Genomic DNA, 114,007 nt, shown 5'->3' on the forward strand with positions numbered 1-114,007 from the left:
ATTTAAAAATAGCAAAAGATAGTGCTGTAATTTCTGATAATGTTAATAAGATAGCTAATGATATCTTAGAAGATGCTAGGAAGAAAAAGTTTTAAATAATTAAACTAAACCCTTAATGGGTTTAGTTTGAGTGATATAAGATTTTAAGTGTTAAGATGATAGCTTATAATCAAATTATCTAAAAAATGATACCCATTACAATCATAACTTCAACAAATACTTCAAAAAAATATACAAAAAATAAATATAATTAATATCATTATAAATAAAATTATTCATAAAATATCCACTATTTAGAAAATGAATATCAATACTTTATATTATTTTATATATTTTTATTAAAATTAGAAAAAATTGGAAAATTTTATGAAACTTTTATAAAAAATTGTTATATAATACCTATTAAGTTCATAAATGAAACTTAAATAAAACCCACAAGGAGTACATCATGGGAACAAGAAAAGAACACGACTTTATTGGTGAGTTAGAAATTTCTGATGAAGTTTATTATGGAGTGCAAACTTTTAGAGCACTAGAAAACTTCAATATGAGTGGTAGAAGACTACAAGATTATCCTTATTTTGTAAAAGCTTTTGCTCAAGTTAAAAAAGCAGCTGCTCTAGCTAACAAAGAAGTTGGAGTTCTTGATGCAGATAAAGCTGATGCTATTGCTAAAGCTTGCGATAGATTGATTGCTGGTGAATTTTTAGATCAATTTGTTGTGGATATGATCCAAGGTGGTGCTGGTACTAGCACAAATATGAACACTAACGAAGTTATCACAAATATTGCTCTTGAAAGTATGGGTCATAAAAAAGGGGAATATCAATACCTTCACCCAAATGATCATACAAATTTAGGTCAATCTACAAACGATACCTATCCAAGCTCAATCAAAGTAGCAACCTATGCAAAACTTAGTGATCTTTTAAAAGCTATGGAAGGCTTAAAAGCTGAATTAGAAGCTAAAGCTAAAGAATACAAAGATATCATCAAAATGGGTAGAACAGAACTTGAAGATGCGGTTCCTACAACCTTAGGAAACACTTTCAATGCTTTTGCTAGCTATATTAAAAGTGATATTGAAAAGATCACAGCAGCTCGTGAGTCAATGAGCTATTTAAATTTAGGTGCTACAGCTATTGGAACAGGAATTAATTGCCACCCTGATTATAAATTTGTGGTTGAGAAAAAATTAAAAGAAATCACTGGTGTTGATTTTAAACCTGCTGAAGACTTCATTGCAGCTACTCAAGATACAGCTGATTTTGTACATGTAAGTGGCGCATTAAAAACTGCAGCTGTAAGATTATCTAAAATCGCAAATGATTTAAGGTTGATGAATTCAGGTCCAAGATGCGGTCTAGCTGAAATTAGTTTGCCTGCTATGCAACCGGGTAGTTCTATTATGCCAGGTAAAGTAAACCCTGTAATTTGTGAAGCAGTTGGGGAAGCTTGCTATGAAGTTATAGGTAATGATGTTACTATTATGCTTTGCTCTGAAAGAGGTGAATTTGAGCTTAATGCTTTTGAGCCAGGCATTGCTTATGGGTTATTTAACTCGATCGTATTGCTTGAAAATGCAATGAAAACTTTAGCTGAAAAAGCTATTAAAGGATTAAAAGCAAATCCTGAAAACTGCAAAAAACTTGTATTAAATTCAATCGGAATCGTGACTGCATTTAATCCTATTTTAGGTTATGAAAAATCTGCAAGTATTGCAAAAGAAGCTCTAGAAACTGGAAAAGCGGTAGGTGATATTTGTCTTGAAAAAGGCTATTTACCAAAAGAAAAAATTGATGAGATTTTAACACCAGAAAATATGTTAAATCCTCATATGACAGAAAAAAGAAAAGCTTAATAACTTAGGAGTTTAATCATGGATATTATGATTATTTTACAACTTGTTGTCTTCCTTGGGGCAATATTCATAGGTATCCGCCTTGGCGGCATAGCAATAGGCTATGCCGGAGGTTTGGGTGTTGTTATTTTAGGTCTTGTTTTAGGCATGAAGCCAGGTAATATTCCTTGGGATGTTATTTTAATCATCGCTGCTGCTATTGCTGCGATTTCTGCAATGCAACAAGCAGGTGGCTTAGACTACATGGTAAAAGTTACTGAAAGAATTTTGCGTAAACACCCAAAATTCATTAATTATCTTGCACCAGCTTGCGGTTGGTTACTTACTATTTTAGCAGGTACTGGTAATGCAGTATTTTCATTAATGCCTGTTGTTATTGATGTTGCAAAATCTCAAAATATTAAGCCATCAGCTCCACTTTCATTAATGGTTGTTGCTTCACAAATTGGTATTACAGCTTCTCCAGTTAGTGCTGCTGTTGTTTATATGACTGGTGTATTAGAGCCACTTGGCTGGAACTATCCTGCATTAATTGGAATTTGGATTGTAACTACTTTTGCTGCTTGTATGATTACAGCTTTTATTGTAAGTTTAATTACTCCAATGGATCTTAGCAAAGACCCTGTATATCAAGAACGCTTAAAAGCTGGTCTTGTAAAAAGTGCTTCAGATGTTTTACATAGTGAAGATAAACCGGGTGCAAAACTTTCAGTTGCTATATTTTTATTTACGGTATTAGCAGTTGTTCTTTATGCTACTGCAATTTCTAATAATATTAAATGGATTGATCCTGTAGTTATCCCAAGAGATGCTGCAATTATGAGCTTTTTATTAACTGCTGCAACTTTAATTACATTCTTATGTAAAGTTGAACCTGCAAAAATTTTAGATACAAGTGTATTTAAATCAGGTATGACAGCTTGTGTATGTGTATTTGGTGTTGCTTGGCTTGGAAATACTTTCGTTGCAGGCCATGAAGCAGGTATTAAAGAAGTAGCGGGTGAATGGGTTAAACAAACTCCTGCTATGCTTGCAGTTGCTTTCTTCTTTGCTAGTATGCTTTTATACTCTCAAGCAGCTACTGCAAAAGCTATTGTTCCAGTTATCGTTGCTGCATTAGGAATTTCAGCTACAAATCCTGCAGATTCTTATATGCTAGTTGCTTGTTTTGCTGCTGTTTCAGCACTTTTTGTACTTCCAACCTATCCTACTTTATTGGGTGCAGTTCAAATGGATGATACAGGTACAACAAGAATTGGAAAATTCATATTTAATCACGCATTCTTTATCCCGGGTGTATTAGCTATTGCTATTGCTGTTTCATTAGGATTTTTAGCAGTAGGAATGCTTTAATGCTCTTGCTTTCCGCTTTTAGCGGAAAGTTTTCTTCTTTTACTTATTAACTAATTTTAAGTAGAATATTTTTTTAATTTTTAAAGAAATAAAATGGCAAAATTATCTTTAGATAGAAATAATATAAGAATCTTATTTATAGGTTATATACTTATAGCTCTTTTTGGCACTTTCATCCTTATGCTACCCATTATGCACACTAAACCAATATCTTTTTTAGATGCATTTTTTACTAGTGCTTCAGCTGTAAGTATGACAGGACTCATTGTGCTAAATACTTCATTAGATTTTAGTTTTTATGGACAGCTTGTTATTTTACTACTTATCCAAATAGGTGGTTTAGGCTATATGAGTATAGCCATGGCTTTATATATTTTAGTACGAAAAAAGATGAGTTTTGGAGAAAAAAATCTTTTAAGAGAATCCTTAATTTATCCTGGTGCTGATGGGCTTGTAGGATTTTTGAAAAAGGTTTTATTTTTTGTATTTGCTATTGAAATTGTTGGTGCTGTTTTATTATTTTTAAGATTTAAATTAGATATGAATTTAACTGATGCTCTATGGGCTAGTATTTTTCACTCCATTTCTGCTTTTAATAATGCAGGTTTTAGCATATTTGAAAGTGGTTTAATGCCTTATAGGGATGATTTTTGGATTAACTTTATCATTACCTCTTTGATTATTATTGGCGGTTTGGGCTATTTTGTATTGCTAGAATTATACTTTTTTTCAAAAAAACGCTTTGCTAGTCTAAGTCTGCATACAAAGCTTGTTTTAATCTCCACTATTATACTAATCATTTTTGCAAGTTTGATTGTGTTTTTATTTGAATATCATAACCCAAAAAGCATAGGAGAATTTTCTCTTTTTGATAAAATTATGAGTGCATATTTTACAGCGGTAAATTACCGAACTGCAGGATTTAATACTCTTGATCTTAGCACCTTTAAGGATGCAAGCTTATTTTTTGGATCTTTGTTTATGATTGTAGGTGGTGCACCAGGTGGAACTGCAGGGGGCATTAAAGTAACTACTATTGCGGTATTATTAATTTATGCATATTGGAGTATTAAAGATAGTAATGCAAGAATTTTTAACTTTGAAATTCCAAGCGAAACTATTAATAAAGCTTTCATTATAGCAGTAAGTTCAATTGTTTATATTATTACCTGTGTGTTACTTTTATCTTTGATTGAAGATGATAAAAGTTTTTTACCTTTGCTTTTTGAAACAAGTTCAGCATTTGCCACAGTAGGTGTTTCAGTTGGCGATGGTGGGACCTTATCACTTAGTGCGCTTTTTAGCTCCGAAAGCAAACTTATTGTTATTTTACTAATGCTTAGCGGTAGAGTGGGTGTGCTTGCGTTTTTATTTAGTATATTTTTTAAAGAAAAAGAAAAATATTTAAATTATCCAAAAGGAAAAATCATACTATGAAAAAAGAAACTTATGGTATTATAGGACTTGGAAGATTTGGCTCTGTTTTAGCAAAAGAACTTATTGACCAAGGCAAAAGAGTTATTGTTTCAGATATTGATGAAGAAGCTGTTAAAGAGTTGCAAGATCATGCAGATTTTGCTTATATCTTAGATTCTACTCACACTATAGCTTTGAAAGAAGCGGGCTATTCAAATGCTGATGTTGTCATACTTAGTATAGGTGAAAATCTAGAATCAAGCATACTTACCTTCATGGCCTTAAAAGAAATAGGGGTAAAAAATATCATAGCTAAAGCAAATTCTTCTACACATGGACAAATTCTTTCAAAACTTGGAGTTAATAAAGTCATCTATCCTGAAAAAGAATCTGCAAAGCGTTTGGCTAAAATTCTTATCACTAATCCAAATTTTGAAATCATAGATCTTTCAGCCAACACCATAAAGGTAGCAAAACTTTTAATCGATGAGAATTTAGCGGGGAAAACTTTGCAATCTATTGGACAAAATTTAAAAGTCATTGCACACAAACAACATGATACTTGGAGCATTATGCCAAATCTAGAAAATACCGCTTATTTAAACGATATATTAATGCTACTTGGCACTCAAGAAGAACTTAATCAATATGATTATTGAAGATTTTAAATGCTACTTTTACTTTGCACTATCAATATGATAAATCTAGAAAAGAAACTCTAGTGTACGGCTACACAGACCCGATCCATATTCTAGGTCACTAAATTTTTAATGTCCTTGTAAAATAAGGACATTACAATAAATTAAATATAATCAAAAAACTATACTTATAAGCATTCTTGAAAGCTAATTTAGAAAATATAAAAAATAAATATAATATTAAAAAGATATTTTAAGTGGTGTCAAGGGGGAGACTTGAACTCCCGACCTCCGGCTTATGAGACCAGCGCTCTAGCCAGCTGAGCTACCCTGACATAAAAAGAAGTTAAAATTATACTTTATTTTGCTTAACATTTTATAAAATACTTATTTTATAAATTTTATATATTTTTTAACTTTTTTGTGCTAAAAATATGAAATTATATTTAAAAAGGATTTTAATGCAAATTAGCTCAAGTTATGGCGGTGCCTTTTATACGCAAAATCCTTATCAAAACAAAGACAAAGAACAAACAAAAGAAAATATTTCTGAAAAAGAAAACCCACAGCAAACAAAAGAAAATAAAAACGATCAAGAAAAAGATGAAAAAACTCAAAAAGTTAATGGTAAAGACTTAAGTAGTGAAGAAGTAAAACAGGTACGAGAGCTTGAAAAAATCGACAGAGAAGTAAGGGCTCATGAAGCAGCCCACCAAGCAGCAGGTGGAGCCTTAGCAGGAGCTGCAAGTTTTGGCTATACAAGAGGTCCTGATAATAAAATGTATGCAGTTGAAGGAGAAGTGCCTATAAGAATGCAAAAAGGCAATACTCCTGAAGAAACTATAGCCAATGCTATGCAAGTAATTGCTGCAGCTATGGCACCAGCTGATCCTAGCCCTCAAGATTATAAAGTAGCAGCTAATGCTATGCAAATGCAAAATGATGCGCGCACCGAGCAAGCTAAAATAAAAGCAGAAGAATCAAAAGCTCAAAACGATAAAAATAAAGACGAAAACGATAAAAAAGCAAATCCAAATTCTAAAGCCATAAAATCATACACACAAAATTCATCACAAGATTACATAGGAAGTCAGTATAATAAAAGTGCATAGTGGCAGAGAGGAAGGGATTCGAACCCTCGGTGAGTTACCCCACACACGCGTTCCAGGCGTGCTCCTTCGACCACTCGGACACCTCTCTAAAAATGAAAATTATAACTTATTTTTTTAAATTTATACTAAAAAGGGATTTTATGAAGCTTTTTTACTCTTGTTTTTATCTTTTTATTTTACTTTTTTTAAGTGCTTGTTCAAATCATGCTAATGTTAATTTATCTTATGAAAAAGCCTTTGTAAACAAACAATGTGATGAAAATACTTTAACTTTAAAAAATGCAGACAAAGACACTATATACACAGGGTTAAATTTAGCCTCTTTAGCAAGAGTTTGTAAAGATTATGAAAAAAGTAATGCTTTTTTTGATAAAGCAGAAGAGGCTTACAAATATGATATAGATTTACAAAACGGGCTTCAGAAAGCCACAAGAAATTTTAGCGAAATTTTACTTAATGACACCATCAATGATTATCAAGGTTATTTTTACGAAAGGATTATGCTAAATACCTACAAAGGTTTAAATTATATGAGCTTGGGAGATTTTAAAAATGCAAGAGTAGAGTTTAATAGAGCTTTATACAGACAAGATAGAATGAAAGAATATTTTTATGATTATATACAAAAAGCTCAAGAAGAATACCAAAAAGAGCTTCAAAAAGATAAAAAAACATATGCGAGTTTTCAGCAAAATTTAAGCCCTATCTATAAACAATATGATAATCTTCTTAGCGCATTTAACGCAAATAAAAATTATACTAATATCTATGCTAGTTATCTTAGTGCTTTATTTTTCTTTTTTGATAAAGATTATATTAAAGCTTATGATCTTTTAAAAGAAGTAGCATTAAGCGATGTAAAAAACAAACAACTTCAAAAACAATTTCAAGTATTTGAAAAATTCACTCATTTAAAAACATCCTTCCCTCAACAAAAATATATTTTTATCATTTATGAAGATGGTTTTAGTGCTACAAAAGAAGAATTTGATCTTACCCTGCCATTTGTTTTTAATGATAATCTTGCAAATATTAGTGTAGCTTTTGCTTATTTAAAATCAAGAAATGCTTCTTATAAATTCTTGCAAAGTCAAGATGAAAAAACACAAAATTTAATTTATTTTGATGATATTATAGCAAGTGAATTTAAAACTCTTTTACCCTCTATGGTGATGAAAACCCTAGCCTCAAGCGCTCTTAAAACTTCAATTAATTTAGCCATAGCTAATAATGATTCTAGTGGCTTTTTATCATTTATTAGCACTGTTAGCACTGCTTTAATCAATAAAGCAGATCTTAGAATGTGGCAAGCTTTACCAAAAAGTGCTAGTATTTTAATGCTAAAAAATGAAGGTTTAGTTAAAATTTATAATGATAAAGAAAAAATAATCTTTGAAGATGAGTTGGAAAAAGATAAAAATTATATTGTGCTTATAAGATCTTTTGTGCCAAATTCAAATATTATTTACAAAATTAAAGAAAAATAAGGAGATAAAATGAAAAAAAGTTTATTTTTTATGGTTTTTGCGCTTTTGATTTTCAGCGCTTGTTCTTCACAACCAAAATACACCGATGGTAAAGCTTCGCAAAAAGTTCAAGGAAACGCACTTACTTTAGGACTTGATAGAGAAGATTTTGAAAAAACTGCTGAAGATATGATACAAAGCTTGCTTAGTGATCCTGCTTTTGCAAATTTAAATAGCTCTAATAGAAAAGTTATTGCCATAGGAAAAATCATCAATGACACCCCGCAAAGAATAGACACAGATAAACTCACTTCGAAAATTACCATAGCATTAAGAAAATCTGGTAAATTTATACTAACAACCGCTGTAGCAGCAGGTGGAGCAAAAGATAGTTTATCTCATGATGTAAGAGATTTAAGAGACAATGAAGAATTTAATCAAAATTCCATAGCTAAAAAAGGCACACTTTTGGCCCCAAATTTCTCACTTTCTGGTAAAATCAGACAAGATACCGTTAAACTTTATAATGGCAAAATCCAAACTGAATATTTTTTCCATTTAATTCTTACAGATTTAACTAGCGGTTTAGCTTTTTGGGAAGATGAAAAAACTATTGATAAAACAGGTAAAAGCAAGAGTGTAACATGGTAAAAAAACTACTAATTCTTTTTTTCGCTCTTGTTTATTTTTGTCAAGCACAAAGCGCTTTAAACAAAGAAAGTTATGGTGAGGGTTTTGGAAATACAAGAAGTGAAGCAATAAAGAATGCCATCAATGAAGCTCTTGGGAAAATGGAGGGCTTAAAACAAGTTAAGCTTAAAAAATTCGAATTTAGCTTTAATGGAAATTTCAATATAGGTTATGATGAAGAAATAGACTTAGTTAGCAATGGAGTTTTTAATAGCTATGATATTAAATCTTTAACCCAAACAAATCAAAATGAATTCCATGCAAAAGTTGTGATTTACAAAAAACTTTATAGTGAAAAAAATCTTGAAGATAAAAGTTCGCTAATTATCATCAATAAAGTTAAAGATGAACTTTCGGCTAAATTTGAACAAGAGCTTTTAAGCGTTTTGCTCCAAAGTAAAAAATTTAGAATTTTAGATAGAGCAAATCTTGATCTTTATAATCAAGAAAAATCTTTACTTATAAAAAATGCAAGCGATGATGAACTTGTTAAGCTTTATAATGTTTTAGGGGCTGATTTTTTACTTATTTTAAACCCTAAAATAACACAAACACAAAATGAAATTAACACTCAAACTTATAATATTAACATTGATTATCGTTTGATAGAATTTGCTACAACTCAAATCAAAGCTTCCAATACCTTAGAATTTAAAATGAGTTCTACAAGCAAATCAAGCAAACAAAAAGCCCTTAGAGGTATAGCTACAAAAATTACCGAAGATATTTTTAAACATTCTAAAGACAATGACAAAGAAGAAGAAATAGAACATGGTTTGGATGCAAACTATCAAATCAACAATGAAGGTGGAGTTAATTTAGGTTTTTAAAATGCAAAAAGCATGGGATATTAATGCAAAATTTTGGGATGTACAAATGGGAGATGATTCTAATGAATTTCATAAAAAAGTTGTGCGTCCTAAAGTTGAAGAATTGCTAAACATACAAGATGATGATTATATTCTAGATATTGCTTGTGGAAATGGAAATTTTTCCGCTTATATGTGCAAAAAATACAACATAAATGTTTATGCTTTTGATTATAGTGATCAAATGATAAAATTAGCAAAACAAAGATGGAAAAATTTTCTACATAAAATTCATTTTCAAACTATAGATGCTACTGATAAATTAACTTTGCAAAATTTAGCTAAAAAACACACCTTTAGCAAAGCTGTTTCAAATATGGCTATCATGGATATGGAAAATATCCAGCCCTTATTTAAAAGTCTTTATTCTCTACTAAAAGAAAATGGAATTTTTGTTTTTGCTACTCAACATCCTTGTTTTGTAACATTAACTAAAAAATATCTTAGTCCGCATAATTATCTTGGGCATGCATTTGAAAAACAACCTGTAAAACATCACTACTATCACCGTTCTTTAGAAGAAATTTTCAACACTTGTTTTAAAAATGGTTTTATCATAGATGGATTTTTTGAAGAACCTTTTTTAGATGAAGAATTTCCTGAAATCATAATTGTCCGAGCAAGGAAAATCAGTTTTTAAATTGCAAAAACTCACACCTTTTGCAAAGATCAGCTTTTAGAATTCCTTGCTTGAAGCCTTCTTTTAATTCTATATATAAAGACGAATTTAAAAGCTCGCTAAAATCTTTTTCAAAACAATTTCCAAGTTTTATATCCCCTTTAGTATCCAAACAACAAGGCACTAAAGTTCCATCGCTTAAAATAGCAATTTGTCCATTTAAAGCATGACAACACCCATTCTCCCTAATAACCTCATCTTTCAAAGAAGGCCATTTAAAAAGCCTAGCTTGGTGTAATATAACATGCCTTTCTAGGCGATTTTTAGCTTTTTGCTTTTGAATTTTTACTTTAAAATTTTGCTCTAAAAAATCATAAATTTTCTCATTTTCTAAAGGTGGGTTGAAATTTTTATCTAAATTCCAAAGTCTTAAATTGATAAAAGAATTGTTTTTATTTTCCAAGTGCAAAAAAATAAGTTTTAAAACAGGCTCAAAGTATTCTTTTAAACTCATTCTACTTTGAGATAAAAAAGCACCCAAAGAAATATTGATTTGTCGTATGTTTTTAGAATCTAAAACAAGTTTTATTTTCTCATCATCAAAATAAAACCCACTTGTAGTAAGTTCTATTTGCATATTAAATTTAAAAGCTATTTTTAGATACTCTTTTAAATTTAAAACCCTTAAAGGATCTCCAAGCACATGAAAAGTAAAAAGCTTGGCATGACTATGCACACTTTTGCAAATTTTTTCAAAATTTTCAAGGCTCATTTGTTTTCTTTGCGCTTTTTGGCTAGGACAAAAATCACATTTTAATCCACAAATATCACTTAATTCTATATAAATTTTCTCAAAATGCATAATCACTCTTTTTAAAAAGCTCAAACGCTTTTAGAGCAAGTTTTGAAAGTGCAAGATATTCTAATTCTTTATAAGAAAATGCTTTTGCTTTTAAATCTTCAAAATCATCATCTTTTAAAAAATACACCTTGGCATTAATTTTATATTTGGTGTAAGAGTGTTTAAATTCACCTATAAATTTTGCATTTTTTTCTTTATTGTATTCTAAAAAATTATACATATTAAAATATAGCTTTTCTTTGCTTTTGATAAGCAAAAACTGCTCATTTTTTTGCACTATGAGTATATTTAAAATAATATTTTCATATTGAGTTTTTTTAGATACATGAAATTTTTCATATTCATTTTTTCCACTACAAAAACTCTCTATGGGGCAAAGCTTGCATTTTGCATTTTTAGGTAAACAAATCAAAGCCCCTATATCCAACAAAGCTTGATTATGATCAAATGCATTATCATAGTTTAAAAACTCTTTTGCTTTTTGCGTTAAAAGTTTAGAGTTTGGATTTTGCAAACTATAAAATCTACTCAAAACTCTTTTAATATTTGCATCCACAAAAGCTTTAGCTTGTAAAAAACCAAAACAAGCTATAGCACCAGCTGTATATTCTCCAATACCAGGAAGTTTTTGAAGCTCTTTAATGTCAAATGGTAATTTTGCATTAAATTCTTGCACACAAATTTTTGCACATTTATGTATATTCCTAGCTCTAGTATAATACCCAAGTCCTTGCCAAGCTTTTAAAACCTCATCTTCACTTGCCATAGAAAGTGCTTTTAAAGAAGGAAATTTAGCTAAAAACTGAAAATAATAATTTTGCAAAACACTCTTTACTTGAGTTTGTTGTAACATAATCTCGCTAATATAAACAGCATAAGCATTATCAATATTTTTTAGCTTTTTTAAATCATCCTCGCTACCATATTTTCTATATTCTTTATGCAAAATACGCCAAGGAAGGTTTTTTCTACCATTCTCGTTATACCATTTTAAAATACTTTCATGAATTTTTCGCATTAAAACTTTCTTTGTTTTTAAAAATTATACAATCTATTCTTAAAAGCTTTATGTTAAAATTAAAAAAATATTTTTAAAAAGGAGTAAAAATGAAAAGTTTTTTAAAAGGTTTAGGATTAGGATTACTTTGTTTGGTATTGTTTGTACTAGGAGTAGTTTTTAATACTGAATTTTTAGGTTTAAAAAATCATAATAAACAAAATGTAGAATTTTCAAGAAATATAGAAGTATCAAATGAAATCATACCAAATGTTTTTAATGCTGTTTTAAATTTTAGTGCGAGCGAAGAACTTAGTAAAAAAACTATCATCTCTAGTGATGAAAAAAATCATATTACTAAAACTTTCAAAGAAATTTCAGATCGTATTACCAAAGAAGACTATTGTAAAGGTGGAAGTTATACTTTAGAGCCAAGTTATAATTATTATCAAGGAGTAAAAACACTTAATGGGTATAGATTGTATTCTAATTTCACTTGTCAAATCTCACAAAATAAAAATAAAGACTATGAAAATCTTATAAAAGATATAGAAAATATCAGCAATACTAATACTTTAATTTCTTTTAATACTAAAGCCTTGCAAGCAGGATTTGACGAAGCAACCTTAGAAGCAAACAAAGAAGATTTATACGATCTTGCGCTTAAAAAAGCTTTTGAAAAAGCTCAATATTATTCTAAAACTTTAACAAAAACTTGCATAGTAAAAAATGTTCATTTTGATAGTTGTAATATCAAATACAATTCTCCAAGTTTAGCAGCTAGTGCAGATAGTGTAGTGCTTCCTGTTATTAAAAATGAAAAGCAAAGCTTAAAAGCTAATGTGCTTTTTGTTTGTCAATAAATTTTATTTTGGCTTTATCTTGGGTTTTTATAATTTCTCATCATTAATTTAAAGGAGAAAAAATGAAAAAAATTATAGGTTTATTTATTATGGGTTCTTTAGCAGCCTCTTTGGCATTTAGTGCTGATTTTTCCAAAAAAAGCAATGATGAAATTTTAAATCTTGCAAAAAGCGTAAAAGCACAAGATCAAGCTGACTTAATTATAGAAATGAAAAAGAGAATGAATGAGATGAAATACAAAGACGCAAAAGTTTTTCATCAACAATTTAAAAGTAACTTACGCGAAAACATCTCTAAACTTTCTCCTCAAGAAAGAAGTCAAAGAAAGGCTATCGTTCAAGAAGATATGCAAAAACTAACCGATGAAATGAGTGGCAAAGAAATACGAGATTTAAATTTACATCATTATAACAAAAATGAACACAAAGCCCATAAAATGAATCATCAAGGGCATAGTGCAAATCATGGAAATTGCTCAATGAGATAAAATGGCAGCAAAAATTCTACTCTTAGAAGATGATTTAAGTTTAAATGAAATCATCAATGAAGCCTTAAGCGATGAAGGTTTTAAAGTCTCTTGTGTATATGATGCACAAGAGGCACTAGAAAAAGCTTATGAAGAAAATTTTGATCTTTGGATTTTTGATGTTAAAGTTCCAAAAGGCAATGGTTTTGAAGTATTAAAGGAATTAAGAGAAAGTGCTAAAAACACTCCTGCTATATTTTTAACTTCTTTATCCATGCTTGATGATGTAAAACAAGGATTTTTATCAGGTTGTGATGATTATATTAAAAAGCCTTTTGATGTTGATGAGTTAATTATCCGTGTAAAAAATATCATTAAAAGAAATTTTAGTCATCAAAAGGAAGACTTAATCTTACTTAGCTCTTCAAAAAATATTTCTTTTGATCCCATCAATAAAACCCTTTATCAAAATGAAGAAATTATCAACCTAACTAATAAAGAAAAAGAACTCCTAGCTTTACTTTTAAAAAAACGCCCTCATTTTGTAAATATAGAAACTATTTTTGACGAAATTTGGAGTTTAGATGAAGAGCCTGTGATTATGAGCCTTAGAGTGTATATCAAAAATTTAAGAAAAATTCTTGGTAAAGACCTTATCATCAATCAAAGAAATATAGGCTATGCCATTAGGCTAGAAAATGAAAAGTGAAAACTTTAATAATACCATTTTTAAAATCCTAGCCCTTTATATCATCACAAGTGGCGTATTTTTAACGATTTTTTTTATTACTTTTTATCAAAAAGAAGCAAATTATATACGACTAAATCAAATCACACACTCATACACTCACTATAATTATATTTTACAAAATATCATCGAAGCAAGACACGATAAAAATTTATTAAACGAAGATGATTTTTCTTATATTTCTAAAAAAATAAATACTCAATTTGCTATTGTTGCAAACAATCAAATCATTTTTAGTAATTTAACTTTTGATGCTTTAAAAATATTAACACAGCTTAAAGAAAACAACTTTATTTACAACGAAAACAAAAGATTATTCATAGATTTTTCAAGGATTAGAAATCTTAATACTTATATAGATACGAGTAATTTAAGAAAGCCAAAACACCATTCTCATTTTTTGAGACATAAAAATATCCATATCATTATAGAAACAGAAGATCTTGGCTTTAAAAAAGAACAATACCGCAAAGATAATTACAATAATTTAGATATTAACGATTATGCTAATGAACTTTGGAAACTAAAATTAAAAACTATTTTTTATACACTTATATGTATTTTACTACTTGCTATAATTGCTTATATACTCATCTTGCTTGTTTTTAAAAATATCAAAGAACAATTTAAAACACTCAATGATTTTATTAAAGATACCACGCATGAAATTAACACACCTTTGAGCGTGATTTTAGCTAGTATTAAAAAATTTGATGATACAAATTTAAATCCAAATAACACTAAAAAACTAAATCATATCAAACTAGCAAGTAAAAATTTAAATCATATCTATCAAAACCTCATAGCCTTAAATTTTTTCTTACAAAAAGAAAATACAAAAGAAGATATAAATTTAAAAGAGCTTTTAGAACAAAGATTAGAATATTTTGACACTTTAATCTCTCAAAAAAATCTCATCATTGAAAAAGAGCTTTTAGAGCAAAATTTCTATGCAAATAAAGAAGAAATGCAAATTTTACTTGACAATCTTTTAAGCAATGCCATAAAATACACCAATACTAATAAAAAAATCTTTATTTGTTTAAAAGAAAAAACACTTAGTATTAAAGATGAAGGTCAAGGTATGAGCGCTAAAGAAATTACTCAAATTTTTACACGCTACAAACGCTTTAATCAAGACCAAGGTGGTTTTGGCATAGGCTTAAATTTAGTCAAACAAATAGCCGATAAAAACAATATCAACATAAAAGTTTTGAGTAAAAAAGATAAAGGAAGTGAATTTATACTTTCTTGGTAGGGATAAAAATGGAAATTTGCTTAGAAAAAATTAAAATAGATAACGCTTGGAAAGAATTTTTAAAAGAAGAGTTTTTAAAGCCTTATTTTTTAGAAATAAAAACTCATTATATCAATGCTTTAAATGAAAGAAAAACTATATATCCACCCGCGAATTTAATCTTTAATGCTTTTAATCTAACCCCTTTACAAGATTTAAAAATCATACTTTTAGGACAAGATCCTTACCACAACCCTCATCAAGCCATGGGTTTGAGCTTTAGCGTGCCAATGGGTGTTAAAATTCCCCCATCTTTGCTTAATATCTATAAAGAATTGCAAGATGATTTAAACATTCCTATAGCAAAACATGGTGATTTAAGTAAATGGGCTAAACAAGGAATTTTACTTTTAAATTCTATTTTAAGTGTAGAAGCAAATAAACCTGCCTCACATGCATATTTTGGTTGGCAAAAATTTACCGATGCGGTTATATCAAAACTTAGCAATGAAAAAGAAGGATTGATATTTTTACTTTGGGGAAATTATGCTAAAAATAAAAAAAATTTAATCAACCCTCAAAAACACTTTATCCTAGAAGCAGCACATCCTTCGCCTTTAGCGAGAAATGCTTTTTTAGGTTGCAAGCATTTTTCAAAAAGTAATGAAATTTTATCAAAACTTGGTAAAAGTCTTATTGATTGGAATTTAAACCCTTAATTTACTTAAAACTTATATACTTTCAAAAATTTTCAAAAAAAGGAATACAATGACTTGTCCAGTTTGTGTAAATACTGACTTATTGATGAGCGAAAGAAATGGAGTTGAAATTGATTATTGTCCAAAATGCCGTGGTGTTTGGCTTGATCGTGGTGAGCTTGATAAAATCATAGAAAGAAATTCTTCTCAAAGTACGCAACAACCTCAACAACAAAATTATAACCAACAAGCAAACTACCATCATAATAACGGCTATAAATACAAGAAAAAAGAAAGTTGGCTTGGGGAATTATTTGACTTTTAAGCCCAAAGGCTTAAAAGTTTTTATATTTTTACTTTAATTAAAGTATTTTCTGCCATTTTTGGCACCCATAAATACTCACCATCAAAAAACATATCTGCAGGACCTTTTATAGAAGCCAAATCAAGTTTTATTTCTTTATTATCTTTTAGAGTATAAATATATCCTTGAAGATTTTTACCCCAACTTGACACTAAAAGATTTTTATTTTTATCATATACAATGCCATCAAATTGTTCTATTTTTTTGCTTAATTCTTGAATTTTCTTTGAATTTAAATCAATACTAATGATTTTCCCACCCGCTTTATCACTTGGATCATAACCTGCTACAAATAAAGTATTTTTATCTATTAACAATCCATTTGGGCCACCATATTTTGAATCTAAATGGATAAAGTTTTCATATTTTTTATCCTTTAAAAATACTTTGTGGATATATCCTGTACCTGTGTCACTAACTAATAATGTGTCATTATTTAACACAGCAATATCATTTAAAAATACCGCATTTTTTATAGGAAGTTTGAAAATTTCTTTTTTATTTTTTATATCAAAGCCATATAAAATATCAATATCAACCACATATAAAACATCACCTATTTTAGACATACCTTTTGGAGCATTAAGACCTTTTATAAATTCTAATTCCAAAATTTTTCCATCTTTATCTAATTTTGAAATAAAACCATCATTGTCTTTATTTAATGGAGTTAGCTCTTTTCCTACATTAGATACATAAACTGCATTTTTATCTACATATACACTTTCAGGATGTGCAAAACCTTTAAATTCTTGAACCTCTAAAGCATTTGCACTGCAAAATGCAAATAAGGCCAAAGTTAAAATACTTTTTTTCATAATTGTTACCTTTCTTAAATTTTATTAACAAATTCTAATAAAAAACCAAAATAAAATCTATCATTTTTAAGATAAAAAATATAAGTTTTTTGACTTTTGTTCTTGTTTTGGGGTAATGCCATATCTTTTTTTATATCTTGCTATAAACCAAGCAGGAGAATTAAATCCAAGTTCATAACAAATTTGAGTGATATTTTTTGTAGAAAATTCAAGTAAAAATTTAGCTCTTTCAAAACGCTTGTTATCAAGCCATTCTTTAGGAGTAATACCAAAACTTTGTTTAAAATTACGACTAAAACTTGCTATATCCATTTTACTAAATTTGGCCATAGAAGCTACACTTTCAAAGTCATTTTGACAATATGCAAACATCTTATAAAGCTCTAATTTAAAACCACTTAAAATGGCTTTTAAAAAAGCTAAAAACTCTGCATTATCTTCACTATATAATAAAGACAAAAATAATTCTTCAAATTTTAATCTAAGCAGATATTCATTTTTCTCATTAAATTCATTTATACAAGGTAAGAAAGACTCGAAAATACCTTTAGTTATCAGATTAGTTTTTAAACTAAATAAACTTTTAGCATATTTTGGAGAATCTAATTTACAAATTAATTCTTGATATTTAAAAATAAGTTCTATTAAAATACTTTCCTTAAAACACAAAATAATAGATTCATATATATTTTCATCATTTAAATAATCTCTAATGGAAAAAGAATTTTTTGTAAAAAACACAAGCTCATCTTTTTTTACATTAAACTGATTATCCATAGTATAAATACTTTTAGAACCTTTTAAAATAAATACTAAAGCATAATCTTTAAATACAACTTCTTGATTTTTATCATTTGAAAAATCTTTTTGATACCAACATAAAGAAAAAAAAGTATTTTTCAAAACATTTTGACTGATTTTTTCAAGATCTTTTGGAAAAATTAACATATATACCTTTTTATAAGTTTTTTGATTATTTATATAATACAATAAAAAATATTTTTTATTAAGAATTTATGTTACAATATAATTAATTTCAATTAAAAAAGGAGAAAAAATGAAAAAAATCATTCTAGGTTCTTTACTAGCATCAAGCTTTTTATTTGGAGCAAATTTAGAAAATTTTAATCCAAAAGCACAAAAAGATCATTTAGTTATCAAAATGGAAATTCTTGATAAAAAAGCTAATAAAGATGCAGGCGAAGTTGTAGCAGTACAAACTCCTTATGGGGTAGCATTTTATCCAAATCTTAAAGGTTTAGAAAGTGGAATTCATGGCTTTCATGTTCATGCAAATGCTGATTGTGGAGCAACTGATAAAGGTTTAGGTATGAAAGCGGGTGGACACTGGGATCCTGAAAAAACAGATGCTCACTCAAGCCCATGGGATGATAAAGGTCACAAAGGGGATTTACCACCACTTTATGTAGAAAAAGATGGTAAAGCAACTAACCCTGTATTAGCACCAAAAATCAAAACTCTTGATGAGCTTAAAAATCATGCTCTAATGATACATTTTGGAGGAGACAATCACAGCGATCATCCTGCAGCACTTGGCGGTGGCGGTGCTAGAATGGCATGTGGTGTTATAAAATAAAAATCTAAAGGCTTTTTAGCCTTTAGTGTTATTTAAAAAGCTTAGTAAAATCAAAATCACCCATAAAATCATGGCTTGATCCGCCAAAACTTTGACTAGGACTATAAGTAGCAATAGCCACTGCAAGCTCACTGAGCATAGAAGCTATTTCTTCTCTTTTATCGACTATATAAGCTTTCATACCTTCATAATCACTAGTTTCTAAAATTTTTAAAGGATTATAAATTTCAAAAGCAAATGCCTTTGAACCAACATTTACATTATAATTATTATCAAATAAAGCATTACCTAAAAATGAGCAATTATCTACTATTTTCAAACTTTCACTAGCAATTAAAACTTTATCTTGCACATCTTCATAGTTTTTATCTTCTAGAAGTTTTGAAATTTTTTTCAATGAGGAATCTAAAATTTGCAAAGCACCTATAAAGTCATTAGCATCAGTAATATCTTCACTAAATTTTTGCGTTTGATGTTTTAAATTTGCACCATCTATACTTGAACCTACTTGTCCTAAATATTTTTGTAAGATTTCTAATTCATCTCTCATAATACACCTTCCTTGTTATTGCTATAACAAGAAAAGCATTTTTTATTCCAAATTTTGATCTACCCAAACTCTAAAATCTTTAGCAAAAAGCAAAAAAACCTCATCATAGTTTTGGATTAAAATTTGAGGATTATTATCATTTAATTCTTTTTCATAGTAAAAGTACTTACTCGCTATAAGTTTTTTAGTGTTTATTTGCACTAAATTTAAATTAATACCAAACTTTATTTTAGAATGCAACTCATCACTAAAATCTTGCTCTAAAATATCCACTTTACTTTCTAAAACATAATCAGCACTAGCTAGACTATCTTGATTTAAAACTGCTTTAAATACCCCCAAATCTTGCAAATGAAATTCCAAAAAAGATTTTATCATTAAAGTAGGATTTTCTTTCCAAAAATGATAGGCATAGGTATTGATAGTATAATCTTTTTTATAAAAAATTTCATTAGTATAAGCTAAACCTTTAGGTAAGGAAACTATAATAGTTGCATTTTTTTTATTTTGACTTTGCTCTAGCTTTTCTAAATTAATACTAAAATATTTATTTGCAGGCAAAGTTTGACTTGGATTAATCAAAGAGCAAGCACTAAAAAAAATAGCTATTAAACTAATATATAAATATCTCATTTTATTCTCCTGGAGCATATTGAGTAGCCTTATCTTTATAAATTATATCTGAAGGATTTTGCTTTAAAATATTTAGTAATTGCGTAAAATCTAAAAACAAAACTCTTAAAATATCCAAATTTTCATTTAAGAGCATTCTACTTTTATTAAGCTCATTAAGTTGGCCATTAGCATTGTTTAAAAAATTTGAAAATTCATCTGCACTTTTGCCAAGTTTAGAGCTTGTTTTATTTAAATTTGCTAAGAATGCTGGTACATTAGCATTTAAATGTGCAGAAAATTCTGATGAATTTTGCAAAATTTGCTCTATGTTTTTTAAATTTTTATCACTTAAGAGTTTTTCTAATTTTATTTTTGAACTTGTGATTAGTTCTAATAAATTTGAAGTTTGCTTATCTATGCTTGCAAAAAAACTTTCTTTTGATTTTATAATAGGATAAACATCATCACCTGCTCTCAAAACACTAGCTTCCTCACTACCTCCTGCAAGCTGAATAAATTTAAATCCTGTTATGCCTTGAATTTGCAAACTTGCATAAGTATCTGTTTTAACAACCAAACTAGAATCAAGCTTAACTAAAATTTTTACTCTTAGTTGCTTACTTGAGCTATCTATACTGATATTTTCAACACTTCCAACATCTACTCCTAAAAATTTAACTGGAGCTTTTACACTAAGTCCTGCAACTGATTCTTCCATATAAATTTCATAATATTTAAATGATTTTTCATCTTTTAAATTTCCATACCACACTATAAAAAACAAACTGATAAAAAATAACACACAAACAAAAATTCCAATCAAAATATAATTTGCTTTGTTTTCCATTATCGCATAAACCTCTCATAAAGTCTTGGATTTTGCTCTTGCAAAGCCTCGACATTTCCCAAAAAACCAACTTTTTTTTCTTCTATAATCAAAAAGCGGTTTAAAACATTTTTCATACTCTCTTTATCATGAGTAATTAAGACTACACATAATTTAAAGCTTTGTTTTAAACTCAAAAGTAACTCATCAAATTCTCTTGAGCTATAAGGATCAAGCCCAGAAGTTGGCTCATCTAAAAAAAGTAATTTAGAATCAAGTGCCAAAGCTCTAGCTATGGCCACTCTTTTTTTCATACCCCCACTTAACTCACTAGGATAAAGCTTTGCCACGCTCTCATCAAGCCCTACCATTTTAAGCTTCATCATAGCTATTTCTTTAATGTCGTTTTTACTAAGTTTTGTGTATTCAACCAAAGGTATGCTAATGTTTTCAAGTATATTAAAAAAGCTAAATAATGCTCCATATTGAAAAACAACACCCCATTGTTTTTGCAAAAACAAAGCATCTTCATCGCTTATATTTTTTAATCTCTTACCTAAAATTTCATACTCTCCCTTATCAAAATGCTCAAGCATTAACATTTGTCTTAAAAGCACAGATTTACCACTACCACTACCACCTAAAATGCCAAAAATTTCATTATCTTGCACTTCAAAACTAATATCTTCATGCACACATTTACTTCCAAAATAAGTGCTGATATTTTTAGCCTTTATAATCAAAATCCAGCCTTTGTCAAAAATACAGAGAAAATCGCATCAAAAGCTATTACCCAAAAAATAGCATTTACCACACTTTTTGTCGTATAAACACCTATGCTTTCGGTAGTTTTTTGTACAAAAAATCCTCTAAAACAAGCAATAGAAGCAATCAAAAATCCAAAAATAGGTGCTTTTATAAGTCCTATGATAATATGTTTTAACTCCACTGCTTCTTTAAAACGACTCATAAACTCACTCGCACTAATTTCTAAACTAAACCAAGCAACTACAATTCCACCTATAATACTTAAAATATCAGCTACTATTACCACTAAAGGCATAGCAAGTGCTAAAGCCAAAACTCTAGGTAAAATGATAAATTCACTTTCTTTAAAACCCATAGTTTTCATCGCATCAATTTCATCAGTAAGTTTCATTACTCCAATTTGAGCTGTATAAGAACTTGCACTCCTGCCTGCAATAACAATAGCACTAATTAATGGTGCAAGCTCTCTAGTGGCAGAAATTCCCATTAAATCAACAATATAAATATTAGCTCCAAATTGTGCAAGTTGATACGCAGCTTGATAAGCAAGCACCACACCCACAAGCAATGAAGTTAGCATAATAATAGGTAAAGCATTAATAGCACTATTTTCTACATGATATAAAAATGCCTTAAAGCGAAGTTTTTTAGGGTTTAAAAGTGTTTTAAAACAAGTATAAATAATAAGTCCTATGAAATTTAAAAACTGCACTAAAATTGTAAAAGAATTTGCAACTTTCTTTCCTAAATTTTCAAAAAAATCTTTGATTGTTTTTTTATCTTCATAAGAATCACAAAAGCTTTTGTAGTGTTTTTGACAAAGTTCAAAAAGCTTAGCATGCTCACTTTTAAGATTTATCCTACTAAGCTCAAAACCTTTTTGCTTAAATTCATTTTCTAAAGCTAGAAAATACCTAATTCCGGCAGTATCTATAAAATCTAAATTTGCAAAATCAAAAATAATATTTTTTTGAGTAGGAAAATCTAATTTTTCCAATTTTCCTACGCTTGTTTTATCCCATATACCAAAGACGCTAAAAATGCATTCTTGATTTTTAACATCTTTGATTATTTTATTTTTCATTACATAGACTTAAAATATATGAGCTTAATTTCTCCTCACTAAATCCAAAATGCTCAAATACATCTTTATCTTTACCACTCTCACCAAAACTTTCTATACCATAAAGCTCATCACAAATTCTATAAAGCTCGTTTGAATTTGCAGCTTCAACACCTATAACCTTACCTTGTAAAATTCTTTCTTTATAAGATTTTTCTTGAGCGATGAATAACTCATAACAAGGCATAGAAACCACATTAGCAATCACACCTTTTTCTTTTAAAATCTTAGCTGTTTTTACACACAATGACACTTCACTACCACTTGCTAAAAGTGTAAATTGCGCATTTGCGTTTTCTTCTAATAAATAAGCCCCATTTTCCACATCTCCAAAAACAGGCTCGCTTAAAGCACTTAATTTTTGACGCGATAAAACAAAAACACTTGGCATATTAGTTTTAAGTGCAATCTGCCATGCTTTTACATTTTCAACCCCATCAGCTACTCTAAATGTCAATGAATTTGGCATAGCTCTAAAAGTGCTAAGCTGCTCTATAGGTTGGTGTGTTGGTCCATCTTCACCCACACCTATACTATCGTGAGTAAAGATGAAAAAGTGTTTAGCCCTCATCAAAGCTGCTATTCTTGCAGCAGGTTTTAAATACTCACTAAATATAAAAAAGGTAGCACAATAAGGCAAAAACAAACCATATCTAGCAAAAGCATTTGATATAGCAGCCATTGCATGCTCTCTTATACCATAGTGGATATTTTTTCCATTTGGAAAATCGCCCATATCTTTGAGTTCAGTTTTATTTGATGGACCTAAATCTGCACTACCACCTAAAAATCCCGGTAAGGCTTTAGCAATAGCATTCAAAATCACACCATTACTATCTCTAGTAGCTAAATCTTGTCCTTTAAAATCAGGAAATTGTATTTTTGAAAAATCAGGCTCTAAAAGCTCTTTTAGCAATGCTTGCTTCTCTGCATTTAAATTTTGCACTTTTTGATTCCATTTAGCTTGTGCTAAATCCCCAAGTTCTATTGCCCCGCTAAAGCGAATTTTAACTTCTTCTGGGATTTCAAAAGTTTTTTGTGGATCAAAACCTAAAGCCTCTTTTGCCTTTTTTATAAGCTCTTCACCCAAAGGTGCTCCGTGAGAATGATGACTTCCCTCAAGATCTAAAGCTCCTTTAGCTATGGTAGTATGAGCGATAATTAAACAAGGCTTTTTGCTTTCTTTAGCAGTTTTTAATGCTAAATCAATTTGCTCAAAATCATGCCCATCTATCTCAAGTACTTCAAAATTTTGCGCTCTAAAACGCTCTTTTACATTTTCATTAAAAGCAATGGCCACATCACCTTCAATTGAAATATTATTGCTATCATAAATGATGATTAAATTATCAAGATTATGCACACCTGCTAAAGAACAAGCCTCATAAGAAATTCCTTCTTGTAAATCTCCATCACCGCATAAACAATATACTTTATGATTGATAATCTCTTCGCCCAAAAGCAAACTTGCTTTTTTGGCTGCCATAGCAAAACCAACCGCATTTGCAATGCCTTGTCCTAAAGGTCCTGTGGCGATTTCAACACCTGGAGTGAAAATTTCAGGATGACCTGGGGTTTTAGAGTGTAATTGACGGAAATTTTTTAAATCTTCTAAACTTACATCATAACCGCTCAAATGTAAAAAGCTATAAAGCAAAGCACTAGCATGACCACCTGAAAAGACTAATCTATCGCGGTTTAACCATGTAGGATCTTTTGGATTATGCACTAAATGAGTACTTAAAACACTTATAATATCTGCTAAACCCATTGGAGCACCTGGGTGGCCTGAATTTGCTTTTTGCACCATATCCGCACATAAAAATCTTATAGTGTTGGCTTGTTTTTGTAACATTGTTTAACCTTTTAAATATTTATCAATCAAAATTTGAAGCTCATTAGCAAGCTTAGAGTCTAAATTTTTCATTTTTTCTTCACATAAAGCAATTTTATCATCTTTTGCCTTTTTAGCACCTTCTAAACCTAAAAGTTTAACAAAAGAATTTTTATGCAAATCATTATGAGTTGGCTTTCCTGCTTCTTGAGTATCTAAAGTCGCATCGATAATGTCATCTTTAATTTGAAAAACCAATCCTATCAAAAGCCCTATTTCATAAATTTGCTCGCATTCTTTTTCATCTAACTCACAAATTTCACAACCCATTTTTAAAGCCGCTGCAATCAATCTTGCAGTTTTATGAATGTGCAAAAACTCAACTTGCTCTAAATTTAAAGGCATATCTTCAAAATAACAATCAATAGCTTGCCCAATAATCATACCGCCAAGCCCTGCATTAAAGGCTAGAGTTTCTATGAGTTTTAATCTAACATTTTCTTTTAAATCAAGCTTAGAAAGAAGTAAAAAAGCTTGAGTATTTAAAGCATCGCCCACTAAAATAGCCGTAGTTTCATCATATTTTTTGTGTAAAGTTTGCTTTCCTCTACGCAAAGAAGCATCATCCATAGCGGGTAAATCATCATGTATTAAAGAGTAAGTGTGGATAAATTCCAAAGCCAAAGCTGCATTTAAAGCCTTTTCAAACAAAGCAGGATTTTTAGCATTAACTATACCCAAAAGCAGTTGGGCTCTAAAATGCTTCCCACCAGCTTCTAACATCCATTTTAAAGCTTCATTAAAAAATGGATGAAAGCTTTGAGTTTTAGGAAAATTTTGCTCTAAATGCTGTTTGAATTTTTCTAAAATCACTTATTTAGCCTTATAAAAAAGTCAAAGTATCCTTTATTAAAATGCTCAAAGTCATTATTTTTCGCTGAAGGGATATTGCTTGCTTGTCTTGAGACTAGAATATCAAAAGTATTAGCTTGAGCTAAAACAGCTTGAAGTTCATTAAAATTGTTGATTTTTTGATTATTAATTCTTAAAATTTTATCCCCTTTTAAAAATCCAGCCATTTGCGCTTTAGAATTTGGAGTAACTTCTGTAATATTCATTTTCATATCTACGCGCAATCCTAGATTGCTATAAAAAGAACTTGGCTTAGCTTGAACCACTTTTTTAGGCTTAGCAAATGCACCCAAGTCTTTATCAAAAACCATAGTGGAGATATTAACATCTTTATTATCTCTTAATACATTAAAGTATAAAGTTGCACCGCGATCAGCAAATAAAATTTTTTCATTTAGTTTTCTTAAATCATCATAAGCTTGTCCATCAACACTCACAAGCTCATCATTAAGTAAAAATTGTCCATTTTTACGCACATTTTTAACATAAATTTTGCCATCACGCATATCAAAATCCACACCTATATCACCCCAATAAGCATCAGGATATTTTGCAAAGTGTTTTAAATAACGATTACCTATAAGTTTGCCATCTTCTAAACTTATACCAAGCATTTTACAACACGGCGAGTTAAGCTCTCCGATTTTAGAAGCAAAGTCAAGTTGATCACGCTCTGTCAAACTTTGCCCAAAATACTTCAAATGTCCTATATAGCTTTTATTGCTATCTAAAATTCCCACCCAACTATTGCGTGTTAAATCTTCTTCATTTCCCATAGGTGCAGGAATTAAACTAAAATCTGTTTTTACTAAATACAAATTTAAAAAGGGATCATATTTAGTATAGCTGTTTAATTTCGCGTTTTTAGTTTTAACTACTGCTAAAGTATTTTCATTTAAAGCAAAAGCAGGTAAGCCCTCATAAATCAACATACTAGCTTTATTTTTTTCATAACAACCCAAAAAATCATTAAAAGTCGGTCTTGGCACAGCAAAAAGTGTGCAAACTACACCCAAAATACAAAGTAAAATTCTCATAGCATTCCCATTCCGCTAAATAAATTACTAGCCATTGATTTTTTATTTTGTTCTACCATTTTCATCACATCATTAATCGCTGCTATTAGTAAAATTTGCATAGACTCTTTATCTTCTAACAAAGAATCATCAATGTTTATATCGATGATTTCACCTTTTCCGTTAGCACTAACTTTTACTAAACCACCACCACTTTTTGCACTAAATTCTTTTTTTAAAGCTTCTTGCTCTAATTCATTTGCTTTTTCTTGAGCCTTAGTTAAAAGCTCGCCCATTTTAGAAAAATCCATATTTTCAAACATTTATTTTCCTTCTTTTAATATCTCTAATACTACTTCTTTATCATTAAAAGGATATTTTACACCCTTGATTTCTTGATAAGTCTCATCGCCCTTACCCAAAATCACTACAAAATCATCTTTTGTTTTAAGCTCTAATGCTTTTTTGATCGCTTCTTTTCTATCACATTCTACAAAAACACTCTCATCTTTTTCTATACCATTTAAAATATCATTAATTATATCCATTGGCTCTTCTGAACGCGGATTATCACTTGTGATGATGAGTTTTTTAGCATAGTGTTTGGCAACTTTAGCCATTAACGGACGCTTAGTTTTATCTCTATCTCCCCCTGCTCCAAAAACTACAATCAAATCACGATATTTTAAAGCATCTAAAACTTTTTCTATGCCATCGGGCGTATGAGCAAAATCTACAATCACATCTTTTGCAACCACTTGCATTCTACCCTCAATGCCGCCAAAATTACTAATGGCCTTTTCAAGCTCTTTTAAATTTGGCTTAACAAGTTCATTTACACAAGCGCTTGCAGCCAAAAGATTATAAAGATTAAAAAGCCCCACCAAAGAAGAATCAATCATAAAAGTTTCTTTACCAAAATTTACCACAGCTTCAATGCCATTTTTTAAAGCATAAGCTTTAATGTGGTAATAACTTGGATTTTCCACTCCATAAGTAAAAGCACCTTTGACATTAAAATTTATAGCTTTTGCATCTTTGTTGATAAATTTCATACACTCATCGGTAAAAAAACTTTCTTTTGCCGCTTGATAGTTTTGAAAGTTTCCATGAAAATCTAAATGATCTTGAGTGATATTAGTAAAAATTTTAGCCTTAAACTCAAGCCCTTCAATGCGATTTTGCACCAAAGCATGCGAGCTTACTTCCATAATCAAAAATTCACATTTTTCCTTACTTGCTAAAGATAAAAGCTCTAAGGTTTGTAAAATAGGAGCAGTAGTTAAGCCTTTTGGAGTGATATTTTTATCATTTATAAAACTACCCCTAGTTCCCATTAAAGCACATTTATAACCTAAATCAAGCAAGATAGAGTAAATAGCCCCCGCAGTAGTTGTCTTGCCATTTGTGCCTGTAATGCCTATGATTTTAATACTTTCATCTATATTTAAAAGCTTCTTGCATTCGCCAATGCCAATAACTTTTGCTTGTTTTTCTAAAGCTTGATGAAGAAATTTTTCATTTTGAGTAGTTTTTAAGAAAAAACAATCTTTTTCGCATTCATTAGAATTATCACAAATGAAAGTATTTTCAATCTTTACTATCATAATTTAATTCCTTGATTTTCTCACTAAGCTTAATAAATCTATAATTAGAATAAAAATGCGCTGAAACATCTTCCATATAAGCTACGAGCATATCTTTATAACCATGTTCTAAAAGCTTTTCTAAAAAATCCACAAAATCTTCTTTATCGTTAATAATAAGTTTATTAGATATTATAACATTTTCTAAAGCTTGTTTAAACCCAACTTTTGCTTCGCTAAGTAAAAAATCTTGATAACTCAAGCCCTCAAAATCTTCGCTATCTTCTTCAAACTGCACACTTTGGCTAAGATTAATGAGTTTTTCTAAGTCTTTATCTACTTTAGTATTTTTATAATTTTGCATAAAAAATTCAAAAAAAACAAAAGCTTCTTCAGGGCTTTTTAAAGCCAAATCACAAATATTAATAAAAGTTAAAAGTCTTTTATTTTTACGCTTTTCATAAGCAAGAGAAAAATACATCTTAGCATTTTTAAAATCTTTTTTGTAAAAACATTCTATGGCTATTTTTTTATAATTTTGCAAATTCGCTTTCCCCACCTGCTAAATTTACTATAGTAATATCTGGATGTATATCGATTTTAAGTTGTTTTTCCAAGCCATATTTCAAAGTCGTTCCACTAGCTGGGCAGCCATGACAAGCTCCGGTTAGTTTCACATAAACTACACCATTTTTCACACCCAAAAAATCAAGCCCTCCGCCATCATTTTCTAAAATATGCATAGTTTTAGCTAGACTGGCTTTTACAGGTTCGATTAATTCCTCATCACTAAAAGGCATATTCATAATTTTTCCTTGATTATTTTTAGTTTAATTTTATCTTATTTGCCTTTAAAAAATGTAAATTATTGTTTATTTTAGACTTTTTGCTATACAATGGTAAAAAGACTTTAGGAAATTTTATGCAAAAACACACCCAAATAAAAGGTTTTGAAAAACTCAAACTCATTATCATACTAGGCTTTTTATCTGCCATAGCACCACTTTCAACTGATATGTATTTACCTGCTTTAAATGAAGTAGAAAAAAGCTTTCAAACAAATTCTTTTTACACTCAACTTTCTCTTGCAAGTTTTTTCATCGCCTTTTCTTTAGGTCAGCTTTTATATGGACCATTAAGTGATGTATATGGCAGAAAAAAACCTTTATACATAGGACTTTTTATTTTTATTTCTTCAAGTATTGCTTGTGTTTTAGTTGATTCCATTCATGCTTTTATAGCTTTGCGTTTTTTTGAAGCTTTAGGAGGTTGCGTGGGTGTAGTCGTAGCAAGAGCTATAGTAAATGATGTTTTTGAGCTTAAAGAAGCAACAGGAGTTTATGCTTTAATGATGGTTTTTACTTCTTTAGCCCCTATGCTTTCTCCTACTTTTGGTGGAATTTTACTTGAATTTTTTTCTTGGCGTAGTATATTTTTAACATTGTTTATCTTAGGCTTTATTTTATTTTTGCTTGTTATTTTTGTTCTAAAAGAAAGCAATCACAACACCAAAGGAAAAAAATTCAATCACAAAGAGGTTACAAAAAGTTACAAAAAAGTTTTAAAAGATCGCCGTTTTGTAGTATATTTGCTTTGTGGAAATTTAATATTTGCAGGTTTTTTTGCTTATTTAACCGGCTCATCTTTTGTTTTTACACGCGTTTTTGGATTAAGCGAGCAACAATACGCAGCCCTTTTTGGAGCTCATGCTCTAAGCTTTGTTATATGTGCAAATATCAATGCAAGATTAGTCCTTAGATTTTCTCCTTATTATATACTCCCTAGAGCGCTTATGGTGATTACTTTTTTAACTTTTTTACTCATTTTGGGTGCAACTTTTGAGCTAGGTTTTTGGGCTTTTGAAATTCCTTTGTGTTTTATCATAGCAAGTTTGGGTTTTATCCTGCCAAATACCACAACCTTAGCTATGGCAAGATCAAAACAAAATGCAGGCAGTGCTTCAGCACTCTTAGGTGCAGCACAATTTGCTATGGCAGGAGTAATGGCATTTTTAGTAAGTCTTTTAAATGCTAATACACCTATATTTTTATCACTTATTTTAGGAACTTGCACATTTTTATCTTTGATTTCTTATCTAAGTTTGATTAATAAAAGAAAGTTAAATAAAATCAAAAAGAAGTTAAGCGTGATTTCTCACGCTTAATTAAGCAATATTTTTGAAAAGATTCATTGACTATATCGAACCTTTTTCAAAAAACTTTATATCAATAAACAATATTTATATTTTTCTTGATAATTTTAGTGTTTTTGATCATAATAGCAAAACAAAATATTTTAAATTTGCAATGATCAAAACTATTAATAGATGATTAGCTTTATAAATTTTTATTTTAACTTGTCGATATGCAAATCATGCTACTCACTCCTTAAGGCAAGAAAGAAGTGAGTTAGCAATAGATTGAAGGCTTCAAGGCTATCAAGTATTACAAGGCTACCTCGATAACCTTGTAAAGCTTGATCCCAAGGTTTTTAAAACCTTGGGTTAAGATTATTGTTTTAATTGAAGCAAAGTATTTAAAAGCTGATCACTTGTGGTAATCGTTTTTGAGTTTGCTTGATAACCCCTTTGGATTACGATAAGCTCTGTTAATGCACGACTTAAATCCACATTTGACATTTCTATGGCTGAGCCTTTTAAGCCCCCTCTACCGCCTTCGCCCGCATGACCTATGGTAGCTGTTCCTGAGTTTGCTGTCGCTTTATAAAGGTTATTACCCATTTCTTCAAGACCCATATTATTTGGGAAAGTAGCTAGAGCAACCTTAGCTAGAGCTAGAGTTTTACCATTTGTAAATTCTCCATAGATATAACCATTCTCATCAGTTCTTAATGCATCTGGCTTTAGATTACCCCCTGTGTAACCATCTGTTTCTTGTTTAGTAGTAGATGAGTCTTTATCATAGCTTGTTAAACCATCAAAACCACCTGTTGTTCCAAAGTCAAGTTTGATTACTTGATCAGGTTTTGAGCCGTTGTTTCCGGTAAAATTTAATACATTTGGTGTATAGCTTTGTAGTGAGCCATCATTACCAAATCTTAAATTTCCTACTACTATATTTCCCGGAGCACCATCACCACTAAAATTTATCTCTGCAGGTTCAGGCACTGAGATGATGATAGACCATTCAGCCCCACCATCTGCTGTTTTAGTTTGTTTAGTAAATTGCACGGTTAGCTCATGTCTAGTTCCTAATGAGTCAAAGATTTCTATACTAGCAGTATGAGCTGAAAGATACATGTCTTGAGAATATTTTTCATTATTACCTGCGTTGAAATTTCCATCTAAGGCACTAAACATCGCTGTGAATTTATCATTAGTTGCTATTTTATTAGCTTCATTAGAATAACCTGTAACCTTAAAAGTCATATCTTTAGAATCATCATTTAATTTTGGATTAGTTATTTTAAATCTACCATCACTTTCCACTACCACTTCTACACCAGCGTTTACGTCATCTGGAACAGGAACACCATTTGCAACCCAATTTTCTATAGTACCATCACCATCATAATCCACAGCCCATCTAGCATCTCTTTGCAAAAGTTCTCTTAAATCTTCAGTAGTATGAAAAGTCCTTTGTCCTGTTGGTTGAGGCATATTTGCATCTTGTTGATTAGCTGCTGTAGGATTAGGATTAGGTCCTATATCTACATTATTAGAACTGTAAATATATTCATGTGCTGTGATGACACTTACAGCTTGACCATCTCTACCAGCGCCACCTGTAAGATTAGCACCTGTTTGTGGTAATCTATTTAAAACATTACCAGGAGCTAAATCATTTTGTCTAATATTTATAGTTTGACCTGCAGTATTTCTTTGATTATTTACTGTAAAACTAATATTTTTAGATTTTGCCGTAGTGCCTGTGCTATTATCATTAGTTAAGGTAAATCTACCATCTACTATAGAAGCTACTACACCTGTTTCAGCTGTTTTGGCATTAATAGCATTTAAAAAAGTCTCTTTACCCACACCTTCAGCTGTAATATTTACCCCATTAATAGTTATATCTAAAATCGCAGGATGTTGATTTCCGTTTATATCAGTATACCCCCAAAATGTATAATTATTTCCAACTTTCATATCTGCTTGATTTGTTGGAAGATCTGTTCCAAGTTGTGTATTACTAGTCCACTTAGCATCAGCATAACTTACCCATATTCCTTGACCATCGCGCAGATTTAAGCCCTCACCTTGAGCGTTAAACACTACACCCATATCCACACCTTTTTCAGTTACTTGGGCTCCACTTTTAGAAGTAGTATAAAACTCAGTATGGCCAGTATCGTTTTCATCTATTACTGTTCCTGTATCATTTCTCATACCATGAGTAGAATCAAGAGCATAGATAGGACGCTTAGCAGAAGCATTCATACCTAAAGTATTACCACTATCTAAATTTGCTGTAAGGCTTACTGAAGTACTTGGCCTAGCAGGCATACTCATACCAGGTGGGATAACTATATCTTGCACTGAAGTTGAAGAGTCAATTTGGCCTGTTTCTTGATTATAATTCCAACCTTGAACCGTGTAGCCGTTATTATCTACGAAATTTCCTACTGCGTCTGTTTTAAAGTCCCCTGCACGGGTAAAAAACTGCGTAGTGCCACCATCATTTGAAACGATGAAAAATCCATCACCATTGATAGCCATATCGGTGTTTTTGTCTGTAGTTTGGATATTACCTTGAGAGTGAATTCTAGTAGTAGAATTTACACCTGCACCAAGTCCAACTTGCATAGGGTTTTTACCACCTAGGTTGCCATCTGGAGCTGTAGCTATCTTAGAAGTTTGACTCATAAGCGTTGAGAAATCCGCACGAGAATATTTAAAACCAAATGTATTAACATTGGCTATGTTATTACCTTCTACATCCATTGCGTATTGGTGTGCTTGGAGTCCTGAAACCCCAGCCCAAAGAGATCTCATCATAATTAAATCCTTTAAAAAATATTGCTTTGTGATTACTTCACAATCTACTATTGCTTAGCCAAGACAAAGCAATAAGTGTTCCAAAAATGTAAATATTTCTAAAACTTGTATAAATTTATAATGTGAATTGTGTAATTAAGAATTGCTAGTATTTTTAAAGACTGATGAAAGAATATCTATATGCTCTAATAAACCTTTTTTGATTTGAGAATTTGGAACTCTCATAGGATCCAACTGAACAATAACCCCTTCTTTTCTTGCGTGTTTTATAGCCGGTATAAAATCGCTATCTGCAGTGATAAGAATGATTTTTTCAATTTGCTTTTTTATAGATAAAGTAGCAATATCTAGTCCTATTTTCATATCAACACCTTTTTGCCTAATATCTAAAACAAAATCATCCTCAGTTAAACTATCGATTTCTATCTCTTTATATAAAAGTTGTTTAAATTTATCATAATTTTTGATTTTCCATTGGAAGTTATTTTCATCAATCTCGCCCAATCTTACAGCAAAATATGGTTGCTGTCTTAAACAATCTAATAATCTAGTTCTAAATTTAAAAGTATCGGTTTTTCCAAGATTTAATGATTTATCTGTTTTTTCTATGGGCGGTATTGGAACATTTTTATTTAATGGTTCGCAGTCATAAACATAAACTCTATATAAATAATCTCTATTTCTTTTAACAGACTCAAACACATAATCTTTTAATCTTTTAGCTAATTCTTCAGGAGTCATATCTTTGATATGTTTTAAAGTGTTATATCTTTCTATAAAAAAGGATAAATCTACCAAAACAGCAGTTTTTCTAGGCTGTATAACAGAAAAGTTTATATCTTCACTAAAATTATTCATAAAAGTCCTACTATACATAACGAGATGTCAATCTAAAAATAAACGGCTAGACGACTTCTCGCTATGCAATGATGATTTATTATAACATAATAAATTAAAATTGCTATAACTTTTCAAAAAGACATTTGTAAAATTTTGTAAAGTTTTTTTAAAATTACTCGATATAGTCAGTGAATCTTTTCAAAAATATTGCTTAATTAAGCGTGAGAAATCACGCTTAACTTTTATTTCTTTCTTTTAATTTAGCAATCACATCATTTAAACTCAAGTCCGCATCAGCTAATAACACTTCTAAATGATAAAGTAAATCAGCAGCTTCATTTATCAACTCATCTTTATCTTTAATAGTAGCAGCCAAGGCGGTTTCAACGCCTTCTTCACCTACTTTTTGTGCTATGCGTTTAGTGCCTTTTGAAAAAAGTTCAGCCGTGTAAGAAGAGCTTGCACAAGTGTTTTTGCGTGAGTTGATAAGTCTTTCAAGACGCGATAAAAACACAAAATCAGCTTTTTTAGAAAGCGTTTCAAAACAAGAAGTATCGCCTGTATGACAAGTAGCGCCTTGAGCTTTTACAAGGATTAAAATACAATCTCTATCACAATCAAGTCCCATATCTATGATATGCAAGAAATTCCCACTTTGCTCACCTTTCATCCACAAACGCTCTTTAGTGCGTGAGTAAAATACAACCTTTTGGTGCTTAAAACTCTCTCTTAGAGCTTGTTCATTCATAAAACCTTGCATTAAAACTTCACAAGAATGATAATCTTGGATTATCACGGGGATAAGGTTATTTACCTTTTGCCAATTTATGCTTTTTATAAATTCTTCTTCATTTATACCCATAGTTTTTCCTTATTAAATACGAATTTGTATGCCTTGATCTTTTAAAAATAGTTTTAATTCTTTAATATCTATAAGTTTTTTATGAAACACTGAAGCTGCTAAAGCTCCATCAACACCAAGTTTAAAAGCGTCCAAAAAATGCTCTTTAGCTCCTGCGCCACCGCTTGCCACTAAAGGCACAGGACAAATTTGTCTAACCTTGGTAAGTTGATCTAGATCATAACCCTTTCTCATGCCATCTTGATTCATCATATTTAGCACGATTTCGCCAGCTCCTAGCTCGCATACTTGCTTTACCCACTCTAGTGTTTTTTTACCACTATGATGAGATTTGCTCTCATCTCCGGTGTATTTATAGACTAAAAGCTCGTTGTTTTCATCTTTAAAAGTATCTATACCTACGACTACGCATTGAACTCCAAAGCTTTTTGCAAGGCGTGAGATTAAATCAGGATCATTTAAAGCAGGGGAATTAATAGAAATTTTATCAGCACCATTTGCTAAAAGTTCTTTTGCGTCATCTTCGCTTTTTATACCCCCTGCGACGCAAAATGGTATAGAGATATTTTGTGCTACTTTGCTTACCCAAGCTCTATTGATACGCTCATTCTTGGCTGAAGCCATAATATCATAAAATACAAGCTCATCAATGCCATTTTGTGAGTAAAATTTAGCAAGTTCTATAACATCTCCCATATCTTCATGATTTTTAAACTGCACCCCTTTAACTACTCTACCATCTTTTACATCTAAACATGCAATTATGCGTTTTGTAAGCATTCTTGAGCCTCCTTTATGCTAAATTCTTTATTAAGCAAGGCTTTACCTACGATGATACCACTTACTATGCCATTTAGCTTTTTAAAATCTTCTAAGCTCGCCACACCTCCACTTGCTTGGGTTTGCAAATGTGGGAATTTCTTATGCAAAGCTTTGTATAAAGTGATGTTTGCTCCACTCATCGTGCCATCTTTAGAAATATCTGTGCATAAGATATGTTTTACATCTTTATAAAAATTTAAAAGCCCAAACAAACTCTCATCGCTTGTTTTACTCCATGCATCAACAGCCACAAAAAACTCATCTTTAACGCAAATGCTATCAAGCGCTAAGACTATATTTTCTACACCAAATTCACTCAAAAGCTCTTGTGTAAGGGGCTTATTTTTAACCGCTAAAGAGCCTATAACTACGCGTTTAACACCGCTATCAAACAAAGCTTTAACTTCATCTTTAGTGCGAATTCCTCCACCTACTTGAAGATTTACTTTGATTTTTGAAGCTAGGTTTTCTATGAGTTTTAGTTGTCTTTTACTAGGATCTTTTGCACCGCTTAAATCCACCAAATGAAGCCAAACAACACCTTGAGCCTCATACTCTTGAAATTTAGCTAAAGGATCAAAGCTGTATTCTTGCTTTTTAGCATAATCTCCTTTATAAAGCCTTACTACTTTGCCATCTATTAAGTCTAATGCCGGAATGATTTGAGTTTGCATTTTTACCTACATATTTATGAAATTTTTTAATAATACTTCGCCCGCTTCGCCGCTTCTTTCAGGGTGAAACTGCACACCATAAAAATTGTCTTTATTTAAACTTGCACTAAATTTGGTAGAATACTCACACTCTGCGATGGTGTATTCATTTAAACTCACACAATAACTATGCACAAAATAAAAATAAGCTCCATCTAAGCCTTTAAAAAGCTCATGAGAGCTAAAGACTTGATTCCACCCCATATGCGGGAAAGTAAAATTTGTTTTTTCTTGGAATTTTTGTGTCTCGAAAGGCATAATACCAAGTGTTTTTTGGTGTAATTCTTCTGAAAATTTACCCAAAATTTGCATACCAAGACAAATGCCTAAAAGTGGTTTTGTGGTAGTTTGGATAAAATTTTCTAAATTGAGTGCTTGTAGATTAGCCATTGCTTTAGCTGCTGTGCCAACCCCAGGAAGTAAAAGCTTATCTGCTTGTGAAAGTTCTTTTAAATCATGCGTGATAATACTTTTTTGTCCTAAACGCTCGAGCGCAAAAGCAAGTGAAGCTAAATTCGCACAACCTGTATCTATAATAGCTAGTTTCATGATAAACACTTTCTTGAAAAATTAAATTCCCATTTCATATTTTACACTCTCTTTCTCATATTGCTTAGCAATACTCTCATAATCTGCAAAATATACAATATCTTTTATTTTTTCATAAATAGAATTCGAAATTATATTTTGAAATTCTCTATATCTATTTTTATGCGCAACAATAAAAAATTTTGCTCTAAAATCTTGAAGCTCATAAAAACGGTTAATAGAATTTTTTATATTAGTAGAATGCTCTACCTCATAAAAAGCATGAGGCATTTTTCGTTCATTAAACCAAATACAATCGCTAAATTTAGCTTTTTGTGTCAATTCATCATATGTAAAACTATAAAGAGAATCTAAAGTAGCCAAGTCGCCTAACCTAGTATCCATAAAATATTTATTCTTATCTTGACTAGGAACAAAAGTTTGAAAGCCTCTTAAATTTCCAATTGAGACAATAAGCCCTTGATAATAAGAATGACTAAACTGACATTCGTTATTTATCAAATTTAATTTTTTTTCAATCTCATGCTTTTTCTCTGTTAAACCCCAAAGTCCTGCTGTGATTTTATAAAATTCTTTATTTGTTTGTAATATTCTTCTAATACTTGCAAAAGGTGTTTTTGTTTCCCATTTACTAACATCTGTCAGCATATAAAGCTGACTTAAAGTTGCAAAGTTATTATTATTTTTAAAAGCTTCTATAACATTATCTTTTTGTTTCATTGTTAAGTCTCATATAACATAATAAGTGATCATATTTTACAAACACTTGCATTATAAAAAAAATTTTCATATCACTCCTTTAGAGCTTGCTAGGTTTTCATTTTCTATTTTTATAGCCATTTTTAAAGCTCTTGCAAAGGCTTTAAAAAGTCCTTCGGCTTTGTGATGATCGTTTTTGCCTTTAACTTTTAAATGCAAACTCGCACCCATAGCATAGCTTAGTGAGTAGAAAAAATGCTCTATCATTTCTGTGCTTAATTCTCCAAGCTTTTCTTTTTTAAACTTAGCCTTATAAACTAAATGCGGTCTATTACAAAAGTCAATTGCACAACTTGCCAAGCACTCATCCATAGGTAAAACAAAGCCATATCTTGCAATACCTATTTTTTGATCTAGTGCATTTTTAATAGCCTCGCCCAAAGCAAGTGCGACATCTTCTACGCTGTGATGTTCATCAACTTCTAAATCCCCTTTGCATCTTATCTCTAAAGATATATTTGCATGCGTAGCAATTTGCTCTAACATATGATCAAAAAATGCGATATTTGTTTTTATATTAGCTTTTGCTTTTTCATTAAAAGCCATTTTAACTTGAATTTGGGTTTCTTTGGTATTACGCTCTATACAGGCACTGCGGTAATTTTGCAAAATAAAATCAGCGATTTGCTCCCAGTTAAAATCGTTTTTATCGTATTTTAAACCTTGAATTTCAAGATTTTGCGCTAAAAGCATATCGCTGTCTCTATCGCCTATAACAAAACTTTTGGTTTTATCATAAAGTTTATTTTTGATATAGTTTTCAAGCATGGCAGTTTTTGGCTTCCTGCAGGCGCAATTTTCATGCTCAAAATGCGGACATATAAAAATATCTTCAAATTCTATGCCACAACTTTGAAAAACACTTAGCATTTTTTCATGAGCCTTGTCAAAATTTTCCCTAGGAAAAGAATTTGTGCCTAGGCCATCTTGATTACTTACCATAACAAATTTAAAACCAAAATTTTTTAACTTTAAAAGCGCATTGATAGCACCTTTTTCAAACTCAAGTTTTTCCAAAGAATCGATTTGAAAATCATCTTTTGGCTCATCAATGAGCGTGCCATCTCTATCGATAAATAAAATTTTTGCACTCATTTTAGACTTTCTAATCTTAAACTCACGGCATTTTTATGCCCATCAAGCCCTTCAGCTGCTGCTAAAATTTCCACCACAGGACCAAGCTTTTTAAAGCCTTCTTTGCTAAGTTCTTGTACAGTCATTCTTTTCATAAAATCAGCAAGCCCTAGTGAAGAATAAGACTTGGTAAAACCATAAGTTGGCAATACATGATTTGTTCCACTTGCATAATCTCCCATAGATTCTGGAGAATACTCACCTAAAAATACCGAACCTGCATGCATAATATCATCAAGCAAGCTAGATGGATTTTGTGTATGAATGATCAAATGCTCGGGTGCATAGTCATTTGAAATACTTATGGCATGTTTTATATCTTTTGCAAGAATGATTTTAGAGTGTGCTAAAGATTTTGAAGCAATTTCTTTACGCGAGAGTTTTTCAAGCTGTAAAGCAACTTCATTATCTACTTCTTTAGCTAATTTTTCACTTGTGCAAACTAAAATCGCTTGAGAATCTGCTCCATGTTCAGCTTGCGAGAGTAAATCTGAAGCTATAAATTTAGCATTAGCAAACTCATCTGCTAAAACTAACACTTCAGAAGGCCCTGCTTGCATATCAATAGCTACTCCATGATTATTAACTTGCTTTTTGGCTTCAGTTACAAAAGCATTTCCTGGGCCAAAAATTTTATCTACTTTTTGCACACTTTGCGTTCCATAAGCAAGCGCTGCTATAGCTCCTGCTCCACCTATTTGATACACTGCATCAACTTCACAAAGTTTTGCCACAAAAGCAATGGCAGGATGTAATGGCGCTGGGGAAGCTAAGGCTATGAATTTACATTTTGCAATTTTAGCAGGGATAGCTAGCATAAGTGCGGTTGAAAAAAGTGGTGCTAAGCCTCCTGGTATATAAAGCCCTACTTTTTCAATGGCTCTTGTTAGCACCTTGCAAGTTACCCCTTCAAAGGTTTGAACCTCTATGGTTTGACTTTCTTGAGCTTTGTGGAATTTATAGATATTTTCATAAGCTATTTTGATAGCTTGTTTTAACTCATCATCAATTTGCTCTGCTAAATTACTAAGCTCTTCATCACTTAGTTTGATGGAATTTAACTCTACTTTATCAAATTTTATAGCCATTTGTTTTAAAGCTTCATCGCCATTTGTTTTAACATCTTCAATGATTTGTTCTACTATGGTTTTAACCTGCGCATTAGCACTCATAGCAGGACGCTTGAGTGCTAATTCTTGTTCGCTTTGGTTTAATTTTTCAAAATCAAGTATTTGCATTTTTATCCTTTAAGAGAGCATTTTTTCAATAGGTAAAACTAAAATCGCACTTGCACCTTCTTTTTTTAAAGCTTCCATAGTTTCCCAAAATAAATTTTCTTGACTTACCATATGCAGTGCCACTCTAGCTTTATCATTTTCTAAAGGTAAAATCGTAGGTTTTTCAACACCTGGTAACAAGGCTGTGATTTTTTCTAGCTTTTCAATAGGAGCATGCAACATGATGTATTTTGACTCTCTTGCTTGCATAACTCCATGAATTCTAATGAGTAATTTATCGATTAACTCTTGTTTGTGTGAAGCTAAACTTTCTTTTCTTTGGATAATGCAAGCTTTTGACTTATAAATTACCATAACTTCTTTAAGTCCGTTTGCTTTTAAAGTAGCACCACTTGAAACTAAATCACAAATTCCATCAGCTAAATTTGCACTTGGTGCTACTTCAACTGAGCCTGTTAACATACAAGTTTTATAAGGGATGTTATTTTCTTCCATAAAACGCTTTAAAAGCTGTGGATAAGAAGTTGCTATGCGTAAATTTTTAAAACTTTCTATACCTTTATACTCACTATTTTCTGGTAATGCTAAAGACAAGCGACACCCACCAAAATCAAGCTTTTTAAGCATTATAAAATCTGCATTTTCGTTTTTTGATTTTCTTTCTAACTCATTTTCTTCTAAAACATTTTCCCCAACTATGCCAAGATCTACTACTCCATCAAAAATTAACCCTGGTATATCATCATCTCTTACTCTGAGTAAATCAATAGGTAAATTTGTAGAAAAAGCAATTAAACTTTGATCGTGTATGCGAAGTTTTACGCCTATAGACTCAAGCAAGGCAATAGAATCTTTACTTAAACGACCTGATTTTTGTATAGCTATGCGTAATCTTGAATTTTCTTGCATTTTTTTCCTTTTTTGTAGTTAAAAAGATTAATAGTAGCAAAAAATGGATAAAAATACAAAAAATAGTAAGTAAATAAATAAAAATAAGAAGTTTTTAGCCTTTAAAAGGCTAAAAATTAAGCTACGAATTCGATGAAAGCCATTTCTGCAGCATCGCCACGACGAATTCTTGTTTTGATAATTCTTGTATAACCACCATTTCTATCTGCGAATTTAGGTGCAATTTCTGTTACAAGTTTATTTGTGGCTTCTTTATCTTGTAAGCTAGCAAAAACTGCTCTGTGAGCATTGAAATCACCTTTTCTTGCACGAGTGATCAATCTTTCAACATAACCTCTTAATTCTTTTGCTTTAGGTAATGTTGTTTCTATTTTACCTGCTTTAATAATAGCAATGGTAAGGTTTTTTAATAAGGCTGCACGATGAGTAGAAGTGCGACCTAACTTTCTATATCCATGTCTATGTCTCATTGATTATCCTTCATTTTGTGCTTTTAATTCTGTAATTTTTTTCTTTAGCGTTTCTTTTGCACTATCACTGAGTTTTGAATTTCCTATAGGGAAACCTATAGATTCCATTACACTTTTAATCTCATCTAAAGATTTTTTACCAAGATTTTTTAAATCTGCAAGTTCGCTAACACTCATTAAGGCAAGTTCACCAATATAAACTACATTTGCTTTTTCTAAGCAGTTAAAACTTCTTGCACTTAAATTTAACTCAGTTATATTTTGAAGTAATTTTACATGTTCTACTTCATTATTTGGTGTTTGACTTCTTACAACACCTTGTGCATTAGTGATTTTATCAAACACTGATAATTGTTTATACATTGCTTCTAAAGCATTTTTAAAAGCATCACTTGGTGAAATTTGACCATCAGTTGTGATTGTAAAAACAACTTTTTCATAATCTGGATTATCTTCAAAAAGCACTTTTTCTATATCATAAACCGCATGTTTTACCGGAGTAAAGAACGCATCAAGTGCTATAAATTCAGGATCTAAGAAATTTTGAATTTCTTCAGAAGGCACATAACCTATACCTTTTTCAATGATTAAAGTAAATTCTAAATCTGCATCTTCATTAATCGTTGCAAGGTAGCTATCTGCATTCACAACTTCAACAACTTCATTGTCTAAGTCTTTTCCGCAAATTTCTTTTGGTCCTTTAAAACTAAAAGTTACGATTTCTTTTTCAGAATCTGTTTTTAGTTTAAATCTTAATTTTTTTAGATTGATAATAAACAATGCTACATCTTCAAGCATACCACGCATACTATCAAATTCATGTGCTACGCCTTTGATTTTAACTCCTGTTGGAGCAAAACCTACTGTGCTTGAATAAAGCAAACGACGCAAAGGATGCGCCAAAGTAATAGCATAACCAATTTCAAAAGGCCATGCACTTACTTTTGCTACTGTATCACTGATATTTTCAATACTAAACTCTGTTGGTGTATAAGCAGAAGTTGTAATATGTCTCATATCAAAAACCTTTATTATTTAGAGTACAACTCAACGATATATCTTTCCTCAACTGGAATGATAACTTCTTCTCTTTCAGGCTTTCTTGTAAAAATTCCAAATCTTTTATCTTTTTCTACATCAACCCAAGCAACTATACCAGTTTGAGCAGTAAGTTCGATCGCTCTTGAAATTTGAGGATTGTTTTTGCTTTTTTCAATCACTTCAACTTTTTGGCCTGCTTCTACTCTATAACTAGGAATATCTACTCTTTTACCATTTACTAAAATGTGTCCATGAGTTACAAGTTGTCTAGCAAAACGGCGTGTTGTAGCAAAACCCATTCTATAAACAACATTATCAAGTCTTTGTTCTAAAAGCTGGATTAAAAGCGCACCGGTATTGCCATCTTTTCTAGCAGCTTCACTAAATAATCTTCTAAATTGTTTTTCACTAACACCATACATAAATTTAGCTTTTTGTTTTTCTCTTAATTGAAGTCCATATTCACTAATTTTAGCTTTTCTTTGTCCATGCTGACCTGGTGCGTAAGGGCGTTTATCTAAAGCACTTTTACCTGCTAATCTTCTTTCGCCTTTCATTGCCAAGCTTACGCCAAGTCGTCTTTCTAATTTTTCTACTGGTCCTCTATATCTTGCCATTATAATTCTCCTAAATCTTATATCTTATTCTTAGACACGACGACGTTTTGGTGGTCTACAACCATTATGAGCTAATGGGGTAATATCTTTTAAGAAAGTTACTTTGATACCTTCCATAGCACCTACACTTTTAACTGCTGTTTCACGACCACTTCCTGGCCCTTGTACTTTAATGCCTACTTCTTTAATACCATGTTCTTTTGCTTTATTTAAAGCATCTTCTACTGCTTGTTGTGCCGCATAAGGAGTTGATTTTTTAGAACCTTTAAATCCTAAACCACCTGCACTACTCCATGCAATAGCATTTCCCATTTCATCAGTTACAGTAACCATAGTATTATTAAATGTTGCACTGATATAAACTATACCTTTAGCTATATTTTTTTTAACTATTTTTTTCTTAACAACTTTTCTTTTTGCCATTTTCTATCCTTATGATTTTGCACCAACGGTTTTTCTCTTACCTTTTCTAGTTCTGGCATTTGTTTTTGTTTTTTGACCACGAACCGGTAAGCCTTTTCTATGTCTTAAGCCTCTAAAGCTTCCTAGATCCATTAATGCTTTGATATCCATAGCAACTTGTTTTCTAAGATCACCCTCAACCATATAGTTTTCTTGAATTTCTTTACGGATAGCCGCTGCTTCGTCCTCACTTAACTCATGAACTCTTTTATCATAAGAAATTCCGGTTTTATCTAAGATTTTTCTTGAAGTATGTAAACCTATACCATAAATATAAGTCAAACCATATTCAATTCTTTTTTTCTTTGGTAAATCTACACCTGCAATACGAGCCATAAATTATCCTTGTCTTTGTTTGTGTTTTGGATTTTCGCAAATAATGCGAACTACGCCTTTACGACGAACTACTTTGCATTTGTCACACATCTTTTTAACAGATGGTCTAACTTTCATGCTTTACTCCTGTTATTGTAAATTCCACTTTTTTACAACTGCACCAGGTTTTTAGAGCAACCAACTATTTTCAAAATAAGTGGTGATTTTGAAAATACTTCTTCATACAGTTTTATTGCAATTTCTGCAAAAGTGCTAATTATACTTTACTTTTGCTTTTAAACAACTTAGACTTATTTGTATCTAAATGTAATACGACCCTTATCAAGACTATAAGGCGTTAGCTCTACTTTAACTCTATCGCCAGGCATAATTCTAATATAATGCATACGCATTTTACCTGCAATATGACAAAGTATCACATGTTTATTATCTAATTCGACTTTAAAAGTCGCATTAGGTAAAGCTTCGATTACATTACCATCGATTTCGATAATATCATCTTTTGCCAATATTTCTCTCCTTTCTATAAAATACAAAGCTATTATTTTATCACAATTTTTCTTTTTAAATTTTTAATATTTTTTTTACAAACTATAATATTTTTTACTATAATTACAAAATTACTACAAAAAGAAAGTATTTATAGATGTCAAAAACTTTAAAAAGAGGTGATTTTAAAACTCTTTCCTTATCTTCTTTGGGTGGAGCTTTAGAATTTTATGATTTTGTTATTTTTGTATTTTTTGCTAATTATATTTCAAGAAATTTTTTTCCTAGTGATTTAAGTGATTTTTGGAAACTTTTAAACACTTATGGGGCTTTCGCGGCAGGATATTTAGCTAGACCAATCGGTGGTATAATTATGGCACATTTTGGAGATAAAATGGGTCGCAAAAAGATGTTTATGCTTAGTATATTACTCATGGTGCTTCCAACTTTCTCTCTAGCTTTTATACCTACTTTTGAAACTATAGGATATTTTGCTCCTATTTTTTTACTACTTGTTAGAATAGCTCAAGGTATAGCTATAGGCGGAGAACTCCCTGGTGCTTGGGTATTTGTAAAAGAACATGCACCCGATGGAAGAGATAGTTTTTATGTTAGCGCTATTAATGCTTCTATGGCTTTTGGAATTCTTTTAGGTTGTATTGTTGCCTTAGCGATTAATCATTACTTTGATCAAGAAGCAATTTATGAATATGCTTGGCGTATTCCATTTGCTATAGGTGGATTTTTTGGTATCATTTCTATATATCTTAGAAAATTTTTAGAAGAAACACCTGTTTTTCAAAAAATGCGACAAGAAAATGATTTAGAAAAATTTCCTTTAAAAACACTTTTTAAAGAAAAAAATATTTATTTAGACATCATTGCTTCTATGCTTTTAACTTGGATGCTCACAGCTTGCGTGATAATACTTATTTTACTTATGCCTAATTTTATATCAGAAGTTTTGATTCTTGATAAAACAGATGCGATTTTAATCCAAATGTTTGCAATAGTGATTTTATCTTGTGGAACTTTACTTGCTGGAATTTGGGTTGATAAATTTGGTTTTTTAGCTACCGCTTTAATTTTTACCATAGGATTTAGTTTATCGTGCTTTTTTTATTTTTATTTTTTCTATGCTCAAATTTTGCATTTGAGTATATATTTTTATTTTATAGCGTGTTTTTTTGGTGGTATTAATGCTTTAGCACCTATTTTAATGTGTAAAATTTTTAAGCCAAGTATTCGTTTTAGTGGAATTTCTTTTTCTTATAATATAGCTTATGCAATAGCGGGTGGTTTCACTCCTCAACTTGTATTTGCATTACATTCTTTGGCTATAAAACCTGAAAATCCTTTCGTGTATGGAATTTTTATTTATATTTTGTTTTTATCCCTGATAACACTGATAACTACCATATTTACTTATAAGAGGTTAAGATTTTAATGTTATAATTAAAAAAAATTATTAATTAAAAATTTATAAAATTAAAGGAAAATGATCATGAAAATTTTTATTGTTTTAATACTTTCTTTGTTACCACTTTTAGCATTTGAAATGATTACACCTATACCAGAAGGCATTCCTTATAATAAAGAAAAAGCTATTTTAGGAAAAAAACTCTATATGGATACAAGTTTATCAAAAGATAAAAAAGTATCTTGCAATAGTTGTCATGATATTGCAAATTTTGGAGTAGATAATAAAACTTTTTCAACAGGTATTAATGGCATAATAGATGAGCCATTCCATACTCCTACAAATTTTAATGCCGTTTTTAGCCTAGCACAATTTTGGAGAGGCAATGCAAAAGATTTACAAGAACAAGCCAAACATCCTTTGTTAAACCCTAAAGAAATGGGGTTAAAAGATGCAGATGAAGTGGTGCAAATAGTAAAAACTAACGCAATTTATGAAAAAGAATTTAAAAGACTTTACGGAGAAGTTACCTTTGATAATATAGCAGATGCTTTAGCTGAATTTCAAAAAACCTTACTTACGCCAAATTCCCCATTTGACCGCTACTTAAAGGGAGATAAAAATGCTATAAGCGAACAAGCAAAAAGAGGCTATAATGCCTTTTTATCAAATGGTTGTATAGCGTGCCATCAAGGACAAAATATAGGTGGAAATATGTATCAAAAAATGGGGGTATTTGTTCCTTATGATAATGGAACAAATTGGAAAGGACGCTATGAGATCACTCAAGATCCTCACGATCAATTTGTAGTAAAAGTGCCAAGTCTTAGAAACATAGCCAAAACTGCTCCTTATTTTCATGATGGTTCTATGCCAACACTTGATGCTTGCGTACAATTTATGGCGTATTATCAGCTTGGTAAATTTTTAGAGCAAGATGTAGTTGATGATATAGTTGCATTTTTAAATTCTTTAACAGGAGAATACCATGATCCACTCAAATAAAAAAACTTTCTCTTTTTTAAAACAATTCATCACTTTATCCATAGTGGTTTTGGTATTGCTTTTAACTTTGACTTTATTTATTTTTAATACTTACAATACCACCAAAAGAAATTCACTTATTATGGATTCTTTTCAAAAATTAGAAATTCTAGATACTAAAATAGATGAAATTTTTAAAAATAAACTAAATCTACAAAACTATGACATTAGCGTCAAACTAGTAAGAGATTTTGAAAATACTTTAGCTATTTTAAAAGCCAATGAAATAGATACTAAAAAGCTAGAAGCAATTTTTCAGAAAAAAAATACACAACTACAACATTTTAAATCAGCCAATTCTATTGCTATAAATTCAAAGCTTTATCTTTACGAAATTCAACAAGAAATCATCAAACAAACAAATCAATTAGCACTCACTACTCAAGAGGCTAAACAAATAGAATATATAGGAAATATTTTAAGCATTATAGGAACTATGGATATATTAGAACCTTTAGCGCAAAATAGATTACAAAATCTTGTCACAAATTTAAACGCAAAAGATTCTCAATTACCACAAGAGTTATTTGAGCTTTTTAATACACATTGTAAGATGATATTAAGTCAAATTAAAATATTAAAAGATAATTCTCAAAGTTTTCTTGATCAAGAACTGCAAAAACAAATTCTAGCACACCAAAATTTAATTGCTAAAAATATCAATCTACAAAATAAATATAATCTTTATACAGCTATAGGAATTTTCCTATTTACCTTAGTTGTATTGATTTTTTTCATACTTTTAACATTAAAAAAAGTAATCATACCTATATCTTTACTTGAAAAACTAAGTGCAAATCTAGCGGGAGAACATGCGAATTTAAGTGCAAGATTAGACATTGATAAAAAAAGTGAATTAGCTACAAGTGCTGGCTATATTAATTCTTTCATACAGATAGTGCAAAATTCAGTTTTAGAAGCCATACAAACTGCAAATTCAAGCCACAAAAGCTCACAAAAACTTTCCCAAAATGCTGAAATTTTACAGCAAAGTTCACTTTTACAGCATGAGCAAATTTCTAATGTCCATGAAATAAGTTCTGTTTTAGAAAGTCATATAGACTTAACTCAAAATCTAGCTAAAAATACTATAAAAGATATGCATGATATGCAAGAAGTTATGGGAGAAGTTGAAAAAACACTTAAAGAGTTAGTAGAGCTTATATTACTAAGTGGAGAAAAAGAACAAAGTGTTTTAAGTGCTATGGATATACTAGTACAAAGTGCTGATAGTATTGTAGAAGTTACAGCAGCTATTAAAGATATAGCCGATCAAACTAACCTGCTAGCTTTAAATGCAGCTATTGAAGCAGCTCGTGCAGGAGAACATGGTAGAGGCTTTGCTGTTGTTGCTGATGAAGTTAGAAACTTAGCTGATAAAACTACAAAATCTTTAGTCGCTATAGAAACTACTGTAAGAACTATAGTACAACAAATCAATGACAACAAAAGCTTGATGGATGGAATTCATCAATCCATGAGTGATACTTCCAACAAAGCTAATATCTTACAAGGTGAAGTCGGTGCTTCTATAGAAAAATTAAAAACAAGTATCCATTCTACTAAAATTATGGAAGAAAAAAGTGATGAGTCAAAAGCTAAAATGAATGAGTTAGAACAAAATGTAGAAAAAGTGACTGAACTTGCAAATTGTGTTAAAAACTATTCACTCGAGCTAACACAAATTTCACAAGATGTTTTAGAAAATGCCTCTAAACTTTCAGAAAAACTAAAAACATTTGAGTAAGAAAGTTTAAACTTTCTTACTTAGATAAAATATCTGCTTTGCCATTTATAATTGCAACACAATGCTCATAATGAGCAGCATTTAATCCATCTTTGCTTCCTGCTTCCCAATTACCTTTTAAATGTACCGGTGTGCCATCTTTTTGACATACCATAGGCTCTATGCAAAATACCATGCCATTTTTGATTTTAGGTCCACTTTTTGCACTAGCACCTGGTTCTAAATAATTTGGAATTTCAGGCTCACCGTGTGGCTTTTTACCTATACCATGACCACAATAACCTTTCAAAGGTACAAATCCTCTTTTAGCGATAAACTCGCCAAGCTCATATGAAAGCTCTTTAAAACGCATACCTTCTTTGATAATATCTATAGCATAATACAAAGCATCTTTAGCACAAGCAATCAAAGCCTCATCAGTGGCTGAAATTTGACCTATAGGTATAGTCCTTGCTGCATCTCCATAATATCCATCTATGCAAGTACCCACATCAAGCCCTAAAATATCGCCTTCTTTTAAAATACGCTCATCCCCTACACCATGAATGCAAGCTTGATTAAGCGAGATACAAATACTGCCTGGAAAACCATATAAGCCTTTAAAAGATGGTTTTGCACCATGATCAAGTATAAATTCTTCTGCTTTAATGTCAATTTCTTTTAAACTCATACCCGGAACTATAATGCCCTCTAGATAGTCAAGCGTTCTAGCTACAAGTTCATTTGCCTTGCGTAGTTTTTCTATTTCTGCTGGTTTTTTGATTTCTATCATTTATATTTTCCTTAAAATTTTTAAAAATTTAGCATTTATGCGCTTTTAAAAGCTTTAAGGAAAAACCTTAAGTTTTAAAACTTAAGGTTTTAACATACACTTGTAAGATTAGTAGCTAGACCACCTAAAGAAGTTTCTTTGTATTTTGAGTTCATGTCTTTGCCGGTTTCATACATAGTTTTTATAACCTCATCAAGACTTACTTTTGGAGTTGATTTTCTACTCATTGCCATTCTAGCAGCTGAAATTGCTTTAATCGCTCCAAAGGCATTTCTTTCTATACAAGGAATTTGCACTAAACCACTTACTGGATCACAAGTTAAACCTAAATGATGCTCCATTGCAATTTCAGCAGCATTACAAGCTATCTTTGCATCAAAACCCATTACAGTAGCCATAGCTCCTGCTGCCATAGAACTTGCACTACCAATTTCAGCTTGACAGCCAGCTTCAGCACCACTTATACTTGCATTTTTCTTATAAAAAGAGCCTATTAACATAGCAGTAAGTAAAAAATTAATGGCTTTTTCATCGTTAAAACCAATAGTATGATTTTTAAGATAAAGCATTACAGCAGGCACAACAGCACATGCGCCATTAGTTGGTGCAGTTACCACTCTAGCTCCACTTGCATTTTCCTCTGCAATAGCAATAGCATATAAAGAAATAAAATCAATAATTCCTAAAGGATCACTTGTCATAGCCAAACGCTCATTAAGTCCTTTGGCGCGGCGTTTTAAATGTAAATTCCCTGGAAGAAAATCTGAGCTTGGATGAATACCATTATAATAAACTTCTTGCATTACTTCCCAAATTTCTAAACAATAAGCTCTAATTTCTTCTTTAGTGTGAAATTGAAGCTCATATTCATAAGAGAGTTTTGCTAGATCCCATGAATTTTCTTCGCAAATTCTTAAAGCATCGCTTGCGTTATTAATATCAAGTTCTAATTTAGTATGTTTTTGCTCACAAGCTCCGTCTTTGTGTTTTTGAAGTTCAGCTTCACTCATAACAAAACCACCACCTACTGAATAATAAATTTCTTCAGCAATGATTTCTCCATTTTCATTATAAGCACTTATTTTCAATCCATTTTCATGCAAAGGTAAAAAGTCTTTTTCAAAAATCAAATCTTTATCATAATCAAAATTTAATTCTTTTTGAGCATCTAAAACCAAAATTTTATCTTGCAAAATTTTATTAAACACACGATCTTGCAAAGCAACATTTAATTCTTTTGCTCTTAAGCCACTCAACCCCCATATAATAGCTTTATCACTTAAATGGCCTTTACCAGTAAGCGATAAAGAGCCATAAAGTTTGATTTGAATTTTTGTAATTTGTGTGATTTTATCTTTGATTTTTTCACAAAACATATTCCCTGCTAGCATTGGTCCTAAAGTATGAGAAGATGAAGGACCGACACCAACTTTAAATATACTTAAATTACTACTCATTCATCAGCACCTTAAAAAGTATAAATTACAGTGATGATTGTCAAAATACCTGTGATAAACACAAATGCATCTAAAGCTTTGTTTTGGAATTTTTTCATTTTAGATACAGTGTAAATTGCAATCATAGGCATTAAAAATAAGATTGCGGCAATGATTGGACCACCTAAGCTTTCAATAAAACCTAAAATACTTGGATTTACATAAGCAGTAATTAACATAACAATATACATTACCAAAGTTGAATAAACTGCGATTTTTTTCAAATCCGGATTATCATTACCTGCTAATTTGCAACATTTTCTAACTATACCATAAGCACCTTCCCTAGCACCAAAATAATGCCCAAAGAATGAACTAGAAATTGCTAAAAATGCGATTAGTGGACCACCATAAGAAATAAATGGATTATCAAGTTTATTAGCAAAATAAGAAAGTACAGGTATGTTTTGTGCTCTAGCTTCAGCAAGTTCTGCAGGAGTTAAAGAAAGCACGCAAGATACCACAAAAAACATTACAAAAGCAAGTAACATTACAGAAGTTCTAAATAACACTTGATTTGCTTTTTGTACTGAATTTTCAGGATATTGTCTTTTTACACTTAAAGAAAAAGTAGAAATCGCTGGTGAGTGATTAAATGAAAACACTAAAACCGGTAAAGTTAGCCATACTATAGTAATAAATTCTTTTGTTCCAGGAATAGCACTAAAACTTTCAAACGACCATTGCGGGATAAGATATAAAGAAAATAAAAATAAAATAGCACATAAAGGATATACAAGCCACTCACATACTTTGGTAATTAATTCTTCACTAAAAAGCATAATAAGCATAAAAATACTTACTAAAACAAAAGCAAAAAGCGCTCTATAAAAAGGAAGTAAATTAGCTATAGTTTTTCCTTGCTCATTTACACTTGTTTGATACATAGCACTAATTGCGTTTGCGAAAGAACCATTTGGATCTAAAAGTGGTAAGAATTGATTATAAATAAAACTCTCAAAAGTATTAGTTATACCTACACAATATGCTAAACAAATTGGGAAAATTGCAAAGAAATAAAGCACAGAAATAAAAATACTTACTTTTCTACCAAAATACTCTTCAGCCGCATGAGTAATATCTTTATCATTACCATTTGCTTGACATACAAAACGACTTAAGGCTCTATGGCTTAAATACACCATTGGAAAAATAATCAAAGCCATTACAACAACTGGCCAAAAACCACCAACACCTGCTTTAATAGGTAAAAATAAAATCCCCGCACCAACTGCAGTCCCAAAAAGAGAAAGCATCCAACGCGTATCAAAAGAATTCCACTTAAGATTATCCACATTTTCTCCTTGTAAAAAATAATAAAAAAAGCTTTTACCTAAAAACTTTTTGTATTATTTTACAAATATGCTCTTGAGTAGTTTGGCGTGATTTTTTCCCTTTCATTTAAAGCAACTGCGGCTTCATTTGCAAAATTTGGATTTCTTAATAATTTTCTACCATAACAAACTAAATCACACACCTCACCCAAAAGCAAAGCCTCACCTTCGCTAGCACTATTTATAAGACCCACGCAAGATATAGGAATTTTAACAACTTCTTTTAAAGCCTTAGCATAAGGAGCTTGGTAAAGTGGTGCTATATTTGGCACTAAAGAAGGTTTGTTGATATTTCCTCCTGCTGAAATATCTAACATATCAACGCCTAAATTTTCTAAAATCAAGGCAAGTTTTTTACTATCTTCCAAATTCCAACCACCCTCTTGCCACTCTGTAGCTGAAATTCTTACAAATAAAGTAATATCAACTTCTTTTTTTATACGCTTAATGATACCACACAAAAGACGCGCTCTATTTTCAAAACTACCACCATATTCATCATCTCTTTGATTTGATAAAGGAGATAAAAATGAACTAAGCAAATACCCATGAGCACTATGAAGTTCTATCGCATCATAGCCTGCTTCTTTAGCTCTTTTAGCACTTTGGATAAATTCTTGCTCTATTTGTAAAATTTCATCTTTACTTAAAACATGAAGTTTAGAAAATTTTTCACTAAAAGCGATATTACTTGGGGCTTTTGATATAGCTTGTTTGCATGAATTTTTACGACCACTATGATTTAGTTGGATAGCAACTTTAGTACCAAAATGATGACAAAGATCGACAAGCTCCTTATGTCCTCGAATTTGAAAATCTCCCCAAAGGCCTATATCATTATCAGCAATTTTTGCATTTTCATTGATCGCACAAGCTTGAACTATGATAAGCCCAACACCACCCAAAGCTCTAGCTCCATAATGTATCAAGTGAAATTGATTAATCTTACCATCTAAAACTTGTGTTTCATACATATCCATAGGAGGCATTACGATGCGATTTTTTACATAAAAATTTCCAATCTTTAGCTCACTTAAAAGTAAAGACATAATACCCCTTAAAATATTTTTATATTACTATAATAGAAAAAAATTAATTTTTCTTAAAACATAGAGTATTTTAAACCAATATTATAATTTTTAATAGATTATTATTAAAAAAATAGTTTTTAATTATATTTTTTCATTATTAAAACTACAAAACACAATCTAATCAAATAAGCTTTTCTCAAAACACTTTAACATAAAACTTTTGCGATGCAAAGGTGAATAACCAAATACTTTAATCTTTTCTATATGAGCTTTTGTACCATAACCTTTGTGTTTATCAAAATCATAATTATTATATAATTTAGAAAAATAACACATTTTTTGATCACGACTTACCTTAGCTAATATACTAGCGGCTGAAACTTCTTGCACTTTCATATCAGCTTTAATCATAGTATTAATACCCAAAACACCATAATTTAAATTTCCATCATATAAAATCTCATCTTGGTTAAAATGTTTTTTTATTATCTTTAAGCCCAAATTTAAACACTGACTAAGTCCTAAAATATCAATTTGCAAAGGTGAAAAAGCAAGGATTAAAAAATTTGAATTAGAAAGAATTTGCTCATATAATTCTTCTCTTTTTTTTGCACTTAATTTTTTAGAATCAGCTAAACCATCAATATTTTTTAAAAGCTTGCAAGCTGCCAAGTGCATATCTCCAGCTAAAGCTCCACGCCCAGCCTCATCTACTCCAACTAAAGCCATTATTTTTCCTTTATAATAGTATATTTTTCTACTAAATTTTCTAAAGAATAATTTATATTGGCAGGTGAGCTTGAAGGAAGTTCAAAAAATTCTTGCTCAGGATAAAATTTAGCAAAATATTTACTTGCAACTTTACCTAATACACAAATTTTTTCTATATTTGCCTTATCTAAAATAATACTTATATCATTTGCTTTGGCATAAGAAATAGTTTTATCATCTGAATTTTTTATCTTACAACTTGCTATAACATCCCAAAGTGCTATATGATTTGCTTTTAAAAAAGCCTTTTGCTCTTGCACTGTTTTTAACTCACACTCAAATAATATTTCAAAAATACGCCAAAAACGATTTTTACTATGTTGATAATAAAAATTTTCTTCTCTTGATTTAATAGATGGAAAAGAACCTAGTATCAAAACTTTTGAGTTTTCATCAAAAAAAGGTTCAAAAGGATGAGTTAGAATTTGCATATTAGGCCTTGATAAAAATAAAATATTTTATCATTTTTATCAAGATTTTTAAAATTATCCTAAAAATTCTCGTTTGAAGTATTCTTTTGGAGCTTTACACAAAGGACAGGCATTTGGTGCTTTTTTACCACGGTGTATATGCCCACAAACTTCACAAACCCATAATTCTTCTACCTCTGAATTAAAGAAATCTTCTTCTTCAAGCATTTTTTTAAGTGCTAAATATTCTCTTTCATGCTCAATTTCTACTTTACCAATAGCAGTAAATAATCTTGCTATGTTTTTCTTGCCTTCATCTTCTGCAATTTGTGCAAAATTTGGATACATGGTAGTATGCTCGTAATTTTCACCCTCTGCTGCACAGATTAAATTTTTAGCAGTTTCTTCCAAAGCTTTACCATCTACTAATTCATGATAAGCTTTAAACTCAGCTCTTGCATGCCATTTTTCATTTTCTGCAGCTTCTCTAAAATGCTTTGCAATAGCATGCCAACCTTCTTCTTGAGCAATATCTGCAAATAAATCATATTTGTTTCTTGCCATAGATTCACCTGCGAAAGCTTTCATCAAATTTATGGCTGTTAAATCTTTAGTAATGCACTCCATTTCTTGACCACAGCAACTAAGCTTTCCACCACCTACATTTTGCACTTCTACTTCATTGCCGCATTTTTGGCATTTATAGCTTTCATATTGTCTCATTTAATATCCTTGTGATTAATTTAAGTAAGATTTTGATTGAAAAACTCACCCAAATGTTATTGTAGCATTTGGGCGCTAAAAGATTTTAGTATTTTAAGAAATATTCTTGAATTTTCTTAGGATCACTTGTTTTAGTTAAAGCAAGCATTAATAATACTCTAGCTTTTTGAGGACTCATATCACCTGTATCAATAAAACCAAGTTTTGCATCAGCATCACTTACTGCAACTCTACCAGCTACTACGCGTGAACTTACCGCTACATTAAGACCTTTTTTAAGCAATTCTTTTAATACATCTTTTTGATAATCATGAATACTGCCAGCACCTGTTCCAGCTACAACTATACCTTTAGTTCCATTTTCAAACAAAGCTTTTGCTGCAACACCGCTACCATCATTTGCATAACTATAAAGAATATCTACTTTTGGTAATTCTTTTAGCTTGCTAACATCAAATGGAGATTTTTTAGTGTGTAATTTTGTATTAGTATTGTAGAAGAATGCTTTTCCATCTACTATATAACCCATATCACCCATATCCGGTGAACTAAATGCATTTACATTTAAACTATGAGTTTTCATAACGCCTCTAGCGCTTTGAATTCTATCATTCATAGCCACCATTACACCTTTATTTTTTGCTTGTGGATCTGCTGCTAACGCTACAGCATTGTAAAGATTTTTAGGACCATCTGCACTAATTGCAGTTGATGGGCGCATTGCACCAACTAAAACAACAGGTTTATCGCTTTTTACGGTTAAATTTAGGAAATATGCAGTTTCTTCCATGGTATCAGTACCATGAGTAATCACAACTCCATCTACATCAGATTTTAAAAGCCTATTAACTTCTTTAGCAAGTTTTAGCCAAATTTCATTTGTCATATCTTTACTATCAATATTTGCAATTTGATCCCCGCTAATTACTGCTAAATCTTGAATTTGAGGCACTGCTTTAATCAAAGCATCAACCCCTAAAACACCGGCTGTATAACCTGTTGTAGCTACCGAACTATCAATCGAGCCTGCAATAGTTCCACCTGTAGCTAAAATTGCAACTTTTGGTTTTGCTTCCAAAATTCCTGCTCCTAAACTTAGTGCCATAGCTGCGCACATTAACATTTTTTTCATGTTAGTCCTTTCATTAGAAATGATAAAAATTATAATGCAACTATGTTTAAATAAAAATAAATTATTAATATAAAAAATACTTTAGTAAATATTCATTAATTAAAGCCATAAATTTGCAATTTTTTTTAGTTTTTCCACATCGCTTGAAGCATAAAATTGAATGTTAGCTTCTTCTTGGATTGATGTTAAGTTAAATTCTTGTTGCAATTGCAAAGCTATAGCCTCGCCTGAATGAATAAGTTTTGTATTTTTGCCAAAATACTCTTCCAAAGAATGGGCGATTAAAGGAAAATGCGTGCATGCTAAGATTAGAGCATTAGGATGAAATTTAAGCTTATTAAAATAATACTCAAAAGCAGCTTTTAAAAAATCTCCTTGAAAAATCCCTTCTTCAACCATAGGTACAAAAAGCCCAGTTGCTTTTTCTTCCACTTTTAAAAAACCTTCTTTGATTAAAGCTTGCTTATAAGCGTGAGAATCCACGGTAGCTTGTGTTGCAATGACTAATATATTAGAGTTTTTATCTTCTAAAGAGTTTTTAACCGCTAAAACCCCTGCTTCTATAACTCCAAGAACTGGAAATGGTGCATTTGCTTTTAGAATTTCTAAAGCATGCGCGCTAACTGTATTACACGCAATAATAAGCATATCGACTTTTTTTTCTTTGAAAAACTCTAAAGCTTCTAGGGAAAATTTAATGATAGTTTTTTTATCTTTAACCCCATAAGGTACCCTTGCGGTATCTCCATAGTAAATATATTCTTTAAAAAGTTTTGCTTGAAGTAAAGATTTTAAAACACTAAGCCCACCTACACCGCTATCAAAAACGCCTAGTCTCATCAAAATCCTTAAAAAGAGAAGAAAGTAGAAAATCTACTTTCTTATAAGCCTACTGCACTTAAGGTTTGGTATTTATTCATATAAATTTGAGCTTCGATTTTTCTCATTGTATCAAGCGCTACTTGAACTACGATCAAAACAGAAGTTCCACCAAAATAAAAAGGCACACCAAACAACTTCACAATAAGCCATGGTAATGTAGCTACAAGCCCTAAATAAATAGAACCTGACAAGGTAAGTCTTGATGCTACTTCATTAAGATAATTTGCAGTTCCTTCACCTGGTCTAATACCTGGTATGAAACCGCCTTGTCTTTTAAGATTTTCAGCTATATCTTTTGCATTAAATACAATTGATGCATAAAAATACGCAAAGAAAATAACAAGTAAGAATGTTAAAAAATGAAAGAAAAATCCATTTGGATTTAAAAAGTCATAAATTTTTAACACATACTCATTTGTACTTGTTTGCAAAATAGTGCTTGGAAACATCAAAATCGCACTTGCAAAAATAGGAGGAATTACTCCACTTAAATTTATTTTAATAGGTATGTAATTCATAATGCGTTTGTTTTGATTTTGCATGATTACTTTTCTTGAGTAAGAAATAGGAATTCTTCTTTCTCCAAGCTCTACTACTATAATAGCCCAAATAGTAAGTAAAATTACAACTAAAATAGCAATGATAGTCAAGAAATTCATCTCACCTGTATTTACCAAATTTACTGTTCCACTAATTGCACCTGGAATTGTAGAAACAATACCGCCAAAGATGATCAAAGAAATACCATTTCCTATACCGCGTTGAGTGATTTGCTCACCTATCCACATTAAAAGCATGGTACCTGCAAGCATAGAAATAGCAGAAAGTGCAATAAAAGTATTCATATCAATCATAATAGCTGACTGACCTGCTTTCCCATGAAGACTTTGCAAGCCTATAGAAACGCCTATACTTTGTATCAAAGTGATAGCTATAGTAGCATAACGGATAATTTGCATATATTTTTGCATACCATCGCGTTCTTTTTTCATCTTTCCTATGTTAGGAAAAGTTGCCGCTAAAAGCTCCATAATAATCGAAGCAGTAATATAAGGCATAATGCCTAGAGAGATGATGCTAAGTCTTTCAGCAGCACCCCCACTAAACATATTAAACAAGCCTAATGCATTAGATGCATTAGAATCAAAAAATTCCTTGATAACACTGACATTAACCCCCGGAACTGGAACATAAGCTAATATTCTATAAGCAAATAAAAAAGCTAATGTTATGAGAATTTTATTTGTCAATGCTTTATTCATTATTTTTGTCCGCTAAAAGTGATCTTCTCGTCTTTAATTTTACTAGCAAGATCTTTAGCACTTGCTCCAATAAGCTTAACTTTATTTACATTTTTTGAAAGCTTATGAATACTATTGATTGTTTCAAATGTAATTTCGCTAAGCTCTTTGATTGCTGTGATTTTTTCAACATTAATCACATAAGGTTTTTCAAATTTAGAAGTAAAGCCTACTTTTGGTAAGCGTCTTTGAAGTGGTTGTTGACCCCCTTCAAAACCTCTTTTTTCGTTATAACCTTTTCTAGCAGTTTGGCCTTTTCCACCTTTAGTAGAAGTTTTACCCATACCACTACCTTGACCACGGCCTATTCTTTTGGTTTTATGTGTTGAACCTGGTGCTTTTGTTAAATTCATTGATTATCCTTTAAGCATTGTAAGTGCTTTGATAGTAGCACGCACAACATTTGCTGAATTATTTGAACCTAAAGACTTAGTTAAAATGTCTTTAATACCTGCAAGTTCCACGATAGGACGTGTTGAACCACCTGCAATAACCCCTGTACCTTCGCTTGCTGGTTTAAGTAAAATTCTACTTGCGTTGTATTTTACTTCTACATCATGAGGGATAGTTGAACCTTTTGTTTTAACTTCAACAATGTTTTTAAAAGCATCATCAACTGCTTTTCTGATAGCATCTGGAACTTCTTTAGCTTTTCCATAGCCCACACCAACTAAACCTTTTCTATTTCCAACGATAACTAAAGCAGTAAATCTAAATCTTCTACCACCTTTAACAACCTTAGTAACCCTGCCGATATCGACGATTACTTCTTCAAATTCTTCTCTATTATATTTTTCCATCGATCTTCCTTTTGGGTTATAGTTTGATTCCGTTTTCTCTTAGTGCTTCAGCTAATGCTGCAATAACACCATGGTATAAATAACCATTTCTATCAAACACTGCTTCTTCTATGTTTTTAGCTTTTAAAACTTTTGCAAATTCAGCTGCTATTTTTTTAGCACCTTCTTTATTTGCTTTAACACCAATTTTTCTTCCATCTACTGCTGCTAAAGTTACTGCTTTAACATCATCGATAGCTTGGATATATAAAGTTCTGTTTGATTTAAAAACAGAAACTCTTGGAAGAGCTTGTGTTCCTGAAATTTTTGCTCTAATTCTTTTTTTTCTTTTAATTCTTAAAGATATTTTTCTTTTTAATACATTTGCTCTCATATTCTATCCTTACTTCTTAGATGTCTTACCAGCTTTGCGGATAATACGCTCATCTGAATATTTAACACCTTTTCCTTTGTAAGGCTCAGGTGGTCTAAATTCACGAATTTGAGCAGCAACTTGACCTACCACTTGTTTATCGCTACCTTTAATAATAACATTGTTTTTATCAACGGTAATTTCTATGCCTTCTGGAATAGCATAGTTGATAGGATGAGAAAAACCTAAAGCAAGTTCAAGAACTTTACCTTTTAACGCAGCTTTATAACCAACACCGTTGATTTCTAAAGTTTTGCTAAAGCCATCAGTTAAACCGATAATGATGTTTTGAGCTAAAGCTCTATAAGTTCCCCAATAAGCTCTACTTTGTCTATCTTCACCTTTAGGAGAGAAAAGAATTTGTCCTTCTTTAATCTCAACATTAACATTTGCTTTTGTATCAAGCTCTTTTGCTAAATTTCCTTTTTTGAATTTTAGCAAGTTACCTTCTAATTTTACTTCTACTCCACTTGGAATAGCAACTGGTTGTTTACCTATACGAGACATTCATTTTTCCTTTTTACTTGTCTACGATATGACTACTTTATAAGAATGGATACCGAATACCATAAAAAGTAGAAACTCTTACCAAATAGTACATAAAACTTCGCCGCCAACGCCTGCTTTATAAGCTTCGTCGTTAGCTAAAACACCTTTTGAAGTGCTTACTACGATAGTACCATAACCGTTTTTAAATCTTTTAATCTCATCTTTGCCTTTATAAACACGACGACCAGGTTTAGAAATACGCTTAACTTCATTAATTACGCTTTTGCCTTTTTCATCATATTTTAAAACTACATTGATGAATTTCTTTTTATCCTCTTCAATAACATTAAAGCTTTCAATATAGCCTTTAGCTTGGAAAATTCCAAGTAAAGCTTCGATAACTTTAGAATGCAAAAGTTGAGTAGTTTCTAATCTTCTCATCCCTGCATTTCTAATTCTTGTTAGTGAATCTGAAATTAAATCATTTATCATGGTTCTTTCCTCTTACCAACTTGCTTTTTTAAGACCAGGAATTAAACCTTCATTTGCCATTTTTCTTAAGCAAACTCTACAAATTCCAAAATCTCTATAAACTGAATGTGGTCTTCCACAAATTTGGCATCTAGTATACCCTCTAACGCTAAATTTAGGTTTGCGGGCAGCTTTTGCAATCATTGATTTTTTAGCCATATTACTTTCCTTTTGCAAATGGCACGCCAAATAATTCTAATAATTTTTGTGCCTCTTTATCTGATTTTGCTGTTGTAACGATAGAAATGTTCATACCATGAGTTCTTAAGATTTTATCATATTCAACTTCTGGGAACATTAACTGCTCATCTAAACCAAAGTTATAGTTTCCTCTTCCATCAAAACCATCTCTTGGAAGACCTCTAAAGTCTTTAACACGAGGAAGAGCTATGGTAATAAGCTTATCTAAGAAAGCATACATATTGTCTTTTCTTAATGTTACCATTACACCTACTGGGAAGCCTTCTCTTACTTTAAAACCAGCAACTGATTTTTTAGCTTTTGTGATAACTGCTTTTTGCCCAGCGATCAATGAAATAGTATCTGCAACATTTTGTAATACTTTTTGATCTTTTGCTAATTCCCCAGCACCTACACTGATTACAACTTTTTCAATAAAAGGAACAAGCATAGGATTTTTAATATCAAATTCTTTAACTAAAGCAGGTTTGATATTTTGAGTATATTTTTCTTTCAATCTCATCATCTTATTCTCCTGCCTTTGCTACATTTGAAATATCCATTGGCATTTCTTTATTGACAAAACCACCGTTTGGATTTTTATCACTTGGCTTAACAGCTTTTTTAGCGATTTTACAACCCTCAACAATTACTTTATTTGTTTTAGGAAATACTGCTAAAACTTTACCTGTTTTGCCTTTGTCATCGCCTGCGATAACTTTTACCATATCATTCTTTTTAATTTTTAATTTCATTACAACACCTCCGGTGCTAGTGAAACAATTTTCATAAAGCCACCATATCTTACTTCACGACCTACTGGTCCAAAAATACGCGTTCCGATAGGCTCTCTTTTAGCATCAAGAATAACTGCTGCATTTTCATCAAAACGAATTAAAGAACCATTGTCTCTATGAATTTCTTTTTTAGTTCTAACGATAACTGCTTTTACTACTTGACCTTTTTTAACTTTACCATTTGGTAGGGCTTTTTTTACAGATGCAACGATTACATCACCAACAGTAGCATATCTTCTTTTACTACCACCTAAAACCTTAATACACATTAATTCTTTTGCACCGCTATTATCAGCAACTGCAAGCCTAGTAAAACTTTGAATCATTACTCAACTCCTGCTGATACTATAGTTTTTAAGCGAAATGATTTTCTCTTAGAAAGTGGTCTACATTCAATAGCAACTACAGTATTTCCCACTTTAAGTTCATTTCTTTCATCATGAATTAAATATTTTTTAAAGCGTTTTACGATTTTTCTGTATTTTGGGTGAACCACTTTTCTTTCAACCAAAATTGTTGCTGTTTTATCTCCAGCAATTTGAACAACAACGCCTTGAATTTCTCTTTTAAATGCCATTTTCTATCCTTATTTTAAAGCGCTAATTGCAGTATTGATTCTAGCGATGTCTTTTTTAACTTCGCTAATCTCTTTAGGATTAGTTAGCTGCATTGTTTTTAGCTTTTGTCTTAAAGTAAATAAAAGCACCTTTTTTTCTTTTAGCATTGTTGCAAGCTCACCTGCTGTTTTATCTTTAATCTCAGTATATTTCATTTTGGCTCTCTCTTGTAACAAACTTAGTTTTAAATGGCAATTTATGCATCGCTAAAGTTAAAGCTTGTCTTGCCATTTCTTCATTAACCCCTGCCATTTCATAAATAATACGACCTGGTTTAATGTTCATTACCCATTCCTCAACTGCACCTTTACCTTTACCCATACGAGTTTCTAAAGGTTTTTTAGTTAGAGGTTTATCTGGGAAAACTCTAATCCAAGTTTTACCTTGTCTTTTTACAAAACGAGTTAAAGCAATACGAGCTGCTTCGATTTGGCGTGAATTGATACGGCCAGCTTCAGTTGCTTTTAGGGCAAAATCACCAAAAGTAAATTCAGTCCCTCTGTTGGCATAACCTCTGTTACGCCCTTTCATCATTTTACGATATTTTGTTCTTTTTGGCATTAACATGATTATTTACCTCTTCTTGCTCTTCTAGTTTTTTTAGTTGGAGCGTTTTCTTCGGTTTTTTCAGGTTGAACACCCTTTTGTAAAACTTCACCTTTGAAGATCCATACTTTAATACCTATGTTTCCATAAGTAGTATGTGCTTCTGCAAAACCATAATCGATTTTTGCTCTTAAAGTGTGAAGTGGAACACGACCTTCTAAGTACCATTCAGTTCTTGCCATTTCAGCACCACCTAAACGGCCTGAAACTGAAACTTTAATCCCTTTAGCACCTGCTTTTTGCGCTCCTTGAATTACTTTTTTCATTGCTCTTCTAAAAGCAATTCTTTTTTCAAGTTGAGTAGCAACACTTTCAGCTGCAAGCTGAGCTGAAGCACCTGCTTTTCTTTCTTCTTTGATATTGATATTAACTTCTTTTTTGATTAAATCTTGAAGTTCTTTTCTTAAAATATCAACATCACTACCTTTTTTACCAATAATAATCCCTGGTCTTGCAGCTACAACAGTTACTCTTAATTTTTTCGCTGTTCTTTCTACAAGAATTTGGCTAATTCCTGCATAATAAAGTTTTCTTTTTAAGAAAGTTCTGATTTTATAATCTTCACCAATATTTTCTGCTAAATTAGCTTTTGTAGGAAACCATCTTGATTCCCAATTTCTATTAATTCCTAGTCTTAAACCAATCGGATTTACTTTTTGTCCCATATTAGCTTTCCTTTTTCACTGATGCTTTTTTAGCTTTTGTAGTTTTTTCAGCACTTGCTTCTACTTTACTAACTTCTACCAAAATGTGTGAAGTTGGCTTTCTAATACGACTAGCACTTCCTCTAGCTCTTGGTCTAAATCTTTTTAAAACCGCACCAGCATCAACACGACAACTTGAAACAACAACTTCATTTGCTTCAAATCCGCCATTTGCTACAGCACTTGAAATAGCATTTGCTATAAATTTAGCACCTTTATTTGGCATAAATTTCAAACTAGCTAATGCAAGCTCTGCATTCATACCTTGAACTTCTCTAGCAATCAATCTCGCTTTAGTTGGAGATAATCTTATGAATTTAATTAACGCTCTACTCATAAATCTCCCTTACTTACCTATTTTTTTCTGAACAGAGCCCTTATGACCCTTAAATGTTCTAGTAGGTGCAAATTCACCTAATTTGTAACCGATATGATTTTCAGTAATATATACTGGGATAAAGCTTTTTCCATTATGAACATTAAAAGTTAAACCTATCATATCAGGTATAATAGTGCTGCGTCTTGACCAAGTTTTAATTGGCTTACCATCGTTAGCTTTTTTAGCAGCGATGACTTTTTTCATTACATGGTCATCAACAAAAGGACCTTTTTTTAGTGACCTAGCCATCTTACTTTCCTTTTCTTCTTGAAATTATTAGCTTATCGCTAGCTTTTTTACGGCGAGTTTTAGCACCTTTAGTTGGTTTACCCCATGGAGTAACTGGATGACGGCCTGAATTTTTCTTACCTTCACCCCCACCGTGCGGGTGATCAACTGGGTTCATCGCAGAACCTCTTGTTTGAGGACGAATACCTCTATGGCGGTTTCTTCCTGCTTTACCGATAGTCACATTTGACCATTCTTCATTACCAACTTCACCGATACTTGCCATACATTCAGCTAAAACTTGTCTCATTTCACCACTTGCAAGTCTTAAGATAACATATTTTTCTTCTTTACCCATTAATTGAGCATAAGCACCCGCTGAACGGATCATTTGTCCGCCTTTGCCCGGTTTTAACTCGATATTGTGTACGATAGTACCCACTGGGATATTTCTCAATTTCATTGCATTACCTGGTTTAATGTCAAGTCCGCTTTCAGCAGCGCAAATAACATCACCAACGCTTAAACCTTTTGGTTGTAAGATGTATCTTTTTTCACCATCTCTATAAGAGATTAATGCAATACGACAATTTCTGTATGGATCATACTCGATTGCTTCAACTTTACCTTCAATACCAAATTTTCTTCTTTTAAAATCTATAATTCTGTAAAGTTTCTTAGCACCTGCTTCTTTATGACGGCTTGTGATTCTACCATTATTGTTACGACCTGCATGAGCTGGAAGTTTTACAAGTAATGAACGCACACTAGCTTTTGCTGTGATATCATCAGAGCTTACACCTGTGATGTATCTTCTACTTGGAGTATATGGTTTATAAGTTTTAATTGCCATCTTATGCCTCCGAACTTTCTAAGCTCACACCTTCTGGTAGCTTAACATAGAATTTTTTAAAGCTATTTCTTTGACCTTCACGACCTCTAAAACGCTTTACTTTTCCATCCATTTTTAAAGAATTAATTCTTACTGGAGTTACACCAAAATATTCTCTTAAAACTTCTTTTAGACCATTTTTAGTCATTTTTGGAGAAGTTTGAATAACTACAACACCTTGCTCTTGAAGGTTTAAGCTTTTTTCAGTGTAAAGTATTGTTTTTATATCAGTAATATCTGCCATTTTAACCCTCTTTTACGATAGATTCAAGCGCTGCTTTTTCAATGATAACAGCATTAAATACAGATACTAAATAAGCATTTACTTCGCTAATATCAACTACATAGCAATTTGCTAAGTTTCTAAAAGCAAGAAGTGTTTTTTCATCTAGTAAATCTTTTACAATTAAAGCATCTTTTAAACCAAGCTTTTTAATAACTGCATTTGCATCTTTTGTTTTACCGCTTTCAATGCTTAAACTATCTACTGAGAATAATGCATTGTTTTGTGCTTTATCAGCCAATGCTCTTTCAAGCGCTAAGCGTTTTTGTTTTTTATTAACTTTTTGGAAATAATTACGATTGTTTGTAGGGCCAAATGCTACAGCACCACCAACCCAAACATTCGTTCTTGTTGAACCTGCTCTTGCACCACCACGACCTTTTTGTCTCCATGGTTTTTTACCACCACCGCTTACATCGCTTCTACCTTTAGTATGAGCTGTGTTTGCTCTAAGGCTAGCAAGATAAGATTTTACATATAAATAAAGGTTGTGAGGATTAACTTCTGCGTATTTTGCTGGAAGATCGAGTTCACTAGCTTTTTCAAATTTATCATTTAAAACAGTTACTTTACTCATTTTGCAATCCTTATTTTACCCATAGCACCATTAAATCCTGGTACCGCACCTTTTACTACTAAGATGCCATTTTCTTCATCAAATGAAACTACTTCATTTTTAACAGTAACTTTTACATTACCATAATGACCTGCCATTTTCATACCTGGTTGAACACGACCTGGCCATTCGCGGTTACCGATTGATCCGTGGCGTCTGTGGAATCTTGAACCGTGACTTGCAGGACCTCCGGCAAATCCGTGTCTTTTAACAACCCCACTATAACCTCTACCTTTAGAATTAAAGCTTACTTTTAAGATAGAAGCTTCTTTTAAAGGATTAAGATCAATATCACCTGCTTCTGTGTTTGCTACTTCTAAAGAAGCAAATCTATTATATTCAGCTGAAAGATTGTATTTTTTTTGCTGACCCGCAATGCATTTATTATTTGCTTTGCCTTTTACATAAGCAACCAAAGCTTTTCCATTTTCTACTTCACATACTTTAGTTTGAACAAGTTTAAGTAAGGTTACAGGAATGCTTGGTGTGCTGATTGTTCTACTCATACCAATTTTTTCTACAATGTATTCCATATTCTATCCTTATTTACCCATAGCTCTTACTTCAACATTGACCTCTGGAGCCAAGTCAAGCTTAGTGAGTGAATCTACTGTATCTGGAGTAGCTGCTACAATATCAAGCATACGAGCATGAATTCTCATCTCAAATTGTTCGCGTGAATCTTTATTGATGTGTGGAGATTTCAAAACTGTGTATCTTTTGATTTTTGTAGGCATTGGCACTGGACCTCTGATGTCAGCACCTGTTCTTTTAACAGCTTCTACAATTGCTGCAACTGTGCGATCTAGAACTCTGTGGTCATAAGCTTTTAGCTTAAGCCTGATTCTTTCCATATTTTTTCCTTTGTAAAGAACTCGTTAGACCCATAAGAATCTAACCACCATATAAAATGATGTTGAAATTATATAAAAAGAGCCTTTGCTATGTCAAGAAATTTATGCATTTTTTTTGATTATTTTCCTTTTAAAAAGGATAAAAATTAAATTTTATAAAATTTACAAGATTTTTTATACATTAAGAAAATCTAAGAAAAAATATAGTATGATTTCAAAATCTAAAGGGGCATTAGCTCAGCTGGGAGAGCACAACGCTGGCAGCGTTGGGGTCAGCGGTTCGAACCCGCTATGCTCCACCATTAATTACAAAGAAATTTATGAAATCACTACAATTTTTTTACGATAATTACCCAAAATTTCAAAAATTTGATGAAAGAAAAATTCAAATTCAAACCCATAAAAACATCATTATAAAAGGTGGTTTTGCAAGTGGTAAGAAAAATTTAATTTTAAATTTTTTATCTTTGTACAAAAGTGAAAATATACTTTTTATTGATTGTGATGATTTGAAATTTCAAGCAAGTGCTTTGGTAAATTTAAATTCGTTTTTAACCTATAATCCACAGATTAAATTTTTAGCACTTTGCAACTTTGCTCATGATTTTGACTTTGCCAGTTTAAAACACCTTAATTTGCAAATCATAATAAGCGTTTGTGATAGCAATTTTCATTTAGATTATTTTGAAGAACTTCATTTAGATTATTTAGACTTTGAAGAATTTTTAAGCTTAAACAAAAAATACGCTGACACTAAAACCATGGTAAGTTATTTTTTACATACAGGACGCAATGTGATTTTAAATCACAACTTTAACACAAACTCATCATACTTAAGAAGTTTTTACACTCCATTAGAGCTTACCATACTCAAACAAATCGCCTTAGAACTTGGGAATGAATTTAGCGTTAATGAGCTATTAAAAACACTAAAAAATACTATAAAAATTTCCAAAGATACCTTATATAAAAGCATAGAAAAACTAGAATCAAACTACACTTTGTATTTTGTAAAAAATCTTGAAAAGAATTTAAAAAAAGTATATTTTTGGGACTTTTCACTAAAAAATTCTCTAAGCATACAAAAAGACTTTAGTGCTTTGTTTGAAAATTTGATTTTAAGCGAGTTGTTTAAATTTGAACAAGAAATTTTTTATACCAAATATTTTGATTTTTACTTACCAAGTCTTAAAAATGCATTTTTATGCTCGCCCTTTAAAGATAAAGATTTACTTAGTTTAAAAGTCAAAAAAATACTTAGTAAAAATCAACTCGCACTTTCGACTATTTATATCATCACGCTTTCACAAAGAGATGAGTTTTTCATTGAAGGGGTGCGCGTGATGATTTTGCCTTTTGATGAGTGGGCTTTAGGAAATTAATCTAACTCATCAAGCTTATGTTGATTTATGATAGAAATAATAAGCTTAGTATAATTACTTTTGATCTCTGAGTATTTTTCCAAATGACTTGCCGCTTCTTTGCCATCAAGTTTTTCATTTTGATTTATAGCATCCCACCGCCAAGCTCTAAATTCCTTATAAGCATCATGACGATTTAAATTTAGCAAGTATGAATCCACGCTTTCTTGCAAGGTATCAAATATACGAATTTTATGAGTTTTACCTTCACTTCTTTCTTTTGGAATCAAACCTTTCTCGCCCCAAGTCCATTCTCCAAATAAATTATTTGCTTCTTTAGCAAAACGACTTGTACCAGTTGCGCTTTCAATAATTGCTTGAGCTATGGCTAAAGATTTTGGAACTTTTTGGATACGCAGTTGGTATTCCTTGTGATCGTATAAATTTTTAACGCGATATTTTTCTTTTAAAAACCATAGTTTTTGCACAGCATTAGAATTTAGTTTTCTAAAATTACTCTTTAAAGCTTCCTCAAAAAAAATATCTATAAATTCTTTTTCATTTTCAATTTCTTTGAAAGAAACATCCAACAAAGCATTGATTTTTTTGATAAAAACTTCACGCTTTTCTTTTATACTTAAAGCATAATAATGTTTATCAAAACCTGCTATAAATTCAGCTTTTAAAAATAAAAAACTACTAAGTAAAATTATAATCAGCTTCAAAACAGCATTTTACCTTTCCTCTGAAAAATATTTGATCATCCTCTAATCTAAAATATAAATTTTCTTTGCTTTTTGGCTTTACTAAAATATCATCTTTAACTTTTTGATTTAAATAAGCAAGATAAAAACAAGCTCCCATACCTGTACCACAAGCTAAAGTCTCATCTTCTACCCCGCGTTCATAGGTTCTAACTCTTATAAATTCTTCATTTTCTATTTTAGCAAAATTAACATTTGCATTATATTTTTTACGCACTTCTTTGCATAAATTTACATCAAATTCATTTAAATCATCAACAAAAGTCACCATATGTGGCACACCTGTATTACATCCTTGCCAAATTCTATCTTTATGTTTAAAAGCTTCTTTAATATCCTTCACTCCACTTAATTTAATCTCTACCATGTCATCATCAACAAATGATTTTATAAGTCCTGCTCCGGTTAAAAAATTTAAATATTGTGATTTTTTTAGATAATGATGAGCAAAATGAGCTGCTGCACGCGATCCATTACCACACATATTTGCTTTACTACCATCGCAATTATAAAATTCCCATTCAAAATCATATCTATCATGAGGCACAACTACTATAAGTCCATCAGCACCTATGCCCTCATAACGATTACAAAGAATTCTAGCTAACTCACTACGATCTTTTTTTTCACCATCTGCAAATACTACAAAATCATTTCCGCTTGCACAATATTTATAAAATTTCATTTTTAACCTTTAAAGTATGTTTTAAAAAATTTAGCACATTTTCTTCAAATTTTTCATAACTTGAAATATTTTTTATCACAAAATCTGCTTTTTTTAGTTTTTCTTCTATATCAAGTTGCAAATTAATTCTTTTTAAGGCTTCATTTTCATCTAAATTATCTCTTTGCATTAATCTTTTTAATAAAATTTCTTTTGGAGCATAAATCAATATACTTTTTCCTAGATCTTGATAATGATTATTTTCAAAAAATAAAGGCAATTCTATAAAAAAAGCCTTGTTTTTTTTATCTAAAATTAGTGCTTTTTGTAAAATTTCTTCTTTGATTTTAGGATGTAAAAAACCTTCTAACTTTTTTTTGGCGTTTAAATCATTAAATACAATAGCACCAAGCTTTTTTCTATCTATTTTTCCTGCTATAAGTAAATCATCATTATCAAAAAGCTTAGCTATAGAATTAGCATTTTCATTTAAAAGCTCATGAGCTATCACATCTGCACTTAAAGTATCAAAACCCAAATTTTGAACTATTTTTATAAAGCTTGACTTTCCACCTGCTATACTTGAAGTCACAAAATAAGCATTTTGCATAATTTAACCTTAAAATATTTTTAGTTAAAATACCTTTTAAATTCTTAAAGGAAGATAAATGAATATAAGCTATGAAGATGCGGGTGTAAGTATAGATAATGGTAATACTTTTGTAGAAGCAATCAAGCCTTTAGTAAAAGAAACTTTTAATGAAAATGTTTTAGGTGGCATAGGCTCTTTTTCGGGTGCTTTTGCCATGCCAAGTGGTTTTAAAAATCCTGTTATGCTAGCAGCAACTGATGGGGTAGGCACAAAGTTGCGTCTTGCTATTGATAGTCAAAAATTTGACACCATAGGCGAGGACTTAGTAGCAATGTGCGTGAATGATTTAATTTGTAATTTTGCTACGCCTTTGTTTTTTCTAGACTATTATGCAACTGCAAAGCTAGATGTAGAAGTAGCTAAAAAGGTTGTAGCAGGGATTGCTAATGGTTGTAAAAAAGCAAATTGTGCCTTAATAGGTGGAGAAACTGCTGAAATGCCTGGAATGTATCATAACAATGACTTTGACTTAGCAGGTTTTTCAGTGGGCATGGCTGAAAAAGATGAAATAGATAGAAGAAATTTTGTAAAAAATGGAGATATTTTACTAGCTTTGCCTAGTAGTGGGCTTCATTCTAATGGATATTCTTTAGCTAGAAAAGTATTATTTGAAGCACAAAAGCTTAAGTTTGATGATAAAATAGATGGTAAAAATTTAATCGATATCTTGCTTGAACCTACAAGAATTTATGTAAAAGACTTTTTAAAATTAAAACCTTTCATCAATGCACTAGCTCATATAACAGGTGGTGGTTTAGTGGAAAATTTACCTAGAGTTTTTCCAAGAGGAATAGGTGCTATTATTAGAAAACATCATCTAAAAACTCCTGAAATTTTTTATCAAATAGGCCAAAGCGTAGAAGAAGCTGAAATGTATAGAAGCTTTAACATGGGTGTGGGCTTAGTTATGGTGGTAGATCCATCTAATGTAGGAAAAGTTTTAGAGAATTCAGATGCTTATGTAATAGGCGAAGTTGTGCTAAATGAAGGGGTTGTTTTAGAGTAATTAACTCCCTAGAGTTTGCTAATAAATCACATTGAGCTTAAAAATAAGCTTAATGTGATAGAGTGTATTTAATAAGGAGTTTATTGTTTTTAAATTATTTATAATACTAAAAACTTTTATAGTTTTTATATTCAACATTGGCACATTCTTAACTTTATTGTACCAATTGTGCTTTTTTTAAATTTTTATTTTGTCATTTTATAATCTGTTTTAAGCAAACTCTGGGCAATTAATTAAACACTAAGCCTTAAAAGGCTTAGTTAATCATTATTAAAATATAAAGTCAAACTGTAAAAATCCCGTATGCGAATGAGAATTATTTGCAAAAGTTCCATTATAATTAAATGACATTTCTAAATCTTCTGCCAAAGAAAAAATCAAAGACGCACTTGCATATTGATAAGTTCTTGGCAAATCTAAGGTTTCACTTGCTTTTAAGTTTGCAAAATTTACTCTTGATTCTACTTCAGGATTAAAATTAATTCTTGCACCTGCTTCAAATGAAGTGCTAATTTGTGGATGCCATTTATTAAGCCATTTAAGAGATGCCGTACTTGAAAATAGATTTAATTCACTCTTATAATATCTTTCATGATTTAATGCTCCATCTCCATGCATGCTGAAAGCTTTTGTGAAACCACCTTCATAGTTTAAAGACACCTCAGGAGTAATTATATTATCTGCCCCATCTAAATAAAAATTCATACCAGTTCCAATACTTGCTCCATAACCATAGGTATCTGTATTACCATTAGCCTCTCTTTTTCCTTTATCAACAAATTTTTGCACATCATTTTTGGTATATGCCGCTTTGGTATGGAATTTAAAAAAGGCTTCTTTTATCTCATCTTCTAATAAAATATTAGAATACTTCAAACCAGCATACACTGTTTGCATTTTTAAAGAAAAGTAATCTTTAGTATCCATATTAGCTTCTTCAGTTCCTACATAAGCTCCTAGCATACCTATATCTTTTAAGGTATGAAAACCTGCTACTATACCTTTAGTATTTCCTTTAGAATAATCATTTGTTCCTAAAAGCTTAATGCTATTAGATGAAAAATAAGGCAATATAAAGCCGTGATAATGCTCATCTGCATCAAAACCTACTAAGTCTTTATTTGTTTTATGATTATTGTGTATTCTTGCATGTTTGTAAGCCATTCTTGATGCATCATCTAAAACAGTATCAAGGAAGAATGATCTCATCATATAAGTGTTAATTATTGTTTGAGCCAACATTACCTACTCCTATGTTACCACCACTACCAGTATTATTAACTATATTGTCAGGATTGATAGGTTTGCTTGCATCAAAATTTGGATCTGAAGTATCTACTGTGATATTATCTATATTTGTAGAACCACTTCCATTTCCACCTACATTAATAGCTCCATCAAAGCTACCATCTTCATTTGGTTTTACTATCCAATCTCCTACATTTACATTACCATTACCATTATTAGTAATGTGATTACCATCTTTATCAGGTTTAACTGTACCTTGGTTATCTATATTAACATCATTATTACCATTATTAACTATACCACCGCCGATATTACCATTGGAACCATTTGAAATAGAAGTATTACCACCGCCACTACCTACAGTGATAGAACCTCCCAAATCTCCATCATTTTTGATTTCTAAATCACCGTTGTTATTCTCAATAGAACCGCTGATAGAACCACTATTGTTAATTGAACCTAAATTACCATTGTTTGTAATATTTCCACCTATACTACCATGACCACTATTGATAATCTTATCTACAGAAGAATCTTTACCTATAGATACATCCCCTGTAATTTTTCCATAATCATCATTAATGATATTACCTACTTTTGAGCCATTATCAACGCTAACATCACTGCTAATAAGCCCATTACCAGAATTAGAAATATTAGTAACTTCGCTATTATTATCAACTTTAATACCACCAGTAATCTCTCCTTGCCCAGCATTGATGATGCTTCCAACTATACTTCCATTATCAACGCTAACATCTCCTGAAATTTTACCAGTAGAAACTCCATTATTATAAAAAGAACTTGCCAAAGCACCATTGATAATATTCTCAACTTTAGAGTGATTATCTACTTTTACACTACCGCTAATCTCTCCACTTCCAGCATTGATGATACTATCTATCTGTCCTTTATTATTAACCTCTATAAAACCCTCTATTTTACCATTATCTTGATTTATTATACCACCTACTATAGAAGAGCCTTCTCCATCCACTTTTATAGTTCCGGTAATCTTAGCATTATCTTTATTTAAAATACCAGTAACCACACCGCCACTACTGATTAAAATAGATCCGCCTATATTAGCATTATCAGCATTTATAATACCAAATCCATTCTCACCACCTGAGATCATACCTTTCTCTTTAACCTCTATAGTTCCTTTTAAAGCAGATCCTCTGCTTAAATAAATTCCAGCAATTCCACCATGTATTGCAGAATTTTCTCCAGCTATAGTTGTGTTTTGATTTAAATATGCGTGATCAAAATACATCCCATAATCACCACCATATACCACGCCACCATTTTTTATAGATATATCGCTTGTAGTAGAACCTGTACCTAAGAAAACACCACTTTCTCCTCCATAAATGCTACCATTATCAACATATAAATATCCTAATTTTTGCCATTGATTTACAAATATGCCATAATTTCTAGCATCTATTACACCACCATCTTTAATATTTAAGGTTCCAAAAGAACCATAAGATACAGAAATTCCATCGTTTTCTGCTTTTATGGTGCCAGTATTGGTGATATTTTCTATTTTACCACCACCTTCTAGCTTAATTCCTGCACCCCCAATATCAGTCTCCGTAGAAATTATATTACCAGAATTGTTTATAGTTCCAATATCTCCTTTCCATAAAAATACACCTCTAGCTCCACTAATAGTTCCGGAATTAGTTAAGGTTTCTATTTTTGCACTTGAACTTAAAGTTATTGCGCCATAACTACCTTTACCTTCAATATTTCCTTGATTATCTAAATGAGTAATAGTCCCGCTTACGCCAATTTTATTAATATACCCTTTATTAATAATAGTGCCTACTTTGGAATTATCTTTTAATTGTATACCATCTTGATTACCACCAATTATAGTTCCAGTATTTTCTATTGTACCGACACTAGAGCCAGTTTGAAGATCAATACCATTCCAAGTAGTACCTGTTATACTACCAGAGTTTTTTATACTATCAATACTAGAATTTTGTCCAATATTAATACCATTGCTACCACTAATAGTACCTTTGTTATCTATAGCATTAGCATTAGCATTAACATTAACACCAAAATCACTAGTTGTAGTAATACCACCGCTTTCTTCAATCACCAAGGTTCCATCAGAACCTATGGTAACCGGACCATTTTGACTACTATTAATAGTACAAGTACCACCACCATTACAGCCACCACCACTAATATTTTTTGAATTTTTTACTTGTTTGGCTTTAGTGTTTTTAACACTACTATTAGAATTTTGATCATTTATAGTTACTATACTAGCATTAGCACAGGTTACCAAAAAAGATATAGTCGCTAAAGATAAGAAAGTTTTTTTAACAAAAGAAAGATTATTGTTTGAATAAGATGATTTTAAAGTGGGATTATTTTCGCATACCCCCCCCCATAAAATAAGACATTAAAACTCCTTGATTTATTAAAATTTTTTGTAATGATAAAAAATAATTATTAATATTTTTTAAATATGATAGTGCTTTTGTTAATTATTTGTGTAAATTAGGATATTTTTATTGTTGTTATTCTTAAGATAATTTAGCTTTGATTAAAAAAAGCCTCTTAAAAATAAGAGACTTTTTTCTTATTTTATAGGATGAAGTTCATTTGCATAAAAGCTTACTGAATTCATACCTTCTTTGATAGCCCATTCATAAGCTTTTACTACAAATTCCCAGTTAATGTGTGCGTAGAATTTGTCTAAATACACAGGGCGTGCATTACGGTGATCTACATAGTAAGCATGCTCCCACACATCAACTACTAAAAGTGGAACTTTACCTTCAGTGATAGGTGTAGCAGCATTGCTTGTAGCTACTAATTCTAATTTTTGATTTTGAGTGTTATAAACTAGCCAAAACCAACCAGAACCAAATACTCCTGTAGCTCCTTTGATGAATTCTTCTTTTAAATTTTCCATAGAACCAAAGTCTTTTTCAACCGCTGCTTTAAACTCATCACTTAAAGAACAGCCACAGCCACAGCATGTTTTTGGCTTAATGCAGTCAAAATAAAAGTCATGATTATACACTTGAGCAGCGTTGTTAAAAATTCCGCCATTTGAGTTTTGTATGATATAAACTAAATCTTTTCCTGCAAATTCAGTATCTTTGATAAGATTGTTTAGGTTATTTACATAAGTTTGATGGTGTTTGCCATGATGAAATGCAAAAGTTTCTGCACTCAAAAAGTCTCCAAAAGCGTCTGCTTCATAAGGTAGTTTTCTTAATTCAAACATATTGTTCTCCTTTTTTTAAATTTTATAGCATTCTAACATAGTTAAGTTAAAAAAGACTAAATGAGTCTTTATTTTTCAAAAAGTATTACTTTGCCTTGTTCTAAGCTTTTTGCTACATCGATAATGCGTTGGTTTTTACTACCTTTAAATTTTAAAGATAAGTCTTTTTGCTCTAAAATAAACTTCCCATCTATCAAAACATCAGCTAAGATAAGTAATTCTTTCATAGCTTGCTCTTGCAATAGCTCTTCATAAGTAAAACCTGTATATATAGTAAGATCAAGCCCTAAAGCCTTAATGTGTTTTGCTAGAATACTTAAATTTTTTGCTTGCATAAAAGGCTCCCCGCCACTAAAAGTAACACCTTGGAGCAAAGGATTTTTACAAATATCATCATACAAACTTGCTAAATCTTGCAAATATCCTTTGTTAAAATCATGTGTTTGTGGATTATGACAACCTTTGCAATGATGAGGGCAGCCTTGAGTAAAAATCACATAACGCAAACCATAGCCATCGACTATGGATTCTTTTATGACACCGGCTAATCTAAGAAAAATCGTGTTTAATTCTTGCATGAACTTCAGCTTTTTTAGCGTCATTAAAACGATCAAGCGTTCCTACTAAATAGCCTGTGATTCTTCTTATGCGTTCAAATTTAATATCATCTTCTTTTCTATGACACTTTGGACAAAACTCATCTATCACACCACTATAACCACATACCGGATCTCTATCTAGTGGGAAATTAATCGAGCCATAGCCTATATTGCTTTCTTTCATACATTTTATAATGCGTTCAAAACTTTCTAAATTCTTACTCACATCGCCGTTTAATTCTACATAAGTAATATGCCCACCATTATTTAGCTCATGATATGGGGCTTCTATTTGAATTTTTTCATATATACTAATAGGAAAATCCACAGGAATATGAAAAGAATTAGTATAAAAATCTTTATCAGTTATGCCTTTTAAAATGCCGTATTTTTTTTGATCTAGCTTTAAAAACCTTCCACTTAAACCCTCAGCTGGGGTAGCTATGAGTGAAAAATTAAGCTTATCTTTGAGTGCTTTTTCATCGACAAATTCACGCATAAAACGCACGATTTGCAAACCTAAATCCCTTACTTCTTGACTTTGTCCATGATGAGAACCTACTAAAGCTATTAAACTCTCACAAAGTCCTATATAACCTATAGCTAAAGTCCCGTGTGCTATGATTTTTTCTACGCTATCATTTTCTTTTAAAGAATCTGAATCTATCCAAATTCCCTCGCCCATTAAAAATGGGAAATTTTTAACCTTTTTTAGACTTTGAATTTTATATCTATGAAGTAATTGCTCATACACAAGCTCTAATTTTTCTTTTAAAAGTGAGTAAAAAAGCTCTAAATTTCCTTTAGCTTCTATGGCTAAACGCACAAGGTTTATACTCGTAAAGCTTAAATTTCCCCTGCCGCTTGTGATTTCTTTACTCTCATCATAAACATTTGCCATAACCCTAGTTCTACAACCCATATAAGCTACTTCGCTATTATAATCACCCTTTTTATAGTATTTTGCATTAAAGCTTGCATCTAAAAAGCTAAAATTTGGAAAAAGTCTTTTAGAAGCACATTCTATAGCGAGTTTAAAAAGCTTGTAGTTTGGATCTTTTTCATTATAATTAATACCTTCTTTTACTTTAAAAATTTGCACAGGAAAAATTGGTGTTTCACCATTTCCTAAGCCTTTTATCGTGGCTTTGAGTAAATTTTCTATTACCATTTGCCCTTCAAAAGAAGTATCGGTGCCATAATTTAGCGTGCTAAAAGGCACTTGAGCTCCTGCTCTTGAGTTCATAGTATTAAGATTATGCACCAAAGCTTCCATAGCTTGAAAAGTTGCATCTTGGGTTTGCTTTAATGCTCTTTTATAAGCATAAGCATTTGCTTGTTTTAAAAAATTCTCATCACTATTTAAGTCAAACTTTAAAAGCTCTTTAAAGCATTCTTTTTCGCTTGAAACTTGAAAATTAGCATTTTTAAAGCATTGCTCGTCTAGGTTTTGTTCTAATTTTATTTCAAAAAAAGCATTTATAGCCTTTTTATACTCTTTTTGAAAAGTCTTTGCCACACCCTTTGCCATAGCAAAATCAAAATTTGGTATAGATTGACCTCCATGCATTTCATTTTGATTAGCCTGCAAGGCAATGCAAGCTAAAGAAGCATAAGATCTAATATCATTTGGCTCACGCAAACTTCCATGTCCAGTGCTAAAACCATTTTCAAAAAGCTTTAACAAGTCTATTTGACAACAAGTTTGTGTTAGCATATAAAAGTCTTTATCGTGTATGTGTATATCGCCGTTTTTGTGTGCATTTGCGATATGTTTTGGCAAAATACACTCATCTACATAGTATTTTGCTCCTTCTGAACCATATTTTAACATCATTCCCATAGCACTATCTGAGTTGATATTAGCATTTTCTCTTTTTAAATCAGCTTCTTTAGAATCTTTGAAGGTTAAATCATCATACAAATTTAGCAAATCATAACTACCATTGCGGATTTGTGTTCTTTTTTGGCGGTATAATATATAAGATTTTGCAGTATTGATTAAAGCATTTTTTATTAAAACCTCTTCAACTTTATCTTGAATTTGTTCTACTTGTGCATGATTTTCATCAAGCAAAGCTACAACCTCATCACAAAGCCTACCTAATTCATCATTTTCTAATTTTTTATCAGTAGAGTTTATATTGGCTCTAAAAATAGCATTTTTAATTTTAAAAATATCAAATGCAACTTGACTTTTATCTCTTTTTGTAATAAATTTTATTTTCATGTAAATTTTCCTAAAAAATAATCTCTAGAAGCTAAAAAATAACGCTTTATGAAGATAAGTTTAGTACAAAAACTTGATGAAAAACTTAAAAAGATAAAAGAAAAATTCACACAAAAATTGTGTGAATTTTGTTTATTCTAACTCTATACCTTTTACTGCATAAAGTTTATCAATACCACGATTTCCAAACATTTTTTCAGTATTACAATCCTTTTGGATATTCCACTCATCTAATTCATGATGGAAATTTTTGCAATTGTGAAAAAGATATGCCATAGTAATTACATTTTGCACATCCCAATTCACAACACTATGCTCATACGCATGACAGTTTTCAAAACAATGTGCCATTCTGGTAGTATTTGAAGTTTTCCAATGCAATAAAGAATGATTAAAATTAACACAATTAAAAAACATATAAGACATATCTTTTAAATTTTGAGTATCCCATTTTGATAAATCTTGATTAAAATTTTTGCAGTTAAAAAACATACTTGCCATATTTTCAACTTTAGAAACATTCCAGCGTGACAAATTTGCATTAAAACTTTCGCAACAATAAAACATATAAGACATATCTTTAGCATTTGATACATCCCAATGTTCAATACCTAAAAAATCCAATCTTTTAGAATAATAAAATACATAAGAAAAATCATCAATCAAAGATACATCAATATCCCTTAGAGAAATTCTTTCATTATGCACCAAATTCATTAACTCATTTTTGCTTTTAGGTCTATACATTTTGTCCTCCTTTTTGTATATTTTAAAAAACAAGTGTGAAGTCAATGTAAAAATTTACAAATTATTAATAATAACTTTCAATATATTAATAATAAGTATTTTAAAATAAACTTAATTTAAATAAGATAAAACAAATAAAAAATATTTAAATCGAACAATGTAACTTTTTGTAAAATATGACAATGATTATCAAAAAAAGCGGATATAAAATAGTAAGTGGTGACCCATACGAGACTCGAACTCGTGTTACCGCCGTGAAAGGGCGATGTCCTAACCGCTAGACGAATGGGCCATTTTGCAGTTTTAAGATGAAATTATAACAATTTTTACTTAATAATTATTTAAGGCATTAAAAAATACCTTAAATATCGATTTCTATCCCTACAGGAGCATGATCTGAGCCAAAAATATCATCTCTTATAAAAGCATTTTTAAGTTTATCTTTTAAGCCATTAGAAATGAAAAAATAATCAATCCTCCAGCCTACATTTCTTTCTCTTGCTTTCATTCTATAACTCCACCACGAATACTTTTCTTTAACATCGCCATTTATATGCCTAAAAGTATCTATAAAACCTAATTTTAATAAATCATCTATCCAAGCACGCTCAATCGGTAGAAAACCTGAAGTTTTTTCATTAGCTTTTGGGTGGGTTAAGTCTATCTCACGATGTGCGGTATTAACATCTCCACAGATGATAATTTCTTTACCTTCTTTTAAAAGTTTATCTAAATACACTAAAAAGTCATTATAAAATTTCATTTTAAAATTCAAACGCTCTTCATCTTTTTGACCATTTGGAAAGTAAATATTAAACAAAACTACATTTTTAAAGCTATGCTCTAAAACTCTACCCTCATCATCATCAAAAAACTCACATTTTTTTACCTCACAATCAAAATTACACAAGCTCATTACGCCTGAATACCCTGCTCTTTTAGCACTATTTGAATACATATGTTTAAAAGGATACTCATAAATTCTTTTTGGAAATTTATCCTCGTGTGCTTTGATTTCTTGAAAACCTATAAAATCAATTTCTTCTTTTTCAATCCAATCAAGTGCATTTTTATCACAAATTGCCCTTAGGCCATTTACATTCCATGATAATAATTTCATAATTTAATCCTTAAACTTACAAAAAGCAAAATCATACCATAAAGATATTAAGTTAACCATTTTTATTTATAATTAAATCTTTAATTTTGAAAGGATTTCATGAAATTTTTTAATATATCGTGGCTTAAATTTATTATTTTGAGTGCTTTTTATATAACTAGTATCAATCTGAAATTGTTTTCTTATATTCACGAAAATTTACATCCTCATAATAATGATATTTCCATTATTTTATATATAATTATATATTTTGCACTATTAGTTGGAATTTTCGCTTTATTATTTTTGCCTTATCTTAGCAAGATTTTAATGATTTTTTTAATAGGTGTGAGTTCAATTAGTAGTTATTTTATGATCAATTATGGTGTTATTATAGATCATGATATGATTAGAAATGCTATGCAAACTGATCAAAAAGAAGTACGTGATCTGATTAATTTTAATATTTTTGTTTATATATTTTTTACTTTTGTGATTCCAGCATTTTTAGTTATAAAAGCTAAAATAGAATATCACAATATCAAAAAACATTTAATCATTAAATTTGGCACTTTAGTTGTTGCTTTATTTGTTGCTTTTGGATTGCTTGGAATTTTTTCAAAAAGTATTGTACCATTTTTAAGAACTTATAATGAAGTAAGAGTTTATAACACTCCTTTTTATCAAATTTATTCAGCAATTAAATATATAAAATTAGAAGTTATTCCAGAAAAAGAACTTCAAAAGATAGCTTTAGATGCGAAAATGGAAAAAGACTTAAACAAAACTATGATTTTAGTCATAGGGGAAACCGCTAGAGCAAATAACTATTCTTTGGGTGGTTATACCAAAAATGATACTAATTTTTACACCAAAAACGAACCTAATTTAATATATTTTGACAATGTAAGCTCTTGCGGGACAGCAACTGCTAGAAGTTTACCTTGTATATTTTCAAGACACAAAAGAGCTACTTTTGACAATAGTCTTTATGAAGAAAATGCTTTAGATATTTTGCAAAGAGTTGGAGTTCAAAGTGTTTGGCTTGGAAATAATTCTGGAGGTTGCAAAGGAAACTGCGATCGTATAGCACATAAATTGATTTCAAAAGATTATGATGAGAGTTTACTTGAGCTTGTAAAAGAACAATTACAAAATCCATCTTCAAGTAAAATCATAGTCGTTCATTTGCAAGGTTCTCATGGACCAGCTTATTTTAAGCGCTATCCAAATGAGTTTAAAAAATTTACGCCAACTTGCGATACAAATGAATTACAACAATGCTCGCAAGAAGAATTAACTAATACCTATGACAATACTTTACTTTATACAGATTTTATCATCAAAAGTCTTATTGACTTATTAAAGCAAAGTCCTGCACAAAATGCCTCATTGTTGTATGTATCAGACCATGGAGAAAGTTTAGGAGAAAATGGAATTTACCTTCATGGAATGCCCTATTTCATAGCACCAAAAGAACAAACTCATGTTCCTATGATTCTTTGGAGCAAAGATAATAATTTAATCCAAGAATTACAAAAAAAGAAAGATTATAAATTATCTCAAGATAATATTTTTTCAAGTTTATTAGGATATTTTAATGTCCAAACTAAAGAATATGAAGAAAACTATGACTTATATAGTAAAAATTTAAAGGAAAATCCTTAATGAAGCCAAAGTATTCTTTATTTAAAAATGCAAGTTATGCCTTTAGTGGCATTAAATTCTTGCTTAAAGATGAAATGGCTTTTAGAATAGAATTTGCCATTATCTTACCTTTAATTTTTGTAAGCTTATTTTTACCTGCGAGTTTTTTAGAACATTTTGTGCTTATTTTAGTATTAGTTTTGATTTTAATTATAGAGGCATTAAATTCTGCCATAGAAGCTTGCGTGGATCTTTGTACGAGCGAATTTCACATCTTAGCTAAAAAAGCAAAAGATTGTGCGAGCGCTGGGGTGTTTTTTAGCGTTGTTTTGGCTATAATTACTTGGAGTTTTATTCTTTTTAATATGGCTAGAGAATGGATGATAAAGTAAAAACACTATGCATAAAAATCTTTGGTAAAAAACGCTTTGAAATTTTAGAATTTTTAGCCCTTCATGCTAATGAAGATGGCTTTGTCTTTGCAAATATCGAAGAACTTTCTAAAAAGTTAAACATCAGTAAACCAACCATCATTTCTACTTTTAAATTTTTAGAAGAGAAGGCTTTGCTTGAAAAGCTCAAAAACGGCTTATATAAACTCAAATAGGAGATAAAATGACGCTTAAAAACCCTTTGGATATGCATTTACATTTACGCGATGAAAGCATGCTTGAACTTGTAGCTCCATTTAGCGCAAAAGACTTTAAAGCGGGAGTTATCATGCCAAATTTAATCACTCCGCTTACTGAAATAAATACACTAAAAGCTTATAAAGAACGCATTTTAAAAGCATGTAAAAATGAAGATTTTACGCCTTTGATGACTTTATTTTTTAAAGACTATGATGAGCAATTTTTAGAAAAAGCTAAAGATGAAATTTTTGCTATCAAACTTTATCCTGCAGGCATAACTACAAATTCAGATAATGGAATTTCAAGCTTTGATATAGAAAAGTTAAAACCTACACTAAATGCTATGAGTGAGCTTGGCCTGCCTTTACTTGTACATGGAGAAACAAATGATTTTGTAATGGATAGAGAGGCAAATTTTGCTAAAATCTATGAAAAATTAACTAAAAATTTTCCAAAATTAAAAATTGTAATGGAACATATTACCACTAAGGTTTTGTGTGATTTATTAAAAGATTATGAAAATTTATACGCAACTATCACTTTACATCATTTAATGATAACACTTGATGATGTAGTAGGTGCTAAGATGGATCCGCATTTGTTTTGCAAACCTATTGCAAAACGCTATGAAGACAAAGACGCTTTATGTGAGCTTGCTTTTAGTGGCTATGAAAAGACTATGCTTGGAAGTGATAGCGCACCTCATCCATTGCACACTAAAGAATGCTGTGGTTGTGCAGCTGGCGTATTTAGCGCACCGGTGATTTTACCTGTATTAGCTGAACTTTTTGAAAAGCACTCAAATGAAGCAAATTTACAAAAATTTATTTCAGATAATGCTTGTAAAATCCATAATCTTAAATTTGAAAAAGATAAAATCATCACTTTAGAAAAACAAGAATGGCAAGTAGCGCAAAAATACGGTGATGTGGTGCCATTTATGGCAGGAAAAACTTTAAATTTCAAGGTTATTTAGCCTTGAAATTTAATCAATAATCAAAAGTTTTATCTTAGCTTCTATAATCTCTTCTACCTCATCTTTTACAAAGCTTTCTAACTCTTGTTTGTTTGCATTAATGCCATTCATACTCAAATGCCACAAAGCATTTTCTATCGCACTATCTTTATCTCTTTTTACTACTCTAATTTCATTAAAAATTTCACTCTCATAAGAAATATTTTGCGCATTTAAAAAACTTTGCAAATCCTCTTCATAAAAACCTTTAAAATGCGTGTTAAAATGCTCAAATATAGGATCTAGAAAGCTACTTTTGCGCCTACTCGCCCAGCCTAAATACACTTTTTTAGAAGCTAAGCTTAAAAAAGCTTTATAGTCTTTTTTATTTTGCAAAGCAGGAGACATACTCAAAAAGGCTAAACCAAAATTTGTGTTATTGTTTTTATAAAAGTTTTCAAAGTCTAAATTTAAAGTTTTTATATTTGATATAGCATGAGTTTTTGCATCTTCTTGTAAAATTTCAAGCATAGCACTAGAGCTATCTACACCCAAAACACTTTTTGCTTTTTGCGCTAAATGCAAAGTCCAAACACCGCTTCCACAACCTATATCCACCACGATTTTGCCTTGCAAAGAGCCAAGTTTTGCAAAAGTAACTTTTTGAATTTCGTTTAAGTTAGAACTATATCTTGCATAGCTTTTTGCTTTTTTATTCCATAAATTCATTATTCATTCTCACATTTTTGGCAAATTCCTTTAATCACAACACTTTTTATAATCCCTTTAATTTCAGGCATTTTTACATCACTAATCTCATGACATACATCGCATATAAAATGTGCTTTAGCATGATCTGCTAATTCATAAAAACTTTTGCGATCAAGTTGACTTTTATTAACAATACCCTTTTTTTCAAAAAGCTCCATATTTCTATAAAAGCTAGTTTTATTTGCTTTGAGATTAAATTGATCATAACTTAATGGGGTTTTAGCAAGAGATAAAATTTGCAAGATTTCCACTCGTAAAGTTGTCATAGAAATATCATGTTTTTTTAATAAATCAATAGCTTCCATAATTCTACCTTAGAAAATAAATGTATTTTACCACAAAAAAAGTTTTATAAATGCAACTTAATTTTTAAGTTGCAACTAAGTTGCATTATATATAATTACATAAATTTTAGATAATCAGGAGGAAATAATGTTAAAAATATTGTTATTGTTATTATCATGCGCACTTGCTTTTTCAAAACCTATTGTGAGTGTTAGCATACCACCTCAAGCATTTTTTGTAGAAAAGATTGCTAAAGATAGTGTTGAAATTAATATCTTGATTTCACCTAATTCTAATGAACATAATGTAGAATTTAAACCTATGATGATTAAAAATCTTGAAAAAAGCAAAATTTATTTTCTTGCCGATTTAGAACTTGAAAAAATCCTAGAAAACAAATTTAAAAACACACTCAAAAATGTCAAAATTGTTAATATTAATGATGGCATATCATTACTAGAAAATGATGAGACTGATGAACATGACCACGATGAACATGAGCATGGTAAAAACGATCCTCATACTTGGCTAGATCCTGTTTTAGTAAAAATACAAGCACAAAATATCTATAAAGCTTTAAGTCAAACTTTTCCACAAAATAAAGACTTTTATGCAAAAAATTTAGAAAATTTTCTTAAAGAATTGGATGACTTAAATTCAGTAATCAAAACAAATTTACAAGATATCAAACACCGAGAATTTATAGTCTATCATCCTAGTTGGAATTATCTTGCAAAAAGATACAACCTCATCCAAATTCCTGTGGAAATTGATGGAAAAGAGCCAAAAATTCAAGATTTGCAAAAACTAATAAAAATAGCCAAAGAAAAAAACATAAAGGTTATTTTTGTCCAACCTGGTTTTAGTGAAAATTCGGCTAAAGTATTATCTAAAGAATTAAACGCAAAAATTGTTTTTATCGATCATTTGGCTAAAGATTGGGATAAAGAACTTTTAAAAACCATACAAGCATTAAAAATGGCTTTAGAATGAAAATCATTTTAATACTAGCTTTTATATGCTTTCAAAAAGTATTAAGCTGTGCTTTGTGTGCAGCTTATACTCCAACGGCAAATGTAAAATTAGACTTTAACGCAACTGATGATAACATCAATAAAATTTATGTAACTTGGGAATTTTCGCAAGATTTTATAAAAATACTGCTTCAAAACTATGATATAAATTATAATAATACTTTAGACAAAGACGAACTTACTGATATTAAATATACTCTTTTAGATTATATAGAGCCAAGACAATTTTTAATGCAATTTCAATTTTACAATTTAGATGAAAAAATTTACATAGAAAAATTTTTAAATGCCAAATTAATCTTAGATAAAACGAAACTATTTTTCACTTTTGAAGTAAATCTTAACATCCCTATAAAAGAAAATAACACATTTAGCATAAGATTTGAAGATAAGGAAGGATTTTTTAGTTTTAAATTTATACCGCAAGATTTTATCACTTTGAATTCAAACTATTATCTAAGTGCAAATCCCAATTTAAATCTCATATTTTTACAAGCACAAAAAGGCAAAACACCAAATATAACCTTTGCAGAAATTCAAATCAAGCAAAGTCCAAATTTTATAGATGATCTTTTAAATAAATTGCAAATTTTTAACGAAAATATTTTATTGTATATCAAGCAACTTCTTCAACAAGAATTTAATATACAAACATTTTTAATATTATTAATCATATCTTTTGGGTATGGCGTTTTTCATGCTAGTGCACCAGGTCATTCTAAAATGCTTACAAGTTCGTATTTTTTAACACACAAAAGCTCATTTTCTAAAATATTTTATTTTGTATTAAAAATAGGCATAGTGCATATAATGAGTGCATTTTTACTTGTAAGCATTGGTATAATTATCCTTGAGAAATTACTCAAAGATATCAATATGGCTGGATTTATTCTTACAAAATTTACAAGTTTACTTATAGTTTTTATAGCTCTTTTTATGCTAAGCAAAAAAATACTTCATAAAAACTCTTGCTCATGCTCTTGCCACTCACATAAAACAAGTGAATGGGTAGTCATACTAGGAGCTTCTTTGGTGCCTTGTCCTGGTGTTATATTACTTTTTATTTTTGCGTATAAATTCAACTTTTTTTATGCTTTAAGCTCTGCTGTGTTTGTGACATTGGGAATGTGTTTTGTATTATTTTTATTTGCTATAGGGGCAAATAAAATTCACCAAAATGTCAAAACTATAAAAATAAGAACCTTACTAGAGTATCTAGCTTTGATATTTATGATATCATTTGGATTATTTTTATTCATCAATACCAAAGAAGGTGTATTTTAGTGGAATTATTTCGAATATCTAATTTAAATTTTTCTTATAATGAAGAACTTGTGTTAAAAAATATCAATCTAAGCTATGATAATAATGATTTTTTATCTATCATAGGACCAAATGGTGGTGGAAAATCAACCCTTATAAAACTCATATTTGGACTTTTAAAAAGTAAAAATATAATTGAATTTAAAAATATAAATTTAAGTCAAATAGGCTATGTCCCACAAAACACTCTAACTAATACCAATTTTCCAACTAGAGTCTTAGAAGTCGTGCTTATGGGAAGGATAAATCATAAAACTTTTGGTTTTTACACCAAAAAAGACAAAGAGTTAGCTCTAGATGCTCTAAAAAAAGTATCTATGCAAGATTTTTGGGATAAAACTATCCATTCTTTAAGCGGCGGCCAAAGACAAAGAGTGCTCATAGCAAGAGCTTTAGTAGGAGAGTGTAAATTGCTTATATTAGATGAACCTACAGCAAGTGTAGATACTAAAAATGCTATACAAATTTTTGAGCTTTTAAAACAACTTCATCAAAATGGCATAGGTATTATATGCATTAGTCACGACATTAACATAACTTTAGCATATAGCGATAAAATCGCATATTTAAACAAAGAAATTTTTATACACAAAAACATTAAAGATCCAAATAAAATCAACTATATAAAACACTTATACCAAAACCATTCTCATTTTTGCGATGTTGAAATGAGTTTAAATTCTTGCCTATGTAAGGAATGTAATGCTTGAAATTTTAAATTTTAACTTTTTTCAAAATGCTTTATTTTCTTGTGTGCTAGTAAGCATTGCATGTGGTTGTATAGGAAGTTTGGTAATGGTAAATAGGCTTATGTCTATGGCTGGTGGCATTACACATGGGGCATTTGGTGGCATTGGAGTAGCATTTTACTTTTCTTTACCCGTTTTACTTAGCACAAGTTTATTTACTTTGATTTTAGCCTTTATAGTGGCTTATTTAAGCAAACACTATCCAAACAGAAGCGATAGCATTATAGCTGTCATATGGGCGTTTGGTATGGCTATAGGAATCATACTTATAGACTTAAGCCCAAAATACAATAACGACTTAATGGCATATTTATTTGGCAATATATTAACCGTTTCTAATGAAGACATTTGGCTTATGCTTGGTGCAGATATCATTTTTATCATTATTTTATTATGCTTTTATAGACAATTTGAAATCATAAGCTTTGATAGCGAATTTGCTCAAACTAGAGGGATTAACACTAATTTATTTTATTATCTTTTGATTTTTATGATAAGCTTGTGCGTAGTTATTGGCATTAGACTTGTGGGATTAATTTTAGCCATGGCTTTATTAAGCATACCAAGCTTTATAGCAGAAGGTATTAGTAAAAAACTTGGTTGGATGATGATTTATTCAAGTATTTTGAGTTTATGTTTTTGCTTAAGTGGTTTGATGGTAAGTTATTATTTTAATATCTCAAGTGGTGCTAGTATCATTATGATCTCATGTGTTGCTTTTGCTATATTTTTAGGAATTAATGCTTTAAAAAACTTCCCTCGTTCTTAAAAAACTAGCAAATTTTGGTTTACCATTTTTGGTTAAACCATTGTATTTAAAAGTAATTATAGCACCAATTGGCGGAGGATTTAAGCGATCGCTTTCTTTAAAACCTGAACCTATTTTAAAACTCACTTTTTTACCCTCAATCACTGCTTCACAAAGTAAAGATCCCATTTTACCTTCAAATTTTCCCTTACCTTCAAAATGCTTTTTTACAACACATTCTGTATCATCAAAAGGTTTTAGTTTAAAAGCATTATTTGATCTTTTCTTTTCATAAGGTGCATTGTTTAATCTTATGATTATACCCTCGCCCTTATGCAAAATGATATCTTGGTAAAATTGCTTTAAATGATTTTTATCTTTAATGGAAACTTGTGGAATAATTTTTATATAATCATTTGGATTTTTAGCTAAATACTTTTTCAAAACTTCTAATCTTGCTTCTAAAGTACAAGGATCAAGCTTAAATTCCTCACAAGCATTTGGCACATCAAAGACATTATAACTTACTTTTTGCCAAAGTTTTTCATCAGGGTTTTCTTGGCGTATTAAAGATGAAATTTCTTCAAAAGAAGCTCTTTTTATCCAAAGTTCTCCATCTAACTCAAATTTAGGAAAGTTTTTTGTGAAAAATAAAGGAAGTTTTATAGTATTTCCTGCTCTTGTTTGCATAGACTTACCATTCCAAAGACCTCTTATACCATCGAGTTTTTCACTCATGAGATAATGGCTTAAATTTACATCTTTAAATGCTTTTTCATCATAAACTTTAAAAAGCAAAATATCTTTTGCAAAAAGAGAATTTAAAAAGAGAGTAAAGAGAAAAGCAAGGCTAAAAAGCCTTGCAATAAGATTAAAGTGCTTTTTTAGCAGCATCTGCAATTTTTGCAAAAGCAGCTGCGTCATTCATCGCTAAATCAGCTAAGATTTTTCTATCAAGCTCAATGCCTGCTTTTTTAAGACCATTTATAAATCTTGAATAACTAATATCATTTAGTCTGCAAGCTGCATTGATACGCACTATCCAAAGACGACGGAAATCGCGTTTTTTGCGGCGTCTATCACGATACGCATAAACCAAACTTCTTTCTAATTGTTCTTTAGCTTTTCTAAAGTGTTTGCGGCGACCACTATAAAAACCACGCGCAAGTTTTAAAACTTTTTTATGTCTGCGGCGTCTTACAACACCTGTTTTTACTCTTGCCATATTTATCCTTTCACAAATTGGCGTTCGTTAAACGAATCTTGCCCTTTAAAATAAGGGGAGTTTGAATGACTTTCGTCAAAAACTAAATTTAAGCGAGCTTAAATTCCTAACATTTTTTCAACCGCTTTAACATTGGTTGAGTGAACATACTTAGAAGTGCGAAGATCACGCATTCTTTTAGCAGGTTTTTTAGTCAAAATGTGGCTTCTATAAGCAGCACCTCTTTTGATTTTATTTTTACCTACTTTGAAGCGTTTAACAGCACTTTTAACGCTTTTCATTTTTGGCATGTGTATCCTTTGGATAAATTTTTTCATAAAAGAAAGCTATCATTTTACTATAACTATGCTTTAGAAAAATTAAATTCATTTCTTAAGAATTTTTTTAAAAAATTAAGTAAAATATCAAAATCAAACATTTTCAAGGAAAACTATGAACAATCTTTTAATCCTTTATAATCCTTACTACCAAGATGGTGTCATCAAAGAGCATTTGCATATTCTGCTTGATAAAGGTCAAGTTGCTTTTGCCAAAGTAAAATCAAAAATCAACGATCAAAACAATTCTTTTGAAAAAGACTTAGATGAAATTTATACTAGCACTAGCAAAGATAATCCTTTGCAACTTTTTTTAAGTGATTATGCGAATTTATTTGTAGCAAAGGTCACAAAGGTAAGTAAAAGTTTAGATGATGAGAGTTTATTGCCAAGTTATTATAAAGAAAAGAATTTTAACATCGAGTGTTATTTCATCATAGAAGATTTAAGAGAATTAGTTCGTGAAGATTTTACAACTGTTAAAAATCACTATCTATCAAATTTTACCACGCCAAATTATAAAAACAACTCTTATGCTATCTATGGAAATTCTTATATATATCCTTTAATCATCAAGCAAAAAAACGAGATTGATTATTTTTTAGATGAAACAAAACATTATTTGGATATTTATAAAAACCAAGAATATTTGCAAATTCAAGATATTTATAAAAAATACATCTTTGGAAATGAGCTTTTTCACCTTTTACATCCTGATAGCATTAGCAATATAATATACGCTGAAATGGAATTTGATAAAAACAAACAAGATCCTTTGTATGATTTTACTTCTATCATCGTTAAATACTCTAAAACCTTAGAATATGAAATTTATGATTTTTGTAAAAAAATATTTTTGCAACTTTGCCAAAAAGATGAAAGTATAAAAAACATAAGCTATAGCGTGCAACAAAATGCTTATACATTAAATGATTTTTTTAAACACAAACCAAATATAGGTACAATGAAGTTTTTACTTATCAATAAACAAATTCAAGACTTACTTGAAATAAAATGTAAAAATTTTATCATTTATGAGCTTTGCAAGCATATAAATACTTTACAAGACATAAGAAACACAGCTGTACATGAAAAAGCCTCATCGCTAGAGCAAACTAAAAAGTTAAGAAATCTCATCTTAGGCATGGATACTTTTAGCATTTTAAAAGGAATTTTAATACAAAAGCAAAGATTAGACGATAAGCAAGTATTGTAATATCACAATACTTGTTTGCTACACCAATAAACTAATAAATATATCTTTTATATTTTGAAATTTAACTCTTATGTGACGCAACCTGTCGTAAAGCTAAAATATAATTTTATTAACAAAGTTAAATATCTTGACAATGGGGGGGGGGAATGTATAATTTTGGTTTTATAAAAGGAGAAAAATGCCAAGTGATGATATATTAAATAAATTTGATATAAGAAATGAATATAAAAGTTTCTTAGCCATCTTAGAAACAATTAGCAAAAAATCAACTATTTGCGTCATAGGTTTATACAATAGTGGTAAAAGTTCACTGCTTAATGCCTTAACAAATTCTTTTGATAAAAATAATTTTTCAGTAGCTGATATAGTCGAAACAAAAGAAATTAAATCTTTAGAATATAAAGATGTAATTTTTATCGATACACCTGGGCTAAATGTTGATGAAAACGATGATGCAAATGCTTCTAAAGGCTTTTTGCAATCTGACATATATCTTTTTGTACATAGTGTTTTAACGGGGGAATTACACAAACAAGAATTTGAGTATTTGAAAAAATTAGTTGAAAATAATGATGATAATTTTGTTAAAAATTTAGTCATTATTTTGTCAAAATCTGATGGAGTAGATAGAGATAAAATTAAACAAGTCAAAGAAAGTATGGAAAATCAATTATTAAATTTTATCGACCAAAAAACCATTGATAAAATAAAAATAATTCCTATTTCATCTGAAAGCTATACTAAGGGTTATAATGAAAATAAAAAACTACTCATAGAAAATAGCAATATAGAGTTATTGAATCAAACACTTAATGATTTAAAATCCAATTTAAAAGTAAATGAAAATAGAAAAAATAAACTACAAAATCATGAAATTTTTACAAAAATAAATAATTTAATTTTTCAAAAAAATAAAGAATTAAAAGACAGGACTACAAAAAGAGAACAACTCAAAACAACGATTGACAATGAAATCAAAAAAGCTAATAAAAACTTAGCAAAAATTTTAAATTAAGGAGATATCATGTTGCCATTATTTTGGATAGGAGCCGCAGTAGCATCTGCTTTTGTTGGTAAAAAAATATATGATAGTGTTACAGAAAAAGATAATGATGATTATAATTTTGAAGAAAAAGAACAATCTGATTCTGAAATACAATACAATAATTTACTTAATGCATACAAAGAAGATTTTAAATCTAAAAAAATAGAGCTAGTAACTTCTAGTTATACAGACGCTTGTAAAAATTCCACAAAACCATTTATTGTATTTACAAAAAGTCAAGAGCTTAATGATATTGATGAGCAAATATACTCGCTCGAAAACGACATTGAGCAATTAAAAGAAATTCAAAATCAGCTAAAAACAAAAATAGAGGAAATTTCATGAAAGAACAACTAAATCAATTCTATCATGACTTAGAAAAATTAAGCATAATAGGAACTAATTTACTTAAAAAAAGAGAGCAAGTAGAAAATTATGTAAAAGAATTTAAAGAAAATTGTGTAAAAATCAATATAGCTCAACTTGAAACTAAAAATCAAGAAATTGGTGAATTTTTAAAACAAAAGTTAGATTCAATACACCTAGCTATATCCAACTGGGAAAATGAAATTTTAAAACTTTCTAATGAAGACAAATTTAGAGATGAATTAGAAAATAATTTCATTGTTATTATTTATGGAAAAGTAAAGGCCGGTAAAAGCACTTTAGGAAATTTTGTAGCTAGCAATTGCTTAGAAAGTCAAAAACCTTATTTTAAAGTCTACGATAAAACCGGAAAAGAAAGAGAAAGTGAAAAACTAGAAGAAATTCAAGAATTTAAAACAGATATTACAGAATGCACTAGCTCTATACAATTATTCAAACTAGGCGGAAAAGATGAAAATGGTGGTATAGCATGGGTAGACACTCCAGGATTATTATCTACAACGGAAGAAAATGGAAATTTAGCTAAACAATATATCGAAGCTGCTGATTATATCATCTTTCCAACTAGCTCTGATGCACCTTTACAAAATGATGAAATAGAACAAATCAATGAATTAGTAAATTCTGGTAAAGGCTCTGCTTTAAGATTAATCATCACAAAATCAGACAAAACAATACAAGATGAAGTAGATGGAAAAATAGTTGCTATATTAGAAAATAAAAAAGAAGAAGATAGAAAAAAACAAGAAGAATATGTTTTAAATACAACCAAAGAAAAAATCCCAAATTTAGAACAAAATGAAAAAATTATGTCAATTTCAGTTTTTACAGCACAAGAAGGGATTAAAACAAACAATATAGAATTATTTAAAAACAGTAATATAGAAGAATTTTACAATTCTATGTCTTTAGTGCTAACAAAAAAAGCTCAAAAACTCAAAGAAGAGGTGCCACAAAAAAGATTAAATTCTTTAATTAATTCTATTTTAGAAAAATCAAACGCCAAAGATGACTATCAAGCTTTAAAGAATCTAATCGAAGAAAAAAAGAGAGAAGGGCAAGCTATACAATCTAACTTGAATAATGAAATTTCTTTATTATTGCACGAAGAATTAAACATTATAGCAAATGAAATTAATGAATTTAATGCAGAGGAAAAATTTAAAAACACAGCAAAAACTATAGCAGAAAAAGTAAATAACCAAATATGCTCTGAAGTTAATAAACTAGTAAATGATTTTGTTATGCGATTTAACATCATAGCTCCTGCTTTAGATTCAAAAATAGAAACAAAATATAAAACATACAAATATACCATACCGAGAGGCTTTTTTGAAAAATTTATAAATACCATCAGTTTTGACTATTTCTACAAAGAAGAAACAACAAATAAAAAAATCAAAGCAGGTGACAATAGGTCTGAACTGATAGAAAAAAATATCCAATTGCTAAAAAAACACTATGAGGAGGTAGCAAATGAGAGTATTAAAACATTTTACAATGATGTTTTAGTTCCTTGTGAAAAAATAGCAGAAGGATTAAAAATAAACATTATAAGCCTAGAAAATAAATTATTAAAACTAAAGGAAAATAAATGAAAAATATAATTGAACAATACAAAAGCAAAATTGCTATTTTGCAAAATATAGAATCAGAGCTGGTTGATCATCAAATTTGCGATCAAGAAAAAATAACTCATCTTAAAAATACTTTGCAAGATAAAATAGAAAATTTTAAACCAAAAATGATGGTTTATGGAGTATATAATTCTGGAAAAAGCACCTTAATAAATGCTCTAGTAGGTAAAGAAGTAGCAAAAACAGGTGATGCTCCAGAAACAAAACAAGTACAATCTTATAAATATAATGATTTTGAAATTTTTGATACTCCAGGAGTAAATGCACCTGAAGAAGATCAAAAAATAGCAGATGATTATTATAAGCAATGCGAATTGATTTTGTTTGTAATGAGCAATGAAAATGTAGAACAAACTTTTTTATATGAAAAAATAAAAAAAATCATAGATGATAATAAATCAGCCATTATTATCTTAAATAAAAAACAAAATGTAAGTGATGAGGATGATATTAAGCAACGCGAAGTAATTTACTTAAATCTTGAAAAATTTGGCTTTGATAAAGAAGATGCTAAAGAAAAAATATCCGTTTATTCGGTTAATGCATTAAGTGCTTTTAAAGGTAAATCTGAAAATAAAAATCTTTTATATGAAAATAGTGGATTTTATGAACTTGAAAACAAGATCAAAGATTTATTCTATAGCAGTGGCGAAAAAGAAATAATACAATTATGTAATAAAAATATTAATGATTTTATAGATGATGTTAATATATCTATAGATAAAAAGTTAGATGATAAATCTATAAAAATTATAGAAAATTTCATCAGCAACACTCAACGCGAAAAAGAGGTAGTAAAACATGAATTACTAGGCATTGTCAATGAAAAATGTTCTAAATTAGAAAATGAGTTATATGATAAAAGTGAAGGCAATATATCTTTGCTTGAAGATGTGATAAAACAAAGCGTAGATGAAATAAAACAAAAATTAGAAAATACCATGAAAGAAAAAGTTGAAAATCTCAAAAAAAATATTGAAAATATCAACTATACTTTTGATAAATTAAGTAAATGCGGTGAAATTAAATTTAATACCTCCAACTCTGATGAAGATGCTGGTATAACAGATTTCTTAAAAAATGATGCAAAAAAATGGTTAAGTGGATTGGAGCTTGCACTTATAGCGATTCCACATCCTTATGCAAAATTAGCTCTAAAATGTGTTGCAGTTTTAAATACTATACTATCAACTGTTTTTTCAGACAATGAAACAGAATCTCAAAATGAAAAAAATAAAGCAAAACAAATGCATATTATCAATGAAATAAAAAATATAATTCTTCATATTAAAGATAATTTTACAAAAGCAATAACTGAACAAGTTAATGATATTTATAATCCGATTATCAATAGTAAATTATCTGAAAAATTAAACACAGAGGAGCTTAACGCTAAGTTGCTAGATATGAAAAATCGCATTGGGGAATTAAATCAAGAGTTACCAACTGCTTAATTTTAAAAAACGACACAACCTGTCATAAAGCTAAAATATAATTCCTTTTGTAAATCAAAACAAAAGGAGTTATTTATGGGAAAATTAGGTTTTATTTTAGGTGGAGTTGCTTTAGCTGCAACTGGATATGGATTAAAAAAATGGTATGACAAAACCAAAGAAGAAAATGCATACTGGACTGATGATCCAAAAGACATAGCATGTGAAATGCTTGGACAAGCTGCTGAAAAAGTTTATAATGTAGTTGATGCGGTGGATGATAAATTTTTCAACGAGCCTTTGGTTGTTGCAGATTTATTTGGCGGAAAAGAAACCATAGAAAATAATCCCGAGCTTAAAGAAAAATACGAGCAAACACGCGCTAGCATAAAAGAGATTTTTGAAAATGCAAATCCAAGTGAAATAAAAGAGCAAAAAATGGATAATTTTTAACAGCTCACAAAACAAAAAAAGGAAATTAATGATACGTCCTATGCCATTTAAAAAAGTATGTAAAAAATGCGGGTATTCTAAAGTAATAGTTCCAAAATCTGATGTTATATCTTTTAGTGGTGAAATTTTTTCTTGCCCAAAATGCAAAGAACCTCTCCAAAGAAAAAACGCTAATGCCTTAGAAATGGCATTTAGCACTATATTAAGTGCTTTTAAAAGATAATGCTAATTTACGACATAACCTGTCATAAAGCTAAAATATAATTCCTTTTGTAAGTCAAAACAAAAGGAATTATTTATGGCGGTTGTAATTGGTATTATAGTCATGATAGCTACTGCTATATGGGCTATTGCCTGCGGAGCTTTTTGGGCTTTACTTATATTTGTTTTATATTGTGTTATTTTGCCAAGTTTATTTTTAATAGAAAAATACGGAATTACAAATGTAGCGGTGTCTTATGCGCTAATTTTAGCAGGTATAATGGTGCTTGTAAGGATCATTAAAAGCAATAAAACTTAAGCAAACTTAGATACAATAAAAAATAAATTCAAAATTGAAAGGAAAAAGATGGCATATAAATATGACAAAGATTTGGAATTTTTAAGAGAATTAAATGATGAAGTTTTAAACGATTTGGTAAAAACTCTTACCCATGATGATGATGGTAAACCAAGATATACAGAGGAATTAACCAAAAATGAACTTTATAAAAAGCATTATCCACAACATGAAAAATACATAGAAGCCATAATGGAAGAATTGCAAAAATTTGGCGGTAATACTATTGCTAATAAATTCCGAGATAGTGGTATTTTATATAAAGAAATTCTGCAAGATGTTGCTGAAAAATTAAAAATAAATTTTAATAAAGATGATACAATCTTAGAAATAGAAGAAAAAATTTTAAAAGATACTTTCAAAAAATCCATTGAAAAACTATCTCCAGAAGAATTAAAAGAGCTTTCACAATCTTTGGACTTAAAAGATATCACTAATTACTCTAAAGATGTTATTTTAAAATATACAGAAGTGAATTCGAGTTTAGTTTTAATGTTTGGTATTTCGCAAATGCTAATAAAAGCAATTAATCAATCTATACTTAAATTTACTGCAGGTGCTGTCACTCAAAGAGCTGGAGCTAGTTTTTTAGGTCCTATTGGCATGACTATAACTGGTCTTTGGACACTCAATGACATAGCCGGAACAGCCTTTAGAGTTACAATACCAGCTGTATTTCATATAATACATCTAAGACAACATTATCTTTTAGAAAAACAAGAATTAGAAAAAAAGCAAAGAGAAAAAAAACAGCTAAAAGAAAAAATACAAGATGGTAAAAAATATAGTATTAATGAGCTATTTGATCAAAAATTAAACATTTTAATAGCTGGTCCCACTGGTGCTGGTAAAAGCTCTACTATAAAAGCACTATTTGAATATGAGGGAAAAGAACTTGATATAGAAATCGGAACAACAGCTAAGCCAGAAACTAAAGAAGTTAAAGATTTTAAACTAGACAATTTAACAATCTATGATTCGCCTGGTTTTGGAGATAGTGAAGAAAACGATAAAATATATAAAAATCAAATCGAAGAATTATTGAAAAAAAAGGGCGATGAAGAAATTGATCTTGTTTTAATCACTTTAAACGGTGCAAATCTTAGAGATTTAGGTACTTTTTATAATCTAATTAAAGATACCATTATGCCTACATTAAAAGACAAAAAAAGAATATTGATTGCTATTAATAAATGTGATAAAGCTTCAGATATACCAAATTCTTTTGATTATGAAAAAAATCAACCTAGCATAGAACTAATAGAAAAACTAAACGAAGATGTAGAAATCATTAAAAAAAGAATTTATGATGAAACTAAAGTAGATGTTGATATAATATACTATGCAGCAGGATATACCGATAAAACAAAGAAAAAACAAAAATCATACAATCTTAAAAAATTGCTAGCATATATCATTGATAAAACACCTACAGAGAAAAGATTTGTTTATTTAAAATATAAATCACAAAATGAAACAAATTTTCAAGACAATGATAACATTGAAAACTACAATGAAAAAATAGGAAATTCTTTTATAGAAACGCTCAAAGAATATGCTGTAAAAGGCGTAGAAATAGCAAAAGATTTTATTGATTTTACAAAAAGTGAGCAATTTCAAGAAGTCATAAATGTTTTCAAGAAAATATTTAACTCTTCAAAAAGTTCAAAAAAATAACAATTTTGCTAGTCTAAATATTTAGACTAGCACTTAAATTTACAAGTTTAATATTTTCAAAGAAAGTCACACCATGCTAAACAAACTACCTCAACTTTTTTCATTGCTTTTTAGCTATAAATCAAACATCTTTGATATCATCTCAAAGCCAAAGCAAGCTTATACTTACACTAAGTTTGCTTTAGAGCTAAAAGAGCTTTATGAAAAAGAAAATGACAAAACAGAAGCTGCTTTTATCATCCTAGATAGAGTACTTAAATTTAAAAAAGAAAATCCTGATGATTTTAGTGATTTTTTAAAACTTATTCAAGAACTTTTAACTACCTATGAAAATGATCCAAAAACAATCAAACAAAACATCAAAGATTTGCTAAAATAAACAAAAAAAGGTTGTATATGGAAAAAGACAAGCTTTCTACGCGTTTAGTTTCTATACTGCAGTGTTTAAACAATGGCGAGCGTTTTAGCTTAGAAGAGCTTGCACAAGAATTTAATGTCAGCATTCGCACCATACAAAGAGACTTGCATGAGCGCCTTGCTTTTATCCCTATAAAAAAAGAAAATGGAAAGTATTTTTTAGAAGGCTATGTTTTAGGAAAATTAAGCTTTAAAGATATACAAAATTTTGCTATTTTAAGCGGTATAGGTAGGCTTTATCCTAGTTTAGATAAAGAGTTTTTAAACGACTTGCTTAATGAAAAAATCAATAAAGCTTTTTTAGTCAAAACCCAAAGCTATGAAACACTTGATAGAGAAATTTTTGAAGAACTAAGCGCAGCTATCATAGCAAAATACCCCATTAGTTTTTACTACAAAGAAAAACACAGAAAAGCAAATCCATACAAACTCATCAATATTGATCACATATGGTATCTTTTAGCAGATGAAAACGATACTTTAAAAACCTTTGCTTTTTCTAAAATCACACAACTAAGAGTGGAAAAAAAAGAAATTTTTACCCCAAAAGAAAAGTTTTTAAAACAAATTCAAAAAGATCAAAGCAACTGGATTAGTAAAGAAAACAAAGAAGCTATTTTAAAACTTGATAAAAAAGCCAAAGAATATTTCTTAAGAAAAAATGCCCTTACTAAATACGAATTTATAGATGAGGATGAGAATTTTATTTACATCAAGGCATTTTATACCTATGATGATGAGCTTTTAAATTTAATAAGATATTGGATACCATATATTAAAATAAACAAACCTATCGCTTTAAAAGAAAAACTTTTTGAGCAGTTAAATACATACATGCAAGATTAGCGTTTTTTTAATACATAGAGTTGTTCTTGTATATGCATAGAGCGCTTAGAAAGGTTTCTGCTAGCTCTAAAGGCATTATACTTTTGCTCAAGCACAAAACATTCTCCAAGACTTTGAAGTCTTTTTGTGAATTTTTCTTTTTTTACAAAACCCTCACAATTATAAGAAAGCAATACAATCTTGGCTTTTAAATCATTTATCAAATCAAACAAAGCATCTTCGGCTTTTTTTTCTTTGTTAAAAGCACTGCGGTTCCAGTCTTTTGGTATACCAGAAACCTTTGAAATTTCCTTTGGCTTTTTATAATTAGCGATTAAATTTAACATAAAATAATTTGATCCATAAGGGTGTTGATTATAAGGTGGATCTAAATACGCCACATCAAAGCTATCAAGCTCTTTAGCTAAAACATTTGCATCCTTTTGAAAAACCTCATATTCACAAATAAAATTTGAAAAAATAGGCATTTTTAAAGCTATATCACCCTTTATACGACTAAGTGCATTTGCTCCATTTCCTCCAAATTTTCCTACTCCATTTTTATCTTTATAAAAGCCTTTAAAAACCCCACTTGTATTTGCATGTACACTTGCTTCGTAGATAAGAGGTGCGATGAAGTATTTTTGTATATTACTTGGCAGGCTTGAAATTTTTTCTCGCATAGAGTCTAAATACATAGCGTTTTTAAGTGTGTAGAAAACTCTTTCATTCTTTTGGATATACTCATCATCATTTGGTGCATAAAGCTTGCTTATAAAGCCTTTTTTGAGTTTTAAATCAGAAGTTAAAAAAGCATAATGTTTTTGTAATTCTTGTAAAAATTTTGCGTTTTGATTGCTTAAATAACACTCATTGATGATTTTAGAATAATCTTCCAAATCATTTGCCATGATAAAACTCGCATAAGGCTTCACAAAACGCGAAACTACCCCAGAGCCACTAAATACATCGCAAAAACTAAATTTGTCTTTTTTAAGCTCATTTTGTGCGAATTTAAAGCCTTGATTTAAAAACTCGAGCAAGGATCTTTTATTACCAAGATAAGTTATGATTTGTTCTTTTAAAAATTGTGGATTTTCTTCTAGCATAAGTTTAAAATACAAGCCTTAAAAAGGCTTGTGATTATTTTTTCTTTTTAGGAGTTACTAGCATATTTACATAGCGTCCTTCGAGTAAAGGCTCTTTGTCTCTATCTGCTATATCTTCAACCATTTGCCAAATTTTTTCAAGCAAAGCTACCCCTGCTTCAGGAGAGCCCATCTCACGACCTTTTAAAAACACTCTAAATTTCACATGCTTGCCTTGCTCTAAAAACTCGCTTGCATGTTTGACTTTATAATTAATGTCATTTTGAGCGATTTTCACAGAAAGTTTGATTTCTTTTATATCAATAACTTTTTGTTTTTTCTTTGCTTCTTTTTGTTTCTTTTCTTGTTGATAACGAAATTTTCCATAATCCATTATCTTACATACAGGTGGTTTGGCTTCAGGGGCTATCATCACCAAATCAAGCCCTAGTCTATTTGCTATATCTAGTGCTTCATCACTACTAATAATGCCATAAACCTTGCCATCATCACCTATACATCTGATCTCATCTGCTTGAATTTCTTCATTTAGCAATACTTCTTTTTCTTTACTCAAAAGCGTACCTCACTTAATTTCTCCTTTGTTAGGGTTATAAATTCATCTAAAGTCATTGTTTTTTGTTCTTTTGCTCTTCTATCTCTTAAAGCCACACTTTTGTTTGCTACTTCTTCATCGCCTAAAACAAGTATCATAGGCACATGTGCTTTTTCGGCTGTGCGGATTTTTTTATTTAAGCTTTCATTTTTATTATACACTTCACTATCAATGCCAAGTTCTAAAAGTTTTCTTGCTATTTCTTTTGCATACTCATGATGATTTTGCGAAATAGGCACTATAGCTACTTGAGTTGGTGCTATAAAAAATGGCAACTCACCCGCACAATGCTCTACTAAAATTCCTATAAATCTTTCAAAAGAACCCAAAATAGCACGGTGAAGCATTACAGGTTGTTTTTTCTCATTATCTGCGTCTGTGTATTCGAGTTTAAAACGGCTTGGTAGGTTAAAATCTACTTGTATAGTTCCGCACTGCCATTTTCTTTTTAGCGCATCAGTAATTTTAATATCGATTTTTGGGCCATAGAAAGCTCCACCGCCCTCATCAATGCCATATTTTAAACCTTGCTCATCTAAAGCTTCTTTTAAAGCCTTTGTAGCTATATCCCAAATTTCATCATCGCCTATTGCTTTTGCCGGACGTGTTGAAATTTCCATTTCATAATCAAACTCAAAAGCCTTCATCAAAGTATCAACAAAACTTAAAATTTCTAAAACTTGTTCTTTTATCTGACTTGGCATACAAAAAATATGTGCATCATCTTGAGTGAATTCTCTTACCCTAAAAAGCCCGTGCAAAACTCCACTTTTTTCATGGCGGTGCACCACGCCGTATTCAAAAAATTTCAAAGGTAAATCGCGATAACTTCTAACATCACTTTGATAAATTTTAATATGTCCTACACAATTCATCGGCTTAATGCCATATTCTTGCTCATCAATTTGCGTAAAATACATATTTTCTTTATAGTTTGCATAATGCCCACTAATTTTCCACGCATCAGCTTTTAAAAGTTCAGGCCCACGCACAGGCTCATAACCTCTTAATCTATGTGCTTTATATAATAAATGTTCTAATTTACTTCTTAATTTTGCACCATTGCTAAGCCATATAGGAAGCCCGCCGCCTATTTCATCATCAAAAGCAAAAAGTTTCATTTCATTACCAAGTTTTCTATGATCTCTTTTTTTAGCTTCTTCAATGATTTTTAAGTATTCATTTAAACTTTCTTTATCTGCAAAGGCAGTACCATAAATTCTTGTGAGCATTTCTCTTTTTTCATCACCACCCAAATACGCTCCCGCTACACGAGTAAGCTTGAAAAATCTTAAATATCTAGTGTTTGGTACATGAGGTCCACGGCATAAATCTTCAAATTCGCCTTGCTTATAAATACTTACTTTTCCATCAGGAATTCTCAGCAAAACCTCTTGTTTTAAATCATCATTAGCAAATTTTTCTTTAACATCAGCCTTTGAGAGTTCGTATTTTGTGATGTCTAGCTTTGCTTCTGCTAGTTCTTTCATTTTCTTTTCGATTTTGCTTAAGTCTTCTTCTGAAATCTTGCTATCAACTCTAAAATCATAATAAAACCCATCTTCTATCACAGGCCCTACGAAAAATTTAGCCTCTGGATACAAACTTTTAATCGCTTGAGCCATTAAATGTGCACAAGAGTGGCGGATAACTTCTAAACTTTCTTTAGAGTTATCAAAATAAATCGGAGTTAAATTTATATCATTGTTAAAACTTTGAGTATCTACTAAAGTTTCATTATTTGCATATGCAATTATATCTTTTGTCATTTCTACCCTTAACACTCACTAACCTTGTGAGCTTAAATTAAAATATAAGACTAATTTTAGCTATGAAAAACTTAAACTTTTTTTAAATAAAGGATATTTTTATATTTCAAATACCTGTTCTTGATATATCTAAAGTACCACTCATAAAAAGGTATAAAAATACAAAACCTAAAATTATCCTATAAATTCCAAAAGGTATGAAGTTTATTTTGCTAATTAATTTTAAAAATATTTTAATTACTATAAAAGCCACTACAAAAGCTGTTATAAAACCTATGGCTAAAGGAATGAAATTATTCATATTGCTTAAAACCTGTGGTTCTTTATAAATGCTATAAGCTGTTGCGATAATCATAGTAGGAATTGCAAGCAAAAATGAAAATTCAGAAGCAACTTTGCGATCAAGTCCGAGCAATAACCCACCTATGATACTTGCTCCACTTCTTGAAGTACCTGGTATAATAGCAAGAGCTTGGGTTAAACCTATCAAAAAAGCTTGTTTATAACTTACCTCATCTAAAGAGTGGATTGTATAGTCTTTTTTTCTATGTTTAAGTTCTATGATGATAAAAACAATCCCACCAATAATTAACATAGTAGCCACGGTATAGCCATTAAATATTTCTTTTAAAAACTTATATGCTATAAAACCTACTCCACCTGCGGGCAAAAAGCCCACAGCAAGTTTTAACCAAATATCAAGTTTTTGAGTTAGTTTTTCTTTAAAAATAAAAATCACCGCTAGTATAGAACCAAGCTGAATGATGATAAAAAAACTTCTCCAAAAATCATCTATATTTAAACCCAAAATTTCAGCACCCAAGATCATATGCCCAGTAGATGAAACAGGTAAAAATTCTGTCAGACCCTCAATGATTCCTAAAATCAAAGCATAATAATAATCTAAATTCATTTTTTAAGCACTCTTCTTGCAAAAATTAGCATAATCGCTATAAATACTACAAAACCTATAATCCCATCATCTTTAAATGAAGTTGCAATAGCAAGCGGATCTTCAGCTCCACCTCTACTAATAGAAAGCACAGTTAAACCAGCTATTAATACTCCAAATATACTCTCACCCACTATCAAACCAGAGGCAAATAAGGTTCCTTTTTGCTCATGCTCTTGAATAAGTTCTTTTTTATGAGCATTTTTAGCATATCTTTGATCCAAACGCTTTTTAATTAAATATGCCAATAATCCACCTATAAACAAAGGCATATTAACAGCAGGTGGTAAATATATACCTATACCCACAGCTAAAGGTGGTAAAGACATATTTTTCTTTCTTAATAAACGATCGACAATGATTATACCAACACCCACAAAAGCTCCTGCTATAATATAACTCCAATCAATGTTAGCGTTAAAAATACCTTGAGCTATAGTGCTCATTAAATTTGCTTGTGGTGCAGCAAGTGCATTTGCCTCATCCATTCCTTGTCTTGGCATTGCACCCACAAAACCATAAGCTTGGTATAACAAATTTAACACAGGAGCTATAGCTAAAGCTCCAAACACACAACCTATAATCAAAGAAACTTGTTGTTTCCAAGGAGTTGCACCCACTAAATAGCCAGTTTTTAAATCTTGTAAATTATCATTAGAAATAGCAGCAGTTGCCAAAATAACACTAGTAGTAAATATAGCAAAAGCAATAGCAAATTTAGACATTAAAGGATCACTAAATAAATCTACTTGATAACCCAAAAGTAAAATAATCAAAGAAGAAATCATAATCCCAATTAGTCCTATACCTGAAATAGGAGAAGATGATGAACCCACTAAACCTGCCATATATCCACAAGCAGAAGCTACAAAAAAGCCTATAAAAATAGCTACTAAAGTTCCTACTAAAGCAAAAAGAATTTGATAGCCACTTGCTAAATTTGAATCAGCCACAAAAGCATAAAATGAAATAAATAAGCCTATACACATAAGCACAAATAAACCTAGCATAGCTTTTAAAGATAAATCCATATCTTTAGGATCTTGTGAGAGGTTTAATGAAGTTTTTTTAAGCATATTTTTCATGCCATCATATACAGGCTTTGCAAGTTCTATTAAAGTCCATAATGCTGCTATGGCAATAGCTCCTGTACCTATTAAGCGTACTTTTTGAGCCCAAATTTGATTAGCTATATCAAGTGCACTTAAGCTTACATCAAAACTTTCTTTAGCAGAAAAATATGGCACAAAAACCATCCAAGCAAGTACCATACCCACAAGCAATGCAACACCTCCAGCTATACCTACTAAGTATCCAGCACCCAAAAGTGCCACTGAATAGCCCATAGAAAATCCAAAAGTCATTTTTTGCCAAATAAATGCAAAACTACTTCCACTTGAAAGTAGTTTAAAGCCACTTGAAAAAAGGCTTACAATAGAAGCTAATACTACACCAAGTGTGATTTCTTTTAAGCCCACCTTTCCTTTTTTATCAGCTTGATCTTTATTAGCCACTTTTAAAATTTCAGCAGCAGCCCTTCCTTCAGGATAAGCCAATTTACTCTCTACTACCATAGCTCTACGCAAAGGTATAGTAAAAAGCACGCCTAATCCACCTCCGCAAAGACAGAGCATAAAGGTAAGCCAAAGTGGAAATTCAAACCAATACCCACATATAAAAAGACCTGGTATAACAAAAATCACAGCCGAGAGCGTACCTGCAGCTGAAACTTGAGTTTGAACCATATTATTTTCTAAAATATTAGAATCTTTAAAGATTTTTAAAACAGCCATTGCAATTACAACAGCAGGAATAGAAGTAGAAAAAGTAAGACCAACTTTAAGCCCCAAATATACATTTGAGGCAGTAAAAATAATCGTTAAAATACTTCCTAGTATTATACCCCTAAGCGTAAGCTCCGGTAGTGAGTTTTTTACATGCATTTTGTTTCTCCATTTTTATTGACAACCTTCACATTCTATAGTTCTATCAACCACATCATCATTTACTTTTTGACTATCAGGGCTTTCGCTTCTTAGATAGTAAGTTGATTTAACACCTAATTCCCAAGCAAGTTGATAAATTTCATTTAAATATCCACCGCTTGCTTTATCTAAAGAAACAAAGATATTTAATGATTGACCTTGATCAATCCATTTACCACGAATCGCTGCTGCTTTTACTAAGATTTTTTGATCAAGCTCATAAGCAGGAGTATAATACTGCCAAGTATTAGCGCTTAAATTTGGCACCACAGTTGGTATCATACCACTTAAGTTTTGCTCAAACCATTTTCTTTTATACACAGGCTCAATTGTTTGAGTAGTACCCACTAAAATCGAGATAGAAGAAGTTGGTGCTATAGCCATTAAATAACCATTTCTTATACCATCTCTTTTTAGTTTTTCTCTTAATTTTTCCCAATCACACTCGCTTTGATCAAACAAACCTTCACTTGCGGTAAGTTTTTTAGCATTTTCATTTGCCACATCAATTGGTACTATACCTTTACTCCAATTTGATCCTTCAAAGTCAGGATAGTTTCCTTTTTCTAAAGCTAAATTTGAGCTAGCTAAAATAGCCTCATAGCTAATCATCTCCATAATACGATCAATTTTTTCAAAATGCTCATTAGAACCCCAATAAATTTGAGCTTCAGCCAGCATTTGCGCTTCACCCATTACACCAAGTCCTATAGCGCGTGATTTTAAGTTGGTATTTTTAACCTTTACATGGGGATAAAAATTCAAATCAATCACATTATCAAGCATTCTTATCGCTGTTGGTACTATTCTTTGGATATCTTCTTTAGTGTTGATTTTACTTAAGTTTATACTTGCAAGATTACAAACTGCGGTTTTTCCTTCGTTTTTATATTTTTCTACTATATAAACTTTTTTACCATTAATACTATCTAAAGTAGAAACTTTCTTAGCAAGCTTTTTATACCCTCCATCTATTGTAAGCTCTTCATCCTCGTCTAAATGAAGCTCTGTTTTATCATCAAATACGATTTTAATTTGATAATAATTTGGATCTGTATTTTGAAAAATTTCTGTACATAAATTTGAACTTCTTATAATTCCTGCGTGGGAATTTGGATTTGTTTTGTTTGCACTATCTTTAAAACATAAAAATGGCATACCTGTTTCAAAATAAGATAAAAGTATTTTTTTCCAAAGCTCTTTTGCATCTATAATTTCTTTAGCTATGCTTTCATCTTTTTCAAATTCTTCGTATTTTTTCTCAAATTCTTCACCATATAAATCACATAAACTTGCAGTATCAGCAGGATCAAAAAGCGTCCATTTACCATTTGTCCTTACTCTTTTCATAAATAAATCATTAATCCACAAAGCAGGGAAAAGTTCATGCGCTCTTCTTCTTTCTTCGCCAGAATTTTTACGCAAATCTAAAAAGTCATTAATATCCATATGCCAAGGTTCGATATATACAGCAATCGCCCCTTTTCTAGTACCAAGTTGATCAACAGCAACGGCTATGTCATTAGTGATTTTTAAAAATGGTATGATCCCGCCTGCTGCGTTTTTATGCCCATCTATACTTCCACCCATAGCACGCACCTTAGACCAATCCCAGCCTATACCACCACCAAATTTAGATAAGAGTGCCATTTCTTGATAGGAATCAAAAATCCCTTCTATATTATCAGGTGTGCTTCCTATATAACATGAGCTTAATTGGTGTCTTGTAGTTCTTGCATTTGAAAGGGTTGGAGTTGCAAGCATTACTTCAAAAGTTGAGATCAAATCATAAAATTTTTTAGCCCAAGTTTGAGAATCTAATTCATTTTGTGCTAAAAACATCGCAATAGCCATAAACATTTGTTGTGGTAATTCTATAGGCATACCTTTAGAATCTTTAATCAAATACCTATCATATAAAGTTTTTATACCAAGATAAGTAAATTGCAAATCACGCTCTGGCTTGATATAAGCATTAAGATCATCTAAATCATATTTTTCTTTTAGGCCGATTAAAATCCTACCTTCTTTTTCGCCTTTTTCAAGGTATTCTCTTAAATGCTTATACCCATTATAACCACTTACTTTTTTATATAAATCATACAAAAACAATCTTGCAGCAACAAAGGTCCAATTAGGCCTATCAATATCTATTTTATCTACTGCTGTTTTTATAAGAGTTTGTTGGATTTCTTCTGTTGTTATACCATCACGAAATTGAATTTTTGCATCTACTTCAAGCTCACTTTGACTTACATTTTCTAAATTTGCCACCGCGTCGGTAGTATATTTTTTAATCTTAGAAACATCTAACTCTTCAGTTCTTCCATTTCTTTTTAATACTTTCACTCACAACCCCTAGTTTATTATTTAAAAGTTCTTTCAAAAATTTTATCTACATTTTTAGTATAGTAGTTATAATCAAAGCAATTTCTAATATCTGCTTCACTTAAAGAATTTTTCAAATCCTCATCAGCTAATAAAGCTAATAAAAACAAACTCTCACCTTTTTCATTTAAAGCAGGCTTACCATTTTGTAAATCAGCCCAAACTTTCATAGCATTTCTTTGAACAATCTTGTAAGCTTCTTCTCTGCTTATACCTTTAAATGGAAGTTCAAGCAATACTCTTTGAGAAAATACAAGCCCTCCGGTTAAATTTAAATTTTTCATCATATTTTCTGGATATACCAAAAGCTTTTCTATCACACCGCATAATCTTGAAAGCATAAAATCAGTCGTGATAAAAGCATCAGGTAATACAAATCTTTCTACACTAGAATGTGATATATCTCTTTCATGCCATAATGCTACATTTTCTAAAGCAGGTGTTACATAAGCTCTTATCATCCTGCAAAGACCGGTAATATTTTCACTCAAAACAGGATTTCTTTTATGAGGCATAGCTGAACTTCCTTTTTGTCCTTGAGAAAAATATTCTTCAGCTTCATATACTTCTGTTCTTTGAAAATGGCGGATAGCAACAGCAATTTGCTCACAACTTGAAGCTAAAATAGCTAAAGCCGAGATAACTTGTGCGTAACGATCTCTTTGTATAACTTGGTTTGAAACTGGTGCTGGTTTAAGATCTAAATTTTTACAAACTTCTTCTTCAAATTCAAGTGGAGCATGAGCAAAATTTCCCATAGCACCACTGATTTTTCCATAGCTAATCACTTCTTTTGCATGAATAATTAAATCTTTTGCATGAACTAGCGAATCATACCAAATAGCCAAAACTAAACCAAAAGTTATAGGCTCTCCATGAATTCCATGACTCCTTCCTACCATTAAGGTATTTTTATGCTCATATGCTCTTGTTTTAATCGCTGCTAAAACTTGATCTAAATCTTGCAAGATTAGTTCTAAACTATCTTTAATCTGCAAAGCAACTGCGGTATCAATACAATCTGAACTTGTCATTGCATAATGTACAAAACGACTTTCCTCGCCTAAGCTTTCACTTACACTAGTTAAAAAAGCGATAACATCATGTTTGGTAGTTTTTTCTATTTCATCTATTCTTGCTATATCAAATTTTGCATTTTTTATAATTTTTTCACAATCATCGTCTTTAATAAGACCAAGTTTATTCCATGCTTTCACAGCAGCTAATTCTACTTTTAGCCATGCATCATATTTTGCTTGCATGTCCCATTTTTTAGCCATGATTTCTCTACTATATCTTTCAACCATTTTCAAGACCTTTTTTTATATAATTTTTTATGAAAAAATAGCTTGAATTTTATTATAAATTACCTAAGAAAGTTATTAAATGGCATATATAAAAAAGAAACTAGCAAATAATGGAAAAAAGGCATTTAGACTACTTATGGAAGAGTTAAAAATTTCTATGCGTGAAGCACAAAAACTCATTGATAAAAAAAGATTATTTTGTGATGGAAATTTGGTAGAAGAAAAAAATAAATTTTTAAATGGTTTAGTAGAATTAATCGTATATGAAAACAACCCCAAAGGATTAGAAATAGTTTTTGAAAATGAAGATTTTGCCATCGTAGAAAAACCAAGTGGAGTGCTAACTCATCCTAATGGGCGCAATTGTGCTTATAGTCTTTGTGATGAAATTTGGCATTTATGGGGTGAAAAAGCTTGCGTGGCTCATAGATTAGATAAAGAAACAAGCGGACTTTTACTCATAGCAAAACATAAAAATGCACAAATTGAGTTAAAAACTATGTTTGAAAAAAGATTAGTGCAAAAAAGTTATCTTGCTCTAGTAAAAGGAAAAACTGAAAAAGAATTTATAGTAGATAAAAGCATGGATTTAGCTAAAGACTATGATACAGTAAAAACTAGGATGCATATTTGTGAAAATGGCAAAGAAGCTTTAACACAATTTTATACTTTAGAATATTTTGAAAATTTAGATGCTAGTTTAGTTTTAGCTAAACCTCTAACAGGTAGACAACATCAAATAAGACTACATTTGTTTCATGTGAAACATAAAATTTTAGGTGAACCTTTATATGGTTTAGAAAAAACACAAATAGAGCAAATATTAGATGGAAAAATGAGCGATATCGAAAGAGCTCACATCACAGGTGCTAAAAGATTGCTTTTGCATTCTTTTAGCTTAGAATTTACATATAAAAATCAAAAATTTTTGATACAATCTCAAAAAGATATAAAAGGTGAATTTTTGAAAAATTTATCTTAATCTTTTTCTAATTTTAAAACCTTATCAGTTTGGATTGCAACTGCAATTTGCTTAGCTGGTTTACCATAATCTCTACAATAATCACAAGATTTATAAAAATCTTGAGAATAAAATTCAAAAAATCTTTCTTTAGAATCCTCTAAATTTAAAAAATCGCCATTAAATTCTTCAAGTCCTTTTAAGCGTGACAAGGAACTTGATATAGGACAAACAAAAATAGCTCCTTTAGGTGCTAATTGTTTATTTTCTAAGCCCTCAGATGTCATCAAACTTACACATGGCATTTGACAATTACGATAATTTTTGATTATATCTTCTTTACTTCTACTACGTTTATAAATTTTTTCAGGGTCACTCCAAGTAGAATTTTCACCACTAGAGTCCATAGAAAATGGAATTTTATTTTCTTTTAATTTTCTTAAAATGTTTTCTTGCTTTAGTGGAATTTTTAAATTTGGTGATCTTTTGTAATCTGAAATCGTAATTTTTCTAACCTTATTAGATTTTTTTAACTTTTTCATCAATTCATCTTTAAAATCAATGGTTGCATTAGTAACTAAAGAAAAAGTTAGTATTTTCTTTTGAGTATCTAAATAATCAATCAATTGTGGTAAATCTTTAAACAACAAAGGCTCTCCACCTATAATTCTAACCCTTGCGATAGAATCTACTTTAGATAAAAGTAGATCTAATGATTCTATAATACCCTCTAAAGTACAGGTATATTGATTTGATGGTGAAAAATACTGCATTAAATTGTTACATGATTCACAACGCAAAGTACATCTTGTAGTTAAAACTAATTCTAAATAAGGAATATCCACCTTACCTTCTAAAACCCTCTTTTCGAAGTATTTTTTCAAATAAAATTTTTTCATCAAAGCAGCATAAGGAACTTTAAAAATTCTAGCAATTCCTCTTTTACCATTTAAATGAGAAAAATACCAAGAAATATTTGGCTTTATATATCTATTTTGAAATAATTGATTTTCTAACAATTGTTTTTTATCTATCATTATTTTTCCCTTCATTTTTTAATACATAAATAATCCCACCAAGTCCTATGATCACTACTATGCTTATAAAAATAAGTTGGACTATATCTAAAAAAGTCATTGTTTACTCTGCCTTTCTTTAAGCTGTCCGCATGCAGCTGAAATATCAAGTCCTTTACTTTCCCTTATCGTACAAGTAACACCTTTTGCGCTTAAATAATCTTGAATTTTAACCGCATTTTCAACACTTGGTCTTTTATATAAACTTCCTTCGTGTGGATTAAAAAGTATTAAATTTACTTTGGCTTTTATACCATTTAAGAGCTTGATTAGTTCTTTTGCATGTTCTATTTTATCATTTATCCCATCAATTAAAAGGTATTCAAACATCACTCTTTTACGCTGATCTATAGGAAAATTTCTCACCGCTTCCATAATGCTTGCTATATTATAAGCTTTATTAATGGGCATTAATTCACTTCTAAGTTCATCATTTACAGCATGGAGTGAAATAGCCAAAAGCACACCTAAATTCATTTCTCCAAGCTCTTTAATTTGCTTTGCTAAACCACTTGTGCTTATAGTTTGTCTTCTAGGGCTTATCGCTAAAGCATCATTATCAGCTAAAATTTTAACTGCCTTAGAAACATTTTTAAGATTATCCAAAGGCTCTCCCATACCCATATAGACTATATTAACCCTTCTTTCATAAGGAATATGATTATGTTTTTTGATCCATAAAATTTGTCCTACTATTTCTCCTGCAGTCAAATTTCTTTTCAAACCGCCTTTAGCAGTCAGACAAAAACTGCACCCACTTTTACACCCCACTTGAGAGGAAACACAAATAGTATATCTTGCATGTTTGATGATTTTTCCATTTTCATCTACAAGCTCTTCTTTCATAGGTAGCAAAACAGCTTCTATTTTTTTACCATCTAAAAGCTCAAAAAGATATTTAATACTCCCATCCTTGCTTTTTTCATCTTTCACACATTTTAAAGGTGAAAAATGAAAATTTTCTTGCAAAAACACCCTAAAGTCTTTTGGTAAAGATGACATTTGTAAAAAATCATCTGCATATTTTTTATATACCCATTCAAAAATTTGCTTTGCTCTAAATTTTGGCTGGACTAAATTTTCTAATTCTTCTTTAGTAAAATCTAATATATTTTTTAATTCACTCAATTTTTTTCCTATATAAGTTTCTTATCTAACAAAAAATCTTTTAATAATTCTTTTGCTTCTTGATGATTTTTTAAAAAATCTTCATGTGCAAATTCATTACAAAAATTTGTAGCACATAAATAACAAATTCCTTCTATTCCTTGCATTTTTGCACAAGAAAGCACAGCGTATGCCTCCATATTTTCTATATGTACGCCTTTTTTAAAAAATTCTTGAGCAATATTTTCATCTTTGCAAATATAATTTGAAGAATTAATCATAGTTTCATGTGAAACATTTAATCTAATCTCATTTGCTATAGGTGTATAAAAACTATCAAATAAATCTGCGTATTCTAAATTTGCAGCATTAGAACTTTCATAAATGTCTAAAATTTTTCCTTCTTGGTAAATTCCACATGTACCTATAAAAATCACTCTATCTACTTTTACTTGACTTAAAATTTTACCTAGAGAAAAAGCAGAATTAACTAAGCCTACACCTATACTTTGTGCAAATTTAAAATCCTCATTTCCTCCTGCACACACTATAAGATTTTTCAAAAATTAACCTTTATAAAAAATAATTCAAATTTTATCTAATTAGCGCTTAAAATAATGCTATAATTAATATTTTTTAGATAAAATAAATTTATGATAAAAGCAAAAAAACATTTTGGGCAAAATTTTTTATGTGATAAAAGCGTGGTAGATAAAATCATCCAAGCCATACCCAAAGATACTAAAAATATAGTTGAGATTGGGCCTGGCTTAGGTGATTTAACGCAAGAACTTTTGAAAATTCCACAAGCTTATATTAGAGCTTATGAGATTGATAAAGATTTGATTCCTATTTTAAATAAAAAATTTCAAAATGAGATTGAAGGTGGAAATTTTGAGCTTATTCATCAAAATGCAAGTGATGCTTTTGATCAAGGAAGTTTAAGTGATAAAGAGTACTTTTTAGTAGCAAATTTACCATATTATATTGCTACAAATTTGATTTTAAAAGCCCTAGAAGATCAAAATTGCCTTGGGCTTATAGTAATGGTGCAAAAAGAAGTGGCACAGAAATTTTGTGCAAATGAAAAAGAAAGTAATTTTTCGGCCTTAGGGGTGCTTTGTGCATTAATATGCCAAAGACAAATGCTTTTTGATATACAACCACAAAGCTTTAATCCTCCACCAAAAGTTACTTCAGCTGTAATGAAGTTAATAAAAACTACTCATTATCAGCA

132 protein-coding genes, 4 tRNA genes and 1 pseudogene (1 of these 137 cut by a window edge) are annotated in these 114,007 nt (G+C 30.5%); 45 read left to right on the forward strand and 92 right to left on the reverse strand.

What is annotated here, in order from left to right:
• The first annotated feature begins 448 nt into the window (after positions 1–448).
• The 4 genes from L8X33_RS03375 to L8X33_RS03390 all read left to right on the forward strand — a co-directional run bounded on the left by L8X33_RS03375 (position 449) and on the right by L8X33_RS03390 (position 5,289).
• Positions 449–1,861 carry an aspartate ammonia-lyase gene (locus tag L8X33_RS03375; RefSeq protein WP_220567042.1) on the forward strand — a complete coding sequence of 471 codons (1,413 nt, stop codon included), beginning with the start codon at positions 449–451 and terminating at the stop codon, positions 1,859–1,861.
• Between the two features lie 18 nt (positions 1,862–1,879).
• Complete coding sequence (locus L8X33_RS03380; RefSeq protein WP_133319185.1) at positions 1,880–3,214, forward strand: anaerobic C4-dicarboxylate transporter; 1,335 nt, start codon at positions 1,880–1,882, stop codon at positions 3,212–3,214.
• 93 nt (positions 3,215–3,307) lie between these two features.
• Positions 3,308–4,651: a TrkH family potassium uptake protein gene (locus L8X33_RS03385; protein ID WP_133319184.1), complete on the forward strand. Its 1,344-nt coding sequence runs from the start codon at positions 3,308–3,310 to the stop codon at positions 4,649–4,651.
• Positions 4,648–5,289 carry a potassium channel family protein gene (locus tag L8X33_RS03390; protein WP_133319183.1) on the forward strand — a complete coding sequence of 214 codons (642 nt, stop codon included), beginning with the start codon at positions 4,648–4,650 and terminating at the stop codon, positions 5,287–5,289. Before L8X33_RS03385 ends, L8X33_RS03390 begins: the two co-directional genes overlap by 4 nt.
• 237 nt (positions 5,290–5,526) lie before the next feature.
• Here the strand turns inward: L8X33_RS03390 and L8X33_RS03395 are convergent.
• Positions 5,527–5,603: transfer RNA gene (locus L8X33_RS03395), tRNA-Met, on the reverse strand.
• A gap of 126 nt (positions 5,604–5,729) precedes the next feature.
• Between L8X33_RS03395 and L8X33_RS03400 the strand changes: the two genes are divergently transcribed.
• Positions 5,730–6,380 (forward strand): putative metalloprotease CJM1_0395 family protein, encoded by a 651-nt coding sequence (locus L8X33_RS03400; protein WP_263669965.1) that lies wholly within the window; start codon positions 5,730–5,732, stop codon positions 6,378–6,380.
• On the opposite strand, the gene L8X33_RS03405 is transcribed toward L8X33_RS03400, so the two are convergent.
• Positions 6,381–6,468, reverse strand: a tRNA-Ser gene (locus L8X33_RS03405).
• Positions 6,469–6,520: 52 nt separating this feature from the next.
• Between L8X33_RS03405 and L8X33_RS03410 the strand changes: the two genes are divergently transcribed.
• Genes L8X33_RS03410 through L8X33_RS03425 form a run of 4 tightly spaced genes read left to right on the forward strand, consistent with a single transcriptional unit; the run spans position 6,521 to position 10,045 of the window.
• Entirely contained in the window at positions 6,521–7,867 is a 1,347-nt protein-coding gene (locus tag L8X33_RS03410; RefSeq protein ID WP_263669967.1) for a hypothetical protein, read from the forward strand.
• 9 nt (positions 7,868–7,876) lie between these two features.
• Complete coding sequence (lpoB, locus tag L8X33_RS03415; RefSeq protein WP_133319180.1) at positions 7,877–8,497, forward strand: penicillin-binding protein activator LpoB; 621 nt, start codon at positions 7,877–7,879, stop codon at positions 8,495–8,497.
• A complete protein-coding gene (locus tag L8X33_RS03420) occupies positions 8,491–9,366 on the forward strand; it encodes a CsgG/HfaB family protein (protein WP_243705634.1) in 876 nt (291 codons plus the stop codon). Before lpoB ends, L8X33_RS03420 begins: the two co-directional genes overlap by 7 nt.
• A gap of 1 nt (position 9,367) precedes the next feature.
• Positions 9,368–10,045 (forward strand): class I SAM-dependent methyltransferase, encoded by a 678-nt coding sequence (locus L8X33_RS03425; protein ID WP_263669969.1) that lies wholly within the window; start codon positions 9,368–9,370, stop codon positions 10,043–10,045.
• On the opposite strand, the gene L8X33_RS03430 is transcribed toward L8X33_RS03425, so the two are convergent.
• Together L8X33_RS03430 and mutY are read right to left on the reverse strand one after the other, a co-directional pair.
• A complete protein-coding gene (locus tag L8X33_RS03430) occupies positions 10,035–10,886 on the reverse strand; it encodes a radical SAM/SPASM domain-containing protein (RefSeq protein ID WP_263669970.1) in 852 nt (283 codons plus the stop codon). The genes L8X33_RS03425 and L8X33_RS03430 overlap by 11 nt on opposite strands.
• A complete protein-coding gene (mutY, locus tag L8X33_RS03435; protein WP_263669971.1) occupies positions 10,876–11,904 on the reverse strand; it encodes an A/G-specific adenine glycosylase in 1,029 nt (342 codons plus the stop codon). Before mutY ends, L8X33_RS03430 begins: the two co-directional genes overlap by 11 nt.
• An 89-nt stretch (positions 11,905–11,993) precedes the next feature.
• Between mutY and L8X33_RS03440 the strand changes: the two genes are divergently transcribed.
• The 6 genes from L8X33_RS03440 to L8X33_RS03465 all read left to right on the forward strand — a co-directional run bounded on the left by L8X33_RS03440 (position 11,994) and on the right by L8X33_RS03465 (position 16,221).
• The gene (locus tag L8X33_RS03440; protein WP_263669972.1) at positions 11,994–12,746 is read left to right on the forward strand and encodes an SIMPL domain-containing protein; all 753 of its coding nucleotides are present in this window, start codon (positions 11,994–11,996) and stop codon (positions 12,744–12,746) included.
• A gap of 62 nt (positions 12,747–12,808) precedes the next feature.
• Positions 12,809–13,234 (forward strand): DUF1104 domain-containing protein, encoded by a 426-nt coding sequence (locus L8X33_RS03445; protein ID WP_263661455.1) that lies wholly within the window; start codon positions 12,809–12,811, stop codon positions 13,232–13,234.
• Position 13,235: 1 nt separating this feature from the next.
• Positions 13,236–13,922, forward strand: a complete 687-nt coding sequence (locus tag L8X33_RS03450) for a response regulator transcription factor (RefSeq protein ID WP_263661454.1) — start codon at positions 13,236–13,238, stop codon at positions 13,920–13,922.
• Entirely contained in the window at positions 13,912–15,219 is a 1,308-nt protein-coding gene (locus L8X33_RS03455) for a sensor histidine kinase (protein ID WP_263665365.1), read from the forward strand. Before L8X33_RS03450 ends, L8X33_RS03455 begins: the two co-directional genes overlap by 11 nt.
• Positions 15,220–15,227: 8 nt before the next feature.
• Complete coding sequence (ung, locus tag L8X33_RS03460; RefSeq protein ID WP_263669973.1) at positions 15,228–15,917, forward strand: uracil-DNA glycosylase; 690 nt, start codon at positions 15,228–15,230, stop codon at positions 15,915–15,917.
• Between the two features lie 49 nt (positions 15,918–15,966).
• Positions 15,967–16,221 (forward strand): zf-TFIIB domain-containing protein, encoded by a 255-nt coding sequence (locus tag L8X33_RS03465; protein ID WP_133319172.1) that lies wholly within the window; start codon positions 15,967–15,969, stop codon positions 16,219–16,221.
• Positions 16,222–16,241: 20 nt separating this feature from the next.
• Here the strand turns inward: L8X33_RS03465 and L8X33_RS03470 are convergent, their stop codons facing one another.
• Both L8X33_RS03470 and L8X33_RS03475 read right to left on the reverse strand, forming a co-directional pair.
• A complete protein-coding gene (locus L8X33_RS03470; protein ID WP_133319171.1) occupies positions 16,242–17,078 on the reverse strand; it encodes an ATP-binding protein in 837 nt (278 codons plus the stop codon).
• Between the two features lie 66 nt (positions 17,079–17,144).
• A complete protein-coding gene (locus L8X33_RS03475) occupies positions 17,145–18,026 on the reverse strand; it encodes a helix-turn-helix domain-containing protein (RefSeq protein ID WP_133319170.1) in 882 nt (293 codons plus the stop codon).
• Between the two features lie 109 nt (positions 18,027–18,135).
• Here L8X33_RS03475 and L8X33_RS03480 point away from each other — a divergent pair, with 109 nt between their 5' ends.
• On the forward strand, positions 18,136–18,675 hold the full coding sequence (locus L8X33_RS03480; RefSeq protein ID WP_133319169.1) for a superoxide dismutase family protein: 540 nt from the start codon (positions 18,136–18,138) through the stop codon (positions 18,673–18,675).
• A gap of 28 nt (positions 18,676–18,703) precedes the next feature.
• On the opposite strand, the gene L8X33_RS03485 is transcribed toward L8X33_RS03480, so the two are convergent.
• The 12 genes from L8X33_RS03485 to L8X33_RS03540 are packed head-to-tail and all read right to left on the reverse strand — an operon-like array spanning position 18,704 to position 28,705.
• Positions 18,704–19,225, reverse strand: coding sequence for a flagellar FLiS export co-chaperone (locus tag L8X33_RS03485; RefSeq protein WP_263669974.1), 522 nt, complete (start codon positions 19,223–19,225; stop codon positions 18,704–18,706).
• A 42-nt stretch (positions 19,226–19,267) separates the two neighbouring features.
• Complete coding sequence (locus L8X33_RS03490; protein ID WP_263662669.1) at positions 19,268–19,858, reverse strand: hypothetical protein; 591 nt, start codon at positions 19,856–19,858, stop codon at positions 19,268–19,270.
• Position 19,859: 1 nt separating this feature from the next.
• Positions 19,860–20,687, reverse strand: coding sequence for an MlaD family protein (locus tag L8X33_RS03495; protein ID WP_133319166.1), 828 nt, complete (start codon positions 20,685–20,687; stop codon positions 19,860–19,862).
• Positions 20,687–21,409, reverse strand: coding sequence for an ABC transporter ATP-binding protein (locus L8X33_RS03500; RefSeq protein ID WP_263661850.1), 723 nt, complete (start codon positions 21,407–21,409; stop codon positions 20,687–20,689). Before L8X33_RS03500 ends, L8X33_RS03495 begins: the two co-directional genes overlap by 1 nt.
• Positions 21,406–22,506, reverse strand: coding sequence for an MlaE family lipid ABC transporter permease subunit (locus tag L8X33_RS03505; protein WP_393921358.1), 1,101 nt, complete (start codon positions 22,504–22,506; stop codon positions 21,406–21,408). Before L8X33_RS03505 ends, L8X33_RS03500 begins: the two co-directional genes overlap by 4 nt.
• A 1-nt stretch (position 22,507) precedes the next feature.
• The gene (tkt, locus tag L8X33_RS03510; RefSeq protein WP_263669976.1) at positions 22,508–24,412 is read right to left on the reverse strand and encodes a transketolase; all 1,905 of its coding nucleotides are present in this window, start codon (positions 24,410–24,412) and stop codon (positions 22,508–22,510) included.
• 3 nt (positions 24,413–24,415) lie between these two features.
• A complete protein-coding gene (locus L8X33_RS03515) occupies positions 24,416–25,261 on the reverse strand; it encodes a polyprenyl synthetase family protein (protein ID WP_220567046.1) in 846 nt (281 codons plus the stop codon).
• Positions 25,261–26,340, reverse strand: coding sequence for a PDZ domain-containing protein (locus L8X33_RS03520; protein WP_220567026.1), 1,080 nt, complete (start codon positions 26,338–26,340; stop codon positions 25,261–25,263). Before L8X33_RS03520 ends, L8X33_RS03515 begins: the two co-directional genes overlap by 1 nt.
• Positions 26,337–26,642, reverse strand: a complete 306-nt coding sequence (locus tag L8X33_RS03525; RefSeq protein WP_039667857.1) for a YbaB/EbfC family nucleoid-associated protein — start codon at positions 26,640–26,642, stop codon at positions 26,337–26,339. The genes L8X33_RS03520 and L8X33_RS03525 overlap by 4 nt, the downstream gene beginning before the upstream one ends.
• Positions 26,643–27,926, reverse strand: coding sequence for a UDP-N-acetylmuramoyl-L-alanyl-D-glutamate--2,6-diaminopimelate ligase (locus tag L8X33_RS03530; RefSeq protein WP_263669978.1), 1,284 nt, complete (start codon positions 27,924–27,926; stop codon positions 26,643–26,645). It lies immediately after the preceding gene.
• The gene (locus L8X33_RS03535; protein ID WP_133319159.1) at positions 27,910–28,449 is read right to left on the reverse strand and encodes a histidine kinase; all 540 of its coding nucleotides are present in this window, start codon (positions 28,447–28,449) and stop codon (positions 27,910–27,912) included. The genes L8X33_RS03530 and L8X33_RS03535 overlap by 17 nt, the downstream gene beginning before the upstream one ends.
• Positions 28,436–28,705 carry an iron-sulfur cluster biogenesis protein NfuA gene (locus tag L8X33_RS03540; protein ID WP_039619526.1) on the reverse strand — a complete coding sequence of 90 codons (270 nt, stop codon included), beginning with the start codon at positions 28,703–28,705 and terminating at the stop codon, positions 28,436–28,438. Before L8X33_RS03540 ends, L8X33_RS03535 begins: the two co-directional genes overlap by 14 nt.
• A gap of 122 nt (positions 28,706–28,827) precedes the next feature.
• Between L8X33_RS03540 and L8X33_RS03545 the strand changes: the two genes are divergently transcribed.
• Positions 28,828–30,069 carry a multidrug effflux MFS transporter gene (locus tag L8X33_RS03545; RefSeq protein ID WP_263660366.1) on the forward strand — a complete coding sequence of 414 codons (1,242 nt, stop codon included), beginning with the start codon at positions 28,828–28,830 and terminating at the stop codon, positions 30,067–30,069.
• A gap of 345 nt (positions 30,070–30,414) precedes the next feature.
• Here L8X33_RS03545 and flgE read toward each other — a convergent pair whose 3' ends face one another.
• The 17 genes from flgE to infA form a co-directional block, all read right to left on the reverse strand.
• Positions 30,415–32,862 (reverse strand): flagellar hook protein FlgE, encoded by a 2,448-nt coding sequence (gene flgE / locus L8X33_RS03550; RefSeq protein WP_263669980.1) that lies wholly within the window; start codon positions 32,860–32,862, stop codon positions 30,415–30,417.
• A gap of 135 nt (positions 32,863–32,997) precedes the next feature.
• On the reverse strand, positions 32,998–33,603 hold the full coding sequence (locus L8X33_RS03555; RefSeq protein ID WP_318529584.1) for an NYN domain-containing protein: 606 nt from the start codon (positions 33,601–33,603) through the stop codon (positions 32,998–33,000).
• A gap of 334 nt (positions 33,604–33,937) precedes the next feature.
• Positions 33,938–34,564, reverse strand: coding sequence for a bifunctional phosphoribosyl-AMP cyclohydrolase/phosphoribosyl-ATP diphosphatase HisIE (gene hisIE, locus L8X33_RS03560; protein ID WP_133319155.1), 627 nt, complete (start codon positions 34,562–34,564; stop codon positions 33,938–33,940).
• 12 nt (positions 34,565–34,576) lie between these two features.
• The gene (gene hisF, locus L8X33_RS03565) at positions 34,577–35,344 is read right to left on the reverse strand and encodes an imidazole glycerol phosphate synthase subunit HisF (RefSeq protein ID WP_263669982.1); all 768 of its coding nucleotides are present in this window, start codon (positions 35,342–35,344) and stop codon (positions 34,577–34,579) included.
• On the reverse strand, positions 35,326–36,060 hold the full coding sequence (gene hisA / locus L8X33_RS03570; RefSeq protein ID WP_263669983.1) for a 1-(5-phosphoribosyl)-5-[(5-phosphoribosylamino)methylideneamino]imidazole-4-carboxamide isomerase: 735 nt from the start codon (positions 36,058–36,060) through the stop codon (positions 35,326–35,328). Before hisA ends, hisF begins: the two co-directional genes overlap by 19 nt.
• Positions 36,061–36,066: 6 nt before the next feature.
• Complete coding sequence (gene hisH / locus L8X33_RS03575; protein ID WP_263669984.1) at positions 36,067–36,648, reverse strand: imidazole glycerol phosphate synthase subunit HisH; 582 nt, start codon at positions 36,646–36,648, stop codon at positions 36,067–36,069.
• Between the two features lie 21 nt (positions 36,649–36,669).
• Positions 36,670–37,368, reverse strand: a complete 699-nt coding sequence (locus tag L8X33_RS03580; RefSeq protein ID WP_041570259.1) for a hypothetical protein — start codon at positions 37,366–37,368, stop codon at positions 36,670–36,672.
• Between the two features lie 66 nt (positions 37,369–37,434).
• The gene (hisB, locus tag L8X33_RS03585; protein WP_263669986.1) at positions 37,435–38,502 is read right to left on the reverse strand and encodes a bifunctional histidinol-phosphatase/imidazoleglycerol-phosphate dehydratase HisB; all 1,068 of its coding nucleotides are present in this window, start codon (positions 38,500–38,502) and stop codon (positions 37,435–37,437) included.
• Positions 38,499–39,779 carry a histidinol dehydrogenase gene (gene hisD / locus L8X33_RS03590; RefSeq protein ID WP_263660373.1) on the reverse strand — a complete coding sequence of 427 codons (1,281 nt, stop codon included), beginning with the start codon at positions 39,777–39,779 and terminating at the stop codon, positions 38,499–38,501. The genes hisB and hisD overlap by 4 nt, the downstream gene beginning before the upstream one ends.
• Before the next feature lie 9 nt (positions 39,780–39,788).
• Entirely contained in the window at positions 39,789–40,688 is a 900-nt protein-coding gene (hisG, locus tag L8X33_RS03595) for an ATP phosphoribosyltransferase (protein ID WP_133319147.1), read from the reverse strand.
• A gap of 116 nt (positions 40,689–40,804) precedes the next feature.
• Positions 40,805–41,158 carry a 50S ribosomal protein L17 gene (gene rplQ, locus L8X33_RS03600; RefSeq protein WP_012660847.1) on the reverse strand — a complete coding sequence of 118 codons (354 nt, stop codon included), beginning with the start codon at positions 41,156–41,158 and terminating at the stop codon, positions 40,805–40,807.
• Positions 41,159–41,161: 3 nt separating this feature from the next.
• Positions 41,162–42,175, reverse strand: coding sequence for a DNA-directed RNA polymerase subunit alpha (locus L8X33_RS03605; protein ID WP_263669987.1), 1,014 nt, complete (start codon positions 42,173–42,175; stop codon positions 41,162–41,164).
• Positions 42,176–42,189: 14 nt separating this feature from the next.
• Positions 42,190–42,816: a 30S ribosomal protein S4 gene (gene rpsD, locus L8X33_RS03610; protein ID WP_263659172.1), complete on the reverse strand. Its 627-nt coding sequence runs from the start codon at positions 42,814–42,816 to the stop codon at positions 42,190–42,192.
• Positions 42,817–42,846: 30 nt separating this feature from the next.
• Positions 42,847–43,239, reverse strand: a complete 393-nt coding sequence (gene rpsK / locus L8X33_RS03615; protein ID WP_133319145.1) for a 30S ribosomal protein S11 — start codon at positions 43,237–43,239, stop codon at positions 42,847–42,849.
• A gap of 9 nt (positions 43,240–43,248) precedes the next feature.
• Entirely contained in the window at positions 43,249–43,614 is a 366-nt protein-coding gene (gene rpsM, locus L8X33_RS03620; protein ID WP_012660843.1) for a 30S ribosomal protein S13, read from the reverse strand.
• Between the two features lie 3 nt (positions 43,615–43,617).
• The gene (gene rpmJ / locus L8X33_RS03625) at positions 43,618–43,731 is read right to left on the reverse strand and encodes a 50S ribosomal protein L36 (protein WP_002781429.1); all 114 of its coding nucleotides are present in this window, start codon (positions 43,729–43,731) and stop codon (positions 43,618–43,620) included.
• Between the two features lie 173 nt (positions 43,732–43,904).
• Positions 43,905–44,123, reverse strand: coding sequence for a translation initiation factor IF-1 (gene infA / locus L8X33_RS03630; protein WP_012660842.1), 219 nt, complete (start codon positions 44,121–44,123; stop codon positions 43,905–43,907).
• 137 nt (positions 44,124–44,260) lie between these two features.
• Here infA and L8X33_RS03635 point away from each other — a divergent pair, with 137 nt between their 5' ends.
• From L8X33_RS03635 to L8X33_RS08770, 4 genes and pseudogenes are all read left to right on the forward strand, one after another.
• Entirely contained in the window at positions 44,261–45,550 is a 1,290-nt protein-coding gene (locus tag L8X33_RS03635) for an MFS transporter (RefSeq protein ID WP_263659173.1), read from the forward strand.
• Between the two features lie 54 nt (positions 45,551–45,604).
• Complete coding sequence (locus L8X33_RS03640) at positions 45,605–46,528, forward strand: cytochrome-c peroxidase (RefSeq protein ID WP_263659248.1); 924 nt, start codon at positions 45,605–45,607, stop codon at positions 46,526–46,528.
• Positions 46,512–47,186: pseudogene (locus tag L8X33_RS08765) on the forward strand (DAHL domain-containing protein); the annotation flags it as partial. The gene L8X33_RS03640 and the pseudogene L8X33_RS08765, both read left to right, overlap by 17 nt.
• A gap of 501 nt (positions 47,187–47,687) precedes the next feature.
• Positions 47,688–48,314, forward strand: coding sequence for a methyl-accepting chemotaxis protein (locus L8X33_RS08770; protein ID WP_263665375.1), 627 nt, complete (start codon positions 47,688–47,690; stop codon positions 48,312–48,314).
• A 16-nt stretch (positions 48,315–48,330) separates the two neighbouring features.
• Here L8X33_RS08770 and map read toward each other — a convergent pair whose 3' ends face one another.
• From map to rpsJ, 30 genes are all read right to left on the reverse strand, one after another.
• Positions 48,331–49,086: a type I methionyl aminopeptidase gene (gene map / locus L8X33_RS03650; protein ID WP_263659176.1), complete on the reverse strand. Its 756-nt coding sequence runs from the start codon at positions 49,084–49,086 to the stop codon at positions 48,331–48,333.
• Between the two features lie 89 nt (positions 49,087–49,175).
• A complete protein-coding gene (locus L8X33_RS03655; protein ID WP_263664497.1) occupies positions 49,176–50,543 on the reverse strand; it encodes an L-serine ammonia-lyase in 1,368 nt (455 codons plus the stop codon).
• Between the two features lie 11 nt (positions 50,544–50,554).
• Complete coding sequence (locus tag L8X33_RS03660; protein ID WP_133319191.1) at positions 50,555–51,838, reverse strand: aromatic amino acid transport family protein; 1,284 nt, start codon at positions 51,836–51,838, stop codon at positions 50,555–50,557.
• Between the two features lie 98 nt (positions 51,839–51,936).
• A complete protein-coding gene (locus tag L8X33_RS03665; RefSeq protein WP_263669989.1) occupies positions 51,937–52,965 on the reverse strand; it encodes a tRNA-dihydrouridine synthase in 1,029 nt (342 codons plus the stop codon).
• 159 nt (positions 52,966–53,124) lie between these two features.
• The gene (locus tag L8X33_RS03670; protein WP_263660379.1) at positions 53,125–53,676 is read right to left on the reverse strand and encodes a ribonuclease HII; all 552 of its coding nucleotides are present in this window, start codon (positions 53,674–53,676) and stop codon (positions 53,125–53,127) included.
• On the reverse strand, positions 53,676–54,149 hold the full coding sequence (locus L8X33_RS03675; RefSeq protein ID WP_263661430.1) for a DNA-deoxyinosine glycosylase: 474 nt from the start codon (positions 54,147–54,149) through the stop codon (positions 53,676–53,678). The genes L8X33_RS03670 and L8X33_RS03675 overlap by 1 nt, the downstream gene beginning before the upstream one ends.
• Before the next feature lie 54 nt (positions 54,150–54,203).
• On the reverse strand, positions 54,204–54,851 hold the full coding sequence (locus tag L8X33_RS03680; protein ID WP_220567003.1) for a ferritin family protein: 648 nt from the start codon (positions 54,849–54,851) through the stop codon (positions 54,204–54,206).
• Positions 54,852–54,936: 85 nt separating this feature from the next.
• Positions 54,937–55,968, reverse strand: a complete 1,032-nt coding sequence (locus L8X33_RS03685; RefSeq protein ID WP_257928322.1) for a type II asparaginase — start codon at positions 55,966–55,968, stop codon at positions 54,937–54,939.
• 114 nt (positions 55,969–56,082) lie between these two features.
• A complete protein-coding gene (gene murI / locus L8X33_RS03690) occupies positions 56,083–56,823 on the reverse strand; it encodes a glutamate racemase (RefSeq protein WP_133319136.1) in 741 nt (246 codons plus the stop codon).
• Between the two features lie 41 nt (positions 56,824–56,864).
• Positions 56,865–58,127 carry a preprotein translocase subunit SecY gene (gene secY / locus L8X33_RS03695; RefSeq protein ID WP_133319135.1) on the reverse strand — a complete coding sequence of 421 codons (1,263 nt, stop codon included), beginning with the start codon at positions 58,125–58,127 and terminating at the stop codon, positions 56,865–56,867.
• Positions 58,127–58,519 (reverse strand): 50S ribosomal protein L15, encoded by a 393-nt coding sequence (rplO, locus tag L8X33_RS03700; RefSeq protein WP_039617163.1) that lies wholly within the window; start codon positions 58,517–58,519, stop codon positions 58,127–58,129. Before rplO ends, secY begins: the two co-directional genes overlap by 1 nt.
• A 3-nt stretch (positions 58,520–58,522) precedes the next feature.
• Complete coding sequence (gene rpsE / locus L8X33_RS03705; protein ID WP_039617161.1) at positions 58,523–58,966, reverse strand: 30S ribosomal protein S5; 444 nt, start codon at positions 58,964–58,966, stop codon at positions 58,523–58,525.
• A gap of 16 nt (positions 58,967–58,982) precedes the next feature.
• Positions 58,983–59,339 carry a 50S ribosomal protein L18 gene (gene rplR, locus L8X33_RS03710; RefSeq protein WP_039617157.1) on the reverse strand — a complete coding sequence of 119 codons (357 nt, stop codon included), beginning with the start codon at positions 59,337–59,339 and terminating at the stop codon, positions 58,983–58,985.
• A 9-nt stretch (positions 59,340–59,348) separates the two neighbouring features.
• Entirely contained in the window at positions 59,349–59,885 is a 537-nt protein-coding gene (gene rplF / locus L8X33_RS03715) for a 50S ribosomal protein L6 (RefSeq protein ID WP_039617154.1), read from the reverse strand.
• Positions 59,886–59,963: 78 nt separating this feature from the next.
• Entirely contained in the window at positions 59,964–60,359 is a 396-nt protein-coding gene (rpsH, locus tag L8X33_RS03720; protein WP_039617152.1) for a 30S ribosomal protein S8, read from the reverse strand.
• Between the two features lie 12 nt (positions 60,360–60,371).
• Positions 60,372–60,557, reverse strand: coding sequence for a type Z 30S ribosomal protein S14 (locus tag L8X33_RS03725; protein WP_012660824.1), 186 nt, complete (start codon positions 60,555–60,557; stop codon positions 60,372–60,374).
• A 1-nt stretch (position 60,558) separates the two neighbouring features.
• Entirely contained in the window at positions 60,559–61,104 is a 546-nt protein-coding gene (gene rplE / locus L8X33_RS03730) for a 50S ribosomal protein L5 (RefSeq protein ID WP_133319134.1), read from the reverse strand.
• Position 61,105: 1 nt separating this feature from the next.
• A complete protein-coding gene (rplX, locus tag L8X33_RS03735) occupies positions 61,106–61,333 on the reverse strand; it encodes a 50S ribosomal protein L24 (protein ID WP_039664935.1) in 228 nt (75 codons plus the stop codon).
• Complete coding sequence (gene rplN / locus L8X33_RS03740) at positions 61,333–61,701, reverse strand: 50S ribosomal protein L14 (RefSeq protein ID WP_012660821.1); 369 nt, start codon at positions 61,699–61,701, stop codon at positions 61,333–61,335. Before rplN ends, rplX begins: the two co-directional genes overlap by 1 nt.
• On the reverse strand, positions 61,701–61,952 hold the full coding sequence (gene rpsQ / locus L8X33_RS03745) for a 30S ribosomal protein S17 (protein ID WP_039617148.1): 252 nt from the start codon (positions 61,950–61,952) through the stop codon (positions 61,701–61,703). Before rpsQ ends, rplN begins: the two co-directional genes overlap by 1 nt.
• Before the next feature lie 9 nt (positions 61,953–61,961).
• Positions 61,962–62,147 carry a 50S ribosomal protein L29 gene (gene rpmC, locus L8X33_RS03750; protein WP_012660819.1) on the reverse strand — a complete coding sequence of 62 codons (186 nt, stop codon included), beginning with the start codon at positions 62,145–62,147 and terminating at the stop codon, positions 61,962–61,964.
• Complete coding sequence (rplP, locus tag L8X33_RS03755; RefSeq protein WP_012660818.1) at positions 62,134–62,559, reverse strand: 50S ribosomal protein L16; 426 nt, start codon at positions 62,557–62,559, stop codon at positions 62,134–62,136. Before rplP ends, rpmC begins: the two co-directional genes overlap by 14 nt.
• Positions 62,560–62,561: 2 nt before the next feature.
• A complete protein-coding gene (rpsC, locus tag L8X33_RS03760) occupies positions 62,562–63,263 on the reverse strand; it encodes a 30S ribosomal protein S3 (protein WP_066007731.1) in 702 nt (233 codons plus the stop codon).
• A 1-nt stretch (position 63,264) separates the two neighbouring features.
• Positions 63,265–63,639 carry a 50S ribosomal protein L22 gene (gene rplV / locus L8X33_RS03765; protein WP_039617143.1) on the reverse strand — a complete coding sequence of 125 codons (375 nt, stop codon included), beginning with the start codon at positions 63,637–63,639 and terminating at the stop codon, positions 63,265–63,267.
• 9 nt (positions 63,640–63,648) lie between these two features.
• Complete coding sequence (gene rpsS, locus L8X33_RS03770; protein WP_039664929.1) at positions 63,649–63,930, reverse strand: 30S ribosomal protein S19; 282 nt, start codon at positions 63,928–63,930, stop codon at positions 63,649–63,651.
• A gap of 1 nt (position 63,931) precedes the next feature.
• Complete coding sequence (gene rplB / locus L8X33_RS03775; protein WP_039625087.1) at positions 63,932–64,762, reverse strand: 50S ribosomal protein L2; 831 nt, start codon at positions 64,760–64,762, stop codon at positions 63,932–63,934.
• A 1-nt stretch (position 64,763) separates the two neighbouring features.
• Positions 64,764–65,045 carry a 50S ribosomal protein L23 gene (locus L8X33_RS03780; RefSeq protein ID WP_039617139.1) on the reverse strand — a complete coding sequence of 94 codons (282 nt, stop codon included), beginning with the start codon at positions 65,043–65,045 and terminating at the stop codon, positions 64,764–64,766.
• A gap of 1 nt (position 65,046) precedes the next feature.
• Positions 65,047–65,661: a 50S ribosomal protein L4 gene (rplD, locus tag L8X33_RS03785; protein WP_039617137.1), complete on the reverse strand. Its 615-nt coding sequence runs from the start codon at positions 65,659–65,661 to the stop codon at positions 65,047–65,049.
• Complete coding sequence (gene rplC, locus L8X33_RS03790) at positions 65,658–66,233, reverse strand: 50S ribosomal protein L3 (protein ID WP_012660811.1); 576 nt, start codon at positions 66,231–66,233, stop codon at positions 65,658–65,660. The genes rplD and rplC overlap by 4 nt, the downstream gene beginning before the upstream one ends.
• Before the next feature lie 9 nt (positions 66,234–66,242).
• Positions 66,243–66,554 (reverse strand): 30S ribosomal protein S10, encoded by a 312-nt coding sequence (gene rpsJ / locus L8X33_RS03795; RefSeq protein WP_012660810.1) that lies wholly within the window; start codon positions 66,552–66,554, stop codon positions 66,243–66,245.
• Positions 66,555–66,780: 226 nt separating this feature from the next.
• Between rpsJ and L8X33_RS03800 the strand changes: the two genes are divergently transcribed.
• Positions 66,781–66,856 (forward strand) — tRNA-Ala (locus L8X33_RS03800).
• Positions 66,857–66,874: 18 nt separating this feature from the next.
• Positions 66,875–67,936, forward strand: a complete 1,062-nt coding sequence (locus L8X33_RS03805; protein WP_263669991.1) for an ATP-binding protein — start codon at positions 66,875–66,877, stop codon at positions 67,934–67,936.
• Here L8X33_RS03805 and L8X33_RS03810 read toward each other — a convergent pair.
• From L8X33_RS03810 to coaE, 3 genes are read right to left on the reverse strand one after another with little or no spacing between them, the layout of a single operon-like run.
• Positions 67,933–68,640, reverse strand: coding sequence for a glucosaminidase domain-containing protein (locus L8X33_RS03810; RefSeq protein WP_133319132.1), 708 nt, complete (start codon positions 68,638–68,640; stop codon positions 67,933–67,935). The two genes, L8X33_RS03805 and L8X33_RS03810, sit on opposite strands and share 4 nt — an antisense overlap.
• Complete coding sequence (gene dapF, locus L8X33_RS03815; RefSeq protein ID WP_133319131.1) at positions 68,615–69,364, reverse strand: diaminopimelate epimerase; 750 nt, start codon at positions 69,362–69,364, stop codon at positions 68,615–68,617. Before dapF ends, L8X33_RS03810 begins: the two co-directional genes overlap by 26 nt.
• Positions 69,351–69,953, reverse strand: coding sequence for a dephospho-CoA kinase (coaE, locus tag L8X33_RS03820; RefSeq protein ID WP_220566998.1), 603 nt, complete (start codon positions 69,951–69,953; stop codon positions 69,351–69,353). The genes dapF and coaE overlap by 14 nt, the downstream gene beginning before the upstream one ends.
• 58 nt (positions 69,954–70,011) lie before the next feature.
• On the opposite strand from coaE, the gene purM reads away from it, so the two are divergent.
• Complete coding sequence (gene purM / locus L8X33_RS03825) at positions 70,012–71,001, forward strand: phosphoribosylformylglycinamidine cyclo-ligase (protein ID WP_263669993.1); 990 nt, start codon at positions 70,012–70,014, stop codon at positions 70,999–71,001.
• Between the two features lie 270 nt (positions 71,002–71,271).
• On the opposite strand, the gene L8X33_RS03830 is transcribed toward purM, so the two are convergent.
• The 8 genes from L8X33_RS03830 to L8X33_RS03865 form a co-directional block, all read right to left on the reverse strand.
• A complete protein-coding gene (locus L8X33_RS03830; RefSeq protein ID WP_263669994.1) occupies positions 71,272–72,243 on the reverse strand; it encodes an autotransporter outer membrane beta-barrel domain-containing protein in 972 nt (323 codons plus the stop codon).
• On the reverse strand, positions 72,221–74,560 hold the full coding sequence (locus L8X33_RS03835; protein ID WP_263669996.1) for a beta strand repeat-containing protein: 2,340 nt from the start codon (positions 74,558–74,560) through the stop codon (positions 72,221–72,223). The genes L8X33_RS03830 and L8X33_RS03835 overlap by 23 nt, the downstream gene beginning before the upstream one ends.
• 297 nt (positions 74,561–74,857) lie before the next feature.
• Positions 74,858–75,511, reverse strand: coding sequence for a superoxide dismutase [Fe] (gene sodB / locus L8X33_RS03840; protein WP_263659185.1), 654 nt, complete (start codon positions 75,509–75,511; stop codon positions 74,858–74,860).
• A gap of 68 nt (positions 75,512–75,579) precedes the next feature.
• Positions 75,580–76,089, reverse strand: a complete 510-nt coding sequence (nrdG, locus tag L8X33_RS03845; RefSeq protein ID WP_165955263.1) for an anaerobic ribonucleoside-triphosphate reductase activating protein — start codon at positions 76,087–76,089, stop codon at positions 75,580–75,582.
• Positions 76,061–78,340 carry an anaerobic ribonucleoside triphosphate reductase gene (locus tag L8X33_RS03850; protein ID WP_263669997.1) on the reverse strand — a complete coding sequence of 760 codons (2,280 nt, stop codon included), beginning with the start codon at positions 78,338–78,340 and terminating at the stop codon, positions 76,061–76,063. Before L8X33_RS03850 ends, nrdG begins: the two co-directional genes overlap by 29 nt.
• Positions 78,341–78,472: 132 nt before the next feature.
• Positions 78,473–79,087, reverse strand: a complete 615-nt coding sequence (locus tag L8X33_RS03855; protein ID WP_263669998.1) for a BspA family leucine-rich repeat surface protein — start codon at positions 79,085–79,087, stop codon at positions 78,473–78,475.
• Between the two features lie 217 nt (positions 79,088–79,304).
• A tRNA-Glu gene (locus tag L8X33_RS03860) sits at positions 79,305–79,379 on the reverse strand.
• A 69-nt stretch (positions 79,380–79,448) separates the two neighbouring features.
• Entirely contained in the window at positions 79,449–80,207 is a 759-nt protein-coding gene (locus L8X33_RS03865; RefSeq protein WP_039617114.1) for an exodeoxyribonuclease III, read from the reverse strand.
• A 99-nt stretch (positions 80,208–80,306) separates the two neighbouring features.
• Between L8X33_RS03865 and L8X33_RS03870 the strand changes: the two genes are divergently transcribed.
• The 4 genes from L8X33_RS03870 to pyrC are packed head-to-tail and all read left to right on the forward strand — an operon-like array spanning position 80,307 to position 83,441.
• The gene (locus L8X33_RS03870; RefSeq protein ID WP_263669999.1) at positions 80,307–81,854 is read left to right on the forward strand and encodes a phosphoethanolamine transferase; all 1,548 of its coding nucleotides are present in this window, start codon (positions 80,307–80,309) and stop codon (positions 81,852–81,854) included.
• Positions 81,854–82,225, forward strand: coding sequence for a diacylglycerol kinase (locus tag L8X33_RS03875; protein WP_263662705.1), 372 nt, complete (start codon positions 81,854–81,856; stop codon positions 82,223–82,225). Before L8X33_RS03870 ends, L8X33_RS03875 begins: the two co-directional genes overlap by 1 nt.
• Positions 82,210–82,440: a helix-turn-helix domain-containing protein gene (locus L8X33_RS03880; protein WP_012660796.1), complete on the forward strand. Its 231-nt coding sequence runs from the start codon at positions 82,210–82,212 to the stop codon at positions 82,438–82,440. Before L8X33_RS03875 ends, L8X33_RS03880 begins: the two co-directional genes overlap by 16 nt.
• 8 nt (positions 82,441–82,448) lie before the next feature.
• The gene (pyrC, locus tag L8X33_RS03885; protein WP_263662706.1) at positions 82,449–83,441 is read left to right on the forward strand and encodes a dihydroorotase; all 993 of its coding nucleotides are present in this window, start codon (positions 82,449–82,451) and stop codon (positions 83,439–83,441) included.
• Between the two features lie 9 nt (positions 83,442–83,450).
• Here the strand turns inward: pyrC and L8X33_RS03890 are convergent, their stop codons facing one another.
• Complete coding sequence (locus L8X33_RS03890) at positions 83,451–84,149, reverse strand: class I SAM-dependent methyltransferase (RefSeq protein ID WP_220566990.1); 699 nt, start codon at positions 84,147–84,149, stop codon at positions 83,451–83,453.
• On the reverse strand, positions 84,149–84,496 hold the full coding sequence (locus L8X33_RS03895) for a Fur family transcriptional regulator (RefSeq protein ID WP_220566989.1): 348 nt from the start codon (positions 84,494–84,496) through the stop codon (positions 84,149–84,151). The genes L8X33_RS03890 and L8X33_RS03895 overlap by 1 nt, the downstream gene beginning before the upstream one ends.
• A 127-nt stretch (positions 84,497–84,623) precedes the next feature.
• Here L8X33_RS03895 and L8X33_RS03900 point away from each other — a divergent pair, with 127 nt between their 5' ends.
• From L8X33_RS03900 to L8X33_RS03915, 4 genes are read left to right on the forward strand one after another with little or no spacing between them, the layout of a single operon-like run.
• Complete coding sequence (locus tag L8X33_RS03900; RefSeq protein ID WP_263670000.1) at positions 84,624–85,469, forward strand: metal ABC transporter solute-binding protein, Zn/Mn family; 846 nt, start codon at positions 84,624–84,626, stop codon at positions 85,467–85,469.
• Positions 85,466–86,794, forward strand: a complete 1,329-nt coding sequence (locus L8X33_RS03905; protein WP_263670001.1) for a DUF1007 family protein — start codon at positions 85,466–85,468, stop codon at positions 86,792–86,794. Before L8X33_RS03900 ends, L8X33_RS03905 begins: the two co-directional genes overlap by 4 nt.
• Positions 86,794–87,543, forward strand: a complete 750-nt coding sequence (locus L8X33_RS03910; RefSeq protein WP_263660398.1) for a metal ABC transporter ATP-binding protein — start codon at positions 86,794–86,796, stop codon at positions 87,541–87,543. The genes L8X33_RS03905 and L8X33_RS03910 overlap by 1 nt, the downstream gene beginning before the upstream one ends.
• Positions 87,536–88,351 (forward strand): metal ABC transporter permease, encoded by an 816-nt coding sequence (locus tag L8X33_RS03915; RefSeq protein ID WP_263659196.1) that lies wholly within the window; start codon positions 87,536–87,538, stop codon positions 88,349–88,351. Before L8X33_RS03910 ends, L8X33_RS03915 begins: the two co-directional genes overlap by 8 nt.
• Here L8X33_RS03915 and L8X33_RS03920 read toward each other — a convergent pair.
• The 3 genes from L8X33_RS03920 to rpmI all read right to left on the reverse strand — a co-directional run bounded on the left by L8X33_RS03920 (position 88,328) and on the right by rpmI (position 89,845).
• A complete protein-coding gene (locus L8X33_RS03920; protein WP_263670002.1) occupies positions 88,328–89,224 on the reverse strand; it encodes a DNA ligase in 897 nt (298 codons plus the stop codon). The two genes, L8X33_RS03915 and L8X33_RS03920, sit on opposite strands and share 24 nt — an antisense overlap.
• Positions 89,202–89,555 carry a 50S ribosomal protein L20 gene (gene rplT, locus L8X33_RS03925; RefSeq protein ID WP_039617097.1) on the reverse strand — a complete coding sequence of 118 codons (354 nt, stop codon included), beginning with the start codon at positions 89,553–89,555 and terminating at the stop codon, positions 89,202–89,204. Before rplT ends, L8X33_RS03920 begins: the two co-directional genes overlap by 23 nt.
• A gap of 98 nt (positions 89,556–89,653) precedes the next feature.
• Positions 89,654–89,845, reverse strand: a complete 192-nt coding sequence (rpmI, locus tag L8X33_RS03930; protein WP_039617094.1) for a 50S ribosomal protein L35 — start codon at positions 89,843–89,845, stop codon at positions 89,654–89,656.
• Between the two features lie 142 nt (positions 89,846–89,987).
• Here rpmI and L8X33_RS03935 point away from each other — a divergent pair, with 142 nt between their 5' ends.
• From L8X33_RS03935 to L8X33_RS03985, 11 genes are all read left to right on the forward strand, one after another.
• Entirely contained in the window at positions 89,988–91,088 is a 1,101-nt protein-coding gene (locus tag L8X33_RS03935; protein ID WP_263670004.1) for an HP0729 family protein, read from the forward strand.
• Positions 91,089–91,266: 178 nt separating this feature from the next.
• Complete coding sequence (locus L8X33_RS03940; RefSeq protein ID WP_263670005.1) at positions 91,267–92,103, forward strand: GTPase; 837 nt, start codon at positions 91,267–91,269, stop codon at positions 92,101–92,103.
• A 9-nt stretch (positions 92,104–92,112) separates the two neighbouring features.
• On the forward strand, positions 92,113–92,478 hold the full coding sequence (locus L8X33_RS03945) for a hypothetical protein (RefSeq protein ID WP_214099293.1): 366 nt from the start codon (positions 92,113–92,115) through the stop codon (positions 92,476–92,478).
• The gene (locus tag L8X33_RS03950) at positions 92,475–94,118 is read left to right on the forward strand and encodes a dynamin family protein (RefSeq protein WP_214099292.1); all 1,644 of its coding nucleotides are present in this window, start codon (positions 92,475–92,477) and stop codon (positions 94,116–94,118) included. The genes L8X33_RS03945 and L8X33_RS03950 overlap by 4 nt, the downstream gene beginning before the upstream one ends.
• Complete coding sequence (locus L8X33_RS03955) at positions 94,115–95,611, forward strand: GTPase (RefSeq protein ID WP_263670007.1); 1,497 nt, start codon at positions 94,115–94,117, stop codon at positions 95,609–95,611. Before L8X33_RS03950 ends, L8X33_RS03955 begins: the two co-directional genes overlap by 4 nt.
• Positions 95,612–95,686: 75 nt before the next feature.
• On the forward strand, positions 95,687–96,043 hold the full coding sequence (locus L8X33_RS03960; protein ID WP_263666475.1) for a hypothetical protein: 357 nt from the start codon (positions 95,687–95,689) through the stop codon (positions 96,041–96,043).
• A 28-nt stretch (positions 96,044–96,071) separates the two neighbouring features.
• Complete coding sequence (locus tag L8X33_RS03965; protein WP_263666476.1) at positions 96,072–96,266, forward strand: hypothetical protein; 195 nt, start codon at positions 96,072–96,074, stop codon at positions 96,264–96,266.
• Between the two features lie 75 nt (positions 96,267–96,341).
• Entirely contained in the window at positions 96,342–96,563 is a 222-nt protein-coding gene (locus tag L8X33_RS03970) for a hypothetical protein (RefSeq protein WP_263670008.1), read from the forward strand.
• Positions 96,564–96,611: 48 nt separating this feature from the next.
• A complete protein-coding gene (locus L8X33_RS03975) occupies positions 96,612–98,279 on the forward strand; it encodes a DUF3944 domain-containing protein (RefSeq protein ID WP_263670010.1) in 1,668 nt (555 codons plus the stop codon).
• Between the two features lie 73 nt (positions 98,280–98,352).
• Positions 98,353–98,658, forward strand: coding sequence for a hypothetical protein (locus L8X33_RS03980; RefSeq protein ID WP_263666479.1), 306 nt, complete (start codon positions 98,353–98,355; stop codon positions 98,656–98,658).
• 17 nt (positions 98,659–98,675) lie between these two features.
• Positions 98,676–99,542 (forward strand): helix-turn-helix transcriptional regulator, encoded by an 867-nt coding sequence (locus L8X33_RS03985; RefSeq protein WP_263670011.1) that lies wholly within the window; start codon positions 98,676–98,678, stop codon positions 99,540–99,542.
• On the opposite strand, the gene L8X33_RS03990 is transcribed toward L8X33_RS03985, so the two are convergent.
• The 7 genes from L8X33_RS03990 to purB all read right to left on the reverse strand — a co-directional run bounded on the left by L8X33_RS03990 (position 99,539) and on the right by purB (position 109,626).
• Positions 99,539–100,630 carry a DNA adenine methylase gene (locus tag L8X33_RS03990; protein WP_263670012.1) on the reverse strand — a complete coding sequence of 364 codons (1,092 nt, stop codon included), beginning with the start codon at positions 100,628–100,630 and terminating at the stop codon, positions 99,539–99,541. The two genes, L8X33_RS03985 and L8X33_RS03990, sit on opposite strands and share 4 nt — an antisense overlap.
• A 34-nt stretch (positions 100,631–100,664) precedes the next feature.
• Positions 100,665–101,186: a translation initiation factor IF-3 gene (infC, locus tag L8X33_RS03995; RefSeq protein WP_039617082.1), complete on the reverse strand. Its 522-nt coding sequence runs from the start codon at positions 101,184–101,186 to the stop codon at positions 100,665–100,667.
• Positions 101,183–102,994 (reverse strand): threonine--tRNA ligase, encoded by a 1,812-nt coding sequence (thrS, locus tag L8X33_RS04000; RefSeq protein ID WP_263670013.1) that lies wholly within the window; start codon positions 102,992–102,994, stop codon positions 101,183–101,185. The genes infC and thrS overlap by 4 nt, the downstream gene beginning before the upstream one ends.
• Positions 102,995–103,100: 106 nt before the next feature.
• Positions 103,101–103,907: an undecaprenyl-diphosphate phosphatase gene (locus L8X33_RS04005; RefSeq protein ID WP_263670015.1), complete on the reverse strand. Its 807-nt coding sequence runs from the start codon at positions 103,905–103,907 to the stop codon at positions 103,101–103,103.
• The gene (locus tag L8X33_RS04010) at positions 103,904–105,889 is read right to left on the reverse strand and encodes an OPT family oligopeptide transporter (protein ID WP_263670016.1); all 1,986 of its coding nucleotides are present in this window, start codon (positions 105,887–105,889) and stop codon (positions 103,904–103,906) included. The genes L8X33_RS04005 and L8X33_RS04010 overlap by 4 nt, the downstream gene beginning before the upstream one ends.
• A gap of 15 nt (positions 105,890–105,904) precedes the next feature.
• Positions 105,905–108,280, reverse strand: coding sequence for a ribonucleoside-diphosphate reductase subunit alpha (locus L8X33_RS04015; RefSeq protein ID WP_263670017.1), 2,376 nt, complete (start codon positions 108,278–108,280; stop codon positions 105,905–105,907).
• A gap of 17 nt (positions 108,281–108,297) precedes the next feature.
• Positions 108,298–109,626 (reverse strand): adenylosuccinate lyase, encoded by a 1,329-nt coding sequence (purB, locus tag L8X33_RS04020; RefSeq protein WP_258107746.1) that lies wholly within the window; start codon positions 109,624–109,626, stop codon positions 108,298–108,300.
• A gap of 79 nt (positions 109,627–109,705) precedes the next feature.
• On the opposite strand from purB, the gene L8X33_RS04025 reads away from it, so the two are divergent.
• Positions 109,706–110,608: an RluA family pseudouridine synthase gene (locus tag L8X33_RS04025; protein WP_263670019.1), complete on the forward strand. Its 903-nt coding sequence runs from the start codon at positions 109,706–109,708 to the stop codon at positions 110,606–110,608.
• On the opposite strand, the gene L8X33_RS04030 is transcribed toward L8X33_RS04025, so the two are convergent.
• The 4 genes from L8X33_RS04030 to L8X33_RS04045 are packed head-to-tail and all read right to left on the reverse strand — an operon-like array spanning position 110,605 to position 113,333.
• Positions 110,605–111,624 (reverse strand): radical SAM protein, encoded by a 1,020-nt coding sequence (locus tag L8X33_RS04030; protein WP_263670020.1) that lies wholly within the window; start codon positions 111,622–111,624, stop codon positions 110,605–110,607. The genes L8X33_RS04025 and L8X33_RS04030 overlap by 4 nt on opposite strands.
• The gene (locus L8X33_RS04035) at positions 111,614–111,724 is read right to left on the reverse strand and encodes a hypothetical protein (protein ID WP_263659213.1); all 111 of its coding nucleotides are present in this window, start codon (positions 111,722–111,724) and stop codon (positions 111,614–111,616) included. Before L8X33_RS04035 ends, L8X33_RS04030 begins: the two co-directional genes overlap by 11 nt.
• The gene (gene rlmN, locus L8X33_RS04040) at positions 111,721–112,791 is read right to left on the reverse strand and encodes a 23S rRNA (adenine(2503)-C(2))-methyltransferase RlmN (RefSeq protein ID WP_263661881.1); all 1,071 of its coding nucleotides are present in this window, start codon (positions 112,789–112,791) and stop codon (positions 111,721–111,723) included. Before rlmN ends, L8X33_RS04035 begins: the two co-directional genes overlap by 4 nt.
• A gap of 8 nt (positions 112,792–112,799) precedes the next feature.
• On the reverse strand, positions 112,800–113,333 hold the full coding sequence (locus tag L8X33_RS04045) for a purine-nucleoside phosphorylase (RefSeq protein WP_133319097.1): 534 nt from the start codon (positions 113,331–113,333) through the stop codon (positions 112,800–112,802).
• A gap of 90 nt (positions 113,334–113,423) precedes the next feature.
• Here L8X33_RS04045 and rsmA point away from each other — a divergent pair, with 90 nt between their 5' ends.
• A protein-coding gene (gene rsmA / locus L8X33_RS04050) for a 16S rRNA (adenine(1518)-N(6)/adenine(1519)-N(6))-dimethyltransferase RsmA (RefSeq protein WP_263670022.1) crosses the window boundary here: on the forward strand, positions 113,424–114,007 show its 5' portion. 238 nt of this gene lie beyond the right edge of the window; only the first 584 of its 822 coding nucleotides appear in the window; it begins with the start codon at positions 113,424–113,426; its stop codon lies off the right edge, out of view.

This window comes from Campylobacter sp. CNRCH_2014_2849, assembly GCF_025772845.1.
Classification (GTDB): Bacteria; Campylobacterota; Campylobacteria; order Campylobacterales; family Campylobacteraceae; genus Campylobacter_D; species Campylobacter_D lari_D.

Excerpts from the sequence above, each read along its gene's own strand:
- L8X33_RS03375 (WP_220567042.1), top strand. The coding sequence starts at position 449 with ATGGGAACAAGAAAAGAACACGACTTTATTGGTGAGTTAGAAATTTCT.
- L8X33_RS03380 (WP_133319185.1), top strand. The coding sequence starts at position 1,880 with ATGGATATTATGATTATTTTACAACTTGTTGTCTTCCTTGGGGCAATA.
- L8X33_RS03385 (WP_133319184.1), top strand. The coding sequence starts at position 3,308 with ATGGCAAAATTATCTTTAGATAGAAATAATATAAGAATCTTATTTATA.
- L8X33_RS03390 (WP_133319183.1), top strand. The coding sequence starts at position 4,648 with ATGAAAAAAGAAACTTATGGTATTATAGGACTTGGAAGATTTGGCTCT.
- L8X33_RS03400 (WP_263669965.1), top strand. The coding sequence starts at position 5,730 with ATGCAAATTAGCTCAAGTTATGGCGGTGCCTTTTATACGCAAAATCCT.
- L8X33_RS03410 (WP_263669967.1), top strand. The coding sequence starts at position 6,521 with ATGAAGCTTTTTTACTCTTGTTTTTATCTTTTTATTTTACTTTTTTTA.
- lpoB (WP_133319180.1), top strand. The coding sequence starts at position 7,877 with ATGAAAAAAAGTTTATTTTTTATGGTTTTTGCGCTTTTGATTTTCAGC.
- L8X33_RS03420 (WP_243705634.1), top strand. The coding sequence starts at position 8,491 with ATGGTAAAAAAACTACTAATTCTTTTTTTCGCTCTTGTTTATTTTTGT.
- L8X33_RS03425 (WP_263669969.1), top strand. The coding sequence starts at position 9,368 with ATGCAAAAAGCATGGGATATTAATGCAAAATTTTGGGATGTACAAATG.
- L8X33_RS03430 (WP_263669970.1), bottom strand. The coding sequence starts at position 10,886 with ATGCATTTTGAGAAAATTTATATAGAATTAAGTGATATTTGTGGATTA.
- mutY (WP_263669971.1), bottom strand. The coding sequence starts at position 11,904 with ATGCGAAAAATTCATGAAAGTATTTTAAAATGGTATAACGAGAATGGT.
- L8X33_RS03440 (WP_263669972.1), top strand. The coding sequence starts at position 11,994 with ATGAAAAGTTTTTTAAAAGGTTTAGGATTAGGATTACTTTGTTTGGTA.
- L8X33_RS03445 (WP_263661455.1), top strand. The coding sequence starts at position 12,809 with ATGAAAAAAATTATAGGTTTATTTATTATGGGTTCTTTAGCAGCCTCT.
- L8X33_RS03450 (WP_263661454.1), top strand. The coding sequence starts at position 13,236 with ATGGCAGCAAAAATTCTACTCTTAGAAGATGATTTAAGTTTAAATGAA.
- L8X33_RS03455 (WP_263665365.1), top strand. The coding sequence starts at position 13,912 with ATGAAAAGTGAAAACTTTAATAATACCATTTTTAAAATCCTAGCCCTT.
- ung (WP_263669973.1), top strand. The coding sequence starts at position 15,228 with ATGGAAATTTGCTTAGAAAAAATTAAAATAGATAACGCTTGGAAAGAA.
- L8X33_RS03465 (WP_133319172.1), top strand. The coding sequence starts at position 15,967 with ATGACTTGTCCAGTTTGTGTAAATACTGACTTATTGATGAGCGAAAGA.
- L8X33_RS03470 (WP_133319171.1), bottom strand. The coding sequence starts at position 17,078 with ATGAAAAAAAGTATTTTAACTTTGGCCTTATTTGCATTTTGCAGTGCA.
- L8X33_RS03475 (WP_133319170.1), bottom strand. The coding sequence starts at position 18,026 with ATGTTAATTTTTCCAAAAGATCTTGAAAAAATCAGTCAAAATGTTTTG.
- L8X33_RS03480 (WP_133319169.1), top strand. The coding sequence starts at position 18,136 with ATGAAAAAAATCATTCTAGGTTCTTTACTAGCATCAAGCTTTTTATTT.
- L8X33_RS03485 (WP_263669974.1), bottom strand. The coding sequence starts at position 19,225 with ATGAGAGATGAATTAGAAATCTTACAAAAATATTTAGGACAAGTAGGT.
- L8X33_RS03490 (WP_263662669.1), bottom strand. The coding sequence starts at position 19,858 with ATGAGATATTTATATATTAGTTTAATAGCTATTTTTTTTAGTGCTTGC.
- L8X33_RS03495 (WP_133319166.1), bottom strand. The coding sequence starts at position 20,687 with ATGGAAAACAAAGCAAATTATATTTTGATTGGAATTTTTGTTTGTGTG.
- tkt (WP_263669976.1), bottom strand. The coding sequence starts at position 24,412 with ATGTTACAAAAACAAGCCAACACTATAAGATTTTTATGTGCGGATATG.
- L8X33_RS03520 (WP_220567026.1), bottom strand. The coding sequence starts at position 26,340 with ATGAGAATTTTACTTTGTATTTTGGGTGTAGTTTGCACACTTTTTGCT.
- L8X33_RS03525 (WP_039667857.1), bottom strand. The coding sequence starts at position 26,642 with ATGTTTGAAAATATGGATTTTTCTAAAATGGGCGAGCTTTTAACTAAG.
- L8X33_RS03530 (WP_263669978.1), bottom strand. The coding sequence starts at position 27,926 with ATGATAGTAAAGATTGAAAATACTTTCATTTGTGATAATTCTAATGAA.
- L8X33_RS03540 (WP_039619526.1), bottom strand. The coding sequence starts at position 28,705 with ATGCCTTTTAGTGATGAGGAATTAATCGAACCTGTAAAAGCCAGTCTA.
- L8X33_RS03545 (WP_263660366.1), top strand. The coding sequence starts at position 28,828 with ATGCAAAAACACACCCAAATAAAAGGTTTTGAAAAACTCAAACTCATT.
- flgE (WP_263669980.1), bottom strand. The coding sequence starts at position 32,862 with ATGATGAGATCTCTTTGGGCTGGGGTTTCAGGACTCCAAGCACACCAA.
- L8X33_RS03555 (WP_318529584.1), bottom strand. The coding sequence starts at position 33,603 with ATGACTCCTGAAGAATTAGCTAAAAGATTAAAAGATTATGTGTTTGAG.
- hisIE (WP_133319155.1), bottom strand. The coding sequence starts at position 34,564 with ATGGGTATAAATGAAGAAGAATTTATAAAAAGCATAAATTGGCAAAAG.
- hisF (WP_263669982.1), bottom strand. The coding sequence starts at position 35,344 with ATGCTTACAAAACGCATAATTGCATGTTTAGATGTAAAAGATGGTAGA.
- hisA (WP_263669983.1), bottom strand. The coding sequence starts at position 36,060 with ATGCAAACTCAAATCATTCCGGCATTAGACTTAATAGATGGCAAAGTA.
- hisH (WP_263669984.1), bottom strand. The coding sequence starts at position 36,648 with ATGAAACTAGCTATTATAGATACAGGTTGTGCGAATTTAGCTTCACTT.
- L8X33_RS03580 (WP_041570259.1), bottom strand. The coding sequence starts at position 37,368 with ATGAAACAAAAAGATAATGTTATAGAAGCTTTTAAAAATAATAATAAC.
- hisB (WP_263669986.1), bottom strand. The coding sequence starts at position 38,502 with ATGAGTGCAAAAATTTTATTTATCGATAGAGATGGCACGCTCATTGAT.
- hisD (WP_263660373.1), bottom strand. The coding sequence starts at position 39,779 with ATGCAAATACTTGATTTTGAAAAATTAAACCAAAGCGAACAAGAATTA.
- hisG (WP_133319147.1), bottom strand. The coding sequence starts at position 40,688 with ATGCAAGAAAATTCAAGATTACGCATAGCTATACAAAAATCAGGTCGT.
- rplQ (WP_012660847.1), bottom strand. The coding sequence starts at position 41,158 with ATGAGACATAGACATGGATATAGAAAGTTAGGTCGCACTTCTACTCAT.
- L8X33_RS03605 (WP_263669987.1), bottom strand. The coding sequence starts at position 42,175 with ATGAGACATATTACAACTTCTGCTTATACACCAACAGAGTTTAGTATT.
- rpsD (WP_263659172.1), bottom strand. The coding sequence starts at position 42,816 with ATGGCAAGATATAGAGGACCAGTAGAAAAATTAGAAAGACGACTTGGC.
- rpsK (WP_133319145.1), bottom strand. The coding sequence starts at position 43,239 with ATGGCAAAAAGAAAAGTTGTTAAGAAAAAAATAGTTAAAAAAAATATA.
- rpsM (WP_012660843.1), bottom strand. The coding sequence starts at position 43,614 with ATGGCTCGTATTGCAGGTGTAGATTTACCAAAGAAAAAAAGAATTGAA.
- rpmJ (WP_002781429.1), bottom strand. The coding sequence starts at position 43,731 with ATGAAAGTTAGACCATCTGTTAAAAAGATGTGTGACAAATGCAAAGTA.
- L8X33_RS03635 (WP_263659173.1), top strand. The coding sequence starts at position 44,261 with ATGTCAAAAACTTTAAAAAGAGGTGATTTTAAAACTCTTTCCTTATCT.
- L8X33_RS08770 (WP_263665375.1), top strand. The coding sequence starts at position 47,688 with ATGGGAGAAGTTGAAAAAACACTTAAAGAGTTAGTAGAGCTTATATTA.
- map (WP_263659176.1), bottom strand. The coding sequence starts at position 49,086 with ATGATAGAAATCAAAAAACCAGCAGAAATAGAAAAACTACGCAAGGCA.
- L8X33_RS03655 (WP_263664497.1), bottom strand. The coding sequence starts at position 50,543 with ATGAGTAGTAATTTAAGTATATTTAAAGTTGGTGTCGGTCCTTCATCT.
- L8X33_RS03660 (WP_133319191.1), bottom strand. The coding sequence starts at position 51,838 with ATGCTTTCTCTTTTTGGGACTGCAGTTGGTGCGGGGATTTTATTTTTA.
- L8X33_RS03665 (WP_263669989.1), bottom strand. The coding sequence starts at position 52,965 with ATGTCTTTACTTTTAAGTGAGCTAAAGATTGGAAATTTTTATGTAAAA.
- L8X33_RS03670 (WP_263660379.1), bottom strand. The coding sequence starts at position 53,676 with ATGGCTTTAGTTGGAGTAGATGAGGCTGGGCGTGGAGCTTTAGCTGGA.
- L8X33_RS03675 (WP_263661430.1), bottom strand. The coding sequence starts at position 54,149 with ATGCAAATTCTAACTCATCCTTTTGAACCTTTTTTTGATGAAAACTCA.
- L8X33_RS03680 (WP_220567003.1), bottom strand. The coding sequence starts at position 54,851 with ATGAGACAATATGAAAGCTATAAATGCCAAAAATGCGGCAATGAAGTA.
- L8X33_RS03685 (WP_257928322.1), bottom strand. The coding sequence starts at position 55,968 with ATGTGCGCAGCTATGGCACTAAGTTTAGGAGCAGGAATTTTGGAAGCA.
- murI (WP_133319136.1), bottom strand. The coding sequence starts at position 56,823 with ATGAGACTAGGCGTTTTTGATAGCGGTGTAGGTGGGCTTAGTGTTTTA.
- secY (WP_133319135.1), bottom strand. The coding sequence starts at position 58,127 with ATGAATAAAGCATTGACAAATAAAATTCTCATAACATTAGCTTTTTTA.
- rplO (WP_039617163.1), bottom strand. The coding sequence starts at position 58,519 with ATGAATTTAACAAAAGCACCAGGTTCAACACATAAAACCAAAAGAATA.
- rpsE (WP_039617161.1), bottom strand. The coding sequence starts at position 58,966 with ATGGAAAAATATAATAGAGAAGAATTTGAAGAAGTAATCGTCGATATC.
- rplR (WP_039617157.1), bottom strand. The coding sequence starts at position 59,339 with ATGAGAGCAAATGTATTAAAAAGAAAAATATCTTTAAGAATTAAAAGA.
- rplF (WP_039617154.1), bottom strand. The coding sequence starts at position 59,885 with ATGTCTCGTATAGGTAAACAACCAGTTGCTATTCCAAGTGGAGTAGAA.
- rpsH (WP_039617152.1), bottom strand. The coding sequence starts at position 60,359 with ATGATAAATGATTTAATTTCAGATTCACTAACAAGAATTAGAAATGCA.
- L8X33_RS03725 (WP_012660824.1), bottom strand. The coding sequence starts at position 60,557 with ATGGCTAAAAAATCAATGATTGCAAAAGCTGCCCGCAAACCTAAATTT.
- rplE (WP_133319134.1), bottom strand. The coding sequence starts at position 61,104 with ATGATGAGATTGAAAGAAAAATATACTCAAAATATCAAACCTGCTTTA.
- rplX (WP_039664935.1), bottom strand. The coding sequence starts at position 61,333 with ATGAAATTAAAAATTAAAAAGAATGATATGGTAAAAGTTATCGCAGGC.
- rplN (WP_012660821.1), bottom strand. The coding sequence starts at position 61,701 with ATGATTCAAAGTTTTACTAGGCTTGCAGTTGCTGATAATAGCGGTGCA.
- rpsQ (WP_039617148.1), bottom strand. The coding sequence starts at position 61,952 with ATGGCATTTAAAAGAGAAATTCAAGGCGTTGTTGTTCAAATTGCTGGA.
- rpmC (WP_012660819.1), bottom strand. The coding sequence starts at position 62,147 with ATGAAATATACTGAGATTAAAGATAAAACAGCAGGTGAGCTTGCAACA.
- rplP (WP_012660818.1), bottom strand. The coding sequence starts at position 62,559 with ATGTTAATGCCAAAAAGAACAAAATATCGTAAAATGATGAAAGGGCGT.
- rpsC (WP_066007731.1), bottom strand. The coding sequence starts at position 63,263 with ATGGGACAAAAAGTAAATCCGATTGGTTTAAGACTAGGAATTAATAGA.
- rplV (WP_039617143.1), bottom strand. The coding sequence starts at position 63,639 with ATGAGTAGAGCGTTAATTAAATTCATAAGATTATCTCCAACTAAAGCG.
- rpsS (WP_039664929.1), bottom strand. The coding sequence starts at position 63,930 with ATGGCTAGGTCACTAAAAAAAGGTCCTTTTGTTGATGACCATGTAATG.
- rplB (WP_039625087.1), bottom strand. The coding sequence starts at position 64,762 with ATGGCAATTAAAACTTATAAACCATATACTCCAAGTAGAAGATACATC.
- L8X33_RS03780 (WP_039617139.1), bottom strand. The coding sequence starts at position 65,045 with ATGGCAGATATTACTGATATAAAAACAATACTTTACACTGAAAAAAGC.
- rplD (WP_039617137.1), bottom strand. The coding sequence starts at position 65,661 with ATGAGTAAAGTAACTGTTTTAAATGATAAATTTGAAAAAGCTAGTGAA.
- rplC (WP_012660811.1), bottom strand. The coding sequence starts at position 66,233 with ATGGAATACATTGTAGAAAAAATTGGTATGAGTAGAACAATCAGCACA.
- rpsJ (WP_012660810.1), bottom strand. The coding sequence starts at position 66,554 with ATGGAAAGAATCAGGCTTAAGCTAAAAGCTTATGACCACAGAGTTCTA.
- L8X33_RS03805 (WP_263669991.1), top strand. The coding sequence starts at position 66,875 with ATGAAATCACTACAATTTTTTTACGATAATTACCCAAAATTTCAAAAA.
- dapF (WP_133319131.1), bottom strand. The coding sequence starts at position 69,364 with ATGAAATTTTATAAATATTGTGCAAGCGGAAATGATTTTGTAGTATTT.
- coaE (WP_220566998.1), bottom strand. The coding sequence starts at position 69,953 with ATGCAAAATGCTTATTTTGTGACTTCAAGTATAGCAGGTGGAAAGTCA.
- purM (WP_263669993.1), top strand. The coding sequence starts at position 70,012 with ATGAATATAAGCTATGAAGATGCGGGTGTAAGTATAGATAATGGTAAT.
- L8X33_RS03830 (WP_263669994.1), bottom strand. The coding sequence starts at position 72,243 with ATGTTGGCTCAAACAATAATTAACACTTATATGATGAGATCATTCTTC.
- sodB (WP_263659185.1), bottom strand. The coding sequence starts at position 75,511 with ATGTTTGAATTAAGAAAACTACCTTATGAAGCAGACGCTTTTGGAGAC.
- nrdG (WP_165955263.1), bottom strand. The coding sequence starts at position 76,089 with ATGCAAGAATTAAACACGATTTTTCTTAGATTAGCCGGTGTCATAAAA.
- L8X33_RS03850 (WP_263669997.1), bottom strand. The coding sequence starts at position 78,340 with ATGAAAATAAAATTTATTACAAAAAGAGATAAAAGTCAAGTTGCATTT.
- L8X33_RS03855 (WP_263669998.1), bottom strand. The coding sequence starts at position 79,087 with ATGTATAGACCTAAAAGCAAAAATGAGTTAATGAATTTGGTGCATAAT.
- L8X33_RS03865 (WP_039617114.1), bottom strand. The coding sequence starts at position 80,207 with ATGAAATTATTATCATGGAATGTAAATGGCCTAAGGGCAATTTGTGAT.
- L8X33_RS03870 (WP_263669999.1), top strand. The coding sequence starts at position 80,307 with ATGAAATTTTTTAATATATCGTGGCTTAAATTTATTATTTTGAGTGCT.
- L8X33_RS03875 (WP_263662705.1), top strand. The coding sequence starts at position 81,854 with ATGAAGCCAAAGTATTCTTTATTTAAAAATGCAAGTTATGCCTTTAGT.
- L8X33_RS03880 (WP_012660796.1), top strand. The coding sequence starts at position 82,210 with ATGGATGATAAAGTAAAAACACTATGCATAAAAATCTTTGGTAAAAAA.
- pyrC (WP_263662706.1), top strand. The coding sequence starts at position 82,449 with ATGACGCTTAAAAACCCTTTGGATATGCATTTACATTTACGCGATGAA.
- L8X33_RS03890 (WP_220566990.1), bottom strand. The coding sequence starts at position 84,149 with ATGAATTTATGGAATAAAAAAGCAAAAAGCTATGCAAGATATAGTTCT.
- L8X33_RS03895 (WP_220566989.1), bottom strand. The coding sequence starts at position 84,496 with ATGGAAGCTATTGATTTATTAAAAAAACATGATATTTCTATGACAACT.
- L8X33_RS03900 (WP_263670000.1), top strand. The coding sequence starts at position 84,624 with ATGTTAAAAATATTGTTATTGTTATTATCATGCGCACTTGCTTTTTCA.
- L8X33_RS03905 (WP_263670001.1), top strand. The coding sequence starts at position 85,466 with ATGAAAATCATTTTAATACTAGCTTTTATATGCTTTCAAAAAGTATTA.
- L8X33_RS03915 (WP_263659196.1), top strand. The coding sequence starts at position 87,536 with ATGCTTGAAATTTTAAATTTTAACTTTTTTCAAAATGCTTTATTTTCT.
- L8X33_RS03920 (WP_263670002.1), bottom strand. The coding sequence starts at position 89,224 with ATGCTGCTAAAAAAGCACTTTAATCTTATTGCAAGGCTTTTTAGCCTT.
- rplT (WP_039617097.1), bottom strand. The coding sequence starts at position 89,555 with ATGGCAAGAGTAAAAACAGGTGTTGTAAGACGCCGCAGACATAAAAAA.
- rpmI (WP_039617094.1), bottom strand. The coding sequence starts at position 89,845 with ATGCCAAAAATGAAAAGCGTTAAAAGTGCTGTTAAACGCTTCAAAGTA.
- L8X33_RS03935 (WP_263670004.1), top strand. The coding sequence starts at position 89,988 with ATGAACAATCTTTTAATCCTTTATAATCCTTACTACCAAGATGGTGTC.
- L8X33_RS03940 (WP_263670005.1), top strand. The coding sequence starts at position 91,267 with ATGCCAAGTGATGATATATTAAATAAATTTGATATAAGAAATGAATAT.
- L8X33_RS03945 (WP_214099293.1), top strand. The coding sequence starts at position 92,113 with ATGTTGCCATTATTTTGGATAGGAGCCGCAGTAGCATCTGCTTTTGTT.
- L8X33_RS03950 (WP_214099292.1), top strand. The coding sequence starts at position 92,475 with ATGAAAGAACAACTAAATCAATTCTATCATGACTTAGAAAAATTAAGC.
- L8X33_RS03955 (WP_263670007.1), top strand. The coding sequence starts at position 94,115 with ATGAAAAATATAATTGAACAATACAAAAGCAAAATTGCTATTTTGCAA.
- L8X33_RS03960 (WP_263666475.1), top strand. The coding sequence starts at position 95,687 with ATGGGAAAATTAGGTTTTATTTTAGGTGGAGTTGCTTTAGCTGCAACT.
- L8X33_RS03965 (WP_263666476.1), top strand. The coding sequence starts at position 96,072 with ATGATACGTCCTATGCCATTTAAAAAAGTATGTAAAAAATGCGGGTAT.
- L8X33_RS03970 (WP_263670008.1), top strand. The coding sequence starts at position 96,342 with ATGGCGGTTGTAATTGGTATTATAGTCATGATAGCTACTGCTATATGG.
- L8X33_RS03975 (WP_263670010.1), top strand. The coding sequence starts at position 96,612 with ATGGCATATAAATATGACAAAGATTTGGAATTTTTAAGAGAATTAAAT.
- L8X33_RS03980 (WP_263666479.1), top strand. The coding sequence starts at position 98,353 with ATGCTAAACAAACTACCTCAACTTTTTTCATTGCTTTTTAGCTATAAA.
- L8X33_RS03985 (WP_263670011.1), top strand. The coding sequence starts at position 98,676 with ATGGAAAAAGACAAGCTTTCTACGCGTTTAGTTTCTATACTGCAGTGT.
- L8X33_RS03990 (WP_263670012.1), bottom strand. The coding sequence starts at position 100,630 with ATGCTAGAAGAAAATCCACAATTTTTAAAAGAACAAATCATAACTTAT.
- thrS (WP_263670013.1), bottom strand. The coding sequence starts at position 102,994 with ATGACAAAAGATATAATTGCATATGCAAATAATGAAACTTTAGTAGAT.
- L8X33_RS04005 (WP_263670015.1), bottom strand. The coding sequence starts at position 103,907 with ATGAATTTAGATTATTATTATGCTTTGATTTTAGGAATCATTGAGGGT.
- L8X33_RS04010 (WP_263670016.1), bottom strand. The coding sequence starts at position 105,889 with ATGCATGTAAAAAACTCACTACCGGAGCTTACGCTTAGGGGTATAATA.
- purB (WP_258107746.1), bottom strand. The coding sequence starts at position 109,626 with ATGGTTGAAAGATATAGTAGAGAAATCATGGCTAAAAAATGGGACATG.
- L8X33_RS04025 (WP_263670019.1), top strand. The coding sequence starts at position 109,706 with ATGGCATATATAAAAAAGAAACTAGCAAATAATGGAAAAAAGGCATTT.
- L8X33_RS04030 (WP_263670020.1), bottom strand. The coding sequence starts at position 111,624 with ATGATAGATAAAAAACAATTGTTAGAAAATCAATTATTTCAAAATAGA.
- L8X33_RS04035 (WP_263659213.1), bottom strand. The coding sequence starts at position 111,724 with ATGACTTTTTTAGATATAGTCCAACTTATTTTTATAAGCATAGTAGTG.